A 115,343-nucleotide genomic window follows, 5' to 3' on the forward strand; every position below is an offset into this window, starting at 1 on the left:
CGACCATTACGTGCCGCACGTGACCCTGGGGAAGGCGCGCGCCGCGTTCCTGCGCATGCTGGCGGAGGAGCCGTTCACGCCTTTCGCCTTCGCGCCCGCGGCGTTGGCGGCGTACCAGCTGGGCAATCACGGCACCGCACGCCGCCGGCTGTGGCGTCAACCCGATCGATGACGCGCATGCGCCGGCGTGCACAAATGTCGCCGCGCGCGCGAACAAATTTCCTCCGTGATGCGGCGATGGCGTGAGGCCGCGCCTGCGAGCGGGCACGACTGTTGCGTCGACCAGCCTGTCCACCCACAGGAGATCGTCATGGATCCGCGACAACGTCCGTCTTCACGCCACCGCGATGCCGAACGGCGCGCACGCTCGCGCGAGGAAAGCCAATGGATGCAGCGCGAACGCGAGCCGCGTCCGTGGGGCGAGGTCTCCGACGTCGGCTCGGAAGGCAGCAACGAGTTCGCCCGCTACGGCGCCGACTACGGGCTGGAACTCAACTATGCCGGCGGTTTCGACAGCGAGGAGCGTGGCGAACCAGGATATGGCGCCGGGCTGCCGAGCGAAGCCTATGGCCGCGAAGGCTACGGCTACCAGGAGTTCGCCGACGCAGGCTACGAGAGCGAGCACTACGGCGCGATGGGCATCAGCGGGCACGACCATCGCGGGGACGAACCTGCACGTCGTCGGCTGCGCGGCGGCGAAGCCTATGGCGGCTCGATCGGACGCGCCAACCTGCCGCAGGGCCATCGCGATCGCGACGAAGCCGAGCATCGCAGCTTCCGCGGTGTCGGGCCGGCGTCGTATCGTCGCTCCGATGCACGCGTGCTGGAGGACGTGCACGAGCGCCTTTACGTCGACGACCAGCTCGATGCCAGCGACATCGAGGTGCGTTGCGAAGACGGCGTGATCACGCTGGAAGGCAGTGTCGAGGATCGGCGCATGAAGCATCGCGCCGAGGACCTGGCCGATTCCGTGCGCGGCGTGGACCGCATCGACAACCGCATCCAGGTGAAGGAGCGCTCGCGCGAAACTTCGCAACGCGACACGGAGGAAGACGATTCCGCACGCGCGCAACGCATCGCCGGCGACGTGAGCGGTGCGGGCGGCGCCTCCACGTCCACGAATCGCAGCGGCAGCGAAAGCCGCGGTTGAAGCAGCGCGACGATGTTGCTCCCATGGCCGCGAGTCGCGGCCATGGGGGCCCTTGGCTTACACGACGAACGCTGTCGAAACGACTCGTCGTGAGTCGCGAACGAGGTCGCGACAGCACGGCATGTGTCACATTCCGTCGCGGATTTCCCGGGGATTTGGCCACCCTGCGCATTTGCCCGCAGGGCCAATGTGTGTTTCCATCACCCCTGCACGCACGCTGCGTGCCACAACCTGGGGCGGATTCACGCTCGATGTGGTGACCTGTGTGTCGGCGGATCGAGCGCGAGTCCAGTACTTGCGCGTTACCTGTGAGTGGTCCTGCTCCGATGGTTTCGCGAGCAGGGGAACGCATGAACAACGATCCACGGGAGCCGGCATCCGGCACCTACGACATCCTGATCCGGTCCGTCGGCCAAGGCCTGCGCGAGGTCTATGGCGCCACCCAGTGGTCCGCCATCGAGGAGCGCGCGCAGGCGCTGTGGCGCGTATATGCCGGCTCGACCGGCCTGCAATGGGAAGACGTGGCCGTGCGCGTGCGCGAGGCATGGGAAGCGACTTCGCAGCCGGGCGCCGACCGCTGATGCATTGATCATCCGGCGATCCACGCACCCGCGATCCCATCTCACATCCTGAGACGGCCGCTGTTTACAACGCTCTGCCTTTTGCGGAGCGACAGCGATGAACCAGCCGGCCCGGCGCCAGATCCCTTCCGATTCGAAGCAAGCCGGCGCATCGCATTCGGCCGTCGTCTTTCCGGAGGTGGCGCGGCCTGCCCCACGCACCGATGGCCACGCGCTGGCACGGCGCCTGGAGAACAAGTACCTCGCGCGCATCACTGGCGTGCACACGGTGCCAGGGCGTCCCGAGCGCAGCGTGCCGATGCCCGCCGCCGTGCCGCAGGGCATCGCGCAGGCGCTGCAGTCGCGCGGCATCGACCGACTGTATTCGCACCAGGCGGACGCATGGGACGCGGTGGCTCGCGGCGAGGATGTGGTCATCGCCACCGCCACCGCGTCCGGCAAGAGCCTGTGCTACCTGCTGCCGGTGCTGGCCGCCGCCACCACGCAACGCGCCAAGGCACTGTTCCTGTTCCCCACCAAGGCGCTGGCGCAGGACCAGGTGGCCGAGCTGCTGGAACTCAACGCCGCCGGCAATCTGGGCGTGCGCACCTTCACCTTCGACGGCGACACGCCGGGCGATGCGCGCCAGGCCATCCGCCTGCATGGCGACATCGTGGTGAGCAATCCGGACATGCTGCACCAGGGCATCCTGCCGCATCACACCAAGTGGGCGCAGTTCTTCGAGAACCTGCGCTACGTGGTCATCGACGAGGTGCATACGTACCGCGGAGTGTTCGGCTCGCATGTGGCCAACGTGATCCGCCGCCTGCAGCGTATCTGCGCGTTCTACGGTTCGCGTCCGCAGTTCATCCTGTGCTCTGCCACCATCGGCAATCCGAAGGCGCACGCCGAGGCGCTGACCGAACGCGACGTCACCGCCATCACCGAATCCGGCGCGCCCAGTGGCGACAAGCACGTGCTGCTGTGGAACCCGCCCGTGGTGAACCCCGACCTGGGCCTTCGCGCGTCCGCGCGTTCGCAGAGCAACCTGATCGCGCGGCTCGCCATCAAGGCCGGATTGAAGACGCTCGTCTTCGCGCAGTCCCGCCTGATGGTGGAAGTGCTGACCAAGTACCTGAAGGACGTGTTCGATCACGATCCGCGCAAGCCGGCGCGCATCCGCAGCTATCGCGGCGGTTACCTGCCCACCGAGCGGCGCGAGACCGAGCGCGCGATGCGCGCGGGCCAGATCGACGGCATCGTCTCCACGTCCGCACTGGAACTTGGGGTGGACATCGGTGCGCTCGACGCGGTGGTGCTCAACGGCTATCCCGGTTCGATCGCCGCGACGTGGCAGCGCTTCGGCCGCGCCGGACGCCGCCAGCAGCCGTCGCTGGGCGTGCTGGTGGCCAGTTCCGATCCGCTGGACCAGTACGTAATCCGCCATCCGGAGTTCTTCGCCAGCGCGACGCCGGAACACGCGCGCATCCATGCCGACCAGCCGGTGATCCTGCTCGACCACATTCGCTGCGCGGCGTTCGAGCTCCCCTTCCAGGAGCGCGAGCTGTTCGGCTCCATCGACCCTTCCGTGTACCTGCAACTGCTGTCGGAGGACGGCGTGGTGCACGGCGAACAGGGCCGCTGGGAGTGGATCGCCGACAGCTACCCCGCCAATGCGGTGAGCCTGCGCTCGGTGGCCGATGGCAACTTCGTCGTGGTGGACCGCACCGAAGGCCGGCAGACGATCATCGCCGAGGTCGACTACTCCGCCGCGCCGCTCACGCTGTACGAAGGCGCCATCCACATGGTGCAGGCCACGCCGTACCAGGTCGAGAAGCTGGACTGGGACGGGCGCAAGGCGTTCGTCACGCGCACCCACGTGGACTACTACACCGACGCCATCGACTACACGAAGCTCAAGGTGCTCGAACGCTTCGACGGTTCGCCGGCCGGACGCGGCACCAGCCATCACGGTGAGGTGCACGTGGTGCGTCGTGTCGCCGGCTACAAGAAGATCCGCTACTACACGCACGAGAACATCGGCTACGGCCCCGTCACCCTGCCCGACCAGGAGCTGCACACCACCGCGGTGTGGTGGCAGCTGCCGCAGAGCGTGCTGGAATCCACCTTCTCCTCGCGGCAGGAAGCGCTGGACGGTTTCCTCGGCGCGGGCTACGCACTGCACGTCGTGGCCAAGGTGGCGGTGATGGCCGAGGGCGTGGACCTGCAGAAGGCCGTGGGCGACGGCAACGGCGCGTGGTTCGCCAGCGCCGACGGCCGCGGACGCGGGCAGCTGCGCGGCGGCGACGACAACGCGGTGTCGGTGGAGGACGGCGAGCGCTTCGTGCCCACCGTGTACCTGTACGACAACTACCCCGGCGGCGTGGGACTGAGCGAGCCGCTGTGGTTCCGCCAGCGTGAGCTGGTGCAGCGCGCGGTCGAACTGGTCGAACGCTGCGACTGCAAGGCCGGTTGCCCGGCCTGCGTCGGTCCGGTGCTGGCCGCGGACGAGGATGCGAACGTGGCGCCGCGTGCGCTGGCGCTGCGCGTGCTGAAGGCGCTGGCGCCCGCATGAGCCTGACCCTCGCACGCCTGCAGCAGCTCAAGCGCCAGGCCGGCGGCAACGCGCCTGCCAACGAGTCGCCGCGTCCGTCCGGTCCGGGCATCGACGAGCTGCGCCGCCACCTGCGGCGACGCGTGCCGGTGGAATCGACATTCGTACGCGCGCCTTCGCACGACCGCGCGGTGCCGGGCGAGGAGATCGCTCCCGGGCTGCGCCTGCTGGAAACGACCCTGCCCTTCGCGCCGTCCTCGGAATGGATCGACGGCCGCTTCGACCGGCGCGAGCCTTTGCACGCCTCGCAGCTGCTGTTCTTCGACACCGAAACCACCGGCCTGGCCGGCGGCAGCGGCACGCGTGCCTTCATGATCGGCGCCGCGGACTGGCATGGTGGCGCGCTGCGCATCCGTCAGCTGGTGCTCACCGCGATGTCCGGCGAGGCAGCGATGCTCGATGCATTCCGCCAATGGCTGCGGCCCGAGCACGTGCTGGTCAGCTACAACGGCAAGTGCTACGACGCGCCGCTGCTGGCCACGCGCTACCGGCTCAGCCGCATGCCCAATCCGCTGGCCGAACTGGGCCATGTGGACCTGCTGTATCCCACCCGGCGGCGCTATCGCGGGCGCTGGGAGAACTGCCGGCTGGCGACCATCGAACGCCGCGCGCTCGACGTGGTACGCGAGGACGACCTGCCCGGCTCCGAAGCGCCGGCCGCGTGGCTGTCGTACCTGCGTGGCGGTTCGGCGCACAACCTGCGGCGCGTGCTGGCGCACAACGACCGCGATGTCGCGACACTGGCGCAGTTGCTGCTGCACCTGTCCGAACTGTCCGTGCGCGAAGCCGACTGCCCCGTGCCTGCGGAAGACGGCATGGCCGTACCCCTCTGAATCAATCGCGCCGGTGCGGGTTCTCCGCACGCTCCACGGCTTCGGCGCGCGCTTCCAGGGCCTCCACCGTGGCCTCCCGACGCGCGCCGATGACCATCTCGCGCAGCCATGCATCCAGCAGTTCGGACCAGTCGCGACGCGAATCCGCCTGGGACAGTTCGTGGTCGGCGCCCGTGAGGATGCGCGTGGTGATCGACCGCGCGGAACGCAACGCATCGCGATAGCTCTGCATGACCTGCGGCGGCAGCACGTCGTCGTGCTCCGCGGCGGCCAGCAGCACGTCGCCGCGGAACCGTGCGCAGGCACGCAGCGCGCGATCCGAATCGGCCGACTGCACCTCGCGTCGATACGCATCCAGGTCGATCTGGTCCTCCAGTGAATGCTTCGGCACGTTCCATCCCTCGTCCGGGTACGAGGCGGGCGAGCGCAACGCGAGCCATCGCACGGCGCGCGCCTCGCTCAGCAGTGCCGCGAGATACGCGCCATAGCTGAAGCCGACCACGGCAATGGCCGACGCGTCGACGTCGGCGCGCGCCACCAGCCAGTCGTAGGCATTGACCAGATCGCGCAGGTTGTCGTCGCGCGTGACCTGCGCATGGCGCCGGTCGTCGCGATCGTGTCCGCGCAGATCCACCGCAAGTACCGCGCAGCCCAGGCCGACCGCATCGCGCACGTGCGCCAGTTCGAACTCCTGCGATCCGTTCCAGCCATGCACGAACATCACCGCCGGCAGTGCCGGCGCCGGCGTCACCAGCGTTGCGCAGAAGCGATCATCGTCGACGGCAATGCGTACCGGCTGCAGGCGCGCCTGCAGTGGCGTTTCGTGTCGTCCGCCAGACGCCGCGTCGGCGGAACCGTTGCGCCCCTCGTTCATGCGAAGCCTCCGTGCCATCCGTCGAACGCCTGTAGCACGTTGCGCTTCAACATCGCGCGACGACGAGTCGAATCGCCGATGCACACGCTGCGATGCGCAGTTAACCGTATGCGTGTCCATGCGCCGCATGCATCCATTGCCTTCGCGGCGAAGTTTCTTCTTTTCCATGCGTGCTCATCCTTGATGCTTCGCGCGAGCCTGACCCGGCGTCTGGCTGCGTGGTCGATGCGCACGCGTCGCAACGATGTCGATGAATGCGTGGCAGCGCACGTTGCGGCCGTGCGTTCATGGAGCCGCGGCGACTGGCACGCAAGTTGCGACCGTTGTGGGTGCCAGGCAATTCCGCCTGCAACTCGGAGAAACGCAATGGCGAACAATCAGCGCGAACAGAACCAGGGTGGCGGCCAGAACCAGGGCCAGCAGGGCCAGGGCAAACAGGGCCAGGGCCAAGGCCAGCAGGGTCAGGGTGGCATGCAGGGCCAGGGCCAGGAGCGCCAGGGCGGGATGCAGGGCCAGGGCCAGCAGGGCCAGCGCCAGGAAGGACGCGGTGGCAGCCAGCGCGAAGAAGAGCGTGGCGGCAACCAGCGCAACGAGGAACGCGGTGGCAACCGCCGTTAAGCGTTCGCCAGCATCGCTGGCATACGGCAACCCCAGCGCCCGGCTTGTCCGGGCGCTGCCGCATGCACGGACCAAACAACAACACAGGGACATCCAATGAAATGCTTCGCCGTAGAAGACCTTTACCTGCACCGTACGATGCAGTCGCTGCAGGGTTCTTCGGATCATCCTCGCCTGGTGTTCGTGCGCTCACAGCCCTCGCGCGACAGCGATACGTACCACTCGGCCATCTGGCAACTGGATACCGCGGATGCATCCGCCCACGCGCGGCGATTGACCGCACCGGGCTTCATCGCCAGCTCGCCCCGGCTTTCACCCGATGGTTCGCAACTGGCGTTCCTCTCGCGTCGCGACAAGTCCGGCCGGCAGATCCACCTGCTACCGCTCGCAGGTGGAGAAGCGCGTGCCCTGACGAAGTCCGCGTTCCCGATCCAGAGCATCGACGGCTGGTCGGCCGACGCCTCGCGCCTGCTGTTCAGCGCGTCTGTGCCATGGGGCGAAGACGAACGCGACGATGCATCGAAACCGGAGAAGGAACGCCCCGTCGTCGCGACGCATCTGCCCTACAAGATGGACGGCAGCGGTCCGTCGGCAGGCCATCGCACGCATCTGTTTTCGGTGGACGTGAACACCGGCGAGCAGGTGCAGGTGACCCGGGGCGACTTCAACATCAAGCAGGCGCGCTGGTCGCCCGATGGCCAATGCCTGGCGTTCGTGCGCACGCGCGAAGGACGGCAGCGACATCTGGCAGACCTGTGGCTCGCCGACGCGGACGGCCGCCACGCGCGGCAGGCCACCACGCAACTGTCCGCGATCACCGGGCCGGAATGGTCGCCGGATTCACGCAGGCTGGTGTTCGGCGGCAATCCCGTAGCGGGCGACTCCATCGACCGTCCATACATGTTCGATGTCGAAAGCGCCGAACTTTCGCTGCTGGCCGATGACATACACCTGGAAGGCAGCCGCTTCGCGTGGCACCCCGATAGGCAACGCATCGCCACACTCGTCGTGCGCAAGGGCATGCACGAGATCGCCGTCCTCGACGCACGCGGTGGCGAGGTCCGGCACTTTCCACGACGCCTGCGTCACGTGATGGAGATCGCGGCCAGCGGCGACATGCTGGTGATGACCGCAGCCAGCATGCGCCGGCCGGAAGAGATATTCCGTTGCGACTGGGAAGGCAGCGACCTGCGGCGACTCACCTCGTTCAACACATGGGTATGCAAGCGCCAGCGTCCGCGCGTGACGGTGCGCAGCTTCGAGGTGCCCGATGGCGACGGCGGCACGGAGCGGATCGACGCATGGATGCTGCGCCCCGTCGGCGACGGGCCCTTTCCCGTGCTGGTGGACATGCACGGCGGCCCGCAGAGCAGCGTACTGATCGACTATCCCAGTCATGCCTGCTGGTACGCGCTGTGTGCGCAGGGCTGGATGATCCTGGCGCCCAACGCCGTGGGTTCGGCCGGTTACGGCGACGGGTTCGCCAGGCGGCTGATCGGGCGCTGGGGCGAACTGGACCTGCCGCAACATCTGTCGATCCTCGACCAGCTACGCAATGAACGCCTCATCGACGATCGCGTCGCCTGCACCGGCAAGTCGTATGGCGGGTTCCTCAGCGCGTGGGCCATCGGCAACAGCGATGTGTTCCGCGCGGCGGTCATCTGCGCGCCCGTGGCCAACGTGGAATCGCACACCGGCACGTCCGACACCGGCTTCTACGTCACGCCCTACGCGATGGGTGGCGAGATCGATGAAGTGCGCGAGCGGTATCACCGGCTCTCGCCCATCGAGTACTGCCGCAACGCGAATGCGGCGACACTGCTGCTGCAGGGGCAGGACGACCAGCGTTGTCCCGTCGGCCAGTCGGAGGAGATGTTCGCCAACCTGGTGCGCTGCTCACGCCAGCCGACGCGGATGGTGGTCTACCCCGGCGGAAGCCATTCGCTTGCTGGTACCGGCAAGCCCAGCCATCGCGTCGACTGGCACCAGCGCATCGTCGACTGGGTGGCGCAATACGCTGGCGCCCCGGGAACCCACGCATCGCAGTCCACGGCCGAAGCCGACGCAAGCGCGTCGAAGGCGCGCGAATCGAGCGAACAGCACGCGTGAGAGCCACCGGCGAAATCGACCACGCGATGCTGCCGTGCGGCATCACGTGGCCTTGAAGAAGCGTGACATAAGGTCGAATCCTCGCCCAACGGCAGACCCGTCGATCGCGCATTCACATGCGCGTTGGCTGGGTGCGGCCGGGTGTACCCCACAGACAGCCCGCATGAAGATCGCGCAGATTTCGCCCCTGTATGAAGCCGTTCCGCCCAAGCTGTACGGGGGAACGGAACGAGTGGTCGCCCATCTGGCCGATGCGCTCACCCACGCCGGCCATGACGTCACCCTGTTCGCTTCGGCCGATGCCGTCACCGCCGCGCGGCTGGCGCCGATGCGCGACCAGGCGATCCGCCTGGACCCGGCTCCGCTGAAAAGCGACCTGGCGGCGCACCTGGCGATGCTGGACGAGGTGCGCCAGCGTGCGGATGAATTCGACATCCTGCATTTCCACATCGACCTGCTGCACTTCCCGTTCTTCCAGGACATGCCGTGGCGCACGCTCACCACGCTGCACGGCCGCCTGGACCTGAAGGACCTGCCAGCGGCCTACGCGGCCTGGCCGCAATTCCCGCTGGCGTCGATCTCCGACCACCAGCGCCGGCCGCTGCCGTCGGCAAACTGGGCGGGCACGGTGCATCACGGCCTTCCCGCGGATCTGTACGACTTCAGCGCGACGCCGCGCGGCGGCTACCTCGCCTTCCTCGGGCGCATCTCGCCGGAGAAGCGCGTTGACCGCGCCATCGAGATCGCCCGTCGCGTCGGCCTGCCACTGAAGATCGCGGCCAAGGTGGACACCGTGGACCGCGCGTACTTCCACGACGAGATCGAACCGCTGCTGCACGCGCCCGGCGTGGACTACATCGGCGAGATCAGCGACGCACAGAAGAGCGAGTTCCTGGGCGGCGCCGTCGCGCTGCTGTTCCCCATCGACTGGCCCGAACCGTTCGGCCTGGTGATGATCGAGGCGATGGCCTGCGGCACGCCGGTGGTCGCGTGGAACTGCGGCTCGGTGCCGGAGGTCCTGGACGATGGCATCACCGGCACGATCGTCGACGACATGGACCAGGCGGTGCAGGCCGTGAACACGGTGGCCCGCTTCGATCGTGGCCGCATCCGTTCGCGCTTCGAGCAGCGCTTCTCCGCATCGGCCATGGCGCGCCGTTATGTGGAGTTGTACTGGCGCGTGCTGGAGCAGGGAGGCAGCCGCATCCGTCTGACCGCCTGACGCCCGCGCCATGGACCCGGCGGCCGCTGCGACCCTGTTCTCCAGCTACGTCCTCAAGGACGGCGACACCTTCCTCATCGCCAACGGCCAGGGCGACGTGGTGGGCGAAAGCGACGGACAGTTCCACAACGACACGCGAGTGCTCTCGCGCTTCCGCATGACGCTGGGCGACTCGGTGCCGGCGCTGCTCAGTTCGATGGTCTCGCGCGACAACGTGTTCTTCGTCGCGCACCTGACCAACCGCACCCTGCCCCCGCTGGGCGGCGACGAGACGCCGCACGGGCTGGTGCACATCAAGCGCACGCGCTTCCTCTGCGCCGACCGCATGTTCGAGCGCATCGCGCTGACGAACTACGGCCGCGAGGAAGTGCGCCTGCGGCTGGTGTTCGAAGTGGACGCGGACTTCCGCGACATGTTCGAAGTGCGCGGCAGCCACCGCGCCGCGCGCGGGCAGTCGCTGCCGCCGCATCCGCGCGAGGACGGCCTGACGTTCGGCTATGTGGGCCTGGATGGCGCGGCGTGCCGCTCGTCCATCTCGTTCTCGCGCGCGCCGCAGCGCATGGAGGACGGACGCCTGTGCCTGGACTTCGCGCTGGAACCGCGCGGACGGCAGGAGCTGTACCTGGAAGTCGGCGCGGACGACCATCCGCCTCCGGCCACGCGCGCGCGTTATCGCGCCGCCGCCAGCGTGGCCCGCACGCGCATGCGCCGGCGCCAGCGCCGGCTCGCGCGCGTTCGCTGCGAGGCGCCGCTGTTCAACGGCTGGATGGAACGTTCGCGCGCCGACCTGGCACTGCTGACCAGCGAACTGGACACCGGCCCGTATCCGTACGCGGGCATTCCATGGTTCTCCACGCCGTTCGGGCGCGATGCGGTGATCACCGCGCTGCAGACGCTGTGGCTGGATCCGCAGCTGGCGCGCGGCGTGCTGGCCTTCCTCGCCAAGAACCAGGCGAAGGAAGAGTCGTCCTTCATGGACTCCGCGCCGGGCAAGATCATGCACGAGACGCGCAAGGGCGAGATGGCGCGCCTGCGCGAGCTTCCGTTCGGGCTGTACTACGGCGGCGTGGACACGACGCCGCTGTTCCTGGTGCTCGCCGCGGCGTACGCCAAGCGGACCGGCGACGTCGAGTTCATCCGCCGCATCTGGCCAGAGCTGAAGGCCGCCGTCTCGTGGATCGAGCGCGTGTGCGACAACAACCCGCTGGGCCTGCTCGACTACGCGCGCGCTGAAGCGACCGGGCTCGCCAACCAGGGATGGAAGGACAGCTTCGATTCGGTCTTCCACGCCGACGGGCGTTCGCCGGAAGGACCGACCGCGCTGGTCGAGGTGCAGGGCTACGTGTTCGCGGCGATGCGCGGCATGTCGCGGCTGGCGATGGCGATGGGCGAGGACGACTCTTCGCGCCGCTGGCAGGAACGCGCCACGCGCATCGCCGAGTCGGTGGAGCGGCACTTCTGGATGGAATCAGGCTTTTATGGCATCGCCGTGGATGGCGAGCAGCAACTGTGCGCCGTGCGCGCCAGCAATCCGGGCCATCTGCTCTACATGGGCCTGCCGACCCATCCGCGCGCGAAGGCCGTGGGCGCGCAGCTGATCTCGCCGGATTTCTTCAGCGGCTGGGGCATCCGCACGCTGGCGGTCGGCGAGGCGCGCTACAACCCGATGTCGTACCACAACGGTTCGGTGTGGCCGCACGACAGTGCGCTGTGTGCGGCCGGCCTGGCGCGCTATGGCATGCGCGATACCGCCGTGCGCCTGTTGCGCAGCGCGTTCGAGGCGGCGGTGCACTTCGACATGCGGCTGCCGGAACTGTTCTGCGGTTTCCCGCGCGTTCCGGGCGGCGCGCCGGTGGCGTATCCGGTCGCCTGCCTGCCGCAGGCGTGGGCGGCCGGTTCGGCCTTCATGTCGCTGCAGGCCTGCCTGGGCATCCGCATCGACGGGCCCGCGGCGGAGATCGTGCTGGATCATCCGCGACTGCCGACCGGCGTCGAGGAACTGTCGATCCGCAACATCCCGCTGGGCGAGCGACGTGCGCATTTGGTGCTCAAGCGGCTGGGCGAGCGCGTGGCCGTGTTCGTGGAAGGCCCGGATGCTGCCGGCGTGGTCGCGCGCGTGCGCGGGTGACGCGCCGGGCCGGCATGAGCATCCGGATCAATCGGGCTGCAACACGCGCTCGTGCAGGTCCTTGCCGAACAGGTCGATCACGTCCCAGCCGGTCGCGCCGGTGACGATGCGCAGATCGCCGCTCTGGTCGAGCACCTCGAACGACGTCGTGCCGTCGTCCGCGCGATTGAAGGCCAGGTCCACCCGCGCCTGCCCCACGCGCAGCCCGCGCAGCGTGATCTGCGGCAACCAGTCCGGCAGTTGCGGGGCGACGCGCAGTACGCCCTGCCCTGCGAACGGATACACGCCCAGCATCGCCTGCAGCAGCGCCACCATCGTGCTGGCCGACCAGGCATGCGGCGAGTTGGAGGCGGGATAGATCGCCGGGAACGGATGCGCCTCGTCGCGCGGATGTCCGCTGAAACACTCCGGCAGGCGGCGGAACTCGAACATCCCGGCCACCTCGAACATCGCCTGTGCCAGGCGATGCATGCAGTCGTGCAGGCCATAGCGCCCGCAGCCCTGCGCCGTCGCGCCGTGTTCCACCGGCCACACGGTGCCGCGGTGGTATGCGTAGGGATTGAAGGCGGGATGCCGGCTCGACAGCGTGCGCATGCCCCAGCCGCTGAACATGTCGTCCTGGAACAGGCGCTCCATCAGGCGCCCCACGCGCGACGGATCCACGATGCCCGACGACACGCACCGCAGCGCGTTGGAACTGATGGACCGCACCTGCCTGCCATCCGGCGCCAGTGCCATCGCGTAGCAGTCGGCATCCTCCATCCAGAACGCGTCCTCGAAGCGCTGGCGCAGCTCCAGCGCCTCCTTCGCCATACGCCGGGCCTCGTCCCCGCGGCCGAAGTCCGCCAGCACCTGCGCCATGGTGCGCTTGGCCGCGAACACGAACGCCTGCTCCTCGCAGGTGGCCACGGGCTGTTCGACGATCTCGCCGTCCTCGTCGACCACGCTGTCGTCGGAGTCCTTCCAGGTCTGGTTCTTGAGCCCTTCGCGCGAACGCGTCGCGATGGCATAGAAGTGGCCGTGATCCAGACGCGCGTGACGATCCATCCATTCCAGTGCGCGCAATGCCGGGTCGAGCAGCGGCTCCACTGCCTTGCGATCGCCGGTCCACTGCCACAGCTGGCCCAGCACGATGGGGTACAGGCTGGCGCTGGTCAGCGATCCGTAGTAGCGGTCGCGCGGATTGAAGCCCAACTGCGCCAGCGGACCGGGATGCGCCTCGTGCAGGATCCGGCCTGGCTGTTCGTCGCGCCACTCATCGTCCACGCGGCCCTGCCATTGCTCGAGCAAGGGCAACGTGCCGCGCAGCAGTTCCGGCCCCAGCATCGCCGCACCGTAGGCGGTGGTCAGCACGTCGCGGCCGAACAACGCCACGTACATCGGGACGCCCGCGGCCACCGTCCATGCGTGCTCGCCCTGGTCGAAGCGCGGCAGGCGCAGTGCGGCCAGGTCCTCGCGCGCACGTTCCAGCGATTGCACGACCAGCGGCGCCAGCGTGCGGCTTTCGGCTGACGCGAAGTCCGTCGCATCGCGCATGAAATCGGGATCCACATGGGCACTCAGGTTCCCGTTGCTGCCGCAGCGCGGCGACGACAGCTCGTCGCCGTCCATGTGCGCCACCCAGTGCAGGCAGGCGTGCCAGCGCTCGTGCGGCTGCAACTGGATGTCGAACTGGATGCGTCCTTCGCGATGGCGTGGCGGACTGTCGCAGCGCTCGATGCGCAAGGTGACGCCGCGGTGGATCGACGCACTGCCGCGCTCTCCCTGGTGGCTGAAACGCCGGCTTGCCCGGTAATCGAACGACAGCTCCCAGGCGTCGCCGTCGCGCCGCCAGCTGCGCTTGAGCCTGCCCTCCTGGCGACGCTCGCCCCTGGCTTCCTCCGGGTCGGCGAAGTCCGCGTCGAACTCCAGCGTCAGCCGTGTCCGCACCGGGTCGCGGCTGTAGTTGGTGAGGTCGTAATCCTCGTGCATGCCCTCGCCCACGCGTCGTGCCACGCGCATCTCCAGCGTCTGCTGCGAGGAGCGCTGCGGCAACCCGCCCTCTCCGTTCGCGTCGTCGCTGCCGGGCGCGGGCACGACGTAATAGCCGATCCAGCTGTGCTGGTGCACGTTGGACACGGTGGTCGCGAAAGGCCGGATGCGGCCGATGCGGCAGCGGTAGCGGCTCAGCACGCGCGTCTGGCGCACGTACAGCCCCTGTTCCTCGCCGCCTTCGATGAAGCCGTCACGCTGCGTGGCCAGCACCGTTTCGCCCCGGCTCACGTAACACTGGTCGCCACGCACCTGCAGCCGGATCAGGTCGGGCTCGATGTTCCATTCGCTCATGCGCCCGAATATGGTCAGGCCGACGTGAGTGAAACGTGGGCCCGGAACCCGTGCCGCGCGGCATGACGATGCATTCACGCCGCGCGCTTCACCTCGCGTGCTCGCGCGGTGTGCTCCTCTCTTCGAGGAGGAGCCAACGGAGGCGACCATGAGCAAGCTGCACGGCGACCACGTGCCGGGACACGACCCGGCCGACACGCGCAAGGGCGAACTGCGCAAACCGGACGATCGCGACGACCAGCCTGGACAGGGCGCCGATCTCACGCCGCCCGACGATGGCCAGATGCGCGACCTGCGTCGTGACCCCTCGCGCGAGCCGCGCGAGGAACCGCAGCGCCGCTGATGCGCTCACGCCGTGCCAGCGTTGCCTGGGCGGGCTGCGCCATTGCGGTGTGCGCCTGCACGGGTGGCGAGCCGGTCGACCCTGCCGTGCCCGCACCGGGTCGCGCCGAAAGCGCGCGGACCGACGTGCTGGAGGCCGGCGCCAGGCTGCTGCAGGACAACGGCCCGCTGGCGAAGATGGACGTGTACCTGGTCGGCTTCCATCCGATGAAGGACGACCCGTCGCACCAGATGGAAGCGCACCACTTCTGCCGGCAGGTGACGGAGGACTTCGCGCAGTGCGCGCTGTTCGACGGCAACACGTTGGATGCCAACCTCACCGGCATCGAGTACATCGTCTCCGAACGCCTGTTCGAACAACTGCCCGCGAAGGAGCGCGCCTTCTGGCATCCGCACAATGGCGAGATCCTCTCGGGCCAGCTGGTGGCTCCGTCGCTGCCCGACGTGGCCGACCAGGAACTCATGCGCGGCAAGATGAACAGCTACGGCAAGACCTGGCATACCTGGCACAGCCGCAAGGGAACCCGGCCGGGCGACGCCTTGCCGACCGGCCCGGCGATGCTGGCCTGGTCGTTCAATCGCGACGGCGAAGCGGACCCGGCCCTGCTGCAGGAGCGCGACCGGCGCATGGACATCGACACGGTCCGGATCCGCGAGCGCCGCCAGGCATTGCGGAATCTGGCGAAACCGCAGGAAGGCGTGGACGCGTTGCGGTCGTACTTTCCGCAGGCCAGGCCGATTCCCGGTGTCGTGGGCAGGCCAGCGGCTGCGGACGCACGCACGCGGTGACCGTGCGCTCGAGCACGAATGCACGGGAATTTAACGGCCTCTTTACTAACCTCGCCACCCCTGCAGAAGGGGAAGCGCAGGATCCTGATCATGGCGACACCGACGCCGACGCTGATGGGCGTCGCGTCCAGCACTGGCCTCAACGATGAGCCGCGGCAGCTGGCATTGCTGATCCGCAGCGTCACCGACTACGCCATCTACATGCTGGACCCCAACGGATACATCCGCAGCTGGAATCCCGGCGGCGAGCGCATCAAGGGCTATCGCGACGAGGAGATCGTCGGCGAGCACTTCTCGCGTTTCTACACGCCGGAGGACATCGCGCGCGGCGAGCCGCAGCGCGGCTTGGAAACCGCACGCACGCAGGGGCGCTTCGAGGCGGAAGCATGGCGCCTGCGCAAGGACGGCACGCGCTTTCGCGCCAACGTCGTCATCGACCCGATCTGGCACAACGACGAACTGATCGGTTACGCCAAGATCACCCGCGACGTCACCGAGCGCTACGAGGCACAACAGCATCTGTTCGAGGCGCAGAAGGCGCTGGCGCAGTCGCAGCGGCTGGAAGCCATCGGCAAGCTCACGCTGGGCCTGGCGCACGACTTCAACAACCTGCTCACGGTGATCGTCAACAGCCTGGACCTGATCGCGCTGCATCCGTTCGCCAGCGAGCCGCGCCCGCGCGAATGGATCGAGGCGGCATTGCGCGCCACCGACCGCGGCACGCTGCTCACGCGGCAGCTGCTGGCGTTCGGCCGCGGCCAGACCCTCGCGCCGGAACTGCACGACATCAACGACCTGCTGACGCGCTCCAGCGAGCTGTACCGCCGCGCGTGCGGCCCGACGGTGGGGTTCCGTTTCGAACTGGCCGGGCAACCGCTGTACGCGCAGGTCGACGCGGCGCAGTTCGAAGCGGCCGTCCTCAATCTGGTCGTCAACAGCCGCGATGCGATGCCCGGGGGCGGCACGATCGTGGTCCGCACGCAACGGGTCGAACGCGCACCGCCGGACGCACCGGAAGCGCCGGTGCGCAGCTTCGTCTGCGTGGAGGTGATCGACGACGGCGAAGGCATGAGCGCGGAGGTGGTCGAGCGCGCCATCGAACCGTTCTTCACCACCAAGGAAGTCGGCAGGGGCAGCGGCCTGGGCCTGAGCCAGGTCTTCGGCTTCGCCAAGCAGTCCGGCGGCTTCGCCACGCTGTCCAGCGAACCCGGCCACGGCACGACGGTCAGCATGTGCCTGCCCGCCAGCGAGGAGCCCTCCGATGAGTGAGGCGCGCCTGCTGCTGGTCGAGGACGAGGACGACCTGCGCATGCTGGTCGGCGAGGCCCTGCGCCTGCTCGGCTTCAGCGCGGTGCCGGTCAGCGACGGCGTGGCCGCCGTGGCGGCGCTGGAGCGGGAACGCTTCGACGTGGTGGTCAGCGACGTGAGCATGCCCAACGGCATGTCGGGCATCGACCTGGCCGCCCATGCGGCGCGGCTGCAGCCGCACGCGCGCATCATCCTGGCTTCGGGCTATGCGCGCGCGCAGTTGCCGCCGCTGCCGCCCAACGTGGTCTTCCTGCCCAAGCCCTACCGCATCGCGCAGCTGGCCGAACTGCTGCGCGAACAGCAGGCCGTGAGCGGCTGAGCGGCTTCGTCCGGATCGAACTGAAGGAGTGCCGACGGCGGCCGATACCATGAGGACGCCAGGCGTGAAACCCGTGAACGCGCCCCACCGCGCTCACGGCGTTGTCACGGTCGAGCCCACCGAATAGGACCCTCCCCTGCCCGCCTGCCCGATGCTTCCAGCGGACCGCTCCCTTCCTGCCATCGGTCGTTCGCAGTCGGCGGCGGCGGTGCTGGCCTTCGGGCTCGTGCTGGCGGCGATCCTGGCGGCGAGCCTGGTGTACGTGGTCGCCGACGACTACCGCAACCGCCTGGCCGCAGCCGAGCAGCAGAACCTGGCGCTGACCGCGGGCGCCGAGCGCCTGGCCTGGCTGGAACTGCGCAACCTGGAGCGCGCGATGCGCGGCATCGCCAGCGACGCACAGCTCGCCGCCGCCACCGCGCCGGAACATGCGCTGGCCCTGATGAACGAATCGATCGCCGGCGTCGCGCAGCGCCAGCGCGAACTGGAGAGCATCGTCCTGATCGACCGCAACGGGCAGCCGCTGGCTGGCGGTCGCGGCGACCCAACCCTGCCGCGCTGGCCGGACATGCTGAAGCCGCAGCCGCCCGATGCCATGCGCATCGGTCCGCTGCAGCAGCACGGAGGACGCTGGCTGCTGCCGCTGGCGGTGCCGATGACGGATGGCCGGTGGGTGCTGGCGTGGCTGCACTCGCACGAGCTGCAGAGCGTGATCGCGGACCTGGACGGCAGCCACACGCGCCTGATCCAGCTGGGGCAGGAAGACGGTCGCCTGATAGCCGACAGTCGCGGCGTCGGGTTCATCGGCCGGGTCGATCATGTGCATCCGGTCGACGAGCACCTGCCCCGCGCGAACACACCCAGGGTCTCCGACCAGCACGACCACGTGGTGCGCATCGCCGCGACGGGCGTGGTGCCGGACTTCCCGCTGCACGTGCACGTGGGCATTCCGCGTGCAACGGTGCTGGCGCCGTGGTGGCGACTGGCGACGGCGGCCGTGGCGCTGTACGCGCTTTACCTGCTGGGCCTGGCCTACCTGGTGCGTGTGCTCCGGCGCAACGCGAAACGCAACCGCATGCTGGTGCAGCGCCTCACCGAAGCACTGGAAGGACTGCGCAACGCACAGGAGCTGGGCCGCACCGGCACCTGGACGGCGCAGAAGGACGGCCACATCGTCTGGTCGGGTCCGGTGTCGCAGGTGATGGGCCTGGACGCGTCACAGACGTCGGCGTCCGCGCGCGAGTTCTACGAACTGATGCATCCGGACGACCGCGACCGCGTCGCGGCGCAGTTCGCCGAGGCCTGGCGCGGCGGCGAGCCGTTCTCCATCGACTATCGCGTGCTCGGCACCGACGGCCGCGTGCGCTGGCTGTCGGCGCGCGGCGCGCGCAGCCAGCAGGAAGACGGTCCGGCCAGCATGGCCGGCACCGTGCTGGACATCACCGATCGCATGGAGTCGCAGCAGCGCCTGGCCGAGGCCGAACGCCAGTTCCGCCTGCTGTTCGAGCGCAATCCGCTGCCGTTCTGGGTGTTCGACGTGGAGACGCTGGCGTTCCTTGAGGTCAACGACGCGGCGGTGGCGACGTATGGCTTCACGCGCGAGGAATTCCTGCGCATGTCCATCCTCGACATCCGTCCGGCCGAGTACACGCGCGAGGTGCTGCAGGACCTGGAGGAACACCGCCGCGTCGCCTTCGAGGACGTGCGCGTGTGGGTGCACCGTCGCAAGGACGGCCGCCTGCTGGAAGCGCGCGTGCACGCCACCGACATCGAGTTCCGCGGGCGCCGCTGCCGGCTGGTGCTGTCGGAGGACGTGACCGAACTGATGGCGCAGCAACGCGAACTGGCCTATCGCGCCAGCCACGACATGACCAGCGGACTGCTCAATGCCGATGCGCTGGCGAGCAGGGTGGAATCGTTGCGCAAGTGCGACGGCCGCATCGCCGCCATCCAGTTGCGCGGGCTGGAACTCATCGAGGACAGCCTGGGCCGCGACGCCGGACACGAGACGCTGCGCGCGGTGGCGATGCGGGTGGCGCGCCTGGGCGAACGCTTCGGCGCGGCCGGGCATGTGCGCGACGACGAATTCGTGCTGGCGGTGTTCCCCGCCGAAGACTGGAATGCCGCCGTGACGCAACTGCAGCAGGAACTGGCCCGCCCGATTCCCGGCGAGGACACGCTGCATCGTCTCGAATCGTGGATCGGCGTGACCGATCTGCGCATGGGCGCGGGTTCGGCCGCGCAGGCCGTCGCCCATGCAGGCCTGGCCGCGCACGTGGCGCGCACCGAACGCCGCCCGCTGGTCGAATTCGAACCGAGCATGGCGCGCCATGCGACCGACCGCCTGAAGCTGGCCGGCCGCATCCATCGCGCCATGGACGCACACGAGTTCGAGCTGCACTTCCAGATCCTGTGGGACGTGGCGCACTCGCGCCCGGCCGGACTGGAGACGCTGATCCGCTGGCCCCAGCGCGAGGGCGGCTTCGTCGCGCCGTCGCAGTTCATCGGACTGTGCGAGGACACGGGCCTGATCGTGCCGCTAGGCCGCTGGGCATTGCGCGAAGCCGCCGCGGCCCAGCGCCTGCTCGCGCAGGCGGGCTATCCCGACCTGCCGGTGGCGGTGAACGTCTCGCCCGCGCAGTTCCTCGACGGGCAGATCCAGCGCGACATCGAAACCGTGCTGGAGGAATACGACCTGCCGCGCGGCACGCTGCACATCGAACTCACCGAGAGCGTGCTGATGACGCGCCCGGAACAGGCGCTGGAGACGCTACGCGGACTGCAGCGTCACGGCGTGTGCATCTCGCTGGACGACTTCGGCACCGGCTTTTCGAGCATGTCGTACCTCAAGCAGCTGCCGCTGGACGCGATCAAGATCGACCAGTCGTTCGTGCGCGACGTGCACCGCGACGAGCGCAGCGCCTCGATCTGCCAGTCGCTGCTCGCCCTGGGCCATGGCCTGGGCCTCAAGGTGGCCGGCGAAGGTGTCGAAACCCAGGCGCAGTACGAGTGGCTGCAGCGCCACGGCTGCGACCGCGTGCAGGGCTACGGCATCCACCGCCCGGAACCATTGGCGCAGGCGATCGAGCAGTTGCACCGCATGCGCGAATGGGCGGACGGGCCCTGGCGGGCTTCGGGGCTGGGGTAGCCCTTCCACAAGTACGGTGTGGGCAACGTCCATGCGCGTGCACCGGTCTGTCCTCGATGCCGCGTGCTCATGAACACCGGTCGTTCGACATCGCGCTGCGCGCTACGCTCAGGGCGAACGGATCAGCGTTGGTCCGTCGATCCGCATGTAAGCGAAATGCACGGCGGTGCACGAGCGTCGCAGCTCCCGGAATCCTTCCGCGACACCCGACCACCCACCCCAAAAAAAAGGCCCTCCCAACGACGGGAGGACCGGGGGTAACGGGGGAGAGAGATCGTCGTTCTTGTTGTCGTATCAGCGTGCTGCCGTCGCGCGCGCGAGGTCGGCCTGCACCTTCACGGACTGCCCCGGCTCGATGCGTTCGCCGCCGCGCACGATCAGGCGGTCGCCGGGCTTCACGGCGCCGCGCACTTCCACCAGGCCGTCGACCTCGGTGCCGGTGGTCACCGGCAGCCGTTCGGCGGTGTCGTCGGAGGCGATGCGCAGCACGAAGTCGCCTTCGCGGCGCAGGATCACGGCGTCGCGTGGCACGGCCACCACGGTGCGGGTGCGCGCGCTCGGCATGCCGACGTCGACCGCGGTGCCGACCGGCAGTTCGCCGGCGTCCATCGCGATGCGCAGTTCGAGCTGGCGCGAGGCCTCGTCGCCCACCGGCACCAGCGCGCTGACCGGATGCGTGCGCTCCTCGCGGCCCGCGCGTACCTGCACCGGCATGCCCACGCGCAGGTGTTCGGCCAGGTCGACCGGTGCGCGCACGCGCACTTCCTGCGTGATGGTGTCCACCAGGCGTGCAACCGCATCGCCGGTGTTCACGTATTCACCCAGTTGCACGGAACGTTCGGCGACCACGCCATCGAACGGTGCGCGCACCACCATCTGCGTGCGCTGGTGGCGCGTCTGCGCAAGCAGGGCGCGGGCACGGGCGAGCTCCTGCACCAGCATGTCGCGGTCGGCACGCAGCTGTTCGTACTGTGCGCGCGCGATGTTCTGCTGCGCGGCCAGCTGCGCGTAGCGCTGTTCCTGGCGCGCGGCCATGTCCAGCTGTGCCTGGATGCGCGCGACGTCCGCCTGCGCTTCCTGTTCGCGCAGTCCAAGCGCGGTGCCGTCGAGCACCGCCAGCGCCTCGCCTGCGCGCACGCGCTGGCCCACCTCGGCCACGCGTACCACGCGCCCGTCCTGTTCGCTGGCGACTTTCGCGTCGCGGCGGCTGATGACGCTGCCCGGCGCCCAGTGCACCGGCGCCAGTTGCGTGGTCACGGCATTCGCCACGCCGACGATGGCGGGCGGCGCCTGTTCCTTCTTCGGCGCGGTGGCGCTGGCGCCGTCGAAGTCCAGCAGCGGGACGACCAGCACGGCCGCCAGCGCGGCGGCGATCAGGCTCTTGTGCAACGTGCGCATGACGTATCTCCGGGGGATGAGGGTCAGAGCGAAACCGGCTGCGGTGCGGCCGCGTCGTACGCGGCCGCGACCTTGCGTTGCGGTTCGAACAGGCGCAGCAGCGCCGGCACCAGCACCACGGTGAACAGCAGGCTGAGCGCGACGCCGCCCACCGACACGGCGGCCAGGCCGCGGTAGATCACCGCGCCGGGACCGGGATTGATCGCCATTGGCAATGCGCCGAGCACGCCGGTGAGCGCGGCGATGAGGATCGGGCGCAGGCGCTGGTCCAGCGCTTGCTTCAGCGCGACCTCCAGGCTTGCACCCGCGGCCTGCGCCTCGCGCGCCTGCGCGACCAGCAGGATGGCGTTGTTGATCACCATGCCCAGCAACATGATGAAACCGATCATCGACAGCAGGTCGAGCGTCTGCCCCGCGATCAGGTCGAGCATGCGCAGGCCGATCACGCCGCCCAGCACCGCCATCGGCAGCGTCGCCATCACGAAGGCGCTGTCGCGCAGCGACTTGAACATCGCCGCCATCAGCATGAACAGCACCACCAGCGCCATCGCGAAGTTCATGCCCATGCTGCGCACCACCGCATCCAGCCGGTCGGCACTGCCGGACACGCGCACCGCGGCGTCCTGCGGCAGCGCATCGCGCAGAACCGGCACCACGTCGTCGTCTACGATGCCCAGCGCTTCCTCCAACGACATCGCCGGCGGCGGATCGACAGTGAGCGTGACAGTGCGACGACGATCGACACGACGCACCTGGTTGGGCGCGAGCACGGTGTCCACCTGCGCCAGTTCCGCCAGGCTCAACACGCCGCCGGCCGGCGTGGCCAGCGGCGCGGCGCCCAGGCGCTCGACGTCGTCCTCGCGGTCGCTGCGCAGGATGATCGCCAAGCGACGGTCGCCATCGAAATGCTCCCCCAGCCATTGCCCGTCGCCGAGCGCGCGGACCACCGTGCCCAGGTCCGGGCGCCGCCAGCCGACTTCGGCCAGGCGGCGGTCGTCGGGATTGATGCGCAGCTCCGGCGTGCCGGCGTCCGCATTCGGCCATGCCTGCACGTTCGCGCCGGGGAAACGCTCGCTCAGCAGCTTGCGGCCGGTTTCCGCCACGCGCGTGAGCGCGTCGCCATCGGCATGCTGCAGGTGGATGGCGATGGCGCGCGCCGAGCCGCCGAAGCTGCCGAAAAGCTCGCCCTCGCTGGCGAAGGCACGCGTGTCGGGAAAGCCCACAACCACCTCGTCGCGCACGATGCGTTCGAGTTCGCCGATGTCGTCTGGATCGACCACGCGCGCACCCAGCGTGCCGCCGCCCGGCCACAGGTTGAGGTACCAGTTGCTCAGCTGCGGCGACTTCTCGCCGTCCATGTACGGACGCATGCGTGCCAGCAGCGTGGGTGCGATCTCTGCATTCACGCGCTCCGGGCTCATGCCCGGCGGGAAGTTGAAGAACGCATCCACCGCGGCGCGCTTCACCGGCGGCAGGTAGTCGATCTTCGGCATCAGCAGCACGGTCAGCAGTATTGGCGCGCCCACCAGGCCACCGACCCACAGCCACTGGTTGCGCCGGCCCGAGGTCACGCGCATCGCCCAGTCGCTGACGCCGGCCCAGAAGCGGTGCTGCTCGCGATCGCCCGCGCGTTCGCGCAGCCAGCTTCCGGCCGCGGCGGGCAGCACCGTCACCGCGATCAGCAGCGAGATGCCGACCGCGATGGAAATGGTGAGCGCCAGGTCCGCGAACAGCTGGCCCTCCACGTCGTCCATGAAGATCACCGGCAGGAACACCGCCACCGTGGTCAGCGTGGAAGCGACCAGCGCGCCGCTCACCTGGCGCGAACCTTCCAGCGCCGCCTGCGTGGCGGGCATGCCCTCCTCGCGCAGTCGCACGATGTTCTCGGCCACCACCACGGCGGCGTCCATCACCATGCCGACGGCGAATGCCAAGCCGGCCAGCGAGATCACGTTGAGGCTGCGCCCGGTCAGCTGCAGCACGATGAAGGTGGCCAGCAGCGAGATCGGAATCGCGCAGGCGATCAGCGCGGTGGCGCGCACGTCGCGCAGGAACCACCACAGGCAGCCGACCGCCAGCAGCACGCCCGCACCCAGGCTGCCCGACAGCAGGCCGATGGCGCGATTGATGAACACCGACGCGTCGAAGCTCTGGCGGATGTCCAGGCCTTGCGGCTTGAGGTCCTTCTCGCGGATTTCCTCGACGACGGCCTTCACCTGGTCGAGCGTGTCGAGCACGTTCGCACCGCTCTCGCGCAGGATGCGCAGGCCGATGGCGGGGTTGCCGTTCTGGTAGGCGAAGAAGCGTTGCTCAGGCCGCTTCACTTCCACCGTCGCGACATCGCCCAGCCGCACCGGGCGGCCATCGCGCCAGGCCAGGATGAGGTTGCCGAGCGCTTCGGGGGAATAGCGCCCGGCGAACCTCAGAACGTACTCACGACGCCCGGCCTCGACCACGCCGCCGGACACGTCGGTGGCGCGTGCGGCCACGTCGGCCACCTGCGGAATCTGGATGCCCAGCGCGGCCGCGCGTTCCAGGTTCAGCGTGATGGTGAGTTCCTCGGGCGCGCCGCCGTTGATCTCCACGCCCGCCACGCCCTGCACCGCCGACAGCCTGGGCACGATGCGGTCCTCGATCATCTGCCTGCGGTCGAGGATGTCGCCGGGCGTGCCCGGCAGCTTCTGCACGAAGAAGTACGTCAGCGAGTTGTTGGCGTTGTCCGCACCGGCCTGCACCACCGGCGGCGTCGCATCGCGCGGCAGCGGCTGCAGGCGGTTCATGCGCGACAGCACCTCCACCAGCATCGCGTCCATGTCGCTGCCGACGGCGAAGGTCAGGTTGATGAAGCTGTTGCCGGCGTTGATGTTGGACTCGATCTCTTCCAGTCCCGGCAATCCCTGCATCACCGCTTCGATGGGCTCGACGATCTCCGACTCCATCTCCTGCGGCGACGCTGCGCGCCAGCTGGTCTGCACCGACATCTGCGGGCGCTCGATGTCGGGGAACAACTGCAGCGGCAAGTCCAGCAGGCTCATCAGCCCGAACGCGCAGATCAGCGCCACCGCCACCGCGACGGCCGCAGGATTGCGCAGGGAAGCTTCGGTAAGTCGCATGAATGGCTCCGCGCCAGCGAGTGCCGGCGCACGATGCGCCCGCCCCGCTTTGCCAAGATGGCCCGGAAGTCACGTCATGAACGGCTTTGCGATCAGTGGAGGATCCATCGCGACGAAGCGTTGAAGGCCGCACCACGATGTTGCCGCGATGAAACAGGATGCGCGGTGGAGGGCTTACTTCTGGCACATGGGCGCGTGTGCTTCGCGTTGCGCGATGAGATGAATGCGCGTGATGGGGCTTTTTTCCCTTTGTGAATCCAAGGCATTCGTCGAGGCTCAGCGCCTTTTCCGCCCGCGAGTCGATTCTGGCGGCACGCTATTCGGCGAAGGCGGAATCCAATTACGGTTGCTAATGCACGTCTACGGTCGCTCTGCTCGTCAGCCGCTGCTCTGGCTCGTCATCCCCGCGAAGGCGGGGATCCAGGGACTTTTCACGCTTTACCGTTGCCCTGTCAGGAGCAACAGCCACAGCTTCCATCCGTCTAAAGCCGGCCGGGTCACTTTACTTTGCTGACCCATAGTCCGACTGATTGCCTTCGATCAAGCGTGACCAAAAGAAAGGGGCTTCCCGAACGAAGCACTCCTCGACCGGGGAAGGAGTCGGGGGCCTTCGCGGGTCGGACATGGCCTACGGCCACGTGGCCCGCGCTTGCGGCGCAGGCGTTCGTGCAATGCGCGAGCCAGTGGCTCGCAAGCATGCTTCATCCCTTCACTCCATGCCTCCGCGCGCAGCAGCGCACGTCCCGTGCGCTGCACTTGGGGGCTTGAGTGGCGATTGGCTGTTTACAGCAACAGCAAAGCGGCTATGGGGCCGCGGCTTTCGTCTGGACCAAGAAGGACGGCTAAAGGCATCGCCGCTGAGAGACGTCCGGTAAAGCGTGAAAGGTCCCTGGATTCCCGCCTTCGCGGGAATGACGAGCAAGAGCTGGTCGCTATGTATTCGGCGATCGCGACTGTTCTTGCTGCTGCTGTTGTTGCTGTTGCTTTGAACAGCCCAACACACCTCTAGACCCGAAGGGCGCCGCACAGGGATGTGCGGCGCTGAGCAAGGAGGCAGGGAGTGAGGGCGATGCGTGCTTGCGAGCCACTGGCTCGCGCATCGTCCGAACGCCCGCGCCGCAAGCGCGGGCCCGCGGCCGTGGGCCGCACCGACTTGCGGGGCGCCGACTCCTTTGCCGGTCGTGGGATTGCTTCGTCGGGGAAGACCCTTTCTTTGGGTTACGTTTGACCGAAGGGAATCCAGTCGGACTTTGGGTCAGCAAAGAAAAGTGACCCGGCCGGCTTTAGACGGACGGAAGCTTTGTCCTTTGGAGCGGACACGAGAGCGGGACAGCGTGAAAAGTCCATGGATCCCCGCCTTCGCGGGGATGACGAGCAAGAGCGAAGCCGAAGCCGAAGCCGAAGTCGAAGTCGAAGTCGAAGCCGAAGTAGAGCGAACAAATTCAGAACGAGGAAGTCGCTACAGCAACAACTGCAACTTGTCTCGATGCGTCCTCGACAACTTCAGCTCGTGCCCGCAATCCAGCCGCAGAAACCCCTCGCCATTCGTGTGCGGCCGCAACTCCACCACGCGGCGCGCATTGACGATGGTGGAACGGTGGATGCGCGGAAAGCGCTGCGGATCCAGCTGTTTTTCCAGATCGCGCATGGTCGCCCGCAGCACCAGCGTTTCGCCCTGCGGCGACTCGCCGTCGACATGGATGCACATGTAATCGCCTGCGGCGTCGATCCAGCGAATGCTCGACAGGTCCACGCGTACGGTGCGGCCGCCATCGCGCACGGCCAGCTTGTCGTCACGGCGCAGCTGTTCCAGCGCGTCCGGACGCAGCACTTCGTCCAGGTCCAGCAGCGGACGGCCGCTGAGCTCGCCTAGTAGTCCGAGCAGATGCGCGCGATGCACCGTGGCCTGACGCTGCGAGCGCGCCAGGCGAACGCGCGACAGGGCCTGGTCCAGTCGCGATTCCTCGACCGGCTTGAGCAGGTAATCGGTGGCCGAGGCCTCGAAGGCGCGGATCGCGTAGTGGTCGTAGGCGGTGACGAACACCACCAGCGGCATCTCGGAGGCCGGGATGTTGCGCAGCGTCTCGAAGCCGTCCATGCCGGGCATCTGCACGTCCAGGAACATCAGATCCGGACGATGCATGCGCAGGCCCTGGATCGCCGATACGCCGTCGCCGTACTGGCCGACGATCTCCACGTCCGGATGTCCCTGCAGGCGGATCTCAAGGCCCCGGCGGGCCAGCGGTTCGTCGTCGACGATTAGCGCGCGCAGTGGCACGTGCTCGGCGGCTTCGGCGATGGCGTGACGCTCGACGACGCGGTCCATGTCCTCACTCCCCCAGCAGACGCGTTTCGAACGGCAGGCGCAGCGTCACTTCGATGCCACGCTCGCAGTTGCGCACGTTGAAACTGCTGTCGTCGCCATACAGCACGTTGAGCCGCTCGCGCGTGTTGCGCAGGCCCACGCCCTTGCCCGGCGGCAGCTGCCCGCCTTCCAGCGACTGGCAACCGGGGCCGTCGTCGATCACGCGCAACACCAGTTGCTCGCCCTCGCGCCGTGCCTCGATGCGCAGCAACCCGCCGGCGATCTGCTTGGCGACGGCGTATTTGATGGCATTTTCGACCAGCGGCTGCAGCAGCAGGCTGGGCAGCAGCGCGCGCCAGCAGTCCTCCTCAATGTCCGTCTCGATGCGCAGGCGCTCGGCGAAGCGGATCTTCTCGATGTCCAGGTACAGGGTCAGCGCGTCCAGTTCCTGACGCAACGTGACGCGCTGCATCGGGTCGTTGTCGAGCGAATGCCGCAGGAAGGCCGACAGCCCCTGCACCATGCGGTTGGCTGTACCGTTGTCGCGATCCAGGATCAGCGTGGAAATGGCGTTGAGCGTGTTGAACAGGAAGTGCGGGTTGAGCTGGTAGCGCAGCATCTTCAGCTGCGCCTGGTGGGCCATGCTGCGCGCGGCCAGTGCGCGCTGCGTTTCGTCCTGCAGCTGGCGGTAGTACTTGATACCCAGGTACAGGCCCACCCACGCCAGCACCACGTAGATGTAGCTGAGCGCGTACGCGATGAAGGCGATGCGGCTGGTCGGCGCGCAGGTTTCGCAGAAGCGCACCAGCAGCGTGCGCGTGGTCATGTCCATGACGGCCGAACTACCGAGGATCGGCAGGATCATCACCGCCATCAGCCTACGCGGCGGCAGGCCCCAGCAGGCACGAAGCAGATAGCGCAGGCCCAGCGTGACGGTGAAGCCGGTGCAGGCGGCGGTCGCGGGCACGATCCAGTAGCCCGACGGCTTGCCGTAGGCGATGGCCTGCAGGTAGCCCAGGCAGAAGTATCCGACCCAGCCACCGATGTGCAGGATCCAGAACAGGTGCTGGCGGGGCAGGTCCAGCGGGTGGGTCGCGGTGATGGCCATGGAATCCCGCAGGGAACGCAGTGCAGCGATCCTAGCGCCGGAACGGGCCCGGACGGCAACGGTTCGTCGGCCGATCCCCACGGTTTGCCGCGCACGCTGCGGACGACGCGGCCTTCACGCCGCCGGACGGGTCTCCGCGTCCTCCCGCCGGGCCTTGCGGGCGTCCAGACCGCGCCGGCGGCGCTCGTCCACCACCGCGGTGATCAGCGCGCCGACGAACACGATCAGCGCCGCGTAGTACATCCACACCAGCATCAGCACCACCGCGCCCATCGACCCGTACGCAGAGCCGGGATTGGAGGTGCGCAGGTACCACCCGATCACCCAGCGCCCCAGCACGAACAGCGCGGCCGTGGCGGCACCGCCACCCAGCGCGCGCCGCCAACCGACGGAACGGTCCGGCAGGTAGTGGTACATCAGCGCGAAGCTGACCGCGTACACCAGCCACGTCGCCGCGTTCATCATGATGGGCAGCGCCCATTCCACGCGCGAGAACGCCAGCTGCAGCACGGTGCTGATGGTCATCGACACCAGCAGCAGGAAGCCCATCGCCAGCACCAGCCCCAGCGAGAACACGCGCTTGCGCAACCACGCCATCGCACCGGCCAGTCGCGTGGCATCGGTACGGAAGATCTTGTTGAGCACGTCCTGCAGCTGCGCAAACACCGCGGTCGCGCCGATGAACAGCAGCGCCACGCTCCACCATCCGGCAATCGAACCGGTACTGGGACGGCGCTCGGCGTTGGTGATGATGGTGCGCGCGATGCGCTCGGCCTCGGTGCCGGCCAGCACGCCGATCTGATCGATCACCGCTTCCTGCGCGCCAGGCCAGAGCGCGCTGGTCAGCCACACCAGGATCAGCAGCAGCGGCGCCAGCGACAGGATCGCGTACAGCGCCAGCGCGGCCGACTGCGCCATCAGCTCGGTATCGACGAAGCGCCGCATCAGGTCGGCCGGCAGGCTGCCCTGCGCGCGCCGCACCAGCGCCTTCATGGCGGGACGACGGAGCGACTCGCCACGCCCGGGCTGTTGCCGGCGCGGCGCGGTCGGATCGATCTTCTCCACCGCCTTTTCGACGGCCTTCACCGGTCCTTGCGCCGGCGAAGCTGGTTCTTTGGACGACATGGCACGTCAGGAATACCCGGCGCCGCGTGAAGCCGGGATGCGCGGGCCGTTCCAACACTGCTGACACCACGCTGCGCACGCCGTGTTTAGCATGGGCCATGCACGCCAACCCCCTGCCCCGCGAGTTCTACGCGCGCGATTCGCGCGAGGTCGCACCGGACCTGCTCAACAAGCTCATCGTCACTGCCGACGGCCGCGCCGGACGCATCGTGGAAGTGGAGGCCTACCGCGGTGGCGAAGACCCGGCCGCGCATTCGTTCCGGGGCATCACGCCGCGCACCCGGGTGATGTTCGGCGCGCCAGGCCACCTGTACGTGTACTTCATCTACGGCATGCACTGGGCGATCAACGCGGTGTGCGGCGGCGAGCGCGGCCACGCGGTGCTGATCCGCGCACTGGCGCCCGTGAGCGGACTGGACCTCATGCGTACCGCGCGCGGCGTCGGCGACGACCGTCTGTTGGCCAGCGGCCCCGGCCGCCTCGCGCAGGCGCTGGGCATCACCGGCGCCTTGAACGGCGTAGACCTGACGACCGCGGATTCGCCGGTTTGGTTCGCCGACGACGGCACGCCGCCGCCGGAACGACCCGTCATCTCTCCGCGCATCGGTATCACCAAGGCCATCGACGCGCCACTGCGCTGGCACGTGCCTGAGAACCCACATGTGTCGAAGGGTGGGAGGCCGAGGAGTTCGAGGAAGCTCGGGTGAAGTGTCGCTGACTACGCTGGCAGCGCGCGGAACGTCATGTCTTTGATTTGGCTCGTCATCCCCGCGAAGGCGGGGATCCATGGACTTTTCAAGGTCCACGGGACATCGCGTAGTAGGCAGCCCTTGCAGCTGCTCTTAATCCCGGCGAAACAGGGATCCATACGGCAGTGCTGTTGCTGTTGCTCTTGCTGTTGCTCTTGCTGTTGCTCTTGCTGTTGCTGTTGCTGCTGTTGCTCTTGATCGTCATCCCCGCGCAGGCGGGGATCCAGGGACTTTTCACGCTTTACCGTTGCCGTGTCAGAAGCAACAGCCACAGCTTCCTTCCGTCTAAAGCCGGCCGTATCACGTTCTTTGCTGCGAAGTCCAACTGGATTCTGTTCGGTCAACCGTAATCCAAAGAAAGGGCCTTCCCCGCCTGCCTACCCTTTACCGATGCAAACGATGAGAAGCCTTGGCTTTCATTTCTGACAGCGCCTGGGAAAGCGTGAAAAGTCCCTGGATCCCCGCTTTCGCGGGGATGACGAGCAAAAGCGACGGCGAACTGGGTTCCTGTTTTCGCCGGAATGAAGAGCAGACTTGGGCTGACGGAAGCTTTGGCTGCTGCTTCTGACAGGGCAACCGTAAAGCGTGAAAAATCCCTGGATTCCCGCCTTCGCGAGAATGACGAGCCAAGAGCAACGACGTCGCCCACGGCTACGACTACGACAACGACAAACGCCAATGGCACTGAGCGCGGCAACAACGGCGGCAACCGCATCAGCCAGCACCGTCACCTCACACCCTCAACGCATGAAACTCCTCGGCCGTCATCGGATGGCCCAGCCAGTATCCCTGCGCGAAATCGCAGCCGCGTTCGCGCAGGATCGAGTACTGGCCTTCCTTCTCGACGCCTTCCGCCACCACCATGATGCCGAGCGAATGCGCCATCGCGATGATCGCGGTGGTCAGCGCGAGGTCGTCCGGGTCGCGCAGCACGTCGGCGACGAAGCTGCGGTCGATCTTCACGCCGTCCACGGGTACGCGGCGCAGGTGGCTCAGGCCCGAGAAGCCTGTGCCGAAATCGTCCAGCCATACACGCACGCCCATCGCACGCAGTTCCGACAGCAGCGCGCTGGCGTGCAGTTCGTCGCCGATCACTGCGGTCTCGGTGAGCTCCAGGTGCAGCATATCGGCGCTCAGTCCGGTTTCGCGCAGACAGGCGGACACCACCTGCGAGAGGTCGCCGTGGCGCAGCTGCCGCGGCGAGACGTTCACCGCGACGAACAACGGCTCGTCGTCGTCGCGTTCGCGCTGCCAGCGCACCGCATCCGCGCAGGCCGCGTGCAGCACCTGCGGGCCCAGCGCCTCGATCAATCCGCTCTGCTCGGCCACGTCGATGAACACCGACGGAGCCACGTAGCCCAGTTCCGGATGGCGCCAGCGCAGCAGCGCCTCGGCGCCGATCATCGCGCCGTCGGAGAGGCGGAACACCGGCTGGTAGACCAGGCTGAGTTCACCGCGATCCCACGCGCCGCGCAGTTCGTGCTCCAGGTGCACGCGGCGCTCCACCGCCTGGTCCATCGCGCGGCTGTAGAAGCGGAAGCAGTTCTTGCCGGCCACCTTCGCCTGGTACATGGCGATGTCGCCGTTCTTCATCAGCGTGGTGCCGCTGGATGCATCTTCCGGGAACAGCGTGATGCCAATGGACGTACCCAGGAACACCTGGCGCTGCTGCACCTGCAGCGGCTGGCCCAGGTCCATCACCAGCGTTTCGGCCAGGCGCGTGGCGAGCTTGCGCACGTCCTGTCCCGGATCGCCCGATCCTTCCAGCAGGATCACGAACTCGTCGCCGCCGAAGCGGGCCAGCAGCGCGTCCTCGCCGGTTACGCGCTGCACCGCGCTCCTGATGCGCTGCGCGCACTGCAGCAGCACTTCGTCGCCGGCATCGTGGCCCAGCGTGTCGTTGACGCGCTTGAAGTCGTCCAGGTCGGCGAACAGCAGCGCGAGCTGGCGACTGCCTCCGTGAATCTGGTCCAGGCGCTGGTCCAGCGATTCACGGAAAGCCAGCCGGTTGCCCAGCCCGGTCAGCGCGTCGGTGTACGCCATGCGGCGGATCTCGCGATCGTGCCGCGCCAGGCTGCGGCTCATGCGATCGAACGCGCGCATCAGGTCGCCCACTTCGTCCTTGCGGTCGTCGATGGGCGTGACGGTGTCGAAATGGCCAGATTCGATGGCCTGCGCGGCCTCGGCCAGTTGCCTGATCGGGCGCACCAGCAGGCGCTGGATAAGCCACAGCGACAGCGCGCCGAACACCAGCAGACCCGTGCCCAGCAGGCCGATCCAGACCACGTGGCGCTCGCCCAGCACGTCGAGCCGGCTGCGCAGCGTGCCTACCGCTTCGTCCTGGATCCGCCGCAGCGCCTGCGTGTCGTAACCAATGCGCACGCCGCCCACCCGCTGCTGCCCGATCAGGATCGGCATGGATACGTCCATGACGCCGCCCTGCGTCTGCGTGAGCGGGCCGTTGGCGGCGACGACCTGCGCAGCCATCGGATCGTCCATGCGACGGCCGTAGTGCGCGATCTCGTCGGTTCCGTCGTGCACGACCTTGCCAGCCTCGTCGTACACCAGCACGTAACGCACGCCCGGCGAACGCTGCGTCGAACGCGCCAGCGTGCCGATGGCGTCCAGGTCGGAGTAGTAAAGCGGATTGGTCAGCGCTGCCGCGAGCTGTTCCACCGCGGCTTCACCGCGTCGGCGCAGGCTCTGCGCAACCAGCGTGTGCATGGCCTGGCGGCTGACGTCCTCGACCTCGCGCCGCATCTGCTCCTGGCGGTTGAGCAGCAGCGCGACCACGGCCAGCACCACCAGCAGTGCCACGCCCATCAGCACCAGGAACCGCGCCTGCAGGCCCATGCGCAGTTTCATTCGACCTCCGCGCGGACGCGTGCGACGCCGTCGGAGATGTGGTCCAGTGCGCGCTGCGACTCGTCGTCGATGGGCATGAAGCGCGTGGTGTTGAAGAAGCGCGCGAGTGCTTCGCCGGCTTCCGGATCGCCGGCTGCGTCGATCAGCACCTCACGCAGGCGTGCCTCGACGCGCGGGTCCAGGTCGGCGCGCACCATCTCCAGCGCACGCGGGTAGTCGTCGGTCTGGCCGATCACCACCAGGTCGTCGCGGAACGCCGGCGGCATGCGGTTCGGGCTGTCCCAGTCCAGGTTGCTCATCACGCCGACGTCGGCCAGCCCCTTGTGCACCCAGGTCGAGATGTTGAGTTCCGACCAGGCGAAGAGATAGCCGACCGACGCCGAGTCAATCTGGTCGTCCGGCGACAGGAGGATTTCCAGCGACAGCCCGCGCCGCAGCAGCTCGGCTGCGGGCACGTAGTAGGCGCTGGTGGAAGACGGACGCTGGAAGGCGACGCTGTGGCCGCGCAGATCGCCCAGCGTGCGCAGGCCGCTGTCGCGCCGCGCGAAGAACACGCTGCGGTAATGGCTGGCGCCATTGCGCTCGGTCAACAGCAGCGGACGCGCCTGCGTGCTGCGGCGGAGCAGCATCGCCGTGCCGGTGGTCTCGGTCACCCAGTCGACGCGGCCGCGGCGCAGGTAGCTCGCCATCTGGTGCGCGTCCTTGGCCATGAGGATGCGGCCCTCGCGGATACCGACGTCGGCCATGCGCGGCACGACGTAGTCGAGCAACGGCTTGAGCTGCTCGTAATGGATCTTCGGATCGTCGCTGATGCGGCCCAGCACCAGCACGCCGGGATCGGGACCGGCCACCGCGGAAAGCGGTGCGGCCGCCGACGCCAGCGCGATCAGGGACAGCAGGACGAGTCGACGCAGGCCGGCGATCAAGAACCACCCCTCGGTAAGCCCCGGCAGCGTAATCGAAAAGCCCCGCAGCCTGGTACGGCAAAACGTCAGGGGTCAGGCAGAACCGCGCTTTTCTCCGGCCAGCATGGCCATGCGCTGCGCATCGGCCAGGATGCCGCGCAGGATCCGCACTTCGCGTTCGTCCAGCCCGGCACGCAGGTACAGGCGGCGTAGCTTGCGCATCGCCGAGTCAGGGGCGCGTCCCTTGTGGAAGTCGATCGCATCCAGCGTCTCGGCCAACTGGGCGAAGAAGCCTTCCATCTGCGCGTGCGAGGCGGGCGGATCGCGTCGCTCACCCCCCTGCGCGGCCTCGTCGCCCGCGGCCTCGCGCTCCAGCAGCGCCAGGCGCAGCTCGTAGCTGAGCACCTGCACGGCCGCGGCCAGGTTCAGGGAGCTGTACTCCGGGTTGGCGGGGATATGCACCGCCGCGTGGCACAGCTGCAGTTCGTCGTTGCTCAGGCCCGTACGTTCACGGCCGAACACCAGCGCCACCTCCGCACCCCCGGCGGCTTCGCCGACCGCACGCGCGGCGGCGTCCCGCGGCAGCAGTTCTTCCAGCGCGACGCGGCGGCTGCGGGCGGTGCAGCCCAGCACCAGCCGGCAATCGGCCACGGCTTCGGCCAGGGTCTGGCAGGTCGCCGCTTCGCCGAGCACGTCGTCCGCGCCCGCGGCCAGGGCATAGGACTCCAGATTGGGCGCCTTTTCGGGCGCCACCAGCACCAGCCGCGACAGGCCCATGGTCTTCATGGCCCGGGCGGCGGAGCCCATGTTGCCGGGGTGCTGGGTGCCCACCAGGACGATGCGGATGCGGGCGGCAGGCGGGGAATTCAGGTAACTGGATGCGGCACTCATGGGGCGCAATGGTAAACTCCGCGCCCCGGCCTCCGAGCCGGCACCGCTCTTTCTCCCCGCCAGCCCTTCTCCCCGTCCCCCGAACGAGGCCCCTGCCCATGCAGAAACCCGCCGTCACCCTCATGGTCAAGGCCGCCCGCGCCGCCGGCAACGTGCTGTTGCGGCACATGAACAAGCTCGACGCGCTCAACGTGGTCGAGAAGGACCGGATGGACTATGCCAGCGAGGTCGATGGCCTGGCCGAGAAGGAGATCATCAAGGAACTGCGCCGCGCCACGCCCGACTACGCCATCCTCGGCGAGGAGAGCGGCTCACTGGGCAGCAACCAGAATCCGCGCCAGCCGACCTGGGTGATCGACCCGCTGGACGGCACCAGCAACTACCTGCACGGCATCCCGCACTTCTGCGTCTCCATCGCGCTGGTCGAGAACGGCGAGCCCACGCATGGCGTGATCTTCGATCCGTTGCGCAACGACCTGTTCACCGCCAGCCGCGGCAGCGGCGCCACGCTCAACGAGCGCCGCATCCGCATCGCCGACCGCAAGGATCTGTCCGGCGCGATGATCCTGACCGGCTTCCCGCCGCGCGAACGCCAGCGTGTCAGCGCGCAGCTCAAGTGCATCGACGCCCTGCTGCTGGAAGCCGAGGACATCCGTCGCACCGGTTCGGCGGCACTGGACCTGGCCTACGTGGCCTGCGGCCGCGCCGACGCGTATTTCGAAGCCGGCGTGAAGCCGTGGGACATCGCCGCCGGCGTGCTGCTGGTGCGCGAAGCGGGCGGCAAGGTCAGCGATTTCCGCGGCCGCTCCACCGGCCCGATGGACACCCGCGGCCTCATGACCCGCCAGCTGGTCGCCGGCAACCTGAAGATCGCCGACGCCCTGCAGCAGAAGATCGTCGGCACGGGCTACGCCTCGGCGTTCGACTGATCGCCGACGGTGCACCCAACGAAAAGCCGCGCCTGGCGCGGCTTTTTTGTTGGCGCGACAGCGCGCGTCGAGTTCCGACGCTCAGCCACGCGCGCCGAACCACTCGCCCATCGGCAGCAGCACCTGCGGCTCGCGCGGGCGCTGCAGCATCGGCTCGATCGCCGCGTCGTACTGCGTGCGGTAGGGCTTGGCCTGGTTACGCAGGAATGCCTCGACGCTCGGCTCGGCCCAGCGCTCGTACAGGGTGAACTGGTTCGGGTCCTGCGCGTCCTGGTGCGCATAACAGGCAATGAATTCCGGCTCGTGCGACATCGCCTCCGCGATACGCGCGAACTCGCGCTTCCAGTCGTCGATGCGCTCGGGTTTCACATGCAGCTTCACGTAGAACACCAGATCGTTGCCCATGTTCGCTCGTCGGTTCGTGCCTGCGCGGATTATCCCGGATCGGCGCAACTCACGCGCCGTTGACACCTTCTGCACAATGGTGGCGCGGCCGCCGGCAGGAGCCACGAACATGGCCGCACAGGTCGACCCCACGCCGCCCGTATTGCCACCCGAACTGCAGAAGGCCATCGAAGGCAAGCCCGACGCGGCGACATCGTCCACGACGTTGTCGATGTATCGCACGCGTTTGTCGGTGTACCGCACGCAGGTGTCGAACCTGCGCTCGCACCTGGCCAACGAGCGCACGCACCTGAGTTACCTGCGCACCACCGTCTCGCTGATCGGCTTCGGCATCACGCTGAACCGCTTCAGCATCTACCTGATCCAGGAAAACCTGCATCCCGGTCGCACGGCGATGTTGCGCGACACCGGCAATGCCGGCCTCGGCATGGTGGTGCTCGGCCTGTTCCTGCTGGTCTGGTCGATCTATCGCTACTGGCGCGTCGGGCAGGACATCGAGCGCGGCCAGTACGTGCGCCGGCAGCGCGGCACCATTGCCGCGAGCCTGGGGTTGCTGCTGCTGGGAGGACTGACGGCGCTGTGGTTGTTCATGCGCTGAGTCGCGGTGCAAAAACGAAGGCCGTGCATCGCACGGCCTTCGCGTTCAAGCAGCATTACGGCGCGCCGCCCACGGTAGCGCGCAGCCTCACGCCACTTCGGCCATCGCTTTCATCGAAGCAGCCGACCTGGATGCTGCCGCACCGCCACGTTCCTTCGACACGATGAACTGACGCACCGCATCGGCCAGGGCCTGGGCCTGTTCCTCCATGCTGTGCGCGGAGGCCGCGGCCTGCTCGACCAGCGCGGCATTCTGCTGGGTGCTTTCATCCATGTGCGCGACGGTCGTGCTGACCTGCTCGATGCCGGTGCTCTGTTCCTGCGATGCGCTGGAGATGTCGGCCATGATGTCGGTGACGCGTCGCACCGAGGCCACGATGTCGCCCATGGTGGCGCCGGCGCGATCGACCAGGGTCGAACCGTCGTGGATCCTGGCCACCGAGTTCTCGATGAGTCCCTTGATCTCCCTGGCCGCCTGCGCCGAACGTTGCGCGAGCGCGCGGACTTCGGCTGCGACCACCGCGAAACCGCGGCCGCTCTCGCCGGCACGCGCGGCCTCGACGGCCGCGTTGAGCGCGAGGATGTTGGTCTGGAACGCGATGCCGTCGATCACGCCGATGATCTCGGCGATGCGTTGCGATGCGCTCTCGATGTCGCGCATCGTCGCCACGGCCTGCCCCACCACCTGGCCGCCTTCCGCCGCCACCTTGCCGGCGTCGATGGCGAGCTGGTTCGCCTGGCGCGCGGATTCGGCGTTCTGGCGCACGGTGGAGGTCAGTTCCTCCATCGAAGCCGCGGTTTCCTCCAGGCTGGCGGCCTGCTGCTCGGTACGCTGCGACAGATCGGCGTTGCCGGCGGCGATCTCGGCCGCGGCCGTGTTGATCGCACCCGACGCCTGCTGGATGCGTCCGACGATGCCGGTGAGCTGGGCGACGGTCGCGTTGGCGTCGTCGCGCATGCGCGCGAACACGCCGTGGAAGTCGCCGTCCATGCGTGCGGTCAGGTCGCCGCGCGCGATTGCGCGCAGCAGGCCAGACACGCGTGACAGGTTGTCGTCGCTTACCGCCATCATCGCGTTGAGGCCGTCCACCATCGCGCGGAAATCGTGGTGGAAACGCGCCGCGTCGCCACGCACGCTGAAGTCGCCGGCGGCCGCGGCCGCGGCCAGCCGCTTGATCTCGTCGTTGATGGCCGACAGGCTGGCCTTTACCGCGTCCATGGTGGCGGTGAGCACCGCCTTCTCGCCTGGCAGGCGATCCATGTCGACCGACAGGTCGCCTTCGGCGTAATGCTGCATCACTTCGACCAGGCGCATCTTCACCGCGATGTGCGAAGCCACCAGCGTGTTCGTGTCGCGCACCATCTGTCCGTACTGGCCGGGGAAGGCGGCATCGTCCATGCGGTGGCTGATCTCGCCGGCGTCGTGGCGCGCGGCCATGTCGCGCTGGGCGGCGATCACCGACTGCACGCGCTCGCGCATGCGTCCCATCGAACGCTGCAGGCCGCCCACCTCGTCGTCGCGTGCGGGCGGCATCGCGCCGTCCATCGTGCCCTGTGCCACGTCGTCCGCCAGACGCGCCGCTGCGGCCAGCGGCAGGATCACCGTGCGACGCACGCACCACCACGACGCCGCCAGGATCAGCGCCAGCGTGACCAGCGACGCGATCGAGATCAGGACCGTCAACGCATGCGTGGACGCCACGATCTGCGACCGCGGCTCGGCCGCGACGACCGCCCAGTTCCAAGTTGGGAAGCTCTCCACCGCCAGCAGCGTGGGCACCGGCGCCTCGCCTGCCTTTGCGGCCACGTCGACTTCAACCGTGCCGCCGCCGGCCGCGACGATGCGCGAGAGCGCGCGCATGCCCGCCTCGCCCAGCAGGCCACGCGCGGTGGCGCCTTCGGCGGTGGAGTGGATCACCACGCTCTCCTCGCCTTCGCGCGCGGTGTCGATGACGAAGAACTGGCCGTGCTGGCCGATGCGCATCGCCGCCACTTTCTCCTTCAGCGCCGCCAACTCCTGGCCGTATTCCTTGCCGACGAAGAGCACGCCAACCAGCTGCCCGGCGTCGTCCAGCAGCGGACGGTAGTGGGTCATGTAGTCGCGGCCGAACAAGCGCGTGCGGCCGGTGTAGGCCTGGTTCTTCAGCACGCGTGGATAGGCCGGGCTTTCATGGGCCAGCCGCGTGCCGATCACCCGGTCGCCCTTCTCGTTGCGCACGGAGGTCGCAACACGCGTGAACTCGTCGCCGTTGCGGACGAAGACGGTGACCACCGCGCCGGTGTCCTGCGTGAAGCGGTCCACCGCGGGGAAGCCCGCCTCCAGCTTGCGATCCTGCAGCCACAGCGTCGGCAGGGCGTCGCCCTTCGCCGGCTCAAGCCGCACCGGGCCGCTGGCCAGCACCGTCTGCAACGCGCCGCCCAGCGTGGCGGTGGCATCGACGAGACTGTGTTCGTAGGTGGCGACGTTGTCGCGCAGGATCTGCGCGGCGGCACGCAGGTCGTTGCGGGCACGCTCCTCGACGGCGTCGGCGGCATGCCGGTTCACCAGCAGCGCCAGACCGGCCAGCATCACCACCATCGTCGTGCCCAGCACCAGGCCGATCTGGCGGCCCAGCGATGCACGCACCCACTGCCAGGGGGTTGCGGTGCTGCGGTGTCGGGTCAAGCCCGCACGGGGAGCCGCGGGACGCGCGGCGGGGTTCACTGGGGAGGACATGGCATGGGCCGGAGAGGAGTCACCCGCCTTATCGGCGCCCCCATATGTGACTTGAGTCTCAATTCCTGAACGAAAACCTCCGCCCTGCGTGCGCGCTCTGCCGCCGCATCCGGCACAACTCACCGACGGGCCAAGAAAAAAGGCCGCGCAATGCGCGGCCTTTTCCTGTGACCGTGGCGCCGCGGGATCAGGGGCGGCGGGCCAATGCGGCCTCGTCCTTCGCCTTCGGCATCAGGTCCTGCTTGGTGACCTTGAGGAAGCCCAGGGTCAGCAGCGGGCACGCCACGAAGATCGACGACAGCGTACCGATGATGATGCCGATCATCTGCGACTCGGCCATGCCCTGCAGCGAGCCGCCACCGTAGATGTACAGCGCCAGCACGGTGAGGAAGGCCACGAACGAGGTGATGACCGTACGCGACAGCGTCTGGTTGATCGACTTGTTGAGGATCTCCTCCGGCGAAGCGCGCATGGTGCGGAAGTTCTCGCGCACGCGGTCGAACACCACAATGGTGTCGTTGATCGAAAAGCCCATCACCGACAGCACGCCGGCCAGCACGGTCAGGTCGAACTCGTGCCCGCTCAGCGCGAACCAGCCGGTCACGACCACCACGTCATGCAGCGTGGTCAGCACCGCCGCGATGGCGAACTTCTTCTCGAAACGGAAGGAGATGTAGATGAGGAAGCCGACGACCACGAAGATCAGCGCCCACAGGCCGTTGATCGCCAGGTCCTTGCCGACCTGCGGACCGACCACCTCGCTGCGCAGCACCTGGCCCGGATTGCCCTCGAACGCGAGCGCACGCTGCACGTCGCTGGCCGTGGTGTCGCCGCGCTGGCCGGCGCCTTCGGCCGCTTCCCTCGGCTGCAGGCGGATCAGCAGGTCGTTGCCGCTGCCGAAGGTCTGCACCTGGGCGTTCTCGTAGCCGGCCTGCGCCAGGCGCTCGCGCACGTCGTCCACATCGACGGGCTTGGCGAAGCGCATCTCGGTGACGGCGCCACCGGTGAAGTCCAGGGCGAAGTTGAAGCCATTGACGAACATCGCGCCGACGGCCACCAGCAGCATCGCCAGGGCGATGCCCAGCGACAGCCAGCGCAGGCGGATGAAGTTGATGTTGCTGTCGTACGGGAAGACGTTGAACGGTTTCATGAGTGGTGCTTCCCGTCAGATCCAGATGGACTTCAGCTTGCGGCGGCCGCCGTAGATCAGCGTGGCGATGCCGCGCGAGACGCCGACCGCGGTGTACATCGACGTGGCGATACCGACGATCAGCGAGACCGCGAAGCCCTTCACCGGACCGGTACCGAAGGCGAACAGCGCGATGCCGGCGAGGATGGCGGTGATGTTCGCGTCGGCGATGGTGCCGGAGGCGCGTTCGTAGCCTTCGGCGATCGCGGTCTGCGGCGGCAGCCCGAGTCGCAGTTCCTCGCGTATGCGTTCGTTGATCAGCACGTTGGCGTCCACCGACATGCCCACCGTCAGCGCGATGCCCGCCAGGCCCGGCAGCGTCAGCGTGGCGCCGAACAGCGACATCACCGCGATCAGCATCAGCATGTTCAGCAGCAGCGCCAGGCACGTGATGATGCCGAACACGCGGTAATAGAACAGGAAGAAGATCAGCGCGAAGGCGAACGAGTACATCACCGCGGTCAGGCCGCGCTCGATGTTCTCGCGGCCCAGGCTCGGACCGACGATGCGCTCCTCGATGAAGTCCATCGGTGCGGCGAGCGAGCCCGAGCGCAGCAGCAGCGCGAGGTCGGCCGCTTCCTTGGCGCTGTCCAGGCCGGTGGTCTGGAACTCCTTGCCGAACACGCCGTTGATGGTGGCCACCGAGATGACCTGCTCGTTGACGCGGGTGCTGCGCACTTCCTTGCCGTCGACGACGCGCACCTCGGGGATGCGCTCGATGTACACCACCGCCATCGGCTTGCCGACGTGCTCGCTGGTGTAGTCGAACATGCGCTGGCCGCCGACGCCGTTGAGGCGGATCGACACGCCCGGCGTGCCGGTCTGCGGATCCATCATCGAGGTGGCGCCGACCAGCTGGTCGCCGGAGGCGATCACGCGCTTGTTGAGGATGATCGGGATCGGCTTGCCGTCCGGCCCCATCTCCTTGCGGTAGTAGATGCGGCCTTCCGGCGGCACGTTGCCGCTGGCGACGGCGTCGTACGGGTTGGCGTTCTCGACTACGCCGCGGTATTCCAGCGTCGCAGTGGCGCCGAGGATGCGCTTGGCCTGCGCGGTGTCCTGCACGCCTGGCAGCTGCACGACGATGCGGTCGCTGCCCTGGCGCTGGATGATCGGCTCGGCCACGCCGAGCGCGTTGATGCGGTTGCGCAGGGTGCCGACGTTCTGCTCGATGGCTTCCACCGCCATGCGCTGCAGCTCCGCGTCGGAGATCCGCACGTCCAACGTGTTGCCCTGGACGTCCAGCAGCAGCGTCGGCTGGGTACGGCCGATGACCTGGCGCGCGGTTTCGGCGTCGGCCGGCGAGGCCAGCGTGGCGACCAGCGTGTTGTTGGCGCGGCGCTCGACCGATTCATAGCGGACCTTGCCGTCGCGCAGCGCCACGCGCACGTCCTCGGCGGTGGCGTCCAGACGCTTGTCGAGCGCGGCCTTCTGGTCCACCTGCATCAGGAAGTGCACGCCGCCCTGCAGGTCCAGGCCCAGCAGCATCGGACGCGCACCGATGCGCTCCAGCCAGTTCGGCACGGTGGAGGCCAGGTTCAGCGCGACCACATAGTCGCTGCCGAGCTGCGCGCGCAGCGCGTCGTTGGCCTTGATCTGCTGGTCCGGGTTGTTGAGACGGACCAGCAGGTTGCCGTTGTCGAACTCCACCGCCTTGGGCGAGACACCGGCCTTGGCCAGGGCGTCGCTGACGCGCGTGCGCAGCGCTTCATCCACCTTGCTGCCACGATTGCCGGTGACCTGCACCGACGGATCCTGCGGGAACACGTTGGGCAGCGCGTACAGCGTGCTCAACACCAGCACCAGCAGGATGACGAAGTATTTCCAGCGCGCGTAAGTCAGCATCTATTGCCCCTGGGACAAGCTTCCGCGGCGGCTCCCCGGCCGCCGTTCGATCGATTTCTCTTGGCGCCGGCTCAGGCCGACTTCAAGGTGCCCTTGGGCAGGACATTGGCGATGGCGCCCTTCTGCACGCGGATGCGCACGTTGTCGGCGATCTCGACCGTGATGAAGTTCTCGCCGATGTCGGTGACCGTGCCGGCGATGCCGCCGTTGGTCAGCACTTCGTCGCCCTTGGCCAGCTTCTCGAGCATCGCGCGATGCTCCTTCTGGCGCTTCATCTGCGGGCGGATCATCAGGAAGTACATGACGCCCAGCAGGAGGATCGGGAACAGGAGGCTCATGCCGAGGCCACCCTGCGGCTGGCCGGCCGCCTGGGCGTACGCCGGGGAAATCACGAAGTCGAGCAGGTTCATCTTGGTCGTCCTGGATCGAAAAATAGCGGGGGATTATGCCACGGGTGCGCGGGGGCGCCCGGCTGGCACGGGAGGGCTGGCGTTGAGCGGGAAAACGGAACGATGGCCGCGCGCGGCGGCCCGGCGCCGGTTCCCGGACCGGGGACGACCGCCACGCGGCAAGCCGTCGTTCCCGGCTTCTATTCGCCGCTCCCGCCCGTCCGCATGGCGTAGAAGGACTCCCGGAAGGCCGCAAAGGTTCCCTGCGCGATGGCCTCGCGCATCTGCGCCATCAGCCGCTGGTAATACCGCAGGTTGTGCAGGGTGCCCAGGATCGGCCCGAGCATCTCGTTGCAGCGGTCCAGGTGGCGCAGGTAGCTGCGGGTGAAGCCGTTGCGGCAGGTGTAGCAGTCGCAGCCTTCCTCGATCGGGCGCAGGTCGCGCTCGTACTTGGCGTTGCGCACGCGCACGGTGCCGAACGAGGTGAAGTAATGCCCGTTGCGCGCGTTGCGGGTGGGCATCACGCAGTCGAACATGTCGATGCCGCGGGCCACGCCTTCGACCAGGTCCTCCGGCCGGCCCACGCCCATCAGGTAGCGCGGCCGGTCCGCGGGCAGCTGTGGGCAGGTGTGCTCGAGCATGTGATTGCGCTCGGCTTCCGGCTCGCCGACGGCGAGGCCGCCGATCGCGTAGCCGTCGAAGCCGATGGACTTGAGCGCCTCCGCCGAACGCGTGCGCAGTTCCGGATGCACGCCGCCCTGGACGATGCCGAACAGCGCCGCGTCGTTGCCCTCGTGCGCGCGCTTGCTGCGCTCGGCCCAGCGCAGGCTCAGCTCCATCGAGCGGCGGGCGACGTCCTCGGTCGCCGGATAGGGCGTGCACTCGTCGAAGATCATCACCACGTCCGAGTCCAGCACCTTCTGGATGCGCATGCTTTCCTCGGGACCGAGGAACACCTTGCTGCCATCGGTCGGCGCGGCGAACGTCACGCCCTGCTCGGTGATCTTGCGCTTGTGCGCCAGCGAGAACACCTGGAAGCCGCCCGAGTCCGTGAGGATCGGACCGTCCCAGCGGGTGAAGCCGTGCAGGCCGCCGTGGTCGCCGATGACATCCAGACCGGGGCGCAGGTACAGGTGGAACGTGTTGCCCAGGATCATCTGCGCGCCGAGTTCGCGGATCTGCTCCGGCAGCACGCCCTTGACCGAACCGTAGGTACCGACCGGCATGAACGTCGGGGTTTCCACCGTGCCACGCGGGAAAGTCAGACGGCCGCGGCGCGCGGCGCCATCGGTGCGCAGCAATTCGAAGGACAGGCGGCTCATCGCAGGCCTCCGGGCCCAGTGGCGAATCCCCCCTGCCCCCCTTTTTCAAAGGGGGGAAAGGCTGCGTCGTCTTGCTTGAATCGATTCATGAGGTTCCGCTTCTGCCCCCTCCTTTGGAAAAGGAGGGCTGGGGAGGATTCGCTTTTCGGGTGCATCCGGAATTGCGCCACGTTCATGCAGCCGACGCGGCAGGAAACAGCAGCATCGCGTCGCCATACGAGAAGAACCGGTAACGCTGCGCGATGGCGTGGTCGTAGGCCGCGAACACGCGCTCCTTGCCGGCAAAGGCCGACACCAGCATCAGCAGCGTGCTCTCGGGCAGGTGGAAATTGGTGATCAGCGCATCGACCGAACGGATGCGGTAACCCGGCAGGATGAACAACCGCGTCTCGCCGGCATAAGGCTGCAGTTCCGGTTCGCCAGCATCGTTGGCGCGCATCGCGCTTTCCAGCGCGCGTACAACCGTGGTGCCCACCGCGATCACGCGCCCGCCGGCCGCGCGCGTGCGCTGGATCTGCTCGATCAGCGCAGCGCCCACGTTGAGCCATTCGCTGTGCATCACGTGCTGGTGCAGGTCGTCCACGCGCACCGGCTGGAACGTGCCCGCGCCCACGTGCAGCGTCACATGGCCGAACTGCACGCCACGCGCCTGCAACGCCTCCAGCAGCGCTTCGTCGAAATGCAGGCCGGCGGTGGGCGCGGCGACCGCGCCGACCTCGCGCGCGAACACGGTCTGGTAGCGCGTGTCGTCGTCGTGCCCGGCTTCGCGCTGGATGTACGGCGGCAGTGGCAGGCGGCCAGCCTTCAGCAACCACTTCTCAAGTGATTCGGGCACGTCGAAGCGCAGGCGGTAGAACTCGCCCTCGCGGCCGAGCACTTCTGCTTCGCCGCCAGCGTCGAGCAGGATGCGCGCACCCGCCTTGGGCGACTTGCTGACGCCCAGTTGCGCGCGCACTTCGCTGGCGCCCAGCAGCCGTTCGATCAGGATCTCCACGCGCCCGCCGCTGGTCTTCTGCCCGTACAGGCGCGCCGGGATCACCCGGGTGTCGTTGAACACCAGCAGGTCACCGGGCTGGAGGAGATCCGGCAGATCGCGGAACACACGGTCTTCGAAACCGCGGTCGTACGCATCGCCGGTTGCCGGCGGTACCACCAGCAGGCGGCTGGCCGAACGTTCCGCCAGCGGCGCCTGGGCGATCAGTTCCTGCGGCAGGTCGTAATGGAAATCGGATTTCTTCAAGGGAAAGCGGGGATTGCTGGGGCGGCGGACCGGACATTGTAAGTGGTCCGGTCAGGACGCCTTTTCCGGGAAGGCCAAGGCCCGCGCTCCACACTCGCGCCGCCTTGCCTGTGCCCGCCGCTCCTCTCCCCGCTTCGTCATCCCGGCGAAAGCCGGGATCCAGGCCGGGTGCGTTCGGGCACTCCGCTGCCGGCAACCCACGTCACCGTCATTCCAGCGAAAGCTGGAATCCATTTTTGCTTCCGCGTCTGGAACAGCGGCCTTGCAGCACTTGGAGGTGCACCGCGCGTCCCGGCCCTCACCCCAACCCCTCTCCCGTGGGGAGAGGGGCAGAAGCCGTCATCCCGTCCGATGTGCAGACCACCCTACCGCTCGAACTTCGCCGACAGGATGATCGACGAGGTGGTGCGTTCGACGCCCTCGATGGCGCCGATGCGGTCGGTCAGTTCGTCCATGGCCTCGACCGTCGGCACTACGCCCAGGGCCACCAGGTCGAATGCGCCGCTGACCGAGTGCAGCGTGCGCACTTCCGGCATCGCGTGCAGGGCCGCCACTACGGCCGGCATCTGCTTGGGCAGCACGGTGATCATGATGTGGGCGCGGATGTGGCCGCGTTCGGCCTCGTCGTGCACGCGCACGGTGTAGCCGTGGATCACCCCCTGCCGCTCCAGCCGTTCGATGCGGCTGTGCACCGTGGTGCGCGACAGGTTCAGGCGGCGGGCGATATCCGCTGTCGAGGCGCGGGCGTTCTCGCGCAGCACGGACAGCAGTGCCTGGTCGGAGTCGGTGATCTTCATGGCCAGCCATTTCGTCGAATCGACGAAATTATCGCCAATTTCGTACAAACATCCACTATCGAACGACGGCCCAATCCCGATAATGGGGGCTTAGCGACCGTTTCAGGAGAACTCCATGGCCGTCATCGACCGTCTCGCCCCGTTGCGTGCCCATCCGGGCCATCGCCGCACCGTCGGCCTGGACGACGCCACCATCGTCCGCTTCGCCGCGACCCATGCCGAACTGATCGAGGCCATCGAGGCCGCCGAGCAGGAGTACCAGCGGCTGAAGGACGAGTTCGCTGAGCTGCTGGACCTGGACGAGGACGCGCAGATCCATGCCGTCCAGGGCGGCTACGTCAACTTCTATCCGGACGACGCGGTGAACCCGTACGTCGCCCTCGCCGCCCGCGGCCCGTGGGTGGTGACGCTGAAGGGCGCGGTCCTGCACGACTCCGGCGGCTACGGCATGCTCGGTTTCGGCCACGCGCCCAAGCCGGTGCTGGCCGCCATGGCGCGCCCGCAGGCGATGGCCAACATCATGACGCCCTCGCTGTCGCAGCTGCGCTTCGAGCGCGCCATCCGCGCGGCCATCGGCGCCGATCGCGGCGGCTGTCCCTACGAGAAGTTCCTGTGCCTGAACTCCGGTTCGGAGTCGGTCTCGCTGGCCTCGCGCATCGCCGACGTCAACACCAAGCTGATGACCGACGCCGGTGGCCGCCATGCCGGCCGCGTCATCAAGCGCGTGGTGGTCAAGGGCAGCTTCCACGGCCGCACCGAGCGCCCCGCGCTGTACTCGGATTCCTCGCGCAAGACCTACCTGCAGCACCTGGCGAGCTTCCGCGGCGAGGACACGCTGCTCACCGTCGAGCCTTACGACGTCGACGCGCTGAAGAAGGTCTTCGCCGATGCCGACGCCAACGGCTGGTTCATCGAGGCGATGTTCCTGGAGCCGGTGATGGGCGAAGGCGACCCGGGCCGCAGCGTGCCCCCGGCGTTCTACGCCGCCGCGCGCGAGCTGACGCGTTCGCACGGCGCCCTGCTGCTGGTCGACTCGATCCAGGCCGGCCTGCGCGCGCACGGCGTGCTGTCGATCATCGATTACCCCGGCTTCGAGCAGCTCGACCCGCCGGACATGGAGACCTATTCCAAGGCGCTCAACGCCGGCCAGTACCCGCTGTCGGTGCTCGCCGTGAGCAGGCACGCCGCCGACCTGTATCGCAAGGGCCTGTACGGCAACACCATGACCACCAATCCGCGCGCGCTGGACGTGGCGTGCACGGTGCTGTCGCAGGTGACGCCGGCGCTGCGCGAGAACATCCGCGCGCGCGGCGTGGAGGCGATGGAAAAGCTGGAAAGGCTGAAGGCCGAACTCGGCGGGCTGATCACCAAGGTGCAGGGCACCGGCCTGCTGTTCTCGTGCGAGTTGGCGCCGCAGTTCAAGTGCTACGGCGAAGGCTCCACCGAGGAGTGGCTGCGCGAGCACGGCATCGGCGTGATCCACGGCGGCGTCAATTCGCTGCGCTTCACGCCCACCTTCACCATCACCAGCGACGAGCTCGACCTGCTGGTGGCGATGGTCGGCCGTGCACTGAAGGAAGGTCCGCGCGCGCAACAGGCGGCCGCGGCCTGATCGGGTCGGGTTGAAGCGGCGGCGGGTGCACCAGTCCCCCGGCACCCGCCGCCCTCCCCTTCCGATTCTGTCCGGCCGCAATCCCTGCAAGGCAGGGGCTGCGGTCTTCTGCGCTCAGTGTCATTCCCGCGGTTAAAGCAGGGAGCGGTTGGACACCGATTACGCAGATAACGCAGAAAGAGCGTTTGCGATCCTGGATCAGCAGCCAGATCCCAAGACTTGGTCCAACGGACAAAGGCAGCCGGCGCAGCCTGATCCGTGTTCTCTGCGTCATCTGCGTCGAAAATCGTTTTAGCGCGATCCTGCGCGCAATCGCCGGCGGGAACCCTCTGCCCTACGCCTCAGCCATTCCGGAAAGCATCCGACGCCGGAAAGATGGATCCCCGCCTTCGCGGGGATGACAACAGAAAGCGAAGGCTGAAGACCATACGGGCAACTCAGCTTCCCCTGGCAGTGACAGCCAAATTCACGGCGCCTTGCACCCCGGCAGCGCCAGCGCCTTCGCGACGTCGCGCCAGTCGAACGCCGCGACCGCCTGGTCGTCGTCTACCGCGTAGAACACGCCCTGCGGGAAGCGCGTGTCGGCGCTCTGGTCCAGCCACACGCCGTCGGTGTTGGCCGTCTTCCTGCCGGCAAACGCGCCCAGGTGGTTCAGCGTCACGCGGTCGAACACGTGGAACAGGCTGCGGTCCTTGTACTGGTCGGTGGCGATCCAGAAACCGCTGCCGTCCGCGCAGCGCATCAGCGCCATGCCCTCGGCCTGCGCCTTGAACAGGTTCGCGCCGATGTCGCGACCGCGGTACGTGCCATCCAGGCCGTATTCGCGGATGCGCGTGCCGGTGGCGACGTCTTCCTCGGCCAGCAGCAGGCGGTCGTGTTCGACGTCGCCGAACACCGATTCGGCGATGCGGATCGCGCCGTCCTGGGTGGTCTCGCCGAACGTGCCCATCAGGCGCGCGTCCCAACCGCCCGGCACGCGGCGCAGCTGATAGCGCTTGTAACGCTGGTCGAGTTGCGCCAGCGGCGGCGGCAGGTCCCCGTTCTGCGGCGACATGTAGTTGTCGCTGACGATGACCTCGTAGCTGTCCTTCTGTGCACGCACCCACAGGCCGTAGGGCTGCTTCAGGTCCTGCGCGCCGAACACCAGCAGCGGCTTGAAGTCCGGCAGCTGGAACATCTGCACGCGATGGTTGTCGCGCTCCACCACCAGCACGACGTCGTCGATCACCGCGATGCCGTTGGGGCGCTGCATCTGGCCCGGTGCGGTGCCGGGGCCGCCGACGCTACGCAGCGTCGCGCCGGTGTCGCCGTCGTACACGACCAGCTGGTCGGTCGCCTTGGCGGTGGCGATCAGCCAGCGCTTGCCATCACGCGTGAGCCAACTGGCCGGAGAGTCGATGTTGTCGGCCGGCGTCGCCGCGGTGAGGAACGCCTCGGCCACGACTTTGTGCGCGATGCCCGACTGGCTCAGCAGCGGATCCACTTCCATCGCTTCGTCGGGCTCTCGATCGGCCGGTGCGGACGCGGCCGGCGTACCGGTCGGTGCACCCGTCGAACAAGCGGCGAGGCAGGACGCAAGGCCCAGCGTGAGCAGTCGCAGCGACATGGATTCCCCTGATGAGGTGAGCAAAGCGCGAAGTTCTACGCAGCCATTGTGACCGTCGTGTTTCATGCGTCGCGCATGCGGCCGTCATATTTCCGCCATGCGACATGCGTAGAAAACGGCCCTCGTAAGCGGGGCCGCTTGTCCTGCATGGGGATGCCATTCGATGAAACGTAACCTTCTGGCCGCGGCGATGTCGCGGGCGTTGTTGTGCGTGCTCGTCGCGCCGCTCAGCTTCGCGGCCGTCGCGGACGAAGCCGCCGCCGATGCGTCGCCCGACCCGAAGCAGCTGGACGCCGTGGTGGTGCAGGCGCAGATCGCCTATCGCAACCGCACCGACGCCGTCGCGCCGGTGCTGTCGTACGACCTGGAGTACTTCCAGCGCTTCGAGCCGCTGACCGTCGGCGACATGCTCAAGCGCGTGCCGTCGGTGGCGTTCGTGTCAGACGTGCTGGAGTACGACGGCGCGCAGCTGCGCGGCCTGGACCCGGGCTACACCCAGATCCTCATCAACGGCAAGAAGGTGCCCGGCGCTGGCAACGACCGCTCGTTCTTCGTCGACCGCATCCCCGCCGAACTGGTCGAACGCATCGAGATCGTGCGCAGCACCAGCGCCAACCGCTCCGGCGATGCCGTGGCCGGCGCGCTCAACATCGTGCTGCGCGACGCCTACCAGTTCGACGGCCGGTACGTGCGCGCCGGCGCCATGCACTTCGACGATGGGCAGTGGAAGGGCACCTACGGCGCCGTCGCCAGTGGCGAGGTCGGCGGCGGCCGCCTGCTGGGCGGCATCAACGTGCAGGGCCGCTACAACCCCAAGGTCAAGCGCAGCGACCGTTTCGAGGAACCCGGCGGCGACTTCACCGACCGCGAGGACCAGGACGACACGCGCGACGGCGACGACTACTCCGCCAACCTGTCCTACACGCGCGACATCGGCACGGGCCGGCTGTCGATCGACGGCTTCTACGTGCGCACCGACCGCACCGAGACCGAGCATTCGGTCGAGTACAACGACCCGTCGAGCACCAGTCGCGACAACCTGCTGTCGATCAACGACCAGGTCGAGGACATCGACCAGGACAACTGGTCGCTGGGCGTGGAGTACGTGTTCGACATGGCCGGCGGCCGTACCGAGCTGGACCTGGACCATGCCCGCTTCGACGAGGACACCGTGTCCACCGAAGAGGAATCCGGCTTCGACGACGAAGACACGCCGCCCTCGTTCGACGAGCGCGAAGGCACGCGCACGCTGACCGACATCCGTGACCGCGAGACGACGTTCAAGCTGGCACACAAGCGTGGCGTGGGCGCGACGACGGTCGAGTTCGGCGTGGACTGGATGGACAAGCAGCGCGACACCACGCTGCAGGTCAGCGAAGTGTCGACCGACGAGGAAGACGCCGCGCTGCCGCCGTACGAAGAGTTCGAGCGCGCCACCAGCCGCATCGAAGAAACCCGCATCGACCCGTACCTGATGTTCTCCGGCGCCACCGGCACGCTCGCGTGGGAAGCCGGCCTGCGTTACGAGACCACCGACGTGGACGTGGCCGCCGACGAGGACACCGACAGCAACGACTACTCGATGCTGCTGCCGTCGGCGCACCTGAAGTGGGACTTCACCGATGCCGACCGCCTGCTGTTCTCGGTAGGGCGCACCGTGCGTCGTCCCAACTTCGACCAGGTGCTGCCGCTGCTGCTGGAGGAGGAGTTCGGCGACAACGACTTCGCCGGCAATCCGCAGCTGGATCCGGAACGCGCCTGGGGCGTGGACTTCGGCTACGAGCGCCGCCTGGGCACGCGCGGCGTGTTCGGCGTCAACGTGTTCTATCGCGACGTGAAGGACCTGATCGAACTGGTCAACACCGGCGAACCGAGCGCCACCGCGGTGGGCGACTACGAGGACGAGGTCGAGGAATTCCTCGACGAGAACCCCGGCGCCGACGAGAGCACTCCGGGCTTCCCGGAGTTCGATCCAGACAGCTTCGTCTACACCGCGCGCAACGTCGGCGACGGCAAGGTCTACGGCATCGAGTTCGACCTGTCCACGCCGCTGACCGCACTGGGCCTGCCGGACACGGGCCTGTTCGTGAACTACTCGTGGCTGGACAGCAAGGTCGACGACGCCTTCGGCGAGCGCCGCTTCAACAACCAGGCCAAGTACGTCTACAACGTCGGCTTCATCCACGACGTCCGCGCCTGGGGCATGTCCTTTGGCGCCAGCTACCGCCGCCAGGGCGATGCGTACTCGCGCATGCTCGCCGAGGAAGTCTCCACGCATTACGACGGCGACCTGGAAGTGTTCGTCGAGAAGCGCTTCGGCGAACGCATGTCGGTGCGCCTGACCGGCTCGAACCTGCTGGACGCGTCGAAGGACGAGTTCTTCAACAAGTTCGACAACGCAGCGGACCAGCTGGCCCGCGATTTCGACGAGTACGAGCGCGAAACGGAATCGTCCGGCCCGGTGTACCAGCTGATCGCGCGGTATTCGTTCTAGGTTGCTGTTGGTCAGGTAAGAGCGAATCCTCCCCGGCCCTCCTTTTTCAAAGGAGGGAGCAAAGCAGTGGGGCATCGGCGGACGAAGGTGGTGGTGGCTCAGAAACGAAAGCGCAACTTCCTCCCCCTTTGAAAAAGGGGGATCGAGGGGGATTGAACGAGCCGCAGCGTGCCGACGAAGGTCCAGGCTGCCGCCGCCTGAAGAGCGAATCCTCCCCAGCCCTCCTTTTTCAAAGGAGGGAGCAAAGCGGTGAGCATCGGCAAACGAAGGTGGGGGTGACTCAGATAACGAAAGCGCGACTTCCTCCCCCTTTGAAAAAAGGGGGAGCGAGGGGGATTGAACGAGCCGCAGCGTGCCGACGAAGGTCCAGGCTGCCGCCGCTAAGGAGCGAATCCTCCCCGGCCCTCCTTTTTCAAAGGAGGGAGCGAAGCGGTGAACATCGGCGAACGAAGGTGGTGGTGGCTCAGAAACGAAAGCGCAACTTCCTCCCCCTTTGAAAAAGGGGGATCGAGGGGGATTGAACGAGCCGCAGCGTACCGACTAACGCCCAGGCTGCCGCCGCCAAGAGCGAATCCTCCCCGGCCCTCCTTTTTCAAAGGAGGGAGAAGAGCGGGAGCGAATCCGCCACGACAGCGCAACCTGGCCTGAATTCTTCCCCCTTTGAAAAAGGGGGATCGAGGGGGATTGATCGGCCCATAACAGCCCCCATCCACCCGCCACACGTGAGCACAGCCCAGCCTTGAGGCACACTTCCGACCGTCGCACCTACGGTCATGCCCATGAAGGTTGTCGAAGTCCGTCATCCCCTCGTCCAGCACAAGCTCGGCCTGATGCGCGTGGGCGACATCAGCACGAAGGCCTTCCGTGAACTTGCCTCCGAGGTCGCGACGCTGCTGACCTACGAAGCGACCGCCGACCTGGAAACCGAGGAAGTCGTGGTCGAGGGCTGGGCCGGACCGGTGGCCACCCGTCGGATCAAGGGCGCCAAGGTCACGCTGGTGCCGATCCTGCGCGCGGGCCTGGGCATGCTGCCCGGTGTGCTGGAGCTGATCCCGGCGGCCAAGGTCGGCGTGGTCGGCCTGCAGCGCGACGAGACGACGCTGCAGCCGGTGGGCTACTACGAGAAGCTCACCGGCCGCATGGACGAACGCACGGCGATCATCCTCGACCCGATGCTCGCCACCGGCGGCACGCTGGTGGCCACGGTGGACATGCTCAAGGCCGCGGGCTGCCGGCGCATCAAGGGGCTGTTCCTGGTCGCCGCGCCGGAAGGCCTGAGCGTGCTGGAAGCGCGCCATCCGGACGTGGAGGTGTTCACCGCCTCCATCGACGAGCGCCTCAACGAGGTCGGCTACATCCTGCCGGGCCTGGGCGACGCCGGCGACAAGATCTTCGGCACGCGGCACGAGCGCTAGCCCCGCGGACGCCCTGCGCGCGATCCGCCGCCGCGGAAGCGGACGTTGGCCGATGAGGCCACCGAGCCTGATGCACGCGTCTTCTTTGCTTCGACGACGCTCGAAGCCTGGCGCGCGAGTCTTTTTGCCTCGACGACGAGGCTCGGAGCCTCACGCGTCAGTCTTTTTGCCTCGTCGTCCAGGCTCTGCAACCTCGCGTTCGAGTCTTTTTGCCTGGACGATGAAGCTCGAAGCCTCACGCGCCAGTCTTTTTGCCTCGACGTCGAGGCTCGGAGCCTCGCGCACCAGTCTTTTTGCCTCGTCGTCCAGGCTCTGCAACCTCGCGCTCCAGTCTTTTTGCCTGGACCGGGTGGCGACGCTGCGGCGGGCTCACCAGCTGTTGCGCCCGTCCATCTTCTCCACCTGGATGCCGGACCAGTCCAGGTCGTCGACCAGGCGCAGGTTGACGCCATAGATGCGCTGCTCGGGGACGGTGCCTGCGGTGAAGCCTTCCTTCGGGCTGCCGTCGGCGTTGTAGGCCGACGCCCAGTCGGGCGAGTCGCCCCAGGTCTGCATGCCGCAACGGCCGCAGAAGTGATGGCGGTTGAGGCCACTGGCCGAGTACGTCCGCTCCTCGTCCTGCGACACGAACACCAGCTGGTCCGGCTTGAAGTAGCCCCAGACCGCGCCCGTGCGTGCGCAGAACGTGCAGTTGCACTCCTTGGCCTGGCGGGGCGGCTCGGCGGCCTGGATCTTCGTGGCGCCGCAGTGGCAGGTGGCGGTCATGGTCACGGTGGGCACTCCTTGGCTGGGGTCCGGCCAGTATGGTCCCGGCTGCTGCCACGGTGCTGTCAGCAGCCGCACCGCTCGTCGCATCGATCAAACCGGCCGCCGCCCGTGCGGCCCCTCCCCGAGCCGCACGGGCGCCGTGCCGTCCCTCGTCACTGCCGCTCGGGCGTGAACAACAGGTCCTGGTAGTCGTAGCTGAAGTCGGCGATTGGCGAGACGGCCTTCAGCGTGATGCGGTCGACCTTGCCCTCGGCGTCGAGCGCGAAGGTGAGGTAAGCCGGCTCGATCGCCGGGTCGTCCCAGACCGTGCGGAAGGTGTCGTGATGCACGTGTTCCAGACGCCCGGCCATGCCCGGCGTCAGGGTGAAGTCCACGCGCAGCGGGCCCTTCCCCGCCTTGCCGTCGCCGGCCGTGATGTCGATGGGGCCGTACCACGGGTCGCGGTAGCGGCCCGCGTACCCGGCGAGCGGCAACGACGCCTCGCCGGTGGACGTGCGCGACTTCGCACTCGCCTGCAGCGTCTTCAGGCCACCGTCGATGCGCGTGTCCATGAACTCGTCGAACGCGGCCACCCAGTCGGTCTTCGGTGCGCCGAGGTAGTGGTCGATGATCTCCAGCGCGACGCCGCGCATCGCCTGCGTGTCCTCGGAGTTCATCAGCACCGCCAGGCCGAAGTTGCGCTCGGGAATCATCGCCACGTACGCCTGCACGCCGAACACGGCGCCACCGTGGTCCAGCACTTTCTCGCCGCGGTAGTCGCGCACGCTCCAGCCCAGCGCGTAGGAGGTGAATTTGGGCGATGCCGCCGCCAGCTTGCCCGGCCACGACGGCGTGGGCGTCAGCACGACGGGCGTCCACATCTGCTTCGACTGGGCTCCGCTGAAAACCTTCACCGGCGTGCCGCCCGGACCGGTCCACGTGCCCTTGCCCAGCTGCACCTGCAGCCAGTTCGCCAGGTCGTTGGCACTGGACGAGAGCCCGCCCGCGGGCGCGCCGTTGTCGCCCAGCGTCTTGCGTTCGTCGAGGACGCCCTGCTCGCCCATGCCGCGCACCGGGCCGCCGGTGCGTGCGTGCGGCCAGGCGCGGTTGGGATTGGCGAAGCGCGCGGACTGCTCGGTGACCGAACTGCCCATGCCGGCCGGCTTGAGCACGCGCTCGCGCACGAAGACTTCCCACGTCTGTCCGCTGACTTCCTCGATCAGCTGGCCGGCCACGGCGTACAGCAGGTTGTCGTAGGCATAGCCGCTGCGGAAGCTGGTGGCGGGCTTGATGTGGCGCAGCGCGCGCACGGTGTCGGCACGGCTGCGCGAGGACGACGGCACGAACATCAGGTCGCCCGCGCCCAGGCCCAGTCCACTGCGATGCACGAGCAGGTCGCGCACGGTCATCTCGTTGGTGACCCATGGGTCGTACATGCGGAACCATGGCATGTGGCCGATGACCTTGTCGTCCCAGCCGAGCTTGCCGTCGTCGACCAGCACGGCCAGTGCGGCGGCGGTGATCGCCTTGCCGGTCGAGCCAGTCGGGAAGATCGTGTCGGCGTCGACCGCGTCGTTGCTACCCAGCTTGCGCACGCCCCAGCCCTTCGCCAGCACCGGCTTGCCGCCCTCGACGATGGCGATGGCCATGCCCGGCACGCCGTGGGCCTGCATGGCCGCCTGCACGCGCGCATCGAGGTCTGCCGGCGGCGCTGCGAATGCCGGAGCCGCACACGTGCACAGGGCGAACACGGCCAGCCGCAACGGTTGGAACAGGGACATGGGTCGCCTCCTCGGCACGATCAGGACGGTTCGGACGACGGCGCCATGACGAGCGGCCCACCGCGCCGCAGGCGCCACAGGCCCACCGTCAGCAGCGGCAGCACGTAGACCGCCAGGAACAGCCAGGCCAATGCGCGGTAGCCGCTGGCGATCAGCGCCACCAGGCCGAAGTGGCCGGCGATGAAGATGGAACCGACCAACAGCATCGCGGCGATGGCCAGGCGTCCGGTGTTCGTGAGTTCCAGTGCACGGTGCGCACGCCAGCTCGCGGCGATGCGTTCGTTGGCCGCATGCACCGCCGCCACGCCGCATTCGAGCAGCGCGCTGAAGATCATCGCCTGGAACAGGAGGTGGAACAGCGGCATGTCCAGCTGGCGCAGGATGAAATCCGACGGCAGCGCCTCGTCGCCGATGTGCGGGTACCACGCGACCATGCACACGAAGAACAGCAGCCCCGGCAGCATCGCCAGCGGGCCGGCGAGCACGCCCGCGACCACCGCATCGCGCCGCGAGGTGAAGTGGCGCGCCAGCGGCAGGATCATCACCGCGCCCACGATGTTGTAGCCGGCGTAGGTCAGTCCGCCCGACAGCCAGCCGTCGCGCGGCACGGGCGTGGCGAACCATGCCATCGCGCGGTCGCCGAAGGACGCGAGCACCAGCACCACGAACACGACGTAGGTGCCGTACAGGAAGAACGACACCCACTTGAACAGATGCTCGACCGACCGGTTGCCAAAGGCAGTGAACAGGCCGATGCCGAGCACCAGCAACAGCGTGCCGGCCAGCGGCGGCCAGCCGAGCACGGCCTGGCCGATGGCACCGGCGGCCGCGCCGAACACCGCCAGGATCAGCACCATGAAGACCACGTACGCGAGCTCGAACACGAACGCGAACGGACCCAGCAGCATGCGGAAGAAGCTGTGGTAGTCGAAACTGCGCGTGGCATGGGCCAGCGCGAAGGTGATCGCGCACAGCGCGCTCCAGCACAGCATGGCCACACCGATGGCCATCGCGCCGCCCTGCGGTCCGCTGGGAATGAAGTATTCGGCGAGCTCGCGCCCGGTCGCGTAGCCGCCACCGATCACCGCCGCCTTGAAAGCGAAGCCCGGCAGCAGCAGGCGCTGGAAGCGGCTCGACGCAGCGGTCATGGCGGATGCGCGCTCATGCCAGACAGGCATCGACCAGGCGTTCGAACGCCTCGCCGCCGCGCATCGGATCGGCCACCGGCAGGCCCAGGCGTTCGCTTTCGGCAGCGATCACGCGTTGCGCGCCGGCATCGTCCAGCCGCGACGTGTTGAGGCTCACGCCGGCGCAGCGGATGTGCGGGCTGGTGCGTGCGCCCAGGCGCAGGGCCAGGTCGATGGTGTCCTCCACGCTGGGCACGGCGTAGCCGGGATGGCCCAGCACGCGTTCGCGTCCCGGTTCGTGGCACACCACGATCACGTCCGGCTGGCTGCCGTGCAGCAGCGCCAGCGAGACGCCGGCATAGGCGGGATGGAACAGCGAGCCCTGCCCTTCGATCACGTCCCAGTGGTCGGGCGCGGCCTCGGGAGAGAGCATCTCCGCCGCGCCCGCGGCGAAGTCGGCGACGACGGCATCCATCGGCACGCCGCTGCCGGCGATGAGGATGCCGGTCTGGCCGGTGGCGCGGAACGTCGCATCGATCCCGCGCGCGGCGAACGCACGCGTCAGTGCCAGCGCGGTGTACTTCTTGCCCAGAGCGCAGTCGGTGCCGACGGCCAGCAGACGCCTGCCGGAACGCCGCGCACCCGACGCGACGGGAATGCCCACGGGCGGCTCGCGCACGTCGATCAGGCGACGGCCGAGCCGCTCGGCGGCCTCGCGCAGCACCGGGATGTCGCGCAGCCTGGCGTGCATGCCGCTGACGATGTCCAGGCCCGCTTCCATCGCCTGCACCAGTGCGGGCCACCATCCGGGCGGGATGAAGCCGCCGGCGTTGGCGACGCCGATGACGATGGCCTTCGCGCCCATCGCGGCGGCCTGCGCGGGCGTGAGCATCGGCAGGCCGGTGCTGACCGTCGCACCGGCGATGGCGTATTCGCCCAGGCAGCGCTCGCCGGCCCAGTCGCGCAGGCCGAAAGCGGTCTTGGCGTAGCCGGGCTCGGTCGTGTCGCCGAGGAACAGCAGATAGGGTTGCGGCAGGACGACTTGGTGCTTCAAGCGGATTCACCCAGGCGGAAGCGACGACTTCCCTCGCGGGCGGCCGATGCCGCTCGCGTCGTGCGCGGCATCAGAAGCGGTAGTCGACTTCCAGGCCGATGGTGCGCGGCTGGATCGGCGTGGCCGAGGTGAAGTGCGTCACCCCCGTCACCTCGCTGGTGACGTCGCTCATCGTCGAGTACGCGCGCTCGTCGGTGACGTTCTTCATGTACGCGCGCAAGGTCCAGTTGGCGTTGGAGAACGCGGCGTACAGGTCGACGGCGTAGTAGCTGTCGATCACCAGCGGCTCGGTGAGTTCCGTGTCGAGCACGGTCGGAGGTTCGAGCAGGCGCACCACCTGGCGCTCCGTGGTGCCGTTGACGCGATCGTCCACCCAGCGCACGCCGCCGCCGAAGTTGGCGTTCCAGCCGCCGCCCAGCGGCATGAAGTAGTCGGCCGTGAACGACCACGTCAGGTCGGGCACGTACGGCATGCGGTCGTCCTTCAGGCCGGTGTTGATCTCCACCTGCAGGTCGTCGCCGGCGGGCACGACGATGGTCGGGAAGTCCTCGTCGAGGTTGGCGTCGTTGTAGGCCGCGTTGAGGCCCAGCGTCAGCCCGTCGACCGGGCGGAACGTCGCGGAGGCCTCGATGCCGCGGCTGGTCGCCTCGCCGCCGTTCACCAGGCCGCTCACACCATTGACCAGCGAAGCCACCTGGATGTCCTCCCAGTCGATCTGGTAGAGCACCAGGTCGAACAGCAGGCGGTTGTCGGCGAACGCGGACTTCATGCCTAGCTCGTAGCTGGTGAGCATCGACGAATCGACCACCGGCGGCAGGCCCGTCACCAGCACGTTGGGCCCGCCGGGCTGGTAGCCGGTGGCGGCCTTGGCGTACAGCATCACGTCCTCGCTGACCTGGAATTGCGGCGTGACGCTCCAGGTGAAGACGTCCTCCTCGGAGGTGTTGTCGTTGGTGCCGATGGGCAGCAGCACGCCGTCGGTGACGATCTGCGAGAACTCCTGCTCGTTGCGCGAGAAGCGCATGCCGGCGCCGAGCTTGAACCAGTCGTTGAACCGGTACGACGCGTTGGCGAAGACGGCGGTTTCCTCGTACGTGCTCGGGATCATCAGGTCGCCGAGCGTGGGGAAGCCGGGAATCGGCGTGCCGTCGAGCTGGTTGATGCCGACGAACTGGTGGTTGTCGCCGTCCTCGTCGGAATAGAAGGCACCGACGAGCCACTCGAACGGCTGGCCGGTCTTCGAACTGAGGCGGAACTCCTGCGTGAACTGGCTCAGGTCCAGCGTGTTGGTCAGGTATGCGCTGCCCGGATCGGGCAGGCCCAGCAACAGCGTGTACTCACCGTAGGGCAGCGTCTGGTCGGTGGTGATGACGGTATGCGTGTCGGCGTAGCTGGTCGCGGAGACGAAGTCGGCGAAGCCCGCGTCCCAGTTGACGGTGAGCGAGTAGTGGTCGAGCTCCTTCTCGAAGGGCTCGTCCACGTACACGTAGTTGCTGAGCCCGAACAGCGGCTCGTGCGTCTCCGCGTCGAGCGCGATGCGTGCGTTGTTCTCGCTGTCGATGGTCTGGCGCATTGCCGAGAACTGCACGCTGGTCGCGTCGCCCTGCCACAGCAGCGACACGCGGCCGCTGGTCTGCTCGCCTTCGTTGATGTCCTTGCGGCCGTCGACGAGGTTGTCGACGTAGCCGGCCAGTTCGTTCTCCGCATAGCTCGCGCGCAGCGCCAGGCGGTCGTCGATCAGCGGCACGTTCATGCCGAGGCGGTAGTTCCAGCCCAGGTCGCCCGCGCCTTCGGTGTCGGACACGCCGCCGCCGATGCGGAACTCGGTGAAGGTCGGGTCGGGCTTGCGCGTCATGTACTTGAGCAGGCCGCCCATCGCGCCGGCGCCGTACAGCGTGCCCTGCGGGCCGCGCAGCACCTCGATGCGCTCGATGTCGTACGGGAACAGGTCCAGCGCGAACAGCGTCGCCTGCTGGTACAGGCCGTTGGAGCCGATGGGCGTTTCATCGATGTACGTGCCGACGGTGGAGCCCGACGACATGGCCGCGATGCCGCGCATGGACACCTGCGACTGGCCCGGCGTGCCGTTGGACTGCACCTGCAGGCCGGGCACGTAGCTGGCGTAGTCGGTCATCTGGGTGGAGCTGAAGTTCTCGAGCTGCTGCTCGCCCAGCACGGTGACGGCGGTGGCGACCTCACGGATGTTCTCCGCGCGCTTGTTGGCGGTGACCACCATGTTGTCGAGCGTGATGACGTCCTGCGACGTCGTGCCCTGAGAAGCCGCGCCCTGCGGATTCGTGCCCTGCGCCTGCTGCGCGATGGCCGGGCCGGCGAGTGCCAGCACCAGAGTCGTGGCGATCGCCCTGACCAGCGGACGACGCTGCATTGCCCGATCGCGCCCGTGTTGCATGTCCATTCCCTCTCCCCAGAGTTCGCCGGCGTTTGGCCGGCCTGTCAGGCCAGTGCACCGTCGGGCAGGCGGAAACCGCCCGCCGACGTCGGCGCGTTGTCGTTGTCGGAATGCGCGGAGCCGGCGTGGGTTACCGGGGCGCGCCCCAGACAGGTCCGCACCCGTTCGATCGGCGCCGCGCGGAAGGCCTCGACGCAGGCGCCGGTCGCTTCGGCGCTCGATGCGACAGGCTGGGACTGTGCCGTAGCGCTGCTCCCATCAGGAAACCAGAATGTCATTCCGCGCCTCCCATGATCGATACGGGATGAAAACGTCCTGATTGGAAAATGTCAATCGTTCCGGAAAACTGACGGATGGGCGGTCGGAGCGTTGGCCTCGGCCCGGACCACGGCCGGGTCCAGCAGCCGCAGCAGTGCCCCGGCGGCCGCGGCGACCAGCGCCATCACGCCGAAGAACGACGCATGCCCCATCGCACTCCACAGGGTTCCCAGCGCGCCGGCCAGCAGGTTTCCGCCGAAGGACGCGAAGTACCACGCGGCAATCGTGGTCGCCGCGTGCCCTGCCGGTGCGAGTCGTGCGAACAGCCCGAGGCCGATCGGAAGGATGAACAGCTCGCCGAGGGTGAACAGGAGGAAGAACCCCGCGAGCCAGGCCCAGTGCGCACGGCCGCCGGCGCTCGCGTCGACCCAGGCGAGCATCACGAACGCCGCCGCGACGGTGAACGCCCCCATCGCCATCTTCCTGGCGGGCGACGGTTCGCGACCTGCGCTTGCCTGCCTGGTCCACCGCATGACGAGAAGCGGCGTGAGGAAGATCACGAGCAGCGGATTGAGGGCCTGGAACCAGGTCATCGGAATCGTGAAGCTCCCGGCTGCGCGATCCAGACCCACATCGGCCCACAACGCGATCGTGTTGCCGGACTGTTCGTACGCGCCGCGGAACACCATCACGCACAGGCCGATCGCGAGCAGCGCGAGGACGCGCCTGCGCATCGCATCGCGCGGCATGCGCGCGGCCGGCGCGATATCGCGCGGCTTGGGCCGCTCCGGCGGCAGCCAGCGCGCGCCGAGCGTATAGATCAACAGGCCCAGCAACATGCCGGCGCCCGCCGCGCCGAAACCCCAGTGCCAGCCGTACAGCTCGCCCAGCGTGCCGCACACGAGCGGCGCGAGCAGTCCGCCGACGTTGATGCCCACGTAGTAGAAGTTGTACGCGGAGCCGCGGCGCGGATCGTCCTTTGCGTACAGGTCGTCGATCTGGCTCGGCAGGCTCGGCAGGAACAGGCCGTTGCCCAGCGCGATGGCCGCGAGCGCGAAGTAGAGCAGCGATTCCGATGCCATCAGGAAGTGCCCGACGGACATGATCGCGGCACCGATGATGACCGCACGCTTTCGGCCCAGCCAACGGTCGGAGATGGCACCGCCGATGATCGGAGTGAAGTAGAACGTCGCCACGTAGATGCCGTAGACCATCGACGCGTGCTGCTGTCCGAACAGCAACTGCTTCGTCATGTAGTAGACGAGCAGCGTCCGCATTCCGTAGTAGGAGAAGATCTCCCACATCTGCGTGAGGAACAGGATGGCCAGGCCGGGCGGCTGGTTGAACCAGCGCACGCGCGGCGCATGCGATCCGGCCATCGCGTTCACGGCATCGCGTCCGGCGTGCCCCACACCGTGTCGGGGCAATCCACGTGTCCGTCGGCGTACACCACGCCGGGCGTGCGATCGCGCAGCAGGAACAGCGGACCGTCCAGATCGACGATGTCGCACAGCTGCCCCAGCAGGAACGCGGGCGCCATCGCCAAGCTGGTGCCGACCATGTTGCCCACCATCACGCGCTTGCCCAGCTCGCGCGCGCGCCTGGCCATCATCAGGCCTTCGGTCAGACCGCCGCACTTGTCGAGCTTGATGTTGACGACGTCGAACCGGTGCGCGCGTTGTTCCAGTTCGTCCAGGTCCAGGATGCTTTCGTCGGCGGCGATGGGCACGGTGCGATCGATGCCGTCGAGTTCGGATTCGTGGTTGCGCCGGCATGGCTGCTCCAGCAACGACACGCCCTCGTCGACCAGCGCTGGCAGCAGTCGCGACAGCGTCGCAGGCACGTAGCCCTGGTTCGCGTCCACGCCGATCCATGCCTCCGGGCGTGCACGGCGCACCGCGCGCAGGCGCTCGATGTCGAGTTCCACTTCACCCGTCAGCTTCAACTTGATCGCACGCGCATGCGTGTAGGCGCGGGCGCGCTGCGCCATCACGGCGGGCTCGTCGGCGCCGACGGTGAACGTGGTCAGCAACGGTCGCGGTTTCTCCAGGCCGGCCAGCTGCCACGCGGGCACGCCGGCCAGGCGGGCTTCGAGCTCCCACATCGCGCAATCCACCGCATTGCGGGCGCCGCCGGAAGGAAGTGTGCTGCGCAACTGTTGACGGGTGATGCCGTCTTCCAGCACGTCGCGCAGAAGCTCCAGCGTCTGCAGGATCTTCGCGGGCGTGTCGTCGGTGTAGTACACGCCGGCGGCTTCGCCGCGGCCGCGCTCGTTGCCCTTCGTCAGCGTCACGACGGTGACGGGCGAGACTTCGAAGACGTGTCCGGAGATGCGGAACGGTGCGGACAGGCGCAAGTCCTCGTTCCGCAGTCCGAGCTGGACGCGGTGGCTATTGCTCACGATGGTTCCCCGGTTGGGGCGCGACGCCACAGCGCCGCGCCGTGAGGAGGGTCAGTAGTTGGCGGTGAAGCCGACCAGATGCGTCGCGATGGCGATCCACAGCAGCGCCAGGCACGCGGCGGCGAGCAGGATGCTCCACGCCTTGGCCCACCACGAACGCCGGCTGCGCAGCACGGTCCATGCATTCCACAGCGCGATCGCGGCGCCCACCGGCAGCACGAGCGTGGTGATGGAACGCAACGCGACGACCATGCCGTCCTTGTCCGGCGACATCAGCGACAGGTCGGACATCATCGCGAAGACCATGCCGATCATCGCGCCCATGGACACCAGTACCGCCAGCGACGCGATGCGGATCCAGCGATGCGCGCGGGCATCGGTACCGGTCAGCGGGTAACGCACGCCGTAATGGCGGCGCACCAGGGCCGACACCGGCCACGCGAAGACGGTGAACAGCAGCACGGCCAGGCTGCCCACCAGCATGGTCAGGAACACCGCCGGCGTCTGCCACCACGCGGCACGCTGGAACACCATGATCGCGGCGATGGGTTCGGCGCTGAAACGCACCACGCGGCCATCCACCACTTCGGCGGCAAGGCGGTCGCCACTGTTGGTGTCCTGCCACACGAAAGGCGAGATCTCGCGCCACTTCTTCGGCGCGCCGCTGTAACCGGCGAGCATCGGCACGCTGATGGTGCCGTCCTCGTTGGCGACGACCTTGGTCTGGCCGAGCATGTAGACCAGGTTCATGAAATTGGAATCGGCACGACGGCTGCTGTTGTAGGCGCCGGCGATCAGCTGCGCGTGCTGCCTGGCCGTCGCCTCGTCCACGCCTTTCTGCTCGTTCGCCGGACCCGGCAGGTAACGGTTGGCGAAGCCGGTGACCAGGCCGTCGCGGATCAGGCGCGCACTGCCGTCCTTGCCCGCGCTGTTGGTCGACACGAAGATGCCGATGCCGTCATCGGGGAACAACTGCAGATCGCTGTGGAACCACTGCGTGTCGCCGCCGTGCGCGATCGCGCGATGGCCGTTGGTGGTGGTCTCGTAGAAGCCCAGCATCATGCGGTTGAGCGGCTTGATCGAGTCCTGTCCGGTGCCGTGCATCAGGCGCGCGGTGTCCTCGCGCAGGATGCGCGTGTCGCCATAGGCGCCGTTTTGCAGGTGGGCGATCATGAACTTGCCCATGTCCGCGCCGGTGGCCGCCAGGCTGCCCGCCGGTGCGAGGTTGATGTACTCGTACGGCTGCGCCTCGCCTTCGGAGGCACGCTTGTAACCCTTGGACACCATCGGTTGCAGGCGCTTGGGCAGCGGCTGGCTGAAGCTGGAATGGCGCATGTCGAGCGGCGCCAGGATGTGCCGGTCGACATACACGTCGAACGGTTCACCCGACAGGCGCTCGACGATGTAGCCGGCCAGCGCGGTGGCGTAGTTGGAATACGCCGGCGTGCTGCCCGGCGCGTACACGCGCTCGGGAATCCAGTGCTTGAGCGTCGCGTCGAGCGGCGCGAGGTCCTTCTCGGTGTTGGCGATGAGTCCGCGGATCACCTCTTCCATGCCGCTGGTGTGGGTCATGATGTTGCGCATCGTGACCGGCTTGCCCTGATACGGCGGAATGGTGAAATCCAGGTACGTGTTGACGTCGCGGTCCAGGTCCAGCTTGCCCTGCTCGACCATCTGCATCACCGCCGTCCAGGTGAACAGCTTGGATACCGAGCCCGGGCGGAACAGCGTGGTTTCGGCATCGACCGGCTTGCGCGCGGCGAGGTCCGAGTATCCGTACCCCTTCTGCAGCAGTACCTTGCCGTCCTTCACCACGACCACCACCGAACCGGCGACGTCGGTCTGCTCCAGCGCGTACGGCATGAAGCCGTCCAGCCAGGCTTCCAGGTCGGCGGCGGTCAGGCGTTCGTTCGCCGGTACCGGCGGTTGCACCGAAGTGGCCGGGGCATCCGGCAAGGCAGGTGTCGGTGCGGGCGTGGGCACCTGTCCGGGAGGAGCGGCCACGGCGGGCAGCACCAGGGCCAGCGACAGCAGCGCCGAGAACAACGGGCGCGGGCGGATCGGATGCTTCATCAAGGCACTACCCCCAACAGTGAACACAGGATCCGTGCGGCAGGCACGGTCTGACACCAGCTGACCCCGTTGGAGATAATGATCCTGATTGGAAAAATTGTCAACCGGTTCCGGCCATATCACCTAGAATCATGCACTGGCGGTCTGATCGGCCGCCCGGGGAAACCGGCCGCCCCACGCGGCACAGCAGGAGCATCGATCGGCATGACACAGCAGCACCCCACCCTCGGCGGACTGTTGCGCGCACTGCGCGCCCGCAACGGCTGGACCCTCAAGGAAATGAGCCAGCGCTGCGGCATTCCGCTGTCGACGTTGTCCAAGGTCGAGAACGACCGCCTCACCCTGACCTACGACAAGCTGCTGCAGATCAGCCAGCGCCTGAACATCCGCATGTCCGAGTTGTTCGCCGAGGACAGCAACTCACCGGAACCGCCGGTCACCGCGCGCCGCAGCATCGGGCGCATCGAGGACGCGGTGCGCGTCACCACGCCCAATTACGACTACTTCTATCTGTGCCCGGAACTGCGCCGCAAGCGGATGATCCCCGTGGTCACGCGGGTGCGCGCCAAGAGCATCGAGGAGTTCGGCGACCTGGTGCACCACTCCGGCGAGGAGTACATCCACGTGCTGGAAGGCCGCGCCGAAGTGCACACCGAGTTCTACGATCCGATCGTGCTGGAAGCCGGGCAGTCGGTGTACATCGACTCGAACATGGGCCACGCCTACATCGCGGCCGACGGCTGCGAGGAAGTGGTCCTGCTGGGCGTGTGCTCCAGCGCCGACGAGCAGTTGATGGAATCGCTCATGCACATGCATGGCGAGACGGCGAAGACCGGCACGCGCTGATCCTTTGGGCCCAAACGGCCGCCGGCATCAACGACGCCGGCGGACCCTGCGCCACGCGAGTCCGCCCGCGACCAGCACCAGCGTGCCGGCCAGCAGCCACGGCAGAAGTTTGCGGTCCTGGTTGGGCGGCAGTTCGACCACCGTCGATGCACGCGCCGCGCTCAGCGCCTCGGCGGCTGCACCGGGCGTGAGCTGCCAGCGGCCGTCGCGCAATTCGACCTTGCCTTCCAGCGGCGGCAGGTGCAGTTCGCGCCAGTGAATGCGCAGGTCGCCGATGTTGGGTTCCAGCGGATTCTCGGCGCTGCCCAGCCCGTCGCCCTCGGGCTGGAACGACGCGGCGAGGTTGGCCGGCAGGCGCGAGAAGTTGGGACGGAACACGCGCCACTGTCCCAGCGTCTGCAGCACTTCCGTTGCGATGGGGCGACCGTCGATGGTCGCGTCCTGGGCCCACCAGCGCCGGCTTTCCAGCGGCAGCCTGCCGGGGTTCTCGTGCCCCGGCGCGAACCCCGCCGAATCGATCGGCGCCGCATTCCAAACGCGCGTGTAACCGCCCGGTGTTGCACGCCACTGGTACATCTCGACCACGCGGTCCAGGCCGAACTGGCGCGTGCTCACGCCGAAGTCGCGATCGCGCAAGGCCTTGCCGGCCCGGGGAGCACCCATTTCATCGGGCGCATCGGCACGCATGGGCAGTGCAACCGCTGGCGTGGTGAGTGCCAGCGACAGCAGCACGGCCAGGGACACGCGCGTCATGCGGCCAGCGGCCTCGCCTGCAGTTCGGGGACTTCGTGCGTGGTGGCGAACTTGCCCTTCTCGTCGCGCACCACCTGCGCCAGTGCGCACTGTGGATCATGGGTGAAGAACAGGTGCACGTTGCGGCGCAGCTTGTCGGCGAGGAATTCCTTCTTCTCGTCGATCAGCAGTTCGGCGTTGCGGTCGTAACCCATGGTGATGGGGACATGCACCCACGGGCGACCCGGGATCAGGTCGGCGCAGAACACGACGCCGCCGTGCGTCTCGCCGTCCACCTTCTCGGGCCCGACGATCTCCGCCAGCATCAGTCCCGGCGTGTGTCCGTCGCTGTAGTGGAAACGCACGCTGTCGCCCAGCGTGCGCGAGTGCTCGCCATCGACGAGTTCAAGCCGGCCGGTGGCCTCGAGCAGGCCCGGCAGTTCGGGGATGAAACTGGCGCGGTCGCGCGGATGCGGTTCCAGCGCGCGCTCGTAGTGACGGCGGCCGACGATGTAGGCGGCGTTGGGGAACAGCAGCTTCGGCGCTTCGCCCTCGCTCCACGGCGCGAGCAGCCCGCCAGCGTGGTCGAAATGCAGGTGCGACAGCACGACCACGTCGATGTCTTCGGGACGGAAGCCCGCCGCGGCCAGCGAATCCACCAGCACGTGGCGGCTTTCGACCACGCCGTAGCGCTCGCGCAGCTTGGGTTCGAAAAACGCGCCGATGCCGGTCTCGAACAGCACGGTCTTGCCGTTGAGGGGACTGGCCAGCAGTGCGCGGCAGGCCAGTTCGATGCGGTTCTCGTCGTCGGGCGAGGCCCACCTGGACCACATCGCGCGCGGCGCGTTGCCGAACATCGCGCCGCCGTCGAGCTTCTGGCTGTTGCCGAGAATGGACCAGAGTTTCATGGCCTACACCGTTGCGTCAGACACCCGCGATTCTACCGCCGGGCCCGGCTGCAGGCTGTAGCCGCGGTGAAGCGGAATGTTGCCGGCGCGCCACGACCGCGCCGGTGAGCCGCTCGATCCGTCGAGACGCGTTACTTCGCCGGCTTCGCCGTCAGCACGTCGGCCTTGCCGACTGGATTGCGCGGGTCGGTGCCGCCTTCCAGCGTGTTGCGGCGCTTGTCCCACGAGACGGTCTGCAGGTTGCCCCAGGTCCGCTCGCCGGCATTGACCTTGTGACCCATGCCCTCCAGTGCCTTGATCGTCTCGGGCGACAGCGCGCCCTGCTCGGCGGTGATCACGTCGGGCATCCACTGATGGTGGATGCGCGGCCTGGCGGCGACTTGCTGCGCGCTCAGGCCTTCGTCGTAGGCCAGGATGCCGATCAGCACCTCGGTGATGATGCGGCTGCCACCCGGGGCGCCGAGCACGGCCAGTTCATCATCGGATTCGATGATCGTCGGCGTCATCGAACTGAGCATGCGCTTGCCGGGCGCCGGCGCATTGGCGGCGAAGCCCATCACGCCGAACGCGTTGGGCGTGCCGGGACGCAGCGCGAAGTCGTCCATCTCGTCGTTGAGCAGAACGCCGGTACCCGGCGCGACCAGGCCCGATCCGTACAGCAGGTTCACCGTTTGCGTGGTCGAGACGCGGTTGCCTTCGGCATCGAGGATGGAGAAATGCGTGGTCTCGTCGTCTTCCAGCGGCGCCGGCTCGCCCGGCAACAGGTCGCTGGGCGTGGCGCGCGAGGGATGGATGCTGGAACGCTGCCCGGCCGCGTAGTCGGCACTGGTGAGGCGGCGCAGCGGCATGCGGACGAAATCCGGATCGCCCAGGTAAATGGTGCGGTCGCGGAACGCACGGCGCATCGCTTCGGTGATCAGGTGCGTGCGCTGGGCCTCGTCCAGCTTCGACAGGTCCCAGCCCGAGAGCATCTGCAGCATCTGCGCGATCGCCACGCCGCCGGACGACGGCGGTGGTGCGGTGGTGATGTCCCAGCCGCGATACCTGAAACGCAGCGGCTCGCGTTCCTTCACGCGATAGCCGCTGAGTTCCTCGGCGCGCCACTGGCCGCCTTCTTCCTTCACCGCGGCGAGCAGCTTGTCGGCGACTTCGCCCTTGTAGAAACCATCGAAGCCCTTCTCGGCCAGCAGTTCCAGCGTGCGCGCCAGATCGGGCTGCTTCAGCACCTCGCCGGCCTTCGGCGGCGAGCCGTCGGCCAGGAATACCTCGCGCGTGCCGCGATAGCGTTCCATCACGGCCTGGCGGCTGGCGTAACCGCGCTCGAGGCGCGGATACACCTCGAAGCCCTCGCGGGCGATGCGGATCGCCGGCGCCAGCGTGGTCTTCAGCGGCAGCCGGCCGTACTTCTTCGACACGTGCACCAGCGCGGCCGGAAGGCCGGGGATGCCGGCCGACCACGGGCCATTGGTGGCGCGATCGTTATCGAGCTGGCCCTTCGCGTCGAGATAGGCCTGCGGCGTGGCGGATGCGGGCGCGGTCTCGCGCGCGTCGACGAACACGTCCTTGCCGCTCTTCGCGTCGTGCAGCAGGAAGAAACCGCCGCCGCCGATGCCGGAGCTGATCGGCTCGACGACCGCCAACGTGGCCGACACGGCCACCGCGGCGTCGAAGGCGTTGCCCCCGGCGCGGATCATCTGCATGCCGGCATCGGTGGCCAGCGCGTGCGCGCTGGCGATCGCGGCGCCCGGCGGCCTGGCGCTCGCTGGGGTTTTCTGCGCCGCCTGTAGCGGAAACGTTGCGGTGAACAGCAGGCTGGTGGTGAGGAAGCCGGCGCTTGCCAGCGCACGCAACGTCTTTCGCATCAGGCGTTCTCCTGCTGCAGCCGGGCCAGTTTGGCCAGCAGCTGTTCGTTGGATTCGGGGTGGTCCGGGTCGGGATCGATGCACTCGACGGGGCAGACGACCACGCACTGCGGCTCGTCGAAATGGCCGACGCACTCGGTGCAGCGCGCCGGGTCGATCACATAGATCGTCTCGCCCTGCGAGATGGCCTGGTTCGGGCAGGCCGGTTCACAGACGTCGCAATTGACGCAGAGCTCGTTGATCTTCAGGGACATTGCGCAATTGTCGCATGGCGGAGATCAGGGGTTTTCCGCCAGGGGTGCACGCTGTGTCCTGTGGCCGGTCATTACGCCGGTGTGGGCTAAGTGCAGTCCAGGACCGGGACTAGCGATGCGTCGCCGCAGTGACCGGCAGCCCTGCCGGTTGTCATCCCGCCTCGTCATCCCGGCGAAAGCCGGGATCCAGACCGACCGCGCATCTGCCCTCCCTCGTCATTCCAGCGAAAGCTGGAATCCATTGGCTGTTGCCGCGTGGCGGTCGGATCAACATGTTGCCCGTCACCCCGAACAGCACGGGCCCGCTTCAGCGGCCCCGCCTGGATCCCGGCCTTCGCCGGGATGACGATTCCACCAAGGCGACGCCGCTGCGCGGACCACAAAAAAGCACGGGCCCGCTTTGCGGGCCCGCCTGGATCCCGGCTTTCGCCGGGATGACGTTCCGCCCAAGGCGTGGCCGCTTCGCAGCCACGCGGCAGAACGTCACTTGGCTTCGATGAACTCGTACTTGGCGCCCGACGGCTCGACGGCAGCCTTGACGCGGTCGCTGTCGGCCTGCGCGCCGATGAACATCACGCGCACGCCCTTCATCGTGCCAGGCTGGGCCTGGGCGAACGAAGCGACGGCCAGGTCGGCCGACTTGGCGGAGTTCTGCGAGCCGTAGGCCAGCAGCGTGCCGTCCACGCCACCGCGGGCGACGTCGCCCTGCGCCTTCTCCAGCTGGCGGGCGTACTCGCCTTCGAAGTCGGCACCGGCCGGGTCCGGCAACGTGTACAGGTAGACGTTGGTCGCGCCTTCGATGTTGCGCTTGACGACCTCGGTCAGGTACGTGTCCCACGCGGCGCTGTCGTTGGTGGTCGGCGCGGCCAGCGGGGCCTCGGCGACGGCGGCGGGCTTTTCTTCCTGCTTGTTGCACGCGGCCAGCAGCGGCATGGACAGGCAGGCGATCAGCAGCAGGCGGGTGGTGGTCTTCATCGGGATCCCCTTAGGTTTTCGTATCGGGTGACGGGTGTGGGTGGAGCCTCGCCGGCCGGATGGGCCGGGTTAGCGTGGGGTGCGTTGCCATTGCGCCTGCAGGGCAGCCGCGACGGCTGGCGGCACGAAGCCGGAGACGTCGCCGCCCAGGCGCGCGATCTCGCGCACGAGCGAGGAGGAAATGAAGCCGTACTGTTCGGCCGGCGTCAGGAACAGCGTCTCGACCTCGGGAATCAAGTGGCGGTTCATGCTGGCCAGCTGGAATTCGTACTCGAAGTCCGACACCGCGCGCAGGCCGCGCAGCAGCACGCCGGCGCCCAGTTCGGCGACGAAGTGCGCCAGCAGGCAGTCGAATCCGCGCACTTCCACGTGCGAGTGATGCGCCACGGCCTTGCGGGCCAGATCCACGCGAAGTTCCAGCGGCAGCGCCGGGCCTTTGGCCGGGCTTTCGGCCACGCCGATGATCAGCCGCTCGAACAGCGGGGCGGCGCGGTCGACCAGATCGATGTGGCCGTTGGTGATCGGATCGAAGGTGCCGGGATAGACGGCGATTCGGTTGCGGGCCACGGTCATGCGTTAGCGATCACTGGCGCCGGAATCCGGGCTGGCCGGCGAGGCCGGCAGTGTAGCAGCGGTGTCCGCGGACCGCCGGTACAGCGCGTAGCGCACTTCGCGGGTGCGGCCCTCGCGATGCAGGCGCCACGGCGCCGGCGGTTCCGCCGCGGCATCGTGGGGCGCCTCCACGTACAGCCAGGCCTCGGGCTTGAGCCGGGCCGCCACGACCGGCAGCACCTGGTTCCACAGTCCGGCCGAGAACGGCGGATCGACCAGGGCCAGGTCGAACGTGGCCTCCGGCTGCGTCGTCAGCCATGTCAGCGCGTCGGCCTGGACCACGTTCGCCGCGTCCCCGCCGGGCAGGCGCGCGACCAGCGTGCGCAGGGCGCCGGCGAGGACTGGATCGCGTTCGACCAGCGTCGCTGATGCGGCCCCGCGCGACAGCGCTTCCAGTCCAAGGGTGCCGCTGCCGGCGAACACATCGAGCACCCGCGCACCTGGCAGCATCGGCATCAGCCAGTTGAAGAGGGTCTCGCGCACGCGGTCCGACGTTGGCCGCAGACCGGGCAGGTCCGGCACGAGCAAACGCGTACCGCGCCAACGGCCGCCAATGATGCGTACCTTGCCCGCGGCGGAGGCGGCAGGGCCGGCGGATGGCCCGCGTCGGGACGGCTTGTTCATCGGGTGCGCGTGGGGGCCGGTGCTAGCATGTGCGCATTCTCGCGCATTCCCCCACGCCGCCTCGATGCTCAGCTTTTTCCGTCGCAAGAAACCGCAGAATCCGGCCGAAAACACGGCTGAATCGGCCAAGTCCCGGGGCGCCGAAGAGCACTACAGCATCGAGGAACTGGCCGCGGCGTTTCCGCAGCCGGCCGTCGAACCCGCCGGGGAACCCGAGACGCCGACAGAGATGACCGATGTTCCGCTGGTGGAACCGGCAGCCGAACTGGAACCCGTTCCCGCCGAGGTGATCGCCGCGGCGCTGGAGGTCGAGCCGGCCGAAGCGCCGCAGCCGCCTGCGCCCGTGGAACTCCCGGGAGTGGCGCCCGCACCCGCGGGCAAGCCCGGCTGGCGCGAACGCCTGCGGGGCAGCACCTTCGCACGCAGTTTCAGCGGTCTGTTCTCGCGCCACCCTCGCCTGGACGACGATCTGCTCGACGAGATCGAGACCGCGCTGATCACCGCCGACGTCGGCGTCACCGCAACCACGCAGCTGATCGAGTCGCTGCGCAGGCGCATGAAGGCGCGCGAGTTCGCCGATGCGCAGGCGCTGCTCGCCGCCCTGCGCGAGGAACTGCTCGGCATGCTGCGCCCCGTCGCGCAGCCGCTGCAGATCGATACCGAAGCCAAGCCTTTCGTGCTGCTGACCGTCGGCGTCAACGGCGTCGGCAAGACCACGACCATCGGCAAGCTCGCCAAGCGCTTCAAGGACGAGAACCGGCCGCTGATGCTGGCCGCCGGCGACACCTTCCGCGCCGCGGCGGTGGCCCAGTTGCAGGCATGGGGCGATCGCAACGGCGTGCCCGTGGTCGCGCAGGGGCAGAACGCGGACGCCGCATCCGTCGCCTTCGACGCCCTGCAGGCCGCCAAGGCGCGTGGCACGCAGGTGCTCATCGCCGATACGGCAGGGCGCCTGCATACCCAGCAGGGCCTGATGGCCGAACTGGGCAAGATCAAGCGTGTGCTCCAGAAGCTGGATCCCGCTGCGCCGCACGAGGTGTTGATGGTCATCGACGGCACCACCGGCCAAAACGCGCTGTCGCAGTTGCGCCAGTTCCATGCCGCCGTGGGCGTGACGGGGCTGGTCGTCACCAAGCTCGATGGCACGGCCAAGGGTGGCGTGGTCTTCGCCCTGGCGCGCGAGTTCGGCATTCCGATCCGCTTCGCCGGTATCGGCGAACGCCCGGAAGACCTGCGCGTGTTCGACGCCGAAGCTTTCGTCGACGCCCTGTTGCCCGAGTCGCTCGGCGCCTGACCGTCGCCTTCCGCGAATGGTCGCGACGGAACCGCTCCCGCCATCACGCCGGCGACGCCGCACCTGGGTGGTGCTCATCGTTTCGCTGGCGCTGCTGGCGTTGGCACTGCACTGGTTCTCGCGCCCGCAGCGCGTTGCGGACCTGATCCTGGCGCAGGCCGGCGACGCACTGGACCTGGAGATCACGGCCGCGGGTGCCAGCGACTATCGGCTGTACGGATCGGCCATGCTGGTCATCCGCGATGTAGTCGTGCGCGAACCGAAGAGCAAGGCGCTGGTTCTGCGCGCAGAACGTCTGCTGCTGGAACTGCCCTGGTCCACGATCCGCAGCCGTGGCGCCGACCTGACGGTGAAGCGCGTGGAACTCGACGCACCGGTGCTGGACCTGGCCGCGCTGCAGAAGTGGCAGGCCTCGCGGCCACCTTCGGGGCCCGCGCGCATGCCGCGCCTCACCGATGGTTTGCACATCGTCCGTGGCGAGGTGATCGGCGATGGCTGGCGCGTGCAGGCCATCGACGTCGACCTGCCGCTGCTGGATCCCGATCGACCGGTGCGCGCGCATCTGATGGGCCGGATTGCCAGCGACAGTCTGCAAGTTCCGTTCAACGTGCATGCCGGACTCACACGCCCCGCCGCAGACGCGGGACTGGGCGTCAGCGGTCGGCTTGAACCGCAATCGCCGCCGTGGTCGCTGCCGATGCACGCCACGCTTTCGGGACGACTGCACAACGACGACGATGGCGTCGGACTGGATGACTTGCGACTGGGAGCCGACGCCACCTATCGCAACGCGGGCACAGACGTGCCCTTCACTCTCGGCCTGGCCGGGCCGCTGCGATTCCATGACGGGCGCCTAGGGTTCACGAACCTGGGCGTGGCGCTGTGGGGCGCCGGCGTGGTGCCGAAGCTGCAGGGCGCCGGATCGCTCATGTTTGGCGACACGCTCGAACTGAGACTGCAGGGCGCGCTGCAATCGTGGCCACGCGCCTGGCCGGCGCTGCCTGCGCCGCTTTCCGAATCCACGTCGCCACTGCCCTTCCTGCTCGACTATCGGGGACGCGCCGATCTGTCCGACACCACGCAACTGATGCTGTCGCGCGACCAGACCCGATTCGACGGACGCCTGCGCCTACCCGCGGTGCTGGCGTGGGTCGACACCTTCGGCCGCCAATCACCGCTGCCACCGCTGGAAGGTCATCTCAGCTCACCGAAGCTGGAGATTGCCGGCGCGACACTGGAAGGCGTGGAAGTCGAATTCCACGACGGCGCCCTGCCATGACGGATTCCCCCATCGACAACTTCGCACCACGACTGCTCGCCTGGTTCGACGTGAGCGGCCGGCACGATTTGCCATGGCAGCACCCACGCACGCCGTACCGCGTGTGGCTGTCGGAAATCATGCTGCAGCAGACGCAGGTGAAAACCGCTGCGCCGTACTTCGAACGATTCGTCACCGCGTTGCCGACGCTGCGCGACCTGTCCAATGCCCCGCTCGACGACGTGCTCGCTTTGTGGTCGGGTTTGGGCTACTACGCCCGCGCCCGCAACCTGCATGCGGCGGCCAAGCGCTGCGTCGAACTGCACGGCGGCGAACTGCCGCGCGACGTCGAGGCATTGACCGCCCTGCCCGGCATTGGACGCAGCACGGCCGCGGCCATTGCGTCGCAGGCATGGAACGACCGCCACGCGATCCTCGATGGCAACGTCAAGCGCGTGCTCAGCCGCTACCACGGCATAGAGGGCTATCCCGGTCTTCCCGCGATCGAAAAGCGGATGTGGGCGCTCGCGGAACGCCACGTCGCCAATCCGCAATTGCCCGGCTCGCGCATGGCCGATTACACGCAGGCGCAGATGGACCTGGGCGCGACGCTATGCACGCGCGCCGATCCTGCCTGCGTGCTGTGCCCGTTGCAGGACGACTGTGTCGCGCGTCGCGAAGGCCGCACCGCCGAATTGCCGACGCCCAAGCCCGGCAAGACGCCGCCCCAGCGATTCGCACACGTACTCTGGGCCGAAGATGCGCGCGGACGCATCCTGATGCAGCGACGGCCGCCCACCGGCATCTGGGCGTCGCTGTGGACGCTGCCGCAGGCGGACGATTCCGCTCTTGCTCGCGAATGGTTCGAACGACATCTGTCGGGCGAGTACGAGCAGGCACAACCGCTGTCGCCGATCGATCACGCCTTCAGCCACTACAAGCTGCAACTACAGCCGCTGCGCTGGCGTGGTGCCGAATCGCGCGCGCGGATCGGCGACAATGACGACCTGCGCTGGGTCGCACGCGAGGAGCTCGCATCGCTGGGCATCCCCGCGCCGATCCGCAAACTCCTGGAAACCCCGAGCGACGCCTGATGCCCCGCACCGTCTACTGCGAATACGAGAAGCGCGAAACCGAAGGCCTGGACTTCGTGCCCTGGCCCGGCGAGCTGGGCAAGCGCGTGTTCGCGCACATCGGCAAGGCGGCCTGGGCCGCGTGGCTCGCGCACCAGACCATGCTGATCAACGAGAACCGCCTCTCGCCGATGAACCCGCAGCACCGCGCGTTCCTCGAAGGCGAGATGGTGAAGTTCCTGTTCGGCGGCGATGCCGCAAAACCCGCCGGCTACGTGCCGCCGGAGAGCTGAGCGTCAGGACTTCTCGCGCTCGGCCATCTGCGCCTCTCGCTTTTCCTGCTCCGCGGCGCGCAGCGCCTTCGCATCCACCGGACGGATCTCGCGGATCCAGCAAGGCACGTGGTTCACCCCGCGTCCCAGCACGATGACCTTGTCGAACCGCGAATACACGCGCCCGAACTGGTTGGTCACGGTAATCGCGTTGGCGAAATCCAGGTCCTGGCAGGTGCCGCCCAGCTCCAGGAGGTAGACCTCGCTCGGCCTGGTCCACACCGCCAATGCGGTATTGCCCAACGGCGTCCAGCCATCCAGCCGGCCGAAATACTGGAAGTTCGGTACCGGCGCACCCGCATGCGCACGGTAAAGCGCAAGCCGGTCGGCGTCGCTGATCCGGTCGCTCGCACAGCCGGCCAGGATGATCGCTGCCATTGCCGCGAAAATTGGCGTCTTCATGGGAACTCCATGCAGCCCAGCGGCTGCCGTTCGGACTGTGCGGCCATCATGCACCCGCCCATCTGCACCGGCGGCGGGCGCGACCCTCCTCCGTTCAGCGCACATGCGGCTTGCCATGTCCGGCGCCCCTCCGTATCATTCCGCTCCTCGCACGGCCTGACCGTTGCGGAATGGCCGGGTAGCTCAGTTGGTAGAGCAGGGGATTGAAAATCCCCGTGTCGGGGGTTCGATTCCCTCCCCGGCCACCATGATCAAAACGAAGCCCTGCAAAGCCTCCGGTTTTGCAGGGCTTCTCATTTTGGCAGTCGGGTCAGGAATGGAGCAAAGCGCGTAGTCCTGGCCTGATCTTCGGGCCAGAATGCAGGGCTCTGATTGGAGCCCCGCTGCCTAGCAGACGATCGATCACTCCGCCCCAAGTCGCTGGAGCGCTTCGCGCTTGCCCAAGCTGCGCAGGCTGGCCAATTTGGGCAACTGGGATTTCCTGGGCACCGACTTTCCCTGCTCCCAGTGGTAGATCGACTGGCCGCTTACACCGGCAAGTTTTCCGAAGTCGGCCGCGGAAAGGCCCAGTTTCGTACGCAGGGATCGGAGGCCTTTCGCACTGAAGCGGAAACGGTTCGGCTCTTCGTTGGCCGCAGCCGGCGCCGGTACCGATTTCGCCGTGTGCCTGAGCTTGCGTTCCAGTTGAACGACCTGGCGTTTCAGTTCGGCGATTTCCCGACGGTATGTGCTGCTGGCCTTCCGTAGCGCTTCGATTTCGGCGCGGATTTCCTTGCGCGCCAAGCGGGAGATTTCAGCCTTGAGCACAGTTCCGAGATTCGGCATCTTCTGAACACCATTCACAGACAAGAAAGCGTGCACCCTACCATTGCGTCGCCAAAAACCCGACGCTGTAATGGCAAAAGACCAGGCATAGGGTTTCATCTCGGCGCATGACCCATTGGGACTGGTGACGAGCGCGCTACGAGCCAGGGCCCTAGAAACCAGGCGCATAGTCCCGACGAACTGCCGGCAAAGGTCTTTGCCTACTCCTCACGCGCCGCGGAATAGCCTGCCACTCCCAGTTGGAGCAAGGCGATGACCGACGATACCCGCACCCGCGGCGAGCCCGACCGCTCACGCATCAATCTCAACCAGGAACATGAGGTCCGGTATCGGACCCAGGCACTGGACGTCACCGAGGACGAACTGCGCGAAGCTGTTCGTACAGCCGGCTCCTCGACGGCGGACGTGCGCGAGTATCTGCGCAGTCGCTGAGGCTGGAACCAGATACCCACGATGGGGACGCGCGTAAGAAATTTCCTACCACGCCCTCAGAGCTTGGCCGATGGCGTTGCGCAAGGTTCAGTTGGATCCTAGTCAACGCCCCGGCAGCCCGGCCGATGCGCCAGCAAGGACCGCTGCTCTGCAATGGAATCGTGGCCGTCACCGTGAGCGGGTGATTAGCTGGGCCGGGGCGCTTCCTTTTCCTATTCTGGTTTTTTCTGGCAATCTCCGCGCGGGGACACCACGGACGCACACGCGATGGAACTGCCTGAAGCCAACCACACTTCCCTGCCCGGCTTCCCTGCCGCCGTGAGCACCTCCACCGGTCGATTCTCAAGACGCTCGCGCGTGCGCCGAGCGGCGCTTCGCTACGTTGCGGTCTGGACAGCCGTGGCGGCGCTCGCGCTTCTCGCGCAGGCCGTCGCCCCCGCCGCGACACCCTGACCTTTCCATTGCCCGGCGACGCGAATCGGGCCTGCCATTCGCCGTAGTATGCTCGCCGTCCCATCACGATGGAGCGGCGGCATGAAGGCGATGCACTGGAGACGTTGGACCGGCCTGGCGCTTACGGCGCTACTCCTGGCCGGATGCTCCAGCGGTCCGGTCCGTCGCGTGTCAGAGCCGTCCGCACGAATCCAGCAACTCACCGTACGCGCCGACGGAAGCTGGTCGGCCGAGCTGCGCATCGAGAACTTCAGCAGCGTGCCCATGCGCTTCGACACCCTCGACCTCGCGGTCGAAGTCGCGCAGAACGTTGCGGCGGGCAACCTCCGCGCACAGCCGGCGCTCACCATCGGACCCGAGTCGGCCGACGTGATCACCGTGACGATGTCGCCGCAGGTAGCGGCCAAGATCGCCGTGGCCGACGCGCTGGCTTCGGGGCGTAGCGTTCCCTATTCGCTGCGCGGCCGCATCGATGCGACACCGGATGAAGCCAAGCAACGCAGCTTCGACGTCTCCCGAAACAGTGAACTGAGCCCGGCACCCGGTCTGCCGGGCGTGTTGCGTTGACCCCGTCCGCCCCTCAGATCAGCCATCCGGATTGCCCATGAGCAGCAGCTACAAAGCCCCCCTCGACGACATGCGCTTCGCACTTTTCGACGTGCTAGGCGCGGAAGCGCAGTTCCAGCGACTGGGATTCGCCGACGCAACGCGCGACGTGCTGGACGCAGTGCTGGATGAAGCCGCGCGCTTCGCCGAGACGGTGCTGGCCCCGCTCAACGAAGTGGGCGACCGTGAGGGCTGCAAGCTGGACCAGGCGACCGGTCGGGTCACGACGCCGACCGGCTTCAAGCAGGCCTACGCGCAGTTCATCGAAGGCGGGTGGGCGGGACTGACTTCGCCGGTGGAATTTGGCGGCCAAGGCCTGCCGCACGCCGCCGGCGTGCCGCTGAAGGAAATGATCGACGCGTCGAACCTGGCTTGGGGCAACTTCCCGCTGCTCTCGCACGGCGCGACTGAAGCGCTGCTGTACCACGGCGAGGCGTGGCAGCAGGAGGCCTTCCTGCGCCCGCTGGTGGAAGGACGCTGGACCGGCACGATGTGTCTCACCGAGCCGCACTGCGGCAGCGACCTGGGCCTGCTCAAGACGCGTGCAGAACCCAACGACGACGGCAGCTATTCGATTACCGGCACGAAAATCTTCATCACCGCCGGTGAGCACGACTTCACCGACAACATCGTGCACCTGGTCCTCGCGCGCCTGCCCGATGCACCTGCCGGCAGCCGCGGCATCTCGCTGTTCGTGGTTCCGCGACAGCGCGTGGGCAAGGACGGCGCGATGGGCGAGGCCAATGCGGTCCGCTGCGGCAGCCTGGAACACAAGATGGGCATCCACGGCTCCGCCACCTGCGTGATGAACTTCGATGGCGCACAGGGTTGGCTGGTAGGGCAGCCGCACAAGGGCCTGATGGCGATGTTCACCATGATGAACACCGCGCGCCTCGCGGTGGGCCTGCAGGGCTTGGGGCTGTCCGATCGCGCACTGCAGAACGCACTGCGTTACTCGCGCGAGCGCCTGCAGATGCGCGCGCTCTCAGGCCCGAAGTTTCCGCAGAAGCCGGCGGACCCGATCATCGTGCATCCGGACGTGCGTCGCATGCTGCTGACCTGCAAGGCGCTGGTCGAAGGCGGACGCGTCATGGGCTATGACGCCGCTCTCCAGGTGGATGTGGCCCATCACGCTCCGGATGCCGCCGAACGCGAACGCGCCGACGCCCTGGTTGGCTTCCTGACGCCCATCGTGAAGGCCTGCCTGACCGAATGGGGCGTGGAATGCACGTACCACGCGCTGCAGTGCTTCGGTGGACACGGCTACATCGCCGAACACGGCATGGAGCAGTTGGCCCGCGACGCACGTATCACCACGCTGTACGAAGGCACCACGGGCATCCAGGCGCTGGACCTGCTGGGCCGCAAGATCATGCAATTGCAGGGCGTTGGCCTGAAGGCGTTCCTGCAGGACGTGGGCGAATTCTGCGAGCGCCATGGCGGGGATTCCTCGCTCGCGGAATTCATCGGCCCGCTGCGCGAGAAGGCGGGCCAATGGCAGCGGTTGACGGAGTGGATCGCGCAGCGGGCGACTGCGAATGCGGAGGAAATCGGTGCGGCTTCGTACGACTACCTGATGTATTCCGGCTACGTCGTGCTGGCGTACTGGTGGGCGCGCAGCGTCGCCGCCGCCGAAGCGGGAGCGCACCCGCAGTCGTTCAAGGACGACAAGCGCGCGACCGCCCGCTTCTATTTCGCACGCATCCTGCCGCGGACGCTGGCCCATGCGGCAGCGATCGAGAGCGGCATCGACGGTCTTCCAGAACTCGCGACCGACCCGGCGTGAGTTTCCTGTGCGCCTGCGGACGCGATCCGCAGGCGCACAAGTACACAAAACGTAAACAATGGCGTATAAGCTGGTTTCCCGATGGAGACCGACAGAGCGACGCTGCGCCTGGTCCGAACCGGAACCGATACGGATCCGGCCCGCCCCTCCTTCGCCTCACGCCCGTCCCTTGACCGCCTGAATTCGGTGCGACTGCTGTCGCTCGATGCGCATGGGCGTGTGCTCGACTGGATGAGCTGGCAGGACGCGACATGCCTGTACGTCCGCGGCGCAGTGGCATGGACGCTGGGCGACCCGTGCCTGAAGGTGCACGGCGGGATCAGCCGCCACTCCGGCGAGCGCAGCGTGATCGAGCTGCATCCCATCGTCGCCGCGCGCAGTCACGCGCGCACGCATGCGCTGGACCCCACCCCTGCCCTCACGAACGCCGCGCTGTTCGCGCGCGACGGCTACCTGTGCCTGTACTGCGGCCATGACTTCAACCGCTCGCACCTGACACGTGACCATGTCATGCCGGTTTCCAAGGGCGGTCGCGACATCTGGGAGAACGTGGTCGCCGCCTGCTTCCACTGCAATTCGCGCAAGGGCAACCGCACGCCGCAGCAGGCCGGCATGCCCCTGCTGGCGGTGCCATACCGGCCCAGCTGGGTCGAGCACCTGATCCTCTCCAACCGCAACATCCTGGCCGACCAGATGGCCTTCCTCCGCAGCCAGCTGCCCAGGAACGCCCGCCTGCAGGCCTGAGGCGCGTGATCGGCATCGCGCTTTGGCGCGGGCGGCACGTCGCGGACCTCCAGAGTTGACCCTCAGCGCTCACTTGCGACGCTCCGTGCGCGTTGACGACGGTGAAGGCGTCCGCAAAACTCGCCAACCACTGCAAACAGTCAACGGAAGCGAGCAATGCGCCTCACCCTTGGTCTGACCGGCATGGACCCGACCACGGAGTCCGCGCTACAAGCCGCTTTCCATTCTGCCAACGGACGGCTCGGCGGCCGCTGGGAGCTGGCTTCCGATGCCGAGGCCGACTACGTCATCGTCGACATGGACAGCATGTACGGCCCGATGAGCTGGCTGCGCCTGCATGCCGCCGGCAAGAGCGTCGTGGCCTTGACTACGGCCCAGCGCACGCAGGCGGACTTCCGCCTGGGCCAACCCTTCGACGCGAACAGCCTGGGCAACCTGCTGCGCGATATGGCCTCGCAGGCAGGTGTACCGATCGAAGTTGCGGCGCCCGCTGCTGAAGCGGCACCGGTCGCCGCGCGGACTGCGGCCGCCATGGAGCCCGCTCCGTCGGTCCCGCCGGCATCCCCGGTCATGGCGGAACCTGCGGCCGTAGCGGCACCGGCCCCTGCACCCGCACCGGCTCCCGCACCCGTTGAAGCGGCTCAGCCGGCGCCCAGCCAGCCCGAACCGGTTGCGGAAGCCGCGCCGGTCCCGGTCCCCACGGCAATCGCGGAAGGCTCGCTCTTGGACTGGCTGGCGAATGATCGCCTGCGCGGTCGCGTGCGGCTGCGCAACGTCGCCGATGGCCTGCTGATCGATCTGGACCAGCGTGTCTATCACGGTCCGTCCGGGCTGAAGCCCCTGGCCGCCCATTTCGAGGGCCGGCTCGAGTCCAGCGAGTTCGTCCCGGTTGACGCCAGCACGTGGGCCACCGAATCCGCCCGCCTCGGCGCGGCCATGCCGCTCGCGCGGCTGGTCTGGTTCGGCAACCTGCTGGCCGGCAAGGGCGCGTTGGCCCCGGAGCACGACCCCCATCGCCGCTACCTGATGGTCAAGTGGCCGCAGACCGAGCGCGAATACCCCAAGCACTTCCGCATCGCCACAGTGATGATGAAAGGCCCCGCCCTGCTCGCCGAAATTGCCGAGGCCAGCGGCGTTTCGCTGGCCGAGGTGGCCGATTTCGTCAACGCCAACCTCGCCACCGGCTTCGCCGAGGTCGAGCGCGAGCCGGAACCGGTCGATCCGGCCAAGTCCGGTAGCGGCCTGTTCGGCCGCCTGCGCGGCCGTTGATCGGCCGTTGCACGGGTCCACGCGCGGCCCGGGCTTTCTGAACCTCTCCGGGGCGCGCCTTGCCCACCCCGGACGACGGCGGGACAATGGCGAACTTGCCGTCTGACGCCGTCGTGATGATCGATCCGCAACGCTATCCGCGCCTGTCCCGCATCCAGGTCCCCGCCGACCTGCGGCAGTTCCCCGAAGAGGAGCTGCCGGCCATCGCCGACGAACTGCGTGCCTACCTGATCGAACAGGTCGCCCTGGTCGGCGGCCACTTCGGCGCGGGCCTGGGCGTGATCGAACTGACCGTCGCCCTGCACTGGCTGTTCGAGACGCCAGTGGATCGCCTGGTGTGGGACGTGGGCCACCAGACCTACCCGCACAAGATCCTCACCGGCCGCCGCGACATCATCCACACCGTCAAGCAGAAGGACGGCGTGGCGCCGTTCCCCAAGCGCGAGGAAAGCGAGTACGACACGTTCGGCGTGGGCCATTCGTCCACTTCGATCTCGGCCGCGTTGGGCATGGCCATCGCGCTGCAGCAGCAGGGCGACGACCGCAAGGTGGTGGCGGTGATCGGCGATGGCGCGATGACCGCCGGCATGGCCTTCGAGGCGCTTAACCACGGCGGCGGGATGGATCCGGAGCCGAACCTGCTGGTGATCCTCAACGACAACCAGATGTCGATTTCGGAGAACGTCGGCGGCCTCACGCAAATGCTCGGCCGGCTGACCGGCAGCCGCACGCTCAATGCGATCCGCGAAGGCGGCAAGCGCCTGCTGGGCGACAAGAACAAGCCGGCGGCAAAGTTCGTCAAGCGCTGGGAAGAACACTGGAAGGGCATGTTCGTGCCGTCCACGCTATTCGAGGAAATGGGCTTCCACTACACCGGCCCCATCGACGGCCACGACCTGCCCGCGTTGCTGTCAGCGCTGAAGACGCTCAAGACCCTCAAGGGTCCGCAGTTGCTGCACATCATCACAACCAAGGGCAAAGGCTACGAGCTCGCCGAGGGCGACCAGATCGGCTACCACGCCGTCGGTCCGTTCGATCCAGAGAAGGGACTGGTGAGCAAGCCGGGGGCAAAGAAGCCCACCTATACCGACGTCTTCGGCGACTGGCTGTGCGACATGGCCGCGGCCGAGCCGCGCCTGCAGGGCATCACGCCCGCGATGCGCGAGGGTTCGGGCCTGGTCCGTTTCAGCAAGGAATTCCCGCAGCGCTATTTCGACGTTGCCATCGCCGAGCAGCACGCCGTGACGCTGGCCGCCGGCATGGCGTGCGAAGGTGCGAAACCAGTCGTCGCGATCTACTCCACGTTCCTGCAACGCGGTTACGACCAGCTGGTGCACGACGTGGCGATACAGAACCTCGACGTGCTGTTCGCCATCGACCGCGGCGGCGTGGTCGGCCCGGACGGTGCGACGCACGCCGGCAACCTGGACCTGAGCTACCTGCGCTGCGTGCCCAACATGGTGGTCATGGCGCCGGCCGACGAGAACGAGTGCCGGCAGATGCTGACCACGGGCCTGCATTACGAAGGGCCGGCTGCGGTGCGTTATCCGCGTGGCACCGGCCCGGGCGTGCCCGTGCAGCCCACCCTGGACGTGCTGCCGATCGGCAAGGCGGAAGTGCGCCGTACCGGTTCGCGCATCGCGCTGCTCGCCTTCGGCGCGGTCACGCCGGCGGCGGAAGCCGTGGCGGCCGAACTGGGCCTCACCGTCGTGAACATGCGCTTCGTGAAGCCGCTGGACCGCGCGCTGGTCATGGAGCTCGCACGCACGCACGAAGGCTTCGTCACCCTCGAAGACAACGTCGTGGCCGGCGGCGCCGGCTCCGGCGTGGCGGAACTGCTGGCCTCGGAAGGCATCGTCCTGCCGATGCTGCACCTGGGCCTGCCGGACGAGTTCCAGCATCACGCCAGCCGCGAGCAACTGCTGTCCGAGTCCGGGCTCGATGCCGCGGGCATCCGCGCCTCGGTGATCACGCGCTGGCCGGAGCTGGGTCGGCCGAACGTGGCGGTCAGCGTGGCGGGTTGAGATCCGCCTTGCGTATCTGCGCACTTCCATAGGAGCCTGCTTGCTGGCGACCGCTCCATCGGATCGCCAGCAAGCTGGCTCCTACCTTGGCGTCGGCACACACCAACGCCTTGGCGTGCCCTACGGCTCCTCCACCTCATATCCCGTGGCGCGCAGCTTGGCGATGTAGCCATCGGGCCGGGTCAGTTCGCGCATCGGCAGCACCGAGAACGTCACGGGGTTCTTCGCCAGTGCCGCTTCCGCCACGCCCAGCCAGCGCCGCTCGACCTGCGCTTCGATGTCGCCCGCACGCTTGCGCAGCACGCCGGCCTGCGCCGCTGCACGGATGCAGGCCTCGTTCTGGTCGGTGTACGGCAGTGCCTTCAACGCCTCCACATCGCCGATCGCCCACGCATTGGCGCGCTCGCGCATCGCGCCCAGGTCCGACTCGAGCCGCTGCAATGTGTTGGCGAAGCAGTCGAGGTCTTCCAGCCGGGTGCTGCGGAATTCCTTCAGTGCGACCTTCGGATCCTCGATCATCACCGTCACCATGGTCTGCGTGCGCGGCACGTCATGGCGCTTGGCGAGCTTTTCAACGACGGGCCACACCACGCCGCCCTGCTTCAGGCCGACGTCCTCGATCGCCTCCTGGTACAGCTCCATCGCGGCGAGGATCGGCCGGTAATTCTCCACGCCCTCATCGCTCCCAATGTACTTGCGCTTGAGTACCGCCCAGCGCGCGTACATGTCGGCTGGCACCACCTGCTGCAGCGTCTGGCCGTCGGGGTTCTTGCGCGCGCTGAAGGCCTTGGGCGCCAGCGCAAGTGTCCCGAAGAAGCCCAGGTCCGTATCGATACGCAGGCCCGGCGGCTCGATCACCTCCTGTGCCTGCGCGATGACCTGCTCAACCTCGCGCGATTCCCACTCCATGCGCCGGGGCAACGGCGACACGGTGCCGAGGATCCACAGCGTGTGCCCGCCCTTGCGCACCTTCCACAGACCGGGGCCCGGCTGCACGCCACTGACCACCATCGTGTCGAGATCGCGGATCGGCAGGTCGCTGGCGGGCGTTTGCGCATGCGCGCTCCCGCAGACCGCGATCGCGCTTCCAATCAGTGCTGAGGTCAGACGGTGAGACATGTGCGCTCCGTGCGTTTCGGTCCCGGTGCGAGTGCGGCGAAGGGCCGCGAGTTCCCTTACAGGTGCAGTGCGCCCGCCTCTTCCAAGGCATGGGCCACGTCGCTGTCGGGTTCGAGCAGCTCGAAGCCATCCCACACGAATCCTGGCGACACCGTGCAGATCACGCGGGTGAAGGAGCCAAGAGGTCTCGCCGCCTGCCAACGACCCGCAGGCACGATGTGCAGGGCCGTGCCACGCGAGGCATCATCGAGCCGTACGGTGACAACTCTGCAGCTGCCCGCGTCGAATACGCGCAACTCCAGCGCGTCGCCTTCCTGCCAGTGCCAGCACTCGTCCGCATCGACGCGATGCCACTGGCTGACCTGCCCCTGCGGCAGCAGGAAGTCGATGGCGGTCAGCGCCGGCCTTCGCCTTCCGTCATGTTCGACGGTGGTTTGCGACTCGTGGATGCGACGGTAGAACCCGCCTTCCGGATGCGGCTCCAATCGAAGATCCCGTATGCGTTGCTGCGCGGTTTCGTCCATGTCCGCATCGTAAGCAGCCGCTTGCGGGTTCGACAGTGCACCTCTCGTCTCTCAATCCCGCGCAGAACGATGGCTTGTCGCGATCTTGCCCCGGCCGTTACAGCCATCCCGCTACGTTCGGAACACCTCCCACCGGAGACGAACGATGGCCAATACCGGCAAGCGCGAACAGGACACAACGATCACGGCCCAGCAGGGTGGCACCGGAATGCAACAGAAGGAACGTCACGACGACGAAGGCGACGACAAGCGCAGCAATCGCGTGCCCCAAGGCGGCCTGAATCAGGAAATCGGCGATATGGACGCTGAAGCCGATCCCGAGCAGGAGGGCAATCGCGAGGACGGATTGCCGGGCAAGGCCGGCGGCGGAATGATGGGCGGCTGATGCGCCGCGCGTGTGGCCGGCGCTGCCGGCACACGCTTTCAAGATGGTCGGGACGGCCGGATTTGAACCGACGACCCTCTGCCCCCCAGGCAGATGCGCTACCAGGCTGCGCTACGCCCCGACGTGTACTGCGTGTGCCGCCCTTGCGAGCGGGCGGCAAGTATAACGTTTGTATCGCCGATGCGGCCAGTTTGCCGCGTTCGGATGAAGCTCGCCGGGTGATTCAGCGCCGCAGCAGTTGCAGCACTTCTTCCAGCTCCATGCGGACCTGGCGGATGATCTGCGAGCTCAATGCGGACTCGTCCTTGGCGGTCTCGCCTTCCAGACGAAGGCGCGCGCCGCCGATGGTGTAGCCCTGCTCGTACAGCAGGCCGCGGATCTGCCGCACCATCAGCACTTCATGGCGCTGGTAGTAACGGCGATTGCCGCGCCGCTTGACCGGGTTAAGCATCGGGAACTCGGTCTCCCAGTAGCGCAGCACGTGCGGCTTGACGTCGCACAGCTCGCTGACCTCACCGATGGTGAAGTAGCGCTTGGCCGGGATCGGCGGGAGTTCGCGATTGCTGCCGGGGTCAAGCATGCTCAGCTCCGGTGTAGGCCTCGACGCGTTCCTTCAGCTTCTGTCCCGGGCGGAAGGTCACCACCGTGCGGGCGGAGATCGGAATCTCCTCGCCGGTCTTCGGGTTGCGGCCCGGGCGCTGGTTCTTGCGGCGCAGATCGAAATTGCCGAAACCGGAAAGCTTCACCTGGCGGCCCTGCTCCAGCGCCTCGCGCAGCGCGTCGAAGAACGCGTCGACGAATTCCTTCGCCTCGCGCTTGTTCAGCCCGACCTCGTCGAAGAGTCGCTCCGCCATTTCAGCCTTGGTCAATGCCATCGTTCTTCCTCAACCTCAGCCGCGGATCGCCGCACCGTATTCCCGCTGCAGCGCCTGCGTCACCGAGGCAATCGCCGCATCCACATCACGGTCAGTCAGCGTGCGCGATTCATCCTGCAGAATCAAGCCCATAGCCAGACTCTTGAATCCGTTTTCGACCCCCTTGCCCTGATAGCGGTCAAACAGCACCAGATCGCGCAACGACGGGCCCGCGGCACGCTTCACGGCGGCCGAAATGGCGCCCCATTCGATGCCTTCCGGCACGACGAACGCGAGGTCGCGACGGACGGACGGATACTTCGACAGGCCTGTTGCGCGTGGAATGTCCCGGCTGAACAGGGGAGCCACGTCCAGTTCGAACGCCACGACGTCGACATCGAGCTCCAGGGACCTGCCCAGGCGCGGATGCAGCTGGCCGATCCAGCCCAGGCGGACCCTGTCGCGATACACGTCCGCCGACCGGCCCGGATGGGCCCAGGCGGACTGCGAGGCGCGGTATTCCAGCCTGGTGCCGGCAAGCGCAGCCAGGCTGTCCAGGTCGCCCTTCAGGTCGTGGAAGCCGACCGGTCGCGCGCGCTCGCCCCACTGCTCGCCACGTGCCTCGCCACAGGCGACGGCGGCGATGCGCAGCGTCTCCACTGGAGCGTTGCTGCCGTTGGCACGGAAGACGTTGCCCAGTTCGAACAGGCGCACGCGCGGCTGCTGGCGAGCGGCATTGCGGGCCAGTGCAGCCACCAGACCGGGCAGCAACGCGGTACGCATGACGCCGAGTTCGCCGCTGAGCGGATTGGCCAACGGCACGCTGCCTTCGGTGAGTCCCCAGGCCGCCAGCAGCTCCGCGTCGACGAAGGCGTAATTCACCGCCTCGAGGAAGTCGCGGGCGGCCAGTTGCCGGCGCGCCGTGGCCTCATCGACGCGGGTCTCGCTCGGCGCCACCAGACGCGCCGCGCCGGCCGGCAGCGTGGTCGGAATCGCGTCGTAGCCGTGGATGCGGGCGATCTCCTCGATGAGGTCTTCCTCGATCGCCAGATCGAAGCGGCGGCTGGGCGGCACCACGCGCCACCCGTCCGACGTGTTTTCCACGCTCAGGCCCAGCGCGCGCAGGATACGTTCGACTTCGGCGTCGGCAACCTGCAGGCCGAGCGCCCGCGCCAGGCGTGCACGCCGCAGCACGATGGGTTGCGGCGCCTGCAGGTGCTCGGGCAGCACGGCCCCGATGACCGGGCCGGCCACGCCGCCCGCCACGTCGAGGATCAGCCGGGTCGCATACTCCACCGCGACGCGCGGCAGTTCGGGATCGACACCACGCTCGAAGCGGTGGCCGGCGTCGGTGTGCAGGCCCAGCTTGCGGCTGCGACCGATGATCGCCGACGGGATCCAGTGCGCGGCTTCGAGGAACACATTGACCGTGCCGTCGGTGACGCGCGTGTCGTGCCCGCCCATGATGCCGCCCAGAGCCACGGCGCGCGCACCGGCACCGCCGCGACCGTCGGCGACGACCAGGAAATCGTCGTCGAGCGTGACGGTGCGGCCATCGAGCAGCTTGAGCGTTTCGCCCTCGCGCGCCGGACGCACCACTACCGCGCCTTCCAGCGTGTCCTTGTCGAAGGCATGCATCGGCTGGCCGAGTTCGAGCATCACGTACTGGGTGACGTCGACCAGGAAGCTGATCGGGCGCACGCCGCTGCGGCGCAGGCGTTCGGCCATCCACGATGGCGTGGAGACGTTGGCATTCACCGAGTCGATCACGCGCCCGACGAAGCGCGGAACACGCGCGCCGGCCTGCAGTTCGACCGGCAGGGTGGCATTGCTCTGCGCCGGGACTGGCGACGCATCCAGCGGCTTGACCTCGCTGCCCGACGCAGCTGCTACGTCATAGGCGATGCCGCGCACGCTGAAGCAGTCGGCGCGATTGGGCGTGAGTTTGATCTCGATGGTGGCGTCGGGCAGTCCGAGGTATTGCGCCAACGGCGTGCCGACGGTTGCGTCGGCGGGCAGTTCCAGCAGGCCGGACGCGTCCGGATCCACGCCCAGCTCCTTGGCCGAGCACAGCATGCCGAACGATTCCACGCCACGCAGCTTGGCCGCCTTGATGGCGATGCCACCGGGCAGGTTCGCGCCGACGGTCGCCAGCGGCGCCTTGAGTCCTGCGCGTGCGTTGGGCGCGCCGCAGACGATCTGCACGGTGCCATTGCCCGTGTCGACTTCGCATATCTGCAGGCGGTCCGCCTCCGGGTGCCTGCTTGCACTGAGGATCTGCGCGACGACCACGCCATCGAGCGATTCGCCAAGCGGCGTCACTTCCTCGACCTCCAGGCCGATCGCGGTCAGCGTCGCGGCGAGTTCGTCGCGCGAAGCGGTAGTCGGAACGTGGTGGCGCAGCCAGTTTTCGGAGAATTTCATTGGGGAGCCGTGATTCGTGATTCGAGATGCGGGATTGGCTACGTGACGGGCTCTTTCAGATCACCCATCACGCATCACCAGTCACGTGCAGTCAGGCGAACTGCTTCAGGAAACGCACGTCGTTGTCGAAGAAGCTGCGCAGGTCGTCGACGCCGTAGCGCAGCATCGCGAAGCGCTCGACGCCCAGGCCGAAGGCATAGCCCGTGTACTTCTCCGGATCGATGCCGACATTGCGCAGCACGTTCGGGTGCACCATGCCGCAGCCCAGCACTTCCAGCCAGCGCGTGCTGCCATCGGGCTGCTGCCAGGCGATGTCGACCTCGGCCGAAGGCTCGGTGAAGGGGAAGTAGCTGGGACGGAAGCGCATTTCGAAATCGCGCTCGAAGAACGCGCGCACGAACTCGGCCAGCGTGCCCTTCAGGTCCGCGAAGCTTGCGTGCTCGTCGACCAGCAGACCTTCGCACTGATGGAACATCGGCGTGTGGGTCTGGTCGCTGTCGCTGCGGTACACCTTGCCCAGCGCGATCATGCGCAGCGGCGGCGCGTGCTCTTGCATGTAACGCACCTGCACACCGGACGTATGCGTGCGCAGCAGCCGCCCGTCGCCGAAATAGAACGTGTCGTGCATGGCGCGCGCCGGATGGTGCGGCGGGAAGTTCAGCGCTTCGAAGTTGTGCCAGTCGTCCTCGATTTCCGGGCCGTTGCTGAGCTCGAAACCAAGGCGCCCGAAGATGTCGGCGATGCGCTCCATCGTCCGGCTGACCGGATGCAGGCCACCGCGCGTACCGTCGATGCCAGGCAGCGTGACGTCGATGCTTTCCGATGCCAGGCGCGCATTGAGGGCGGCTTCTTCCAGCACGGAGCGGCGCTCGCCAAGCGCGGCGGTCAGTTCATCACGCGCGCGGTTGATCGCCTCGCCGGCGGTCTTGCGCTGGTCGGGCGGCAACGCACCCAGTTGCTTGAGCTGCGCGGTCACGCTGCCGTTCTTGCCGAGCAGTGCCACGCGCAGGGCTTCGATCGCGTCGGGAGAATCCGCCGCCGCAATGTCGGCCAGCGCGTGCTGGGTCAGTTGCTCGATCTGCGCCATGTGCTCCCGTTTCCTCTCACTTGCCTTGCGTTGAATTGCCTCGCGACCGACCCCGGCGGAGCTCCTCCGCCCAGTTCTTCGCGTTCTCGCTGCCCGCTTCGACCAGTTGCCTGGTGGCATCGTCGCAGCCCCCCGCCGATTTCGGCGCGCCGGTCGCTGCCGTCGCATTGATCACCACACCCAGCAACTGCTGTGGCGGGATCTGCTTCTCCAGCGCCTTGATGATCGCGGCAACGTCCTTGCTGTACTGCTCGGTGCGCGCCTCGTCCAGCATCTTGCACTGCTCGTTGCGGCCCATCCCGAGCATCACGTCGCCAAAGCGCGCGAGCGCGTCGGCGTTCCGTGTCTGGCCGGCATCCGGCTCCTGCGCCGCCACGACCGTCGTCCCCATAAGCAACGCCAGCATGCACACACTGCGCTGGCCGCACCTCGAAATCCCGTTCATTGCATCCTCCATGTCTGATTCGACGGACTTCGCTTTGCCGAGTCCAGAAACGGCAATGGGGAAGGACTTGCGCCCTTCCCCATGCGTGTACTGCGTTGTGCCACGACCAGCCGATCCCGGAGGACCTGGCCGGCCTGACGGACAACTTACGCCGCGAGCGCGCCCTTCGCCTTTTCGGCCAGCGCCGCAAAACCCTGCGCATCGTGCACGGCGATGTCCGCCAGCACCTTGCGGTCGAGGGTGATGCCGGCCTTCATCAGGCCGTTCATGAAGCGGCTGTAGCTCAGGCCGTTGATGCGGGCCGCCGCGTTGATGCGGGTGATCCACAGCGAACGGAAGTTGCGCTTCTTCTGCTTGCGACCGATGTAGGCGTACTGCAGGGCCTTCGTGACCGCCTGCTTGGCGACGCGGAAAACCTTGCGACGGGCGTGGTAGTAGCCCTTGGCCTGCTTCAGGATCTTCTTGTGACGGCGGCGCGCCTGCACGCCACGCTTTACTCGTGCCATTGTTCAGCCCTCCTCAGAGATACGGCAGCATGCGGTCCAGACGGCCCGCGTCCTCGGCACGAACATGGTTCGTCTGCCGCAGGTTGCGCTTCCGCTTGGTCGCCTTCTTGGTGAGGATGTGGCTCTTGTTGGCGTGGCCGCACTTGTACTTGCCGGAAGCGGTCTTCCGGAAGCGCTTGGCCGCCGCCCGATTGGTCTTGATCTTGGGCATTGCGATGTCCTTTCGGAGGTTTAGGTCACTGGCCTGGGCGGTGGCGTGGCCACTCTTTCCGTCCTGCCCTGCCGGCTTGTAAGTCTTTGATCCATCGAGGGATCAAGACAGGTCCGTGATACTGCATACAACAAACCCGGCGAACCGGGCCGCATATTATGCGGCCCGCCCGCCCGGGTTGCAAATCTTTTCTTTGAAAATCAGCAGGTTCGAGGGCAGGGGCATGCCCCGCCCCACCCCTGAACGGAGAAAGGCGCCCCGCGGCGCCTTTTCCGGGACCCGGCTCCGCCAGAAGGCGGGCCGCAGGCTTACTTCTTCTTCGGCGCGATCATCATGACCATCTGCCGGCCTTCCAGGCGCGGACGCGACTCGATGACGATGTCGTCGCCCAGGTCGGCCTCGATGCGCGCGGCCATCTCGCGACCGAGCTCCTGGTGGCTCATCTCGCGGCCACGGAAGCGGATGTTGACCTTGACCTTGTCGCCCTCTTCCAGGAAGCGGCGCATGTTGCGCAGCTTGATCTGGTAGTCGCCCTCGTCGGTGACGGGACGGAACTTGAGCTCCTTGATCTCGACCTGCTTGGTCTTCTTCTTCGCCTCGTTGGCCTTCTTCTGCTGCTCGAAGCGGAACTTGCCGAAATCCATGATCTTGCAGACCGGCGGGTCCGCATTGGGCTGGATCTCGACGAGGTCGAGGTCTTCGTCCTCGGCCATGCGCAGGGCTTCGTCGCGCGAAAGCACGCCGATCATTTCGCCATCGCTGCCGATCACGCGCACGCGCGGTACGCGGATTTCCTGGTTCTTGCGATTCGGCTTCTCGGGGGTACTGATGTTGCAATCTCCAAAAATTTGAAACGTCCGGCCATGGATGGCCGGGCTTTTGCGGAAGGATCCGCATAACCCGGCTGCCACGGGGCGGCCGGGTCAGGTCAGGCTGCAGGCGCTACTGTACGCCCTCACTGCGCAAACGCGAGGCGAAATCGGCGACGGACATCGTCCCCAGGTCTTCCCCGCCCCGTGTGCGCACGGAGACCAGGCCGTTCTCCTTCTCGCGGTCACCGACCACCAGCAGGTACGGCACGCGCTGCAGCGTGTGCTCGCGAATCTTAAAGCCGATTTTTTCGTTGCGCAAATCGGAATGGACCCGGAAGCCTTGATTTGAAAGGGATTTCCGGACCTCGTCCACGTATTGCGCCTGGGCGTCGGTGATGTTCATCGCCACCGCCTGGATCGGGGCCAACCAACTCGGGAACTGCCCGGCGTGGTGCTCGATCAGGATGCCGATGAAGCGCTCCATCGAGCCCACGATGGCCCGGTGCAGCATCACCGGATGGCGGCGCTGGCTCTGTTCGTCCACATACTCCGCCCCCAGCCGTCCCGGCATCATGAAGTCGACCTGCATGGTGCCCAGCTGCCAGGTGCGGCCGATGGCGTCCTTCAGGTGGTACTCGATCTTGGGGCCGTAGAAGGCGCCCTCTCCCGGCAGCTCCTCCCACTGGACGCCGGCCGCGCTCAGCGCCGAGCGCAGGGCTTCCTCGGCCTTGTCCCAGGTGGCGTCGTCGCCGAGGCGCGAATCCGGGCGCAGGGCGATCTTGATCTGGATGTCGGTGAAGCCGAAGTCGCCGTAGACCTTCAGGGCCTGCTCGTGGAAGGCGCGCACTTCGGACTCGATCTGGTCCTCGGTGCAGAAGATGTGGCCGTCGTCCTGCGTGAAGCCGCGCACGCGCAGGATGCCGTGCAGCGCGCCGGACGGCTCGTTGCGATGGCAGGCGCCGAATTCGCCATAGCGGATCGGCAGATCTCGGTAGCTGTGCAGGCCCTGGTTGAACACCTGCACGTGGCCGGGGCAGTTCATGGGCTTCAGCGCGTAGGTCCGCTTCTCGGACTCGGTGAAGAACATGTTGTCCTTGTAGTTGTCCCAGTGGCCGGACTTCTGCCACAGCGACACGTCGAGGATCTGCGGGCAGCGCACCTCGCCATAGCCCGTCTCGCGGTAGACGCGGCGCATGTACTGCTCGACGACCTGCCAGATCGACCAGCCCTTGGGATGCCAGAAGATCAGGCCCGGGCCTTCTTCCTGCAGGTGGAACAGGTCCTGCGCCTTGGCGATCTTGCGGTGATCGCGCTTCTCGGCTTCCTCCAGCTGCGTCAGGTACGCCTTGAGGTCCTTGTCGTTGAGCCAGGCCGTGCCGTAGATGCGGCTGAGCATCTGGTTCTTCGAATCGCCACGCCAGTACGCGCCGGCCACCTTCATCAGCTTGAACGCGCGCAGCTTGTCCGTCGACGGCACGTGCGGGCCGCGGCACAGGTCGGTGAACTCGCCCTGGCTGTACAGCGAGAGTTCCTCGCTGGACGGAATCGATTCGATGATCTCGGCCTTGTACGCCTCGCCCATGCCGCGAAAGAAATCGACCGCCGCGTCGCGCGACTTCACGCTGCGCGACACCGGCAGAGACTCCTTCACGATCTTCTGCATCTCGGCCTCGATGGCCGGCAGGTCCTCGGGGGTGAACGGCCGCTCGTAGGCGAAGTCGTAATAGAAGCCGTTGTCGATCACCGGGCCGATGGTGACCTGCGCGCCGGGATACAGGCGCTGCACGGCCTGCGCCAGCAGGTGCGCGGTGGAATGGCGCAGCACGTCGAGCGCGTCGGGGTGCTTGTCGGTGACGATCTCGAGCGAGGCGTCGCGATCGATGCGATAGCTGGTGTCGACCAGCTTGCCGTCGACCTTGCCGGCCAGGGCGGCCTTGGCCAGGCCGGCGCCGATGGAAGCGGCGACCTCGCCGACGGATACGGGTTGTTCGAATTCACGGCGGCTGCCGTCGGGGAGCGTGATGGCGATCATTGGGTACTTGGGCTGGCGCGTAGGGCGCGGCTTGCGGTCGAAGCGGACCGGGAGGTTCCGGAAACGAAAAACGGCGCCGCGGCGCCGTCTGGAGGGGCGTCGTCGGCGTTCAGCGGTGGGCGGTGGTAGTGCTCATGTCGCACGCTCGGCCGGCGGTGTTGCCGCGGGCCACCTCGGAATTCCGCTCCGGCGGCTGCCGGAGCTACGGCGTGAAGTGTTGGGGCTGGCAGCGGCCAAGTCAACGGCGTTTGGCGCGGCGCAAAAGCAAAAACGTAAGTGGTGGGCGGTACAGGGTTGCGTCGGCCGTGTCGGCGGACCCTGCGAGTCCGCGCTGATGTCTCGCAGCTTCTTGGCAATCGTCTGTGCGAAGTTCGACCCGACCTACATGGGCGCAGTGCGCAAGGCACTGGCGGAGACTCATGAGGGATCTGGCCCGCGACGTGCCCAGGCTGCAGGCGCTGCTTGAGGTCAGCGTGGGGTCAGTGGCCATCGAAAATGAAAACGGCGAGGACCCGAAGGTCTCGCCGTATCAACCACTTAAGGTGGTGGGCGGTACAGGGTTCGAACCTGTGACCCCTACCATGTCAAGGTAGTGCTCTACCGCTGAGCTAACCGCCCTTTCGTCGCCGAACTGCTCGACGAGGGGCGCGCAGTGTAGCCCGTCGGCGGGTCGTGGGCAACACTGCCGGCGCGCCTACGATGGGTTCAGGCCGCGAATCCGGCGTCCTTGAGCTGGCGCAGCTGGTCGCGGACGGCGGCGGCCTGCTCGAACTCCAGGTCACGGGCATGCTGGTACATCTGCTGTTCCAGCGCCTTGATGCGGGCCGCGAACTGGCTGGGGCTGAGCTTGGCGTACTCGGCCAGGTTCTCCGCGACCTTGCGCGACTTGCCACGTCCCTTGGCGGTCTCGCCCGGCTCGGCGCGCGCGCCTTCCATGATGTCGACGACCGCCTTGGCCACCGACTTGGGCGTGATGCCGTGCTCGGCGTTGTACTCCACCTGCCGCTGGCGGCGACGATCGGTCTCCTCCAGTGCGCGCTGCATGGAATTGGTGATGCGGTCGGCGTACAGGATCGCCTTGCCGCGAACGTTGCGGGCCGCACGGCCGATGGTCTGGATCAGCGATCCGGTAGAGCGCAGGAAGCCTTCCTTGTCGGCATCGAGGATCGCCACCAGCGACACCTCCGGCATGTCCAGGCCCTCGCGCAGCAGGTTGATGCCCACCAGCACATCGAACTTGCCCAGGCGCAGGTCGCGGATGATCTCCACGCGCTCCACGGTGTCCACATCGGAATGCAGGTAGCGCACGCGCACGCCGTGCTCGCCGAGGTATTCGGTGAGGTTTTCGGCCATGCGCTTGGTCAGCGTAGTGATCAGCACGCGGTCGCCCATCGCCACGCGCTCGTTGATCTCGCCCAGTACATCGTCCACCTGCGTCGCGACCGGACGGATCTCCACTTCCGGATCGATCAGGCCGGTGGGACGGACCACGAGTTCAACGATCTGGTCCTCGGACTTGCGAAGCTCGTACGGGCCGGGCGTGGCCGAGACGTAGATGGCGCGCGGCGAGCGGCCCTCCCACTCCTCGAAGCGCAGCGGCCGGTTGTCCAGGGCGGACGGCAGGCGGAAACCGAACTCCACCAGCGTCTCCTTGCGCGAGCGGTCGCCCTTGTACATGGCGCCGATCTGCGGAACGGTCACGTGGGACTCGTCGACTACCAGCAACGCGTCCGGCGGCAGATAGTCGAACAGGCACGGCGGCGGCTCGCCGGGCATGTGCCCGGTGAGATGGCGGCTGTAGTTCTCGATGCCGTTGCAGTAGCCGACCTCGGCAAGCATCTCCAGGTCGAACTGCGTGCGCTGCGCCAGGCGCTGCGCTTCGACCAGCTTGTTCTGCGCGTACAGCTGCTCCAGGCGTTCGCGCAGTTCTTCCTTGATGGTGTCGATGGCGTCCAGCACCGTCCGGCGCGTGGTGACGTAATGCGAACCGGGGTAGATGGTGTAACGCGGCACCGTGCGCAGGCTCTCGCCGGTGAGCGGATCGAACAGCGTCAGTCGCTCGATCTCGCCATCGAACAGCTCGATGCGCAGTGCCTCGGCGTCGCTTTCGGCCGGGTGGACGTCCACCACTTCGCCGCGCACGCGATAGGTCGCGCGGCGCAGTTCGGTGTCGTTGCGGGTGTACTGCATCTCGGTGAGGCGGCGGATCAGCTCGCGCTGGTCGATGCGCTCGCCGCGCACCATGTGCAGCACCATGCGGAAATATTCGTTGGGGTCGCCCAGGCCGTAGATGGCGGACACGGTGCAGACGATGATCGTGTCGCGGCGCTCCAGCAGCGCCTTGGTCGCGGACAGGCGCATCTGCTCGATGTGCTCGTTCACCGAACTGTCCTTCTCGATGAAGGTATCGGAGGACGGGACGTAGGCCTCGGGCTGGTAGTAGTCGTAGTAGCTGACGAAGTACTCGACCGCGTTGTGCGGGAAGAACGCCTTGAACTCGCCGTACAGCTGCGCCGCCAGCGTCTTGTTGGGCGCCATCACCAGGGTCGGTTTCTGCACCTGCTGCACCACGTTGGCGACCGTATACGTCTTGCCCGAGCCGGTCACGCCGAGCACGGTCTGCGCGGCCAGGCCGCTCTCGAACCCCGCCACCAGCCGCTCGATCGCCTGCGGCTGGTCGCCGGCGGGCTGATAGGGCGAGACGAGCTGGAATCCGGCAGGGTGGAGGCTGTCGTTCATCGGCGCGGCTCCGGAGAAACCTTCAGTGTAGATGGGTTGGAGGATGGGGGCATAAGTGCCCTTTCCCTACCCCGGGAGCGCCACCGGACCGATGGGAGCACCCGATCCGACTGCGAAGACTTGCGCTTTCCGCCAAGCCGATCGCCATGCACCGTCTCCGCCGCGGCTTCACCCTGGTCGAACTGGTTACGACCTTGACAGTGCTCTCCGTCCTGCTCGCGCTTGGTGTTCCCGCGTTCAGCCAGCTGATGGAATCGGCGCGTGTCAGCGGCATCTTCCACGAACTCACCGGCTCCTTGGCCAGCGCGCGAATGGTTGCGATCAGCCAACGGGCACCGATCAGCGTCTGCCCCAGCCAGGACGGCAGGAATTGCCGGCGCGACCTGTCGTGGGACGACGGCTGGATCGTGTTTGTCGACACCAACCGGAGCGCGAAACCCGCCAGGGAGGAAGATGTACTGCGGCAACTCGGCCCTGTCCCGCAGGACATCGCCATACGCGCCACGGCAGGCCGCCACTATCTTCGCTATCAGCCCAGCGGCTTCGGCTACGGCACCAACCTCACCTTGCGCCTATGTTCCCGGCGAACGGGCTATGAGTTAGGGGCAGTAGTGGTCAACAACGCGGGACGGGTCAGGTCCGAACGTCCCCTGAAACCCCTGAAGTGCGCATACAGCCCCTGAAGTGCGCCAAGGCTTGACCCCGCCGATGGAGGCTTTACAATGCCGGTCCCCGCCCGAATAGCTCAGCCGGTTAGAGCACTTGACTGTTAATCAGGGGGTCGTTGGTTCGAGTCCAACTTCGGGCGCCAGATTAAGAAAGAGGCCGCGAGCGATCGCGGCCTCTTTTGTTTTGTCGAACGAGGGACGAAGAAACCGGTATCCGCCCGATCGCATCACCAGCATTCGGACACGGACGTGCCCGTGTTGCTCGTCTTCTTCTCACCCTTCTCGTTGAGCGAAAGCGTCGCGCACTTCGTGTCGCGGGCCTGTGCGCCCTTCGGCGCCGCCTGGATGGTGTACGTGTTGGCTGCTACTGCCGACAGACTGATCGTGTAGAACGCCGCCAAGTCATTGGCGCATGTCGACGCGGGCAGTGCCACGCCGTTGCCGCCGGCATCCTTGTCGTACTTGAGATTGGTCGTATAGAACCGCTCCATGAACTGCGCGGCCTCGAGCGAGCACGCAGCGGCTGCAGCGCGACGCGACTTGAGGACGTGATTCTGGTACGAGGGATACGCGATTGCGGCCAGGACCGCGATGATGCCGACGACGATCATCAACTCGATCAAGGTGAAACCCCGCACCGCGCTGCGCGCGGTGCGATGACGCTGGGAGTAGGTGCTCAGCATGTTCATCTTTCCCCGTCAATCCATCAACAGTTCGCGCCACGAGATTCGCGACGCCTTCGAGCCAGTACCACGAGTATCGATCTTCTTCTTGGAGCCGTCGTCGAGGTTCACCAGCATGTCGTCGTCCACGAAGATCGGACCGTTCGGGCTGCTGCCGAACCCGATGCCGCTCGCGGGCATCAGTTTGTCACCGACCTTGACCATGTCCTTGTCGTCGAACTTGCCATCACCGTTGACATCGAAGAACGAGGAGGAGGGTCGGGAGCCAGTGAATGGATCGATGGCCATCACGAAACCACGCCCGCCCGGGCTGCACACGTCCGAGGAGTCCGGAATGCGCGTGGTACCAAGCAGCATTCCCCGCTCGAAACGGTTAGGCACGACCATTCGTTCACCCTCCTTGCCGTTCACTGGTGAAACCAGGTCCATGTACCAACCGCTCTTTCCAGCCAGGTCGGCCCCCTTCAGCTCACTGGTGACGCGGGCGAGCAGATCACCCTTGGCGACTTCGGCCAGGATTTCAGATTCGACGAGGTCCGTGCGGCCGGTAATTGCCGCCCCCTTGTCCATGAGCCCGTACCACGACTGCACGTCCTTGTTTGCGACGTCGCCACTGCCAAGATAGCGTCCGGTCCCGACATAGACCCACACGTCGCGAGTCTCGGTGTTCATCATGATCAGCGGCGCCGCGGTGATCGGCTGGACATTGCTGTCAGGTCCAACCGCTTCGAACATCTTCTCCGCCTTGGCCGTGCCTTTGCCAACGCCTGTGAAGCGCCACAGGTTGCCCGCAAGGTCGCCGCCGTAAACGGTGTCATAGAATCCGTCGCGGTCCTTGTCCCATGCATCCACTGCGGAAAGACCGTTATCGCCTGACACGCCGGTCGATACGGTCGTGACGGTACCAGACTCCACGCCGATCATCACCAGCTGCGCCGTCCCGGTGCTGCTGTTTGGACCGTTACCGATCAGCACCTGCCAGTCGCCGTTGGCGACCTGCGCAATGATCGGCTTGCCCAGAACGTTACCCAGCGCCGCGACGTCGGTCGCGTTCTTCTCCCAGAGGAACTTAACGGCTTCCGGGTCGGTCACGTCGAGCGCGAATACGGCCTTTCCGCCACGCCCCATGCTTCCCACCAGGATGGTCTTCCACTCCTTGTCGGCCTTCGAATAGACGTCGGCGACAGTCACTTCACCGTCGACAAAGAACCGGTGCTCGTAATCAGGCGACGTGAGGCTCTTGAGGTCGGCGTTGATCGCTGCGGCTGGCATGAAGGCGTACACCTCCTCGCCGGTCTCCGCATTGAAAGCGTGGAGCATGCCATCGTTGGCGCCCACGTAGACCACGCCAAGCCGTTGGGCCTGATCTTCGGCGAACTTCACATAGTCAGCAGCGCCATCGAACCCTGCCCCGTAGTACAGGCGCGCGTCCGGTTGACCAACATATACCGGCTGCGAGTGCACGATGTCGCCGAGCACACTCTGGCGTGTCCGGAACACGCCCTCGTTCGTACGGTCGCCGCGGAGATAATCGAGCACCTTCTGCTCGCCAAGCGCGCTCTGCTGCGCAGCACCCAGCGCGTCCCACGTCGCCAACTGGTAACGCTTGCCAGCCGCGGCCTGCGGGTTATGCACATAGATCTTGCGCTCTGTCCAAGCCTTCTTGCCCAGCATGTCGCCTGCGTTCCAGACGGGGTCGGCGGAGAAGCCCCCCGTGGTCGGATCCAGCGCATAGGCGCTCAACTCGCCGCGCCACGATGGGCTGTAAAAGCGAGCCTGGTATGCCATCGCGCCGCTTTCAAGACGTGTGCTGTTGGCCGCGAGCGATGCCGAAGAACCGCTCACTTCCGCAGCAATCTGCTTGAACGCCTTCGTCAAGCTTTCGATCATCTTGTCCGCTTCGCTCGCAACGTAGAAGTTGTCGGCACGCGGGTAGTTGGTCACGGTGCTGGTGGTACCACCGTTGGCACCACTGGTCAGGTAATCAGTATTGGAGTGCCACCAGCTCGGATCCAGAGGCTGCGTGCGGGCATAGGGGTCAAAATCCTCCGGAACACGGAAGCCGCCGTACTTGGCTGCCAGCCAGTACTGGTTTGCGGTTTTCGGCTCAAGGATCTGGTTCTCGCGCACGTCCACCCAATGCGTCGCGATCGTCTGCTTGCCACTCACATCACCGCGGATGTCGCGAGTGTGCGAGTCGTAGGCTAGACCGGCGATGTAGGCGGAGTTGTTGCGGCCAGTGAAGGGCGTGTTGATGGTAATGCCTTCGAGTTCGGCGACCTTCTTCGTTGCCTTTACGACGTCGACGGTCTTGTCGGCACTAACTTCCGCCGGGACCTTTGGCTCCTCACTGGTGCTTGAATTACCGGGGAGGTTTTTGTCGCGGTGTGTGTAGACGTCGCCGATGCCGAGCACGACATTAGCCTGGCAGCGGTACTGAATTGGATCATTCCAGTCAGTGATTACCGGGAAGCCGTCAGCAAGCGTGTACGCATTGCTGCTGATGTCGCTGTACGCGGTTACGTTGCCCTGCTTCTTGAAATAGCGTACTGCGGTGTAATAGAGCTCACTGACCGGGTCGATGCTTTTGTGTTCGGCAGACGTCATCTGCCCGAACTTGTTCAGATAGTTGATGACACCGCTGTTGGTAATGCCCCCGGGCGTCGCCGCCGCCGCTGCCGCATCAGGATTCGCATAGAGAACACCGGTTGTCGGATCCCACTCGCGGGCGGAGTTTGCTAGCACCCCTCGTGTGGGATCATGAGTCTCAGGCCCCACGAATTTCTGGTTGGCACGAAGTACACCGCCGTCACGGGTGATGCTGGAATCGTTGAGGTAGCCGAAAATGCTGTAGCGGATCCGGTCCGAGTACTCCTGAATCAGGCCTTCCGGTTTCCAGCCCTGGCTGTACTGCTTGCAGTTGGGTTCGAGCAGGCCCTCCACACACACCGCGACGCGAACGCTGACCTCCAGCAACGTCGTCGACAGGTTCTGGCAGGTCGTCTGCCCCCACCTCGTCTGGCAGTCGCCAGTGTCCTCGACGACGGGCCTGTTGTTCTTGACGATCAGGGAGTGACGGTCAGGATTGTAGGGGACAGCGCCAGAGCGATCGATGTCGTTGTTGTCGCCATTGCTCTTGTAATTGGCTGCCAGGTACATCTTGTTGCCAAGGCCTTGCACCCTGACGACAAGCGAGCCCCATGAGGCCGGCGTGGACGTGGAGATGTTGCTGGTGATTGAACGGTTCGGATAGAGGCTGTTGCGGTCGTGGCGAGCCTTCTCGAGCCATGTCTTGCTAGGCTCGTCCAGGACGCGATAACCGCCGGTAAGGGCGAGACGGAAGGGATCGATCGTCTGCGTCGCCGCCCAGTTCAGGAAATTGCCGCTCCAGCGAGTATTGGAGCATTGATGGTTGGCAGTGGTCGCAACCGGCTGGAAATGACGCTTGGTTTCGACATCGTCGTAAACATACGTATAGCACTTGTCGGCGTCGAAGTAGCCCATGTACTTGCGGTTGACGTCATACGGGCCGATGTTGGCCTGGCTGATGATCGTCGGGTACTCCACCGACGGAACAAGGGCCAGGTTGCCAGGAACTCGTGAACCGACGTACAGCGGTGCCTGCGCGATATCCACCTGCGCAGTAACGGTACCGGTGACCGCGGTGATGAGAGCGGCAAGGGTCGCCGCCATCCATCGCGGCATGGCCCTGCCCTTTTTCAGCTTTGAGGATCGAACGGTCATCGATCTGACTCCGAAGTTGTTCTTCTGTTCGGCCATTGGCCGGACTTAACGCAATTCAATGGTGGCTTGCAGCGCTACGACTGCGCGACCCGATATGCGGCTCGGGTCGTGGCTACGGGCCGAGATGCGATAGATCGACTTGCCATAGGTCGGTGGCGGGGCACCATACTGGTTTCCCGACGCGCTGCGCCCGGCACCCGAGTCTTCCGCGTTGACCGGGAAGTCGCCCATGAACTCGATGTAGTACTGCGGTGTGCCCGCTACCGTTTCCGAGTACGCGTCCTTGTCGGCTTCACCAATGTCGGCCCAGCAACCAGAGGAGTTGGCTTCGCACTTGGCCGGGTTGCTGGCATTCACGTTCGGTGGAGTGCCGACGCAAATGACACCGATTGCGGAGCAGTCGACGCCGATCGATTGGCCTGCGGCAGCTGCGACTCGAACCTTCTGCTCGGCGATGCGCAGCGCGGACTCAGCAGCCTGGAATGCGATGCCACGGTCGAACATGTTTGCGCTCATTCGCTCCTCCATCAGCGCGCCGCGCAGGCTCGCCAGCCCCAGGAGCGTCACCAGGATGAGCAGGATGAGCACGACGATCAGTGCCGCGCCGCGCTGTTTGCGAGCAATCTGGATGTTTCGCTTCATGAGGTGCGATTCCGGAGCGTGACGACGTGGGTCAAGGTGCGCTTGAGCTGGGTCCTGCCCTCACCAACGTTGGTGGTTCCTTGCATGGACAGGCTGATCTGTACGGCTACCACGCTCTTCCAGTCGGTGACGGCGCCGGCGGTCACATAACCCACGCCTCCAGCCTGGAGGTAGCTGAGCTGCATGTCCTGCACCTGCTCGGCGACTTCCTCGGCGGGAAGTGGGGCCCCCTTGTCCATGTACACCCGATACAGCGATCGACCGCCACGCCCGTTGTCCGCTACGTACCATTGCACTGCATACAATTTGGCAACGAGTGAATTGGGCCCGTACGACTTGGACGAACCATTGGCCGTGCAGATGACCGGCACGCCGAGGCCCTTGGTGCAGTTGCCGGGCGAGGTTGCGTTGCCCTTGTTGAATTCCACGGTCAGATTGCCATCGGCCGCCTTGTTGAGCTGCACGATGCTCGCCTGCGTGTAGTCGCACACGAGGATGATGTCGTTGTCACGCAGGCCGTGGGTAGTCGTATTGACCTTGAAATTCGCAGGGGAGCCAGGATTGCCCGCCTGTTGGTCGTGCTGGGTCACCGTCACAGTTGAGTTGCCGGCCGCCAGGAACTCCAATGCGTCGGTACCACCAGCTGAACCGGCGAGCGCCCCATTGTCATAGCCGACGATGCCCTGGTCCCATTTCATCCACCACGGCGCATTCCCGGCAGACGAACCGTTAAGTACGTTGGCCATCGGCAGGTTCTTCCCGCAGGGATTGCCTGCCGCTTCCCGGACATCCCGCGCCATCAGCTCGAATGCGACGCGGGCGTTCTCCTGGATGCGGGCGAGGCTATCGGTTGCCCGGAACGTGCGCTGGTTGGAGAGGAAGATGCCGGCCGCGGCACCTGCAACCAGCAGGCCCAGCACCAGCGAGATCATCAACTCGACCAGGGTGAAACCGGATTGCGCGCGACGCGCGCCACTGAATTGCACGCGGCTCATATGCGCACCGTGGTGACCATGGTCTGTTCTTCTTCGCCGCCCGAACCGCGGCTGTCGTTCCATTGCACGGTCACGGTGCAGTCCATGGCGTCGCCTTCGGAGGCGGCAACACACTCCACCTTGCCGCAGGAGGTTTCACCAAGGTCGGAATGCAGGGATGCAACCCAGGCAGCCTTGTCCGCTTCCCCCAGTGACGGCTCCTCGGGCAATTCGGGAGCATCACAGGTCATGTCCATGTCGTAGTTGCCGGCGCGCGCCGAATCCAGGTTCGCGCGCATCGCGTCCAGAATGGCGTAGCTGTGCACGGTTGCCTGGCTGCGCTCCATCGAGCTCTGGCTATTGCGCAGCGCCGTCGCCTGCAGGGCTGCGATGCCCAGCAGGCCGATGGCCATGACGAGAACGGCGATAAGGACCTCGATGAGGCCGACGCCGCCCTGTCGCCCGGGTGATGAAGGGTGATTGCGGTATGGCATCTGGTATCGCTCTCCTAACCTTTCGAATCGCCGGGGGCCAAGCATTTGCCAGCGGCATTGCTCGAGCTGGATGACACCCTGCTGCCAGCCCCGATTGAAATGAGGCGCTCGTTATCCACCGGCTTGGTGACAGGCAGACAGACCGAGAATTGCGCGTTGAGCAGGGAGCCGTTGGCTGCCCGCGCACGCCCATCGGAGCGGAAGCTCAGGCTGCTGTTCTGCACCGCGGCACTGGCGTTGACCTCCAGTGGCGCAGTCGCATTGCTGACACGCAGCACGTCGTCCACCGTTCCGTCCCGATCGGCGTCAGCCAGAATGATCCAGCTGTTCCAGAGCACGCCTGCCTTGCAGGTAGTCCCATCCTCCGTGCGGCATACCGTCACCGGTGCATTCAGGCGGACCGCTTCCATGCGCGCCAGCTGCAGCGTGGCGATCATTTCATTCGTCGCGCCCGCCAGGCGGTTCGCGTTGATCATCGAAGTCATGCTGGGATAAGCCATGGCCGCCAGAATCCCGATGATCGAGACGGTGACCAGGAGCTCGATCAGAGTGAAGCCGGCTGCCCGGGCCGCGCGCGCATGGACAGGACCACGCCTTGGCGAGGCGCCCTGGAGGACGAACATGGTGTTTCCCCTATTTACGACATGGCTACGGTAGGCCGTTCCGACAGGCGGTTCCACCAAGGACCGATGGGCGGCAGGGGTGGAGGCGTCAGCGGCCCCGCGGCATGATGGCGGTCACCTTTACGTTGCAGCATCCGTGCCACGTGGCGAGAACAGAGCCCACCACAAGCCCACTCGACGCGCTATGGCGCGCCTCCGTCATCATCTGGGTCGTGCTGGCCGGCGAAGGGTTGGCGGTCGTGCTCGCCCTGGCACCGGGGATCACGGGTGACCGGTGGGTGTATTTCGGCCTTTCATCCATCGCGATCCAGTGGGTCACACTTGCCGCGCTCGGCGGCCTGTACTTGATGCGACACGCCTTGGCGGACGTACGGCCGCAACGGCTGGCCTACATCGTCCTGGGGCTGCTAGTCATCGCAACCTGGCTCGTCGCAAGCATGGCGTGGGGGTTGCTCGCGGGACTGTGGCCTTCGGAAGAACGCGAGTGGCGCGGGCCATTCCTGCGACTGACCGGCATCGTCCTTACGGTCGGCCTGCTTGGGCTGGCGGTGTTCCAGAACTACTGGCGAGCCCGCCAGATGACGTTGCGCGCCAGGCAGTCGGAACTGGAAGCGCTACAGGCACGTATCCGCCCCCACTTCCTGTTCAACACGCTCAACACCGGTGCCGCACTGGTCCGGCGGCAGCCCGAGGAAGTGGAGCGCCTGCTGCTGGATCTGGCCGACCTGTTCCGCGCCGCGCTCGCAGGGCCGCGCGACATCTCGCTGGAGGACGAACTCGCCCTCGCCCGCCGCTATCTGGAAATCGAATCGCTGCGCTTCGGCGAGCGGCTGCGGGTGGCGTGGAAGCTGCCGCGCGAGTTGCCCAAGGTCACGGTGCCGGCGCTGTCGATCCAGCCTCTGGTGGAGAACGCGATCCGGCACGGCATCGAACGACGACCGGACGGCGGCGAGATCGAGATCGCCGTCACGACCACACCCGATACCGTGATCGTGCGGATTACCAATCCGCTGGCTCCGGGCGGCGAGAATCGCCCGGGTCATCAGGTCGGATTGAACGCCTCGCAGGTGCGGATCGAGGCGCTTACCGGAGGGCGCGGCAGCGTGCTCACCCAGCTGGAAGGCAAGCGGTTCATCGCGACGGTGAGGCTGCCGACGACCGGATGAGTGCAGTGGGGCTGTTACCCAGCCCGCTGCCGCCGATGACGGCGCCCGTCGTTTCCCTTGATCCGATTGAACATCAAATCGCACCGCACACGTGTCGAGCCGCCTGCAGCACGCCCGGCTCTCCGCGAACCGAACCGCGCTCAAGCGATCTGCGACGACGCAAGCATCGCTCCTCACCCGAGCCCTCTCAGCCCGGCACTCCCTTCGACGCCGAGCGCAGAAGGGCTGCGGATGATCAAGCCACCACGCGATAGCAGGGCTTGTACTCGCCCGCGATCTTCATGCGGCGCTGCTGCACGAAGGCACGCAGCAGTGCGTCGAGGGACTGCATCATGTCCGCGTCGCCGTGGATCTCGAACGGCCCGTGCGCCTCGATGCGGCGCATGCCGTCTTCCTTCACGTTGCCGGCCACGATGCCCGAGAACGCGCGGCGCAGATCGGCCGCCAACTCGTGCGGCTTGCGACCGTGGTGCAGGTCGAGCGCGGCCATCGCTTCATGCGTCGGCACGAACGGACGCTGGAATTCCAGCGGAATATCGACCGACCAGTTGAAGAAGAACGAGTCCTTCTGCGCGATGCGGTGCTCGCGCACCTTGCGGATGCCGATCGACATGCGCTTGGCCACCTGATCGGGGTCGCCGATGATGATCTCGTAACGCGAGGTCGCCGCTTCGCCCAGCGTCAGGCGGATGAACTTGTCGATCTGTTCGAAGTACGGCGCGGCGGTGGTCGGGCCGGTGAAGATGAGCGGGAACGGCAGGTTCGCGTTCTCCTCGCGCAGCAGGATGCCGAGCAGGTACAGGATCTCCTCCGCCGTGCCGACGCCGCCGGGGAACACGATGATGCCGTGGCCCAGGCGCACGAACGCTTCGAGGCGCTTCTCGATGTCCGGCATGATCACCAGGTGATTCACGATCGGGTTCGGCGATTCGGCCGCGATGATGCCCGGTTCGGTAATGCCGATGTAGCGCGTCTTGAAGCGGCGCTGCTTGGCGTGCGCGATGGTCGCGCCCTTCATCGGGCCCTTCATTGCGCCCGGACCGCAACCGGTGCAGATGTCCAGGCCGCGCAGTCCCAGTTCGTAACCCACCTGCTTGGTGTAGACGTACTCGTCGCGCGAGATGGAATGGCCGCCCCAGCAGACCACCAGGTTCGGCTCGGCCGGATGCAGGATGCGCGCGTTGCGCAGCAGGCCGAACACCGCGTCGGTGATGCCTTCGGTGCTCTCCAGGTCGCGGCCGCAGTCCGCGCCCAGGTCCATCGCGGTATATGCCAGGTCGCGCACCACCGCGAACAGCAGTTCGGCGACGCCGCGGATGATCTCGCCGTCCACGAACGCCATCGCCGGCGCGTTGTGCAGGTCGATGCGCATGCCGCGATCCTGCTGGTGCACCTCGATGTCGAATTCCGGGTACAGCTCGCGCGCCGCGCGCGGATCGTCCGACGCGCTGCCACTGGTCAGCACGGCCAGCGCGCAGCGGCGCAGCAGGTCGTGCATGCCGGTCGACACGTCACGCAGCCGTGCGACCTCGGCGTGCGAGAGCACGTCCAGCCCGCCCTTCGGGTAGATGCGGGCGTTGACGGTGGGAAGGGTGGTTTCGATAGGGGTGGCGGTGCTCATCAAATCTCTCTGCGCTTTCTCGTTGCGTTCTTCGTCATTGGCCCTGCGACTCTATCCCCCTGCCCCATAAAAAGAAAACGGCCAGGTTGCCCCGGCCGTTCTCATTACAGCGCAAGTTCTGTGGATCAGAACTCGTAACGGAGGCCCACAGAGATCGACCACTGCGAGACACCGTTGGTCTGACCGTCGGCGTTGGTCGGCAGCCCGCGTGCGGTGGCTTGGCCGAACTCGGTGCCGCTGCGGTACGTGTACACGTACTTGCCAGTCGCCGGGTCGATGCCCACGAAGCTGGCCACCGCGTTGTTGGCGTTGAAGCCATAGTCGACGATGTGGCCCCAGTCCTTGTTCAGCAGGTTGCCGATGTTCTGGATGTCCATCCAGATCTGCGACTTGTGGCCGTCGAAGAAGCCCGGCAGTTCCTGACTGATGCGCACGTCGAAGGTGTTGACCCAGCTGGCGCGGAAGGCGTTCTCCGGCGCGACCTGGCCGCGATAGGCGTTCAGGTCGGTCTGCGTGCCCAGGTAATCCCAGAAAGCCTGCTCCATCGCTGCGTTCGGCGTGAACACGCCGGTTGCGCTGAGCGTACCGAACAGCACGTCGCCCGGGCCCGCCGGCACGTAGAACAGGTCGTTGAAGGTTCGCCCGTCGCCGTTGGCGTCGCCGCTGAAGATGTAGCTGTAAGGACGACCGCTGCGGCCTTCGTAGAACAGGCCAACGTGCGTGGTGTAGTCACCGAAGAACTTGTGGTCCCAGTTCAACGAGCCGGTGATGCGATCGCGGATTTCGTAGCGGGCCGTCGAGCTGGTCGGCTCATTGATATTGAAGCCCAGCTGCGAACCGTAACCCGAGCCGGCAGTGGAGCTGGTCAGCGCGGACACTTCCTCGGCGTTGGTGTAGGTGTAGAACAGACTCCACGACCAGTCGCTTTCCTCACTGAAAGGCTTGTTCAGGCCGACAGTGAACTGCTGGCCCTTACCCTTGTTGGTGTTCTCGATCTGGTAGACGTCACCGAAGTAGCTGTTGTTACCGAAACGCGCGGTGGTGTTCTTGTTGCGGCTGTTCGGATTCCAGTACAGCACGCGGCCATCCGGACCGAGGAAGCCCGGGCCCACGTTGAGGCTGCGGTAGAACAGGCCGTTCTTGACGTCGGTCAGCAGCAGCTCGGCCGACGCGACCACGCCGTTCCACGGCGTTTCGACATCCATGGCCAGATTCGCCTTCCACACCGACGGCAGTTCGAAGTCGTTGCCGATCAGGTTGACGTTGCGTATGCCGGCACCCGTCGCAGGGATCGGCTGGTTCAGGCCGTCGCCGCTGAAGTTGATGCCATTGTTGCAACCAGTGACCGGGTTCCAGCCATTGGCGCCCGTGCCCATGCAGTTGATGACCTGCGAATTGGTGGCCGACCACGTGCCCGGCGTGCCGTACGCGATGTAGTTCATGCCGGTGCTGCTGTACGAGTTACCCACCCACACGTTCGGCGCGTCGCCCTGGAACAGGCCGATGCCACCGCGCAGCTGGGCCGGACGTTCCCAGTCGAACGTGTAATTGAAGCCAAAACGGGGCTGGATCAGGTAGTCGTCGCTGTAAGTGTTGGTGTTGTCCAGACCGAAGCCGCCGTTCGGGCAGCTGGCCGGGCCAGCGCCGTTGGCCACGCGCGGCGAGGCGAAGCAGGCGTTAAACGGCGGCGGCGGGGTGGCGTCGGCGTGATCGGCGCGAACGCCGAAGCTCAGGGTCAGGTTGGGCGAGACATACCAGGTGTCCTGCACGAACAGGCCCAGGCGCTTGTCCTTGTAACGCGCGGCGATCGCATCCGGGTTGGCCGGGTTGGTCTGCAGGTCGTAGTCGAAGTACTGGCCGCGGATCAGGTTGCCGAAGTCGGCCACACCGCCCACCTTCGGAACGTAGAAGCTGTAGTTGCCCCACGAATCCTGCAGGAAGAAGTTGTAGACCTCGTTCTCGCTGTACTCGGCGCCGAACTTCAGGTCGTGGTCGCCCAGCGTCCACGTGCCTGCACCGAAGTAGTTCCAGGTTTCGGTCAGCAGCGTATTGCCCGGCGAGCTGCGCTCGGTGCCCAGGCGGATGGCGTCACCGGTGTTGATGGCGGTGGCAGGGTTGCCGTCATCGAAGAAGACCGAGATAGTCGGCGCCGTAGTCGGGCTGACGCGGACCGCCGAGTAATCGCGATACGAAACCTTGAACTCGGTCGAGAACGTATCGGTCCAATCGCTGAAGAGCTGGCCGACATAGCTTTCCACGGTCTTGACGTGGTTGAACCAGTTAGAACTCAGCGCGAGGACGCTGGCGGTCGACGCTTCCGGACGAACGCGGTTCTGCTCCAGCTTGCTGTAGCGGAAGTTGGCGCGGTGGGCGTCGTTGATGTTCCAGTCGAACTTGACCGCGTATTCCTCAAGCTCGGTGTCGCCGGTGCCACTCGTGCTGCCCGGATCGAAGCCCCAGACATTGTTTGCGATGTCCTGCACCGTCGCCACGTCGGCGGCGGTGAAATCGGCACCCACGGCGAGCGGGTTGGTACCCTGGCTCTTGCCGGCAGGGCCGATGTCGGTCTGCTTGAAGTTCTCGTAGTTCACGAAGAAGAACAACTTGTCCTTCACGATCGGGCCGCCGAAGGTCGCACCGTACGTCGTCTCGTCCTTGAACTCGTCGAACGGAAGACCGGTGACGTCCAGAGTGCTGCCAGCCACGCGGGCCGGATAGTCGCCGAACCAGTCACCGTCGCGATAGCTGCCGTACACCGAGCCGTGGAACTCGTTGGTGCCCGACTTGGTGACCGCGTTGACGTTGGCACCGGCCGCACCGGAGAACGACACGTCGTAGTTCGACACGTTCACATCGACGGCCTCGATGGCTTCCATCGATACTGGCTGGCGCTGGGTCGGCATGTTGTTGCCTTCCAGGCCAAAGGTATCGCTGGCCGAGACGCCGTCGATGGTGATCTTGTTGAAGCGCGGATTCATGCCGCCGGCCGAGATCGAGCCCGAAGCACGGTCGGTGAAGCTGACGCGCGGATCCAGGCGCATGTAATCCTGGATGTTGCCGTTGACCGACGGCAGCGCTTCGATGGTCTGGCGGCTGATGCTCGTGCCGGCACCCATCTTGGTCGCGCTGAACACTTCGGAGCCGCCGATGGCAACCGCGGTGACCGCGTCAAGCGTGGTGAGGTCGCCGGTCAGCGCGGCGTTGACGGTGTTGACCTTGTTCAGATCGAGGTAGACGCCGTCTTCGGTCTTCGTGCCTTCACCGGACTTGGTGATCGTCACGGTGTAAGGACCGCCGACGCGCAGGCCCCGCGCGGCGTAGCGACCGCTCGCATCCGTGGTTGCGCGGCTGACCGTACCGGATTCGACGTGGGTGATAACGACTTCGGCGCCAGCAACGGGCTGACCATCGGTGCGGGTCACCAGGCCGCCGACACCGGCGGAGGTGGCCTGCGCAAACACGGGGGCGGTGGCGAGGGCGGCGAGCAGGCCAAGCGTGAGCTTGGACAAGCGGACGCGGTTCGGATGGGTCATTACGATGGCCTCGTACGTAGGTACACAAGAGGTGGGCTAGGTGCGACCCCGGTCGCACCTTCGCAGAAGTTTGGGTTTCGCCCCCTGGGGCGCCGGACCGGAGCCCGCCGGTTAACAGCAGTTTAACAGGCTAGAGAGCCTGTGTGACAGAGACGTGACGGCCATCAAGAACCGCCACACTGTGACAAGGGCCGCGGAACGGGCGTACGGCCAGGACTGACGCACTGCGGCAACCTGGCCGCAGCCGTCGACGGAACCGGCACCTTCCCTCGCCTGTCAGGCGATCAGGGAGGCGAGATCTTCAGATAGGTAGCCAGGCCGTCCAGGAACATCTGGACCGAGATTGCCACCAGCAGCATGCCCATCAGGCGTTCGATGGCGGTCAGCGCGCGGCGGCCGAGCAGCTTGTACAGCAGGGTCGCCGAGAACAGGATCGCCGCGGTGGCGCCCCACGCGATCAGCAGGGCCAGGCTCCATTCGCCCAGTCGCTCGGGCTCGTTGCTTCCCATCAGCATCACCGCCGCCATGCCGGACGGGCCGGCCACCAGCGGGATGGCCATGGGGACGATGAAGGGCTCACCGTCGGGGATCTCGCCCATCAGGCCTTCAGGCGGCGGGAAGATCATGCGGATGCCGATCAGGAACAGCACGATGCCGCCGGCGATCGACACCGACTCCTGGCGCAGGTGCATCAGTTCCAGCGCGTACTTGCCGCCCCACAGGAACACCATCAGCACGCCGAGGGCGATCAGCAACTCGCGTGCCAGCACGATGCGCTGGCGACGCGGCGGTAGCCCGCGCAGCAGGCTGAGGAACACCGGCACGTTGCCGAGCGGATCGAGGATCAGGAACAGCAGCAGGGCCGCGGAAGCGATGGTCATGGTGCGGTCACTGCAGCTGGGTCAGCGTGAGATCGGAGCGGGCGGGTCCGGGGGCCCAGATGCGGCCACGGTGCGCGGCCCCGGCCGGCGACAGCAGCGTGACGCAGGCGCCGGCATACGCCGCCGGATCCACTGCGGCCTGGTCGCCCTCCTCCACGTACGCTTTGGCACGCAGCGGCGTACGCATGGGGCCGGGCTGCAGACCGCAGATGCGCACGCTGGAATTGCCGACTTCCGCATGCAGCATGCCGACCAGATCGGCCACGCCCTGCTTGGCCAGGCCGTACCCGCCCCAGTACGCACCGCCGACACGGGCCGGGTCGTCGGTGACGAACACGACCGCCGCATCCTCAGCCTTGGCGAGCAGGGACAGGCATGCCTGGGTGAGCCACCACGGGCCGGTGAGGTTCACGTGCAACGCGCGCGCGAATGCGGCCGGATCGGTCTGCGCGAGCGGCGTAAGGCCAGGGAAGTCCGCCGCGCAATGCAGCACGCCGTCCAGCCGTCCGAGTTCGCTTTCGATGCGTTGCGCCAGTTCGGCGTAGTCGTCGGCGTCCGCGCCCTCCAGGTCGAGCGGGTACAGCAGCGGCTCCGGCCCGACCTGCGCCAGCGTGTCGTACACGCGGTTCAACTTGGGCACCTTGCGACCGAGCAGGACCACGCTGGCGCCGGCGCGCGCGCACGCCAGCGACGCCGCGCTGCCGAGTCCGCCGTAGGCGCCGGTCACCAGGACGACGCGGCCGTCGAGCGGGCGCGCGGCCCGCACATCGGGGCTGCTCACTGATGCTGGGTCTCGCTGATCATGCGCGCCAGTTCGCCGGACTCGAACAGCTCCAGCGTGATGTCGCAGCCGCCGATCAGCTCGCCGTGGATGAAGAGCTGCGGGAACGTCGGCCAGTTGGAGTAGCGCGGCAGGTTGGCGCGGATCTCCGGATCCTCCAGCACGTTGACCGTATGCAGTTCCGTCGCACCGGCGGCCTTGAGTGCCTGCACCGCGCGGCTGGAGAAGCCGCACATCGGGAACTGCGCAGTCCCCTTCATGAAAAGGACGATCGGATGGCTTTCGACTTCAGCCTGGATCCGCTCCATAACGGACATGGCGCAACTCCTGCAATGGTGCGTTGCCCGCAGTTGACGGCACGGCAACGAAACGTGGGGATAGAATGGCCAATTGTAAGGCCTTCCCGCGCCGCGGACGCGCCGTTTCCCGGCTCGCCGCCCGGCACTTCCCTTAGCCAGCCCTCAGGAGCCCGCAATGGCCATCGAACTGCCTCCCCTTCCCTACGACCGTACCGCGCTGGAACCGCACATCTCCGGCGAGACGCTGGACTACCACCACGGCAAGCACCACAAGACCTACGTGGACAACCTCAACAAGATGATCGAGGGCACCGAGTTCGAGCAGATGCCGCTGGTGGAGATCATCCGCAAGTCGCAGGGCGGCATGTTCAACAATGCCGCGCAGGTGTGGAACCACACCTTCTACTGGAACTGCCTGTCGCCCAACGGTGGCGGCGAGCCGACCGGCAAGCTGGCCGAACTGATCAACAAGGCGTTCGGCGACTTCGCCAAGTTCAAGGAAGAGTTCACCAAGCTCTCCATCGGCACCTTCGGCTCCGGCTGGGGCTGGCTGGTGCAGCGTCCGGACGGCTCGCTGGGCCTGGTCAGCACGTCCAATGCCAATACGCCGATCACCGGCGAGGACATCCCGCTGCTGACCTGCGACGTGTGGGAACACGCGTACTACATCGACTACCGCAACGCCCGCCCGAAGTACGTCGAGGCGTTCTGGAACCTGGTCAACTGGGACTTCGTGGCGTCGAACCTGAAGCAGTAAACGACGCATGCATTCGCAGACAACAAACGGCCGGGGAAACCCGGCCGTTTTTTTCTCTTGTTGCCGTCATTCCCGCGAAAGCAGGAATCCACGTGCGGACGCGTCACGTCCTCCGTCGAGCCTGACGCATCTCGCGGCTGAACCCGCCTTGGCGGGGGATGACGTGCACCGACAGAAGACGATCGCGCTACTTCAACGCCTCGATCACCGGCGCCACCTGCGCCTCACGCCCCAGCGCCGCACCAACACGCTTGAGCGACGCCGCCAGCTCACCCGCATCGTCGGCCCGCAGCGTCGCGTGTCCAACCTTGCGCCCCGCCCGCGGCTGCTTGCCATAGTCGTGCCAGTGGCCGCCGGCCTCGCGCAGCATCGGCAGTGCATCGGGCATCTCGCCAATCCAGTTGAGCATGCACGCCATGCCCACCATGCGGGTATCGCCAAGCGGCAGGCCGAGCACCGCGCGAAGGTGGTTCTGGAACTGGCTGGTCTCGCTGCCCTCGATGGTCCAATGACCCGAGTTGTGCACGCGCGGTGCGAGTTCGTTGGCCAGTAGTTCGCCGTCGCGGCAGAACAGTTCCAGCGCGAACACGCCCACGTAATCCATCGCTTCGGCCAATTTGCGCGCGTGCGCGTAGGCCTTCTGCATCAGTGCTTCGTCGACCCGGGCCGGCGCGAGGCTGGCGGACAGCACGCCATCGACGTGCCAGTTCTCGGTCAGCGGCCAGGCGCGGAACTCGCCATCGCGTCCACGTACGGCCACCACCGACAGCTCGCGCTCGAAGTGAACGAAGCCTTCGAGGATCAGTCCCACCTTCAGCGCCTG

At 67.0% G+C, this 115,343-nt stretch carries 96 protein-coding genes, 4 tRNA genes and 1 pseudogene (1 of these 101 running past the window's edge); 36 read left to right on the top strand and 65 right to left on the bottom strand.

Translation table 11 applies throughout. The annotated features are described in order from the left end of the window. Window positions 1-310: 310 nt before the first annotated feature. The 4 genes from VFE83_RS03470 to VFE83_RS03485 all read left to right on the top strand — a co-directional run bounded on the left by VFE83_RS03470 (window position 311) and on the right by VFE83_RS03485 (window position 5,157). Entirely contained in the window at window positions 311-1,150 is an 840-nt protein-coding gene (locus tag VFE83_RS03470; RefSeq protein WP_324903490.1) for a BON domain-containing protein, read from the top strand. A 350-nt stretch (window positions 1,151-1,500) separates the two neighbouring features. Continuing rightward, entirely contained in the window at window positions 1,501-1,731 is a 231-nt protein-coding gene (locus VFE83_RS03475; protein WP_324903491.1) for a hypothetical protein, read from the top strand. Window positions 1,732-1,828: 97 nt separating this feature from the next. Further along, on the top strand, window positions 1,829-4,285 hold the full coding sequence (locus tag VFE83_RS03480) for a DEAD/DEAH box helicase (RefSeq protein WP_324903492.1): 2,457 nt from the start codon (window positions 1,829-1,831) through the stop codon (window positions 4,283-4,285). Further along, window positions 4,282-5,157: a ribonuclease H-like domain-containing protein gene (locus VFE83_RS03485; RefSeq protein WP_324903493.1), complete on the top strand. Its 876-nt coding sequence runs from the start codon at window positions 4,282-4,284 to the stop codon at window positions 5,155-5,157. Before VFE83_RS03480 ends, VFE83_RS03485 begins: the two co-directional genes overlap by 4 nt. Before the next feature lies 1 nt (window position 5,158). Here the strand turns inward: VFE83_RS03485 and VFE83_RS03490 are convergent, their stop codons facing one another. Then, on the bottom strand, window positions 5,159-6,031 hold the full coding sequence (locus VFE83_RS03490; protein WP_324903495.1) for an alpha/beta hydrolase family protein: 873 nt from the start codon (window positions 6,029-6,031) through the stop codon (window positions 5,159-5,161). A gap of 366 nt (window positions 6,032-6,397) precedes the next feature. Here VFE83_RS03490 and VFE83_RS03495 point away from each other — a divergent pair, with 366 nt between their 5' ends. The 4 genes from VFE83_RS03495 (at window position 6,398) to VFE83_RS03510 (ending at window position 12,108) form a co-directional block, all read left to right on the top strand. Further along, window positions 6,398-6,649: a hypothetical protein gene (locus tag VFE83_RS03495; RefSeq protein ID WP_324903496.1), complete on the top strand. Its 252-nt coding sequence runs from the start codon at window positions 6,398-6,400 to the stop codon at window positions 6,647-6,649. Window positions 6,650-6,745: 96 nt separating this feature from the next. Then, window positions 6,746-8,758, top strand: a complete 2,013-nt coding sequence (locus VFE83_RS03500; protein ID WP_324903497.1) for a S9 family peptidase — start codon at window positions 6,746-6,748, stop codon at window positions 8,756-8,758. A 163-nt stretch (window positions 8,759-8,921) separates the two neighbouring features. After that, window positions 8,922-9,980: a glycosyltransferase family 4 protein gene (locus tag VFE83_RS03505; RefSeq protein WP_324903498.1), complete on the top strand. Its 1,059-nt coding sequence runs from the start codon at window positions 8,922-8,924 to the stop codon at window positions 9,978-9,980. A gap of 10 nt (window positions 9,981-9,990) precedes the next feature. Further along, window positions 9,991-12,108, top strand: coding sequence for an amylo-alpha-1,6-glucosidase (locus VFE83_RS03510; protein ID WP_324903499.1), 2,118 nt, complete (start codon window positions 9,991-9,993; stop codon window positions 12,106-12,108). Window positions 12,109-12,135: 27 nt separating this feature from the next. Here VFE83_RS03510 and VFE83_RS03515 read toward each other — a convergent pair whose 3' ends face one another. Then, window positions 12,136-14,433 carry a glycogen debranching N-terminal domain-containing protein gene (locus tag VFE83_RS03515; protein WP_324903500.1) on the bottom strand — a complete coding sequence of 766 codons (2,298 nt, stop codon included), beginning with the start codon at window positions 14,431-14,433 and terminating at the stop codon, window positions 12,136-12,138. Window positions 14,434-14,581: 148 nt separating this feature from the next. On the opposite strand from VFE83_RS03515, the gene VFE83_RS03520 reads away from it, so the two are divergent. The 5 genes from VFE83_RS03520 (at window position 14,582) to VFE83_RS03540 (ending at window position 20,339) form a co-directional block, all read left to right on the top strand. After that, window positions 14,582-14,776 carry a hypothetical protein gene (locus tag VFE83_RS03520; RefSeq protein WP_324903501.1) on the top strand — a complete coding sequence of 65 codons (195 nt, stop codon included), beginning with the start codon at window positions 14,582-14,584 and terminating at the stop codon, window positions 14,774-14,776. Then, on the top strand, window positions 14,776-15,564 hold the full coding sequence (locus tag VFE83_RS03525; protein WP_324903502.1) for an OBAP family protein: 789 nt from the start codon (window positions 14,776-14,778) through the stop codon (window positions 15,562-15,564). The genes VFE83_RS03520 and VFE83_RS03525 overlap by 1 nt, the downstream gene beginning before the upstream one ends. Before the next feature lie 90 nt (window positions 15,565-15,654). Then, window positions 15,655-16,833 (top strand): PAS domain-containing sensor histidine kinase, encoded by a 1,179-nt coding sequence (locus tag VFE83_RS03530; protein WP_324903503.1) that lies wholly within the window; start codon window positions 15,655-15,657, stop codon window positions 16,831-16,833. Next, window positions 16,826-17,191 carry a response regulator gene (locus VFE83_RS03535; protein WP_324903504.1) on the top strand — a complete coding sequence of 122 codons (366 nt, stop codon included), beginning with the start codon at window positions 16,826-16,828 and terminating at the stop codon, window positions 17,189-17,191. Before VFE83_RS03530 ends, VFE83_RS03535 begins: the two co-directional genes overlap by 8 nt. A 151-nt stretch (window positions 17,192-17,342) precedes the next feature. Further along, window positions 17,343-20,339 carry a bifunctional diguanylate cyclase/phosphodiesterase gene (locus VFE83_RS03540; protein ID WP_324903505.1) on the top strand — a complete coding sequence of 999 codons (2,997 nt, stop codon included), beginning with the start codon at window positions 17,343-17,345 and terminating at the stop codon, window positions 20,337-20,339. 294 nt (window positions 20,340-20,633) lie between these two features. On the opposite strand, the gene VFE83_RS03545 is transcribed toward VFE83_RS03540, so the two are convergent. The 5 genes from VFE83_RS03545 to VFE83_RS03565 form a co-directional block, all read right to left on the bottom strand. Further along, complete coding sequence (locus VFE83_RS03545) at window positions 20,634-21,737, bottom strand: efflux RND transporter periplasmic adaptor subunit (RefSeq protein WP_324903506.1); 1,104 nt, start codon at window positions 21,735-21,737, stop codon at window positions 20,634-20,636. A 23-nt stretch (window positions 21,738-21,760) separates the two neighbouring features. Continuing rightward, on the bottom strand, window positions 21,761-24,850 hold the full coding sequence (locus VFE83_RS03550; RefSeq protein WP_324903507.1) for an efflux RND transporter permease subunit: 3,090 nt from the start codon (window positions 24,848-24,850) through the stop codon (window positions 21,761-21,763). 1,459 nt (window positions 24,851-26,309) lie between these two features. Beyond that, window positions 26,310-27,176 carry a LytTR family DNA-binding domain-containing protein gene (locus VFE83_RS03555; RefSeq protein WP_324903509.1) on the bottom strand — a complete coding sequence of 289 codons (867 nt, stop codon included), beginning with the start codon at window positions 27,174-27,176 and terminating at the stop codon, window positions 26,310-26,312. 4 nt (window positions 27,177-27,180) lie between these two features. Beyond that, window positions 27,181-28,263 (bottom strand): sensor histidine kinase, encoded by a 1,083-nt coding sequence (locus VFE83_RS03560; protein WP_324903510.1) that lies wholly within the window; start codon window positions 28,261-28,263, stop codon window positions 27,181-27,183. 114 nt (window positions 28,264-28,377) lie between these two features. Continuing rightward, window positions 28,378-29,388, bottom strand: coding sequence for a YihY/virulence factor BrkB family protein (locus VFE83_RS03565; RefSeq protein WP_414674682.1), 1,011 nt, complete (start codon window positions 29,386-29,388; stop codon window positions 28,378-28,380). Between the two features lie 98 nt (window positions 29,389-29,486). Here VFE83_RS03565 and VFE83_RS03570 point away from each other — a divergent pair, with 98 nt between their 5' ends. After that, complete coding sequence (locus VFE83_RS03570; protein ID WP_324903512.1) at window positions 29,487-30,095, top strand: DNA-3-methyladenine glycosylase; 609 nt, start codon at window positions 29,487-29,489, stop codon at window positions 30,093-30,095. An 11-nt stretch (window positions 30,096-30,106) separates the two neighbouring features. Here the strand turns inward: VFE83_RS03570 and VFE83_RS03575 are convergent, their stop codons facing one another. The 4 genes from VFE83_RS03575 to VFE83_RS03590 form a co-directional block, all read right to left on the bottom strand. Beyond that, on the bottom strand, window positions 30,107-30,481 hold the full coding sequence (locus VFE83_RS03575; protein WP_324903513.1) for a hypothetical protein: 375 nt from the start codon (window positions 30,479-30,481) through the stop codon (window positions 30,107-30,109). 388 nt (window positions 30,482-30,869) lie between these two features. Then, on the bottom strand, window positions 30,870-33,002 hold the full coding sequence (locus VFE83_RS03580; protein WP_324903514.1) for a putative bifunctional diguanylate cyclase/phosphodiesterase: 2,133 nt from the start codon (window positions 33,000-33,002) through the stop codon (window positions 30,870-30,872). Next, window positions 32,999-33,925, bottom strand: a complete 927-nt coding sequence (locus VFE83_RS03585; RefSeq protein WP_324903591.1) for a phosphate/phosphite/phosphonate ABC transporter substrate-binding protein — start codon at window positions 33,923-33,925, stop codon at window positions 32,999-33,001. Before VFE83_RS03585 ends, VFE83_RS03580 begins: the two co-directional genes overlap by 4 nt. Window positions 33,926-34,000: 75 nt before the next feature. Next, window positions 34,001-34,798, bottom strand: coding sequence for an RNA methyltransferase (locus tag VFE83_RS03590; protein WP_324903515.1), 798 nt, complete (start codon window positions 34,796-34,798; stop codon window positions 34,001-34,003). Between the two features lie 98 nt (window positions 34,799-34,896). Between VFE83_RS03590 and VFE83_RS03595 the strand changes: the two genes are divergently transcribed. Next, entirely contained in the window at window positions 34,897-35,727 is an 831-nt protein-coding gene (locus VFE83_RS03595; protein ID WP_324903516.1) for an inositol monophosphatase family protein, read from the top strand. 81 nt (window positions 35,728-35,808) lie between these two features. Here VFE83_RS03595 and VFE83_RS03600 read toward each other — a convergent pair whose 3' ends face one another. Beyond that, window positions 35,809-36,132 carry a putative quinol monooxygenase gene (locus VFE83_RS03600; RefSeq protein ID WP_324903517.1) on the bottom strand — a complete coding sequence of 108 codons (324 nt, stop codon included), beginning with the start codon at window positions 36,130-36,132 and terminating at the stop codon, window positions 35,809-35,811. A 109-nt stretch (window positions 36,133-36,241) separates the two neighbouring features. Between VFE83_RS03600 and VFE83_RS03605 the strand changes: the two genes are divergently transcribed. Then, complete coding sequence (locus VFE83_RS03605; protein ID WP_324903518.1) at window positions 36,242-36,730, top strand: DUF202 domain-containing protein; 489 nt, start codon at window positions 36,242-36,244, stop codon at window positions 36,728-36,730. 87 nt (window positions 36,731-36,817) lie between these two features. Here the strand turns inward: VFE83_RS03605 and VFE83_RS03610 are convergent, their stop codons facing one another. The 7 genes from VFE83_RS03610 to VFE83_RS03640 all read right to left on the bottom strand — a co-directional run bounded on the left by VFE83_RS03610 (window position 36,818) and on the right by VFE83_RS03640 (window position 46,227). Beyond that, window positions 36,818-39,394 (bottom strand): Cache 3/Cache 2 fusion domain-containing protein, encoded by a 2,577-nt coding sequence (locus VFE83_RS03610; RefSeq protein WP_324903519.1) that lies wholly within the window; start codon window positions 39,392-39,394, stop codon window positions 36,818-36,820. Between the two features lie 238 nt (window positions 39,395-39,632). Continuing rightward, the gene (secF, locus tag VFE83_RS03615; protein WP_324903520.1) at window positions 39,633-40,595 is read right to left on the bottom strand and encodes a protein translocase subunit SecF; all 963 of its coding nucleotides are present in this window, start codon (window positions 40,593-40,595) and stop codon (window positions 39,633-39,635) included. A gap of 15 nt (window positions 40,596-40,610) precedes the next feature. Next, window positions 40,611-42,479, bottom strand: coding sequence for a protein translocase subunit SecD (secD, locus tag VFE83_RS03620; RefSeq protein ID WP_324903521.1), 1,869 nt, complete (start codon window positions 42,477-42,479; stop codon window positions 40,611-40,613). A gap of 71 nt (window positions 42,480-42,550) precedes the next feature. After that, on the bottom strand, window positions 42,551-42,889 hold the full coding sequence (yajC, locus tag VFE83_RS03625; protein WP_324903522.1) for a preprotein translocase subunit YajC: 339 nt from the start codon (window positions 42,887-42,889) through the stop codon (window positions 42,551-42,553). 179 nt (window positions 42,890-43,068) lie between these two features. Continuing rightward, window positions 43,069-44,190: a tRNA guanosine(34) transglycosylase Tgt gene (gene tgt / locus VFE83_RS03630; protein ID WP_324903523.1), complete on the bottom strand. Its 1,122-nt coding sequence runs from the start codon at window positions 44,188-44,190 to the stop codon at window positions 43,069-43,071. 172 nt (window positions 44,191-44,362) lie between these two features. Further along, entirely contained in the window at window positions 44,363-45,430 is a 1,068-nt protein-coding gene (gene queA, locus VFE83_RS03635; protein ID WP_324903524.1) for a tRNA preQ1(34) S-adenosylmethionine ribosyltransferase-isomerase QueA, read from the bottom strand. A gap of 365 nt (window positions 45,431-45,795) precedes the next feature. Continuing rightward, window positions 45,796-46,227, bottom strand: coding sequence for an Lrp/AsnC family transcriptional regulator (locus VFE83_RS03640; RefSeq protein WP_324903525.1), 432 nt, complete (start codon window positions 46,225-46,227; stop codon window positions 45,796-45,798). Between the two features lie 115 nt (window positions 46,228-46,342). Here VFE83_RS03640 and VFE83_RS03645 point away from each other — a divergent pair, with 115 nt between their 5' ends. Then, the gene (locus VFE83_RS03645; protein ID WP_324903526.1) at window positions 46,343-47,839 is read left to right on the top strand and encodes an aminotransferase class III-fold pyridoxal phosphate-dependent enzyme; all 1,497 of its coding nucleotides are present in this window, start codon (window positions 46,343-46,345) and stop codon (window positions 47,837-47,839) included. Between the two features lie 466 nt (window positions 47,840-48,305). On the opposite strand, the gene VFE83_RS03650 is transcribed toward VFE83_RS03645, so the two are convergent. Then, complete coding sequence (locus VFE83_RS03650; RefSeq protein WP_414674683.1) at window positions 48,306-49,445, bottom strand: phytase; 1,140 nt, start codon at window positions 49,443-49,445, stop codon at window positions 48,306-48,308. A 163-nt stretch (window positions 49,446-49,608) separates the two neighbouring features. On the opposite strand from VFE83_RS03650, the gene VFE83_RS03655 reads away from it, so the two are divergent. After that, complete coding sequence (locus VFE83_RS03655; RefSeq protein ID WP_324903527.1) at window positions 49,609-51,939, top strand: TonB-dependent receptor; 2,331 nt, start codon at window positions 49,609-49,611, stop codon at window positions 51,937-51,939. A 779-nt stretch (window positions 51,940-52,718) separates the two neighbouring features. Beyond that, entirely contained in the window at window positions 52,719-53,354 is a 636-nt protein-coding gene (upp, locus tag VFE83_RS03660) for a uracil phosphoribosyltransferase (protein ID WP_324903528.1), read from the top strand. Window positions 53,355-53,504: 150 nt separating this feature from the next. Here upp and VFE83_RS03665 read toward each other — a convergent pair whose 3' ends face one another. From VFE83_RS03665 to VFE83_RS03710, 10 genes are all read right to left on the bottom strand, one after another. After that, complete coding sequence (locus tag VFE83_RS03665) at window positions 53,505-53,672, bottom strand: hypothetical protein (RefSeq protein ID WP_324903529.1); 168 nt, start codon at window positions 53,670-53,672, stop codon at window positions 53,505-53,507. 51 nt (window positions 53,673-53,723) lie between these two features. Further along, window positions 53,724-54,125 carry a hypothetical protein gene (locus tag VFE83_RS03670; RefSeq protein WP_324903530.1) on the bottom strand — a complete coding sequence of 134 codons (402 nt, stop codon included), beginning with the start codon at window positions 54,123-54,125 and terminating at the stop codon, window positions 53,724-53,726. Window positions 54,126-54,274: 149 nt separating this feature from the next. Next, window positions 54,275-55,882 carry a serine hydrolase gene (locus VFE83_RS03675; RefSeq protein WP_324903531.1) on the bottom strand — a complete coding sequence of 536 codons (1,608 nt, stop codon included), beginning with the start codon at window positions 55,880-55,882 and terminating at the stop codon, window positions 54,275-54,277. A 20-nt stretch (window positions 55,883-55,902) separates the two neighbouring features. Next, a complete protein-coding gene (locus VFE83_RS03680) occupies window positions 55,903-57,030 on the bottom strand; it encodes a hypothetical protein (RefSeq protein WP_324903532.1) in 1,128 nt (375 codons plus the stop codon). Window positions 57,031-57,043: 13 nt separating this feature from the next. Beyond that, on the bottom strand, window positions 57,044-58,063 hold the full coding sequence (locus VFE83_RS03685; RefSeq protein WP_324903533.1) for a DUF1611 domain-containing protein: 1,020 nt from the start codon (window positions 58,061-58,063) through the stop codon (window positions 57,044-57,046). A 70-nt stretch (window positions 58,064-58,133) separates the two neighbouring features. Next, the gene (locus VFE83_RS03690; protein ID WP_324903534.1) at window positions 58,134-60,479 is read right to left on the bottom strand and encodes a TonB-dependent receptor; all 2,346 of its coding nucleotides are present in this window, start codon (window positions 60,477-60,479) and stop codon (window positions 58,134-58,136) included. 38 nt (window positions 60,480-60,517) lie between these two features. Continuing rightward, on the bottom strand, window positions 60,518-60,751 hold the full coding sequence (locus tag VFE83_RS03695; RefSeq protein ID WP_324903535.1) for a hypothetical protein: 234 nt from the start codon (window positions 60,749-60,751) through the stop codon (window positions 60,518-60,520). A 51-nt stretch (window positions 60,752-60,802) separates the two neighbouring features. Continuing rightward, window positions 60,803-62,110, bottom strand: a complete 1,308-nt coding sequence (locus VFE83_RS03700; protein ID WP_324903593.1) for a peptide MFS transporter — start codon at window positions 62,108-62,110, stop codon at window positions 60,803-60,805. A 5-nt stretch (window positions 62,111-62,115) separates the two neighbouring features. Next, window positions 62,116-63,132, bottom strand: a complete 1,017-nt coding sequence (locus VFE83_RS03705) for a dipeptide epimerase (RefSeq protein ID WP_324903536.1) — start codon at window positions 63,130-63,132, stop codon at window positions 62,116-62,118. A 51-nt stretch (window positions 63,133-63,183) separates the two neighbouring features. Further along, complete coding sequence (locus VFE83_RS03710; protein WP_324903537.1) at window positions 63,184-65,205, bottom strand: serine hydrolase domain-containing protein; 2,022 nt, start codon at window positions 65,203-65,205, stop codon at window positions 63,184-63,186. A 204-nt stretch (window positions 65,206-65,409) separates the two neighbouring features. Between VFE83_RS03710 and VFE83_RS03715 the strand changes: the two genes are divergently transcribed. Continuing rightward, a complete protein-coding gene (locus VFE83_RS03715) occupies window positions 65,410-66,051 on the top strand; it encodes an XRE family transcriptional regulator (protein WP_324903538.1) in 642 nt (213 codons plus the stop codon). Between the two features lie 27 nt (window positions 66,052-66,078). Here the strand turns inward: VFE83_RS03715 and VFE83_RS03720 are convergent, their stop codons facing one another. The 7 genes from VFE83_RS03720 to rsmD form a co-directional block, all read right to left on the bottom strand. Next, a complete protein-coding gene (locus tag VFE83_RS03720; RefSeq protein WP_324903539.1) occupies window positions 66,079-66,804 on the bottom strand; it encodes a TMEM43 family protein in 726 nt (241 codons plus the stop codon). Further along, window positions 66,801-67,691 carry an MBL fold metallo-hydrolase gene (locus VFE83_RS03725; protein WP_324903540.1) on the bottom strand — a complete coding sequence of 297 codons (891 nt, stop codon included), beginning with the start codon at window positions 67,689-67,691 and terminating at the stop codon, window positions 66,801-66,803. The genes VFE83_RS03720 and VFE83_RS03725 overlap by 4 nt, the downstream gene beginning before the upstream one ends. Window positions 67,692-67,822: 131 nt before the next feature. After that, window positions 67,823-69,553: a gamma-glutamyltransferase gene (gene ggt, locus VFE83_RS03730; protein ID WP_324903541.1), complete on the bottom strand. Its 1,731-nt coding sequence runs from the start codon at window positions 69,551-69,553 to the stop codon at window positions 67,823-67,825. Then, window positions 69,553-69,807: a YfhL family 4Fe-4S dicluster ferredoxin gene (locus VFE83_RS03735; protein ID WP_324903542.1), complete on the bottom strand. Its 255-nt coding sequence runs from the start codon at window positions 69,805-69,807 to the stop codon at window positions 69,553-69,555. The genes ggt and VFE83_RS03735 overlap by 1 nt, the downstream gene beginning before the upstream one ends. A 483-nt stretch (window positions 69,808-70,290) precedes the next feature. Continuing rightward, window positions 70,291-70,782, bottom strand: a complete 492-nt coding sequence (locus tag VFE83_RS03740; RefSeq protein ID WP_324903543.1) for a hypothetical protein — start codon at window positions 70,780-70,782, stop codon at window positions 70,291-70,293. A gap of 69 nt (window positions 70,783-70,851) precedes the next feature. Next, complete coding sequence (gene coaD, locus VFE83_RS03745; protein WP_324903544.1) at window positions 70,852-71,355, bottom strand: pantetheine-phosphate adenylyltransferase; 504 nt, start codon at window positions 71,353-71,355, stop codon at window positions 70,852-70,854. 3 nt (window positions 71,356-71,358) lie between these two features. After that, window positions 71,359-72,018 (bottom strand): 16S rRNA (guanine(966)-N(2))-methyltransferase RsmD, encoded by a 660-nt coding sequence (gene rsmD, locus VFE83_RS03750; protein ID WP_324903545.1) that lies wholly within the window; start codon window positions 72,016-72,018, stop codon window positions 71,359-71,361. A 364-nt stretch (window positions 72,019-72,382) separates the two neighbouring features. Between rsmD and ftsY the strand changes: the two are divergent. From ftsY to VFE83_RS03770, 4 genes and pseudogenes are all read left to right on the top strand, one after another. After that, window positions 72,383-73,312, top strand: a pseudogene (ftsY, locus tag VFE83_RS03755) (signal recognition particle-docking protein FtsY); the annotation flags it as partial. A gap of 70 nt (window positions 73,313-73,382) precedes the next feature. Next, window positions 73,383-74,591 carry a hypothetical protein gene (locus VFE83_RS03760; protein ID WP_324903547.1) on the top strand — a complete coding sequence of 403 codons (1,209 nt, stop codon included), beginning with the start codon at window positions 73,383-73,385 and terminating at the stop codon, window positions 74,589-74,591. After that, window positions 74,588-75,664: an A/G-specific adenine glycosylase gene (gene mutY / locus VFE83_RS03765; protein WP_324903548.1), complete on the top strand. Its 1,077-nt coding sequence runs from the start codon at window positions 74,588-74,590 to the stop codon at window positions 75,662-75,664. Before VFE83_RS03760 ends, mutY begins: the two co-directional genes overlap by 4 nt. Further along, window positions 75,664-75,936: an oxidative damage protection protein gene (locus VFE83_RS03770; RefSeq protein ID WP_324903549.1), complete on the top strand. Its 273-nt coding sequence runs from the start codon at window positions 75,664-75,666 to the stop codon at window positions 75,934-75,936. The genes mutY and VFE83_RS03770 overlap by 1 nt, the downstream gene beginning before the upstream one ends. Window positions 75,937-75,939: 3 nt before the next feature. Here the strand turns inward: VFE83_RS03770 and VFE83_RS03775 are convergent, their stop codons facing one another. Next, window positions 75,940-76,377 (bottom strand): DUF6491 family protein, encoded by a 438-nt coding sequence (locus VFE83_RS03775; protein WP_324903550.1) that lies wholly within the window; start codon window positions 76,375-76,377, stop codon window positions 75,940-75,942. A gap of 172 nt (window positions 76,378-76,549) precedes the next feature. On the opposite strand from VFE83_RS03775, the gene VFE83_RS03780 reads away from it, so the two are divergent. Beyond that, window positions 76,550-76,625: transfer RNA gene (locus VFE83_RS03780), tRNA-Phe, on the top strand. A gap of 154 nt (window positions 76,626-76,779) precedes the next feature. Here the strand turns inward: VFE83_RS03780 and VFE83_RS03785 are convergent. Further along, entirely contained in the window at window positions 76,780-77,301 is a 522-nt protein-coding gene (locus VFE83_RS03785; RefSeq protein WP_324903551.1) for a helix-turn-helix domain-containing protein, read from the bottom strand. Window positions 77,302-77,454: 153 nt separating this feature from the next. On the opposite strand from VFE83_RS03785, the gene VFE83_RS03790 reads away from it, so the two are divergent. The 6 genes from VFE83_RS03790 to dxs all read left to right on the top strand — a co-directional run bounded on the left by VFE83_RS03790 (window position 77,455) and on the right by dxs (window position 84,516). Then, entirely contained in the window at window positions 77,455-77,634 is a 180-nt protein-coding gene (locus VFE83_RS03790) for a DUF3606 domain-containing protein (protein ID WP_324903552.1), read from the top strand. A gap of 543 nt (window positions 77,635-78,177) precedes the next feature. Beyond that, window positions 78,178-78,654 (top strand): LEA type 2 family protein, encoded by a 477-nt coding sequence (locus VFE83_RS03795; RefSeq protein WP_324903594.1) that lies wholly within the window; start codon window positions 78,178-78,180, stop codon window positions 78,652-78,654. Between the two features lie 37 nt (window positions 78,655-78,691). Beyond that, complete coding sequence (locus tag VFE83_RS03800) at window positions 78,692-80,479, top strand: acyl-CoA dehydrogenase C-terminal domain-containing protein (protein ID WP_324903553.1); 1,788 nt, start codon at window positions 78,692-78,694, stop codon at window positions 80,477-80,479. Window positions 80,480-80,560: 81 nt separating this feature from the next. After that, window positions 80,561-81,223 carry an HNH endonuclease gene (locus VFE83_RS03805; protein ID WP_324903554.1) on the top strand — a complete coding sequence of 221 codons (663 nt, stop codon included), beginning with the start codon at window positions 80,561-80,563 and terminating at the stop codon, window positions 81,221-81,223. Window positions 81,224-81,379: 156 nt separating this feature from the next. Next, window positions 81,380-82,492 carry a hypothetical protein gene (locus VFE83_RS03810; RefSeq protein ID WP_324903555.1) on the top strand — a complete coding sequence of 371 codons (1,113 nt, stop codon included), beginning with the start codon at window positions 81,380-81,382 and terminating at the stop codon, window positions 82,490-82,492. A 116-nt stretch (window positions 82,493-82,608) separates the two neighbouring features. Next, window positions 82,609-84,516, top strand: coding sequence for a 1-deoxy-D-xylulose-5-phosphate synthase (gene dxs / locus VFE83_RS03815; RefSeq protein ID WP_324903595.1), 1,908 nt, complete (start codon window positions 82,609-82,611; stop codon window positions 84,514-84,516). A gap of 120 nt (window positions 84,517-84,636) precedes the next feature. On the opposite strand, the gene VFE83_RS03820 is transcribed toward dxs, so the two are convergent. Both VFE83_RS03820 and VFE83_RS03825 read right to left on the bottom strand, forming a co-directional pair. Continuing rightward, a complete protein-coding gene (locus VFE83_RS03820) occupies window positions 84,637-85,635 on the bottom strand; it encodes a TraB/GumN family protein (protein ID WP_324903556.1) in 999 nt (332 codons plus the stop codon). A gap of 56 nt (window positions 85,636-85,691) precedes the next feature. Then, window positions 85,692-86,159: a cupin domain-containing protein gene (locus VFE83_RS03825; RefSeq protein ID WP_324903557.1), complete on the bottom strand. Its 468-nt coding sequence runs from the start codon at window positions 86,157-86,159 to the stop codon at window positions 85,692-85,694. A gap of 145 nt (window positions 86,160-86,304) precedes the next feature. Between VFE83_RS03825 and VFE83_RS03830 the strand changes: the two genes are divergently transcribed. Then, complete coding sequence (locus tag VFE83_RS03830; RefSeq protein WP_324903558.1) at window positions 86,305-86,544, top strand: hypothetical protein; 240 nt, start codon at window positions 86,305-86,307, stop codon at window positions 86,542-86,544. Window positions 86,545-86,588: 44 nt separating this feature from the next. On the opposite strand, the gene VFE83_RS03835 is transcribed toward VFE83_RS03830, so the two are convergent. From VFE83_RS03835 to uvrB, 12 genes are all read right to left on the bottom strand, one after another. Next, window positions 86,589-86,665 (bottom strand) — tRNA-Pro (locus VFE83_RS03835). Between the two features lie 102 nt (window positions 86,666-86,767). Continuing rightward, the gene (locus VFE83_RS03840) at window positions 86,768-87,124 is read right to left on the bottom strand and encodes a MerR family transcriptional regulator (RefSeq protein ID WP_115842430.1); all 357 of its coding nucleotides are present in this window, start codon (window positions 87,122-87,124) and stop codon (window positions 86,768-86,770) included. Beyond that, window positions 87,117-87,419 carry an integration host factor subunit alpha gene (locus VFE83_RS03845; RefSeq protein ID WP_324903559.1) on the bottom strand — a complete coding sequence of 101 codons (303 nt, stop codon included), beginning with the start codon at window positions 87,417-87,419 and terminating at the stop codon, window positions 87,117-87,119. Before VFE83_RS03845 ends, VFE83_RS03840 begins: the two co-directional genes overlap by 8 nt. Before the next feature lie 15 nt (window positions 87,420-87,434). After that, the gene (gene pheT / locus VFE83_RS03850; RefSeq protein WP_324903560.1) at window positions 87,435-89,822 is read right to left on the bottom strand and encodes a phenylalanine--tRNA ligase subunit beta; all 2,388 of its coding nucleotides are present in this window, start codon (window positions 89,820-89,822) and stop codon (window positions 87,435-87,437) included. Between the two features lie 91 nt (window positions 89,823-89,913). Beyond that, entirely contained in the window at window positions 89,914-90,909 is a 996-nt protein-coding gene (pheS, locus tag VFE83_RS03855) for a phenylalanine--tRNA ligase subunit alpha (protein WP_324903561.1), read from the bottom strand. Between the two features lie 16 nt (window positions 90,910-90,925). Then, the gene (locus VFE83_RS03860; RefSeq protein ID WP_324903562.1) at window positions 90,926-91,315 is read right to left on the bottom strand and encodes a hypothetical protein; all 390 of its coding nucleotides are present in this window, start codon (window positions 91,313-91,315) and stop codon (window positions 90,926-90,928) included. Between the two features lie 185 nt (window positions 91,316-91,500). After that, window positions 91,501-91,860, bottom strand: coding sequence for a 50S ribosomal protein L20 (rplT, locus tag VFE83_RS03865; RefSeq protein WP_206861317.1), 360 nt, complete (start codon window positions 91,858-91,860; stop codon window positions 91,501-91,503). Window positions 91,861-91,873: 13 nt separating this feature from the next. Then, on the bottom strand, window positions 91,874-92,071 hold the full coding sequence (rpmI, locus tag VFE83_RS03870; protein WP_027083463.1) for a 50S ribosomal protein L35: 198 nt from the start codon (window positions 92,069-92,071) through the stop codon (window positions 91,874-91,876). A 308-nt stretch (window positions 92,072-92,379) separates the two neighbouring features. Beyond that, window positions 92,380-92,901: a translation initiation factor IF-3 gene (gene infC, locus VFE83_RS03875; protein WP_324903596.1), complete on the bottom strand. Its 522-nt coding sequence runs from the start codon at window positions 92,899-92,901 to the stop codon at window positions 92,380-92,382. 112 nt (window positions 92,902-93,013) lie between these two features. Continuing rightward, on the bottom strand, window positions 93,014-94,915 hold the full coding sequence (gene thrS / locus VFE83_RS03880; RefSeq protein ID WP_324903563.1) for a threonine--tRNA ligase: 1,902 nt from the start codon (window positions 94,913-94,915) through the stop codon (window positions 93,014-93,016). A gap of 543 nt (window positions 94,916-95,458) precedes the next feature. Continuing rightward, window positions 95,459-95,533: transfer RNA gene (locus VFE83_RS03885), tRNA-Val, on the bottom strand. An 87-nt stretch (window positions 95,534-95,620) separates the two neighbouring features. After that, the gene (gene uvrB, locus VFE83_RS03890) at window positions 95,621-97,654 is read right to left on the bottom strand and encodes an excinuclease ABC subunit UvrB (protein WP_324903564.1); all 2,034 of its coding nucleotides are present in this window, start codon (window positions 97,652-97,654) and stop codon (window positions 95,621-95,623) included. A gap of 146 nt (window positions 97,655-97,800) precedes the next feature. Between uvrB and VFE83_RS03895 the strand changes: the two genes are divergently transcribed. After that, the gene (locus VFE83_RS03895; RefSeq protein ID WP_324903565.1) at window positions 97,801-98,337 is read left to right on the top strand and encodes a Tfp pilus assembly protein FimT/FimU; all 537 of its coding nucleotides are present in this window, start codon (window positions 97,801-97,803) and stop codon (window positions 98,335-98,337) included. A 51-nt stretch (window positions 98,338-98,388) separates the two neighbouring features. Further along, window positions 98,389-98,465 (top strand) — tRNA-Asn (locus VFE83_RS03900). Between the two features lie 84 nt (window positions 98,466-98,549). Here the strand turns inward: VFE83_RS03900 and VFE83_RS03905 are convergent. The 6 genes from VFE83_RS03905 to VFE83_RS03930 are packed head-to-tail and all read right to left on the bottom strand — an operon-like array spanning window position 98,550 to window position 105,482. Next, window positions 98,550-99,005 carry a type IV pilin protein gene (locus tag VFE83_RS03905; RefSeq protein ID WP_324903566.1) on the bottom strand — a complete coding sequence of 152 codons (456 nt, stop codon included), beginning with the start codon at window positions 99,003-99,005 and terminating at the stop codon, window positions 98,550-98,552. A 15-nt stretch (window positions 99,006-99,020) separates the two neighbouring features. Next, window positions 99,021-102,785 carry a pilus assembly protein gene (locus VFE83_RS03910; RefSeq protein ID WP_324903567.1) on the bottom strand — a complete coding sequence of 1,255 codons (3,765 nt, stop codon included), beginning with the start codon at window positions 102,783-102,785 and terminating at the stop codon, window positions 99,021-99,023. Window positions 102,786-102,794: 9 nt separating this feature from the next. Continuing rightward, window positions 102,795-103,391 carry a pilus assembly PilX family protein gene (locus tag VFE83_RS03915; RefSeq protein ID WP_324903568.1) on the bottom strand — a complete coding sequence of 199 codons (597 nt, stop codon included), beginning with the start codon at window positions 103,389-103,391 and terminating at the stop codon, window positions 102,795-102,797. Then, entirely contained in the window at window positions 103,388-104,386 is a 999-nt protein-coding gene (locus VFE83_RS03920) for a PilW family protein (protein ID WP_324903569.1), read from the bottom strand. The genes VFE83_RS03915 and VFE83_RS03920 overlap by 4 nt, the downstream gene beginning before the upstream one ends. After that, the gene (gene pilV / locus VFE83_RS03925) at window positions 104,383-104,859 is read right to left on the bottom strand and encodes a type IV pilus modification protein PilV (protein ID WP_324903570.1); all 477 of its coding nucleotides are present in this window, start codon (window positions 104,857-104,859) and stop codon (window positions 104,383-104,385) included. The genes VFE83_RS03920 and pilV overlap by 4 nt, the downstream gene beginning before the upstream one ends. Window positions 104,860-104,873: 14 nt before the next feature. Next, a complete protein-coding gene (locus VFE83_RS03930) occupies window positions 104,874-105,482 on the bottom strand; it encodes a GspH/FimT family pseudopilin (RefSeq protein ID WP_324903571.1) in 609 nt (202 codons plus the stop codon). Between the two features lie 200 nt (window positions 105,483-105,682). Here VFE83_RS03930 and VFE83_RS03935 point away from each other — a divergent pair, with 200 nt between their 5' ends. Next, a complete protein-coding gene (locus VFE83_RS03935) occupies window positions 105,683-106,648 on the top strand; it encodes a sensor histidine kinase (RefSeq protein ID WP_414674685.1) in 966 nt (321 codons plus the stop codon). A 235-nt stretch (window positions 106,649-106,883) separates the two neighbouring features. On the opposite strand, the gene ppnN is transcribed toward VFE83_RS03935, so the two are convergent. From ppnN to grxD, 5 genes are all read right to left on the bottom strand, one after another. Then, window positions 106,884-108,269 carry a nucleotide 5'-monophosphate nucleosidase PpnN gene (ppnN, locus tag VFE83_RS03940; protein WP_324903573.1) on the bottom strand — a complete coding sequence of 462 codons (1,386 nt, stop codon included), beginning with the start codon at window positions 108,267-108,269 and terminating at the stop codon, window positions 106,884-106,886. A 125-nt stretch (window positions 108,270-108,394) separates the two neighbouring features. Next, window positions 108,395-111,802: a TonB-dependent receptor gene (locus tag VFE83_RS03945; protein ID WP_324903574.1), complete on the bottom strand. Its 3,408-nt coding sequence runs from the start codon at window positions 111,800-111,802 to the stop codon at window positions 108,395-108,397. A gap of 284 nt (window positions 111,803-112,086) precedes the next feature. Beyond that, entirely contained in the window at window positions 112,087-112,683 is a 597-nt protein-coding gene (locus tag VFE83_RS03950; protein WP_324903575.1) for a YhgN family NAAT transporter, read from the bottom strand. A 7-nt stretch (window positions 112,684-112,690) separates the two neighbouring features. Continuing rightward, window positions 112,691-113,464, bottom strand: coding sequence for an SDR family NAD(P)-dependent oxidoreductase (locus tag VFE83_RS03955; protein WP_324903576.1), 774 nt, complete (start codon window positions 113,462-113,464; stop codon window positions 112,691-112,693). Next, a complete protein-coding gene (grxD, locus tag VFE83_RS03960; protein WP_324903577.1) occupies window positions 113,461-113,781 on the bottom strand; it encodes a Grx4 family monothiol glutaredoxin in 321 nt (106 codons plus the stop codon). Before grxD ends, VFE83_RS03955 begins: the two co-directional genes overlap by 4 nt. A gap of 157 nt (window positions 113,782-113,938) precedes the next feature. On the opposite strand from grxD, the gene VFE83_RS03965 reads away from it, so the two are divergent. Continuing rightward, entirely contained in the window at window positions 113,939-114,520 is a 582-nt protein-coding gene (locus tag VFE83_RS03965) for a superoxide dismutase (protein ID WP_324903578.1), read from the top strand. A gap of 187 nt (window positions 114,521-114,707) precedes the next feature. Here VFE83_RS03965 and VFE83_RS03970 read toward each other — a convergent pair whose 3' ends face one another. Next, window positions 114,708-115,343, bottom strand: the 3' portion of a protein-coding gene (locus tag VFE83_RS03970; protein ID WP_324903579.1) for a 5-(carboxyamino)imidazole ribonucleotide synthase. Its footprint extends 504 nt past the window's final position; 636 of the gene's 1,140 nt are visible here — the last part of the coding sequence; its start codon lies beyond the right edge, outside the window; it ends in the stop codon at window positions 114,708-114,710.

It is taken from the genome of Lysobacter sp. (genome assembly GCF_035655815.1).
GTDB lineage: Bacteria > Pseudomonadota > Gammaproteobacteria > Xanthomonadales > Xanthomonadaceae > Lysobacter_J.

Excerpts from the sequence above, each read along its gene's own strand:
- VFE83_RS03595 (WP_324903516.1), top strand. The coding sequence starts at position 34,897 with ATGCAGAAACCCGCCGTCACCCTCATGGTCAAGGCCGCCCGCGCCGCC.
- VFE83_RS03550 (WP_324903507.1), bottom strand. The coding sequence starts at position 24,850 with ATGCGACTTACCGAAGCTTCCCTGCGCAATCCTGCGGCCGTCGCGGTG.
- VFE83_RS03475 (WP_324903491.1), top strand. The coding sequence starts at position 1,501 with ATGAACAACGATCCACGGGAGCCGGCATCCGGCACCTACGACATCCTG.
- VFE83_RS03915 (WP_324903568.1), bottom strand. The coding sequence starts at position 103,391 with ATGAAGCGAAACATCCAGATTGCTCGCAAACAGCGCGGCGCGGCACTG.
- rplT (WP_206861317.1), bottom strand. The coding sequence starts at position 91,860 with ATGGCACGAGTAAAGCGTGGCGTGCAGGCGCGCCGCCGTCACAAGAAG.
- upp (WP_324903528.1), top strand. The coding sequence starts at position 52,719 with ATGAAGGTTGTCGAAGTCCGTCATCCCCTCGTCCAGCACAAGCTCGGC.
- grxD (WP_324903577.1), bottom strand. The coding sequence starts at position 113,781 with ATGTCCGTTATGGAGCGGATCCAGGCTGAAGTCGAAAGCCATCCGATC.
- VFE83_RS03825 (WP_324903557.1), bottom strand. The coding sequence starts at position 86,159 with ATGGACGAAACCGCGCAGCAACGCATACGGGATCTTCGATTGGAGCCG.
- VFE83_RS03735 (WP_324903542.1), bottom strand. The coding sequence starts at position 69,807 with ATGTCCCTGAAGATCAACGAGCTCTGCGTCAATTGCGACGTCTGTGAA.
- thrS (WP_324903563.1), bottom strand. The coding sequence starts at position 94,915 with ATGATCGCCATCACGCTCCCCGACGGCAGCCGCCGTGAATTCGAACAA.
- VFE83_RS03700 (WP_324903593.1), bottom strand. The coding sequence starts at position 62,110 with ATGGCCGGATCGCATGCGCCGCGCGTGCGCTGGTTCAACCAGCCGCCC.
- VFE83_RS03895 (WP_324903565.1), top strand. The coding sequence starts at position 97,801 with ATGCACCGTCTCCGCCGCGGCTTCACCCTGGTCGAACTGGTTACGACC.
- coaD (WP_324903544.1), bottom strand. The coding sequence starts at position 71,355 with ATGACCGTGGCCCGCAACCGAATCGCCGTCTATCCCGGCACCTTCGAT.
- secF (WP_324903520.1), bottom strand. The coding sequence starts at position 40,595 with ATGAAACCGTTCAACGTCTTCCCGTACGACAGCAACATCAACTTCATC.
- VFE83_RS03965 (WP_324903578.1), top strand. The coding sequence starts at position 113,939 with ATGGCCATCGAACTGCCTCCCCTTCCCTACGACCGTACCGCGCTGGAA.
- VFE83_RS03490 (WP_324903495.1), bottom strand. The coding sequence starts at position 6,031 with ATGAACGAGGGGCGCAACGGTTCCGCCGACGCGGCGTCTGGCGGACGA.
- VFE83_RS03775 (WP_324903550.1), bottom strand. The coding sequence starts at position 76,377 with ATGAAGACGCCAATTTTCGCGGCAATGGCAGCGATCATCCTGGCCGGC.
- VFE83_RS03845 (WP_324903559.1), bottom strand. The coding sequence starts at position 87,419 with ATGGCATTGACCAAGGCTGAAATGGCGGAGCGACTCTTCGACGAGGTC.
- VFE83_RS03680 (WP_324903532.1), bottom strand. The coding sequence starts at position 57,030 with ATGACCGCTGCGTCGAGCCGCTTCCAGCGCCTGCTGCTGCCGGGCTTC.
- VFE83_RS03830 (WP_324903558.1), top strand. The coding sequence starts at position 86,305 with ATGGCCAATACCGGCAAGCGCGAACAGGACACAACGATCACGGCCCAG.
- VFE83_RS03485 (WP_324903493.1), top strand. The coding sequence starts at position 4,282 with ATGAGCCTGACCCTCGCACGCCTGCAGCAGCTCAAGCGCCAGGCCGGC.
- VFE83_RS03535 (WP_324903504.1), top strand. The coding sequence starts at position 16,826 with ATGAGTGAGGCGCGCCTGCTGCTGGTCGAGGACGAGGACGACCTGCGC.
- dxs (WP_324903595.1), top strand. The coding sequence starts at position 82,609 with ATGATCGATCCGCAACGCTATCCGCGCCTGTCCCGCATCCAGGTCCCC.
- VFE83_RS03655 (WP_324903527.1), top strand. The coding sequence starts at position 49,609 with ATGAAACGTAACCTTCTGGCCGCGGCGATGTCGCGGGCGTTGTTGTGC.
- VFE83_RS03600 (WP_324903517.1), bottom strand. The coding sequence starts at position 36,132 with ATGGGCAACGATCTGGTGTTCTACGTGAAGCTGCATGTGAAACCCGAG.
- VFE83_RS03800 (WP_324903553.1), top strand. The coding sequence starts at position 78,692 with ATGAGCAGCAGCTACAAAGCCCCCCTCGACGACATGCGCTTCGCACTT.
- VFE83_RS03555 (WP_324903509.1), bottom strand. The coding sequence starts at position 27,176 with ATGGACCGCGTCGTCGAGCGTCACGCCATCGCCGAAGCCGCCGAGCAC.
- rpmI (WP_027083463.1), bottom strand. The coding sequence starts at position 92,071 with ATGCCCAAGATCAAGACCAATCGGGCGGCGGCCAAGCGCTTCCGGAAG.
- VFE83_RS03645 (WP_324903526.1), top strand. The coding sequence starts at position 46,343 with ATGGCCGTCATCGACCGTCTCGCCCCGTTGCGTGCCCATCCGGGCCAT.
- VFE83_RS03540 (WP_324903505.1), top strand. The coding sequence starts at position 17,343 with ATGCTTCCAGCGGACCGCTCCCTTCCTGCCATCGGTCGTTCGCAGTCG.
- VFE83_RS03860 (WP_324903562.1), bottom strand. The coding sequence starts at position 91,315 with ATGCTGGCGTTGCTTATGGGGACGACGGTCGTGGCGGCGCAGGAGCCG.
- VFE83_RS03545 (WP_324903506.1), bottom strand. The coding sequence starts at position 21,737 with ATGCGCACGTTGCACAAGAGCCTGATCGCCGCCGCGCTGGCGGCCGTG.
- VFE83_RS03820 (WP_324903556.1), bottom strand. The coding sequence starts at position 85,635 with ATGTCTCACCGTCTGACCTCAGCACTGATTGGAAGCGCGATCGCGGTC.
- VFE83_RS03930 (WP_324903571.1), bottom strand. The coding sequence starts at position 105,482 with ATGTTCGTCCTCCAGGGCGCCTCGCCAAGGCGTGGTCCTGTCCATGCG.
- secD (WP_324903521.1), bottom strand. The coding sequence starts at position 42,479 with ATGCTGACTTACGCGCGCTGGAAATACTTCGTCATCCTGCTGGTGCTG.
- VFE83_RS03565 (WP_414674682.1), bottom strand. The coding sequence starts at position 29,388 with ATGTCGTCCAAAGAACCAGCTTCGCCGGCGCAAGGACCGGTGAAGGCC.
- VFE83_RS03795 (WP_324903594.1), top strand. The coding sequence starts at position 78,178 with ATGCACTGGAGACGTTGGACCGGCCTGGCGCTTACGGCGCTACTCCTG.
- pheT (WP_324903560.1), bottom strand. The coding sequence starts at position 89,822 with ATGAAATTCTCCGAAAACTGGCTGCGCCACCACGTTCCGACTACCGCT.
- mutY (WP_324903548.1), top strand. The coding sequence starts at position 74,588 with ATGACGGATTCCCCCATCGACAACTTCGCACCACGACTGCTCGCCTGG.
- VFE83_RS03920 (WP_324903569.1), bottom strand. The coding sequence starts at position 104,386 with ATGAGCCGCGTGCAATTCAGTGGCGCGCGTCGCGCGCAATCCGGTTTC.
- VFE83_RS03675 (WP_324903531.1), bottom strand. The coding sequence starts at position 55,882 with ATGTCCCTGTTCCAACCGTTGCGGCTGGCCGTGTTCGCCCTGTGCACG.
- pilV (WP_324903570.1), bottom strand. The coding sequence starts at position 104,859 with ATGCCATACCGCAATCACCCTTCATCACCCGGGCGACAGGGCGGCGTC.
- VFE83_RS03725 (WP_324903540.1), bottom strand. The coding sequence starts at position 67,691 with ATGAAACTCTGGTCCATTCTCGGCAACAGCCAGAAGCTCGACGGCGGC.
- ppnN (WP_324903573.1), bottom strand. The coding sequence starts at position 108,269 with ATGAGCACCGCCACCCCTATCGAAACCACCCTTCCCACCGTCAACGCC.
- VFE83_RS03580 (WP_324903514.1), bottom strand. The coding sequence starts at position 33,002 with ATGAAACTGCGCATGGGCCTGCAGGCGCGGTTCCTGGTGCTGATGGGC.
- VFE83_RS03650 (WP_414674683.1), bottom strand. The coding sequence starts at position 49,445 with ATGTCGCTGCGACTGCTCACGCTGGGCCTTGCGTCCTGCCTCGCCGCT.
- VFE83_RS03810 (WP_324903555.1), top strand. The coding sequence starts at position 81,380 with ATGCGCCTCACCCTTGGTCTGACCGGCATGGACCCGACCACGGAGTCC.
- VFE83_RS03695 (WP_324903535.1), bottom strand. The coding sequence starts at position 60,751 with ATGACATTCTGGTTTCCTGATGGGAGCAGCGCTACGGCACAGTCCCAG.
- VFE83_RS03500 (WP_324903497.1), top strand. The coding sequence starts at position 6,746 with ATGAAATGCTTCGCCGTAGAAGACCTTTACCTGCACCGTACGATGCAG.
- VFE83_RS03470 (WP_324903490.1), top strand. The coding sequence starts at position 311 with ATGGATCCGCGACAACGTCCGTCTTCACGCCACCGCGATGCCGAACGG.
- VFE83_RS03530 (WP_324903503.1), top strand. The coding sequence starts at position 15,655 with ATGGCGACACCGACGCCGACGCTGATGGGCGTCGCGTCCAGCACTGGC.
- VFE83_RS03720 (WP_324903539.1), bottom strand. The coding sequence starts at position 66,804 with ATGACGCGCGTGTCCCTGGCCGTGCTGCTGTCGCTGGCACTCACCACG.
- VFE83_RS03785 (WP_324903551.1), bottom strand. The coding sequence starts at position 77,301 with ATGAAACCCTATGCCTGGTCTTTTGCCATTACAGCGTCGGGTTTTTGG.
- pheS (WP_324903561.1), bottom strand. The coding sequence starts at position 90,909 with ATGGCGCAGATCGAGCAACTGACCCAGCACGCGCTGGCCGACATTGCG.
- VFE83_RS03605 (WP_324903518.1), top strand. The coding sequence starts at position 36,242 with ATGGCCGCACAGGTCGACCCCACGCCGCCCGTATTGCCACCCGAACTG.
- yajC (WP_324903522.1), bottom strand. The coding sequence starts at position 42,889 with ATGAACCTGCTCGACTTCGTGATTTCCCCGGCGTACGCCCAGGCGGCC.
- VFE83_RS03805 (WP_324903554.1), top strand. The coding sequence starts at position 80,561 with ATGGAGACCGACAGAGCGACGCTGCGCCTGGTCCGAACCGGAACCGAT.
- VFE83_RS03950 (WP_324903575.1), bottom strand. The coding sequence starts at position 112,683 with ATGACCATCGCTTCCGCGGCCCTGCTGCTGTTCCTGATCCTCGATCCG.
- VFE83_RS03945 (WP_324903574.1), bottom strand. The coding sequence starts at position 111,802 with ATGACCCATCCGAACCGCGTCCGCTTGTCCAAGCTCACGCTTGGCCTG.
- rsmD (WP_324903545.1), bottom strand. The coding sequence starts at position 72,018 with ATGAACAAGCCGTCCCGACGCGGGCCATCCGCCGGCCCTGCCGCCTCC.
- VFE83_RS03520 (WP_324903501.1), top strand. The coding sequence starts at position 14,582 with ATGAGCAAGCTGCACGGCGACCACGTGCCGGGACACGACCCGGCCGAC.
- VFE83_RS03910 (WP_324903567.1), bottom strand. The coding sequence starts at position 102,785 with ATGGCCGAACAGAAGAACAACTTCGGAGTCAGATCGATGACCGTTCGA.
- VFE83_RS03770 (WP_324903549.1), top strand. The coding sequence starts at position 75,664 with ATGCCCCGCACCGTCTACTGCGAATACGAGAAGCGCGAAACCGAAGGC.
- VFE83_RS03740 (WP_324903543.1), bottom strand. The coding sequence starts at position 70,782 with ATGAAGACCACCACCCGCCTGCTGCTGATCGCCTGCCTGTCCATGCCG.
- tgt (WP_324903523.1), bottom strand. The coding sequence starts at position 44,190 with ATGAGCCGCCTGTCCTTCGAATTGCTGCGCACCGATGGCGCCGCGCGC.
- VFE83_RS03905 (WP_324903566.1), bottom strand. The coding sequence starts at position 99,005 with ATGCTGAGCACCTACTCCCAGCGTCATCGCACCGCGCGCAGCGCGGTG.
- VFE83_RS03505 (WP_324903498.1), top strand. The coding sequence starts at position 8,922 with ATGAAGATCGCGCAGATTTCGCCCCTGTATGAAGCCGTTCCGCCCAAG.
- VFE83_RS03480 (WP_324903492.1), top strand. The coding sequence starts at position 1,829 with ATGAACCAGCCGGCCCGGCGCCAGATCCCTTCCGATTCGAAGCAAGCC.
- VFE83_RS03710 (WP_324903537.1), bottom strand. The coding sequence starts at position 65,205 with ATGAAGCATCCGATCCGCCCGCGCCCGTTGTTCTCGGCGCTGCTGTCG.
- VFE83_RS03690 (WP_324903534.1), bottom strand. The coding sequence starts at position 60,479 with ATGGACATGCAACACGGGCGCGATCGGGCAATGCAGCGTCGTCCGCTG.
- VFE83_RS03790 (WP_324903552.1), top strand. The coding sequence starts at position 77,455 with ATGACCGACGATACCCGCACCCGCGGCGAGCCCGACCGCTCACGCATC.
- VFE83_RS03525 (WP_324903502.1), top strand. The coding sequence starts at position 14,776 with ATGCGCTCACGCCGTGCCAGCGTTGCCTGGGCGGGCTGCGCCATTGCG.
- VFE83_RS03510 (WP_324903499.1), top strand. The coding sequence starts at position 9,991 with ATGGACCCGGCGGCCGCTGCGACCCTGTTCTCCAGCTACGTCCTCAAG.
- VFE83_RS03640 (WP_324903525.1), bottom strand. The coding sequence starts at position 46,227 with ATGAAGATCACCGACTCCGACCAGGCACTGCTGTCCGTGCTGCGCGAG.
- VFE83_RS03570 (WP_324903512.1), top strand. The coding sequence starts at position 29,487 with ATGCACGCCAACCCCCTGCCCCGCGAGTTCTACGCGCGCGATTCGCGC.
- VFE83_RS03590 (WP_324903515.1), bottom strand. The coding sequence starts at position 34,798 with ATGAGTGCCGCATCCAGTTACCTGAATTCCCCGCCTGCCGCCCGCATC.
- VFE83_RS03715 (WP_324903538.1), top strand. The coding sequence starts at position 65,410 with ATGACACAGCAGCACCCCACCCTCGGCGGACTGTTGCGCGCACTGCGC.
- VFE83_RS03515 (WP_324903500.1), bottom strand. The coding sequence starts at position 14,433 with ATGAGCGAATGGAACATCGAGCCCGACCTGATCCGGCTGCAGGTGCGT.
- VFE83_RS03840 (WP_115842430.1), bottom strand. The coding sequence starts at position 87,124 with ATGCTTGACCCCGGCAGCAATCGCGAACTCCCGCCGATCCCGGCCAAG.
- uvrB (WP_324903564.1), bottom strand. The coding sequence starts at position 97,654 with ATGAACGACAGCCTCCACCCTGCCGGATTCCAGCTCGTCTCGCCCTAT.
- ggt (WP_324903541.1), bottom strand. The coding sequence starts at position 69,553 with ATGCGAAAGACGTTGCGTGCGCTGGCAAGCGCCGGCTTCCTCACCACC.
- VFE83_RS03560 (WP_324903510.1), bottom strand. The coding sequence starts at position 28,263 with ATGGCCATCACCGCGACCCACCCGCTGGACCTGCCCCGCCAGCACCTG.
- VFE83_RS03495 (WP_324903496.1), top strand. The coding sequence starts at position 6,398 with ATGGCGAACAATCAGCGCGAACAGAACCAGGGTGGCGGCCAGAACCAG.